Source organism: Enterobacter sp. A103 (assembly GCF_034427535.1).
Classification (GTDB): Bacteria; Pseudomonadota; Gammaproteobacteria; order Enterobacterales; family Enterobacteriaceae; genus Enterobacter; species Enterobacter asburiae_B.
Genome location: NZ_JAXQPQ010000001.1, coordinates 1,021,255 through 1,108,086, shown reverse-complemented (window position 1 = coordinate 1,108,086; position 86,832 = coordinate 1,021,255). Strand labels below are relative to the sequence as shown.

The 86,832-nt window shown below is 55.7% G+C and carries 76 protein-coding genes, 4 tRNA genes, 3 pseudogenes and 1 other annotated feature (1 of these 84 only partly in view); of the genes and pseudogenes, 42 read left to right on the top strand and 41 right to left on the bottom strand.

What is annotated here, in order from left to right:
* From SPH27_RS05355 to ugd, 3 genes and pseudogenes are all read left to right on the top strand, one after another.
* Window positions 1-238 (top strand): annotated as a pseudogene (locus SPH27_RS05355) (phosphomannomutase CpsG); the annotation flags it as partial.
* Window positions 239-405: 167 nt separating this feature from the next.
* Window positions 406-1,812, top strand: coding sequence for an NADP-dependent phosphogluconate dehydrogenase (gene gndA, locus SPH27_RS05350; RefSeq protein WP_028013772.1), 1,407 nt, complete (start codon window positions 406-408; stop codon window positions 1,810-1,812).
* Between the two features lie 226 nt (window positions 1,813-2,038).
* The gene (gene ugd / locus SPH27_RS05345) at window positions 2,039-3,205 is read left to right on the top strand and encodes a UDP-glucose 6-dehydrogenase (protein ID WP_033145958.1); all 1,167 of its coding nucleotides are present in this window, start codon (window positions 2,039-2,041) and stop codon (window positions 3,203-3,205) included.
* A 52-nt stretch (window positions 3,206-3,257) separates the two neighbouring features.
* On the opposite strand, the gene SPH27_RS05340 is transcribed toward ugd, so the two are convergent.
* Entirely contained in the window at window positions 3,258-4,262 is a 1,005-nt protein-coding gene (locus SPH27_RS05340) for an NAD-dependent epimerase (protein ID WP_182073043.1), read from the bottom strand.
* Between the two features lie 192 nt (window positions 4,263-4,454).
* Here SPH27_RS05340 and wzzB point away from each other — a divergent pair.
* Window positions 4,455-5,512, top strand: a pseudogene (wzzB, locus tag SPH27_RS05335) (LPS O-antigen chain length determinant protein WzzB).
* Window positions 5,513-5,552: 40 nt separating this feature from the next.
* On the opposite strand, the gene hisIE reads toward wzzB, so the two are convergent.
* The 9 genes from hisIE to hisL form a co-directional block, all read right to left on the bottom strand.
* Window positions 5,553-6,164, bottom strand: coding sequence for a bifunctional phosphoribosyl-AMP cyclohydrolase/phosphoribosyl-ATP diphosphatase HisIE (gene hisIE, locus SPH27_RS05330; protein ID WP_039263829.1), 612 nt, complete (start codon window positions 6,162-6,164; stop codon window positions 5,553-5,555).
* Window positions 6,158-6,934, bottom strand: a complete 777-nt coding sequence (gene hisF / locus SPH27_RS05325; RefSeq protein ID WP_039263828.1) for an imidazole glycerol phosphate synthase subunit HisF — start codon at window positions 6,932-6,934, stop codon at window positions 6,158-6,160. The genes hisIE and hisF overlap by 7 nt, the downstream gene beginning before the upstream one ends.
* The gene (gene hisA, locus SPH27_RS05320; RefSeq protein ID WP_033145952.1) at window positions 6,916-7,653 is read right to left on the bottom strand and encodes a 1-(5-phosphoribosyl)-5-[(5-phosphoribosylamino)methylideneamino]imidazole-4-carboxamide isomerase; all 738 of its coding nucleotides are present in this window, start codon (window positions 7,651-7,653) and stop codon (window positions 6,916-6,918) included. Before hisA ends, hisF begins: the two co-directional genes overlap by 19 nt.
* Window positions 7,653-8,243: an imidazole glycerol phosphate synthase subunit HisH gene (hisH, locus tag SPH27_RS05315; RefSeq protein ID WP_032636077.1), complete on the bottom strand. Its 591-nt coding sequence runs from the start codon at window positions 8,241-8,243 to the stop codon at window positions 7,653-7,655. Before hisH ends, hisA begins: the two co-directional genes overlap by 1 nt.
* The gene (gene hisB, locus SPH27_RS05310; protein ID WP_033145951.1) at window positions 8,243-9,310 is read right to left on the bottom strand and encodes a bifunctional histidinol-phosphatase/imidazoleglycerol-phosphate dehydratase HisB; all 1,068 of its coding nucleotides are present in this window, start codon (window positions 9,308-9,310) and stop codon (window positions 8,243-8,245) included. Before hisB ends, hisH begins: the two co-directional genes overlap by 1 nt.
* On the bottom strand, window positions 9,307-10,368 hold the full coding sequence (gene hisC, locus SPH27_RS05305) for a histidinol-phosphate transaminase (protein ID WP_182073023.1): 1,062 nt from the start codon (window positions 10,366-10,368) through the stop codon (window positions 9,307-9,309). The genes hisB and hisC overlap by 4 nt, the downstream gene beginning before the upstream one ends.
* On the bottom strand, window positions 10,365-11,669 hold the full coding sequence (gene hisD, locus SPH27_RS05300; RefSeq protein ID WP_322435612.1) for a histidinol dehydrogenase: 1,305 nt from the start codon (window positions 11,667-11,669) through the stop codon (window positions 10,365-10,367). Before hisD ends, hisC begins: the two co-directional genes overlap by 4 nt.
* A 5-nt stretch (window positions 11,670-11,674) precedes the next feature.
* The gene (hisG, locus tag SPH27_RS05295) at window positions 11,675-12,574 is read right to left on the bottom strand and encodes an ATP phosphoribosyltransferase (RefSeq protein WP_028018500.1); all 900 of its coding nucleotides are present in this window, start codon (window positions 12,572-12,574) and stop codon (window positions 11,675-11,677) included.
* Window positions 12,575-12,619: 45 nt separating this feature from the next.
* Window positions 12,620-12,743, bottom strand: a sequence feature (His leader region).
* A complete protein-coding gene (gene hisL, locus SPH27_RS05290; RefSeq protein ID WP_001364200.1) occupies window positions 12,719-12,769 on the bottom strand; it encodes a his operon leader peptide in 51 nt (16 codons plus the stop codon). (Overlaps the previous feature by 25 nt.)
* A 175-nt stretch (window positions 12,770-12,944) precedes the next feature.
* Here hisL and SPH27_RS05285 point away from each other — a divergent pair, with 175 nt between their 5' ends.
* The 4 genes from SPH27_RS05285 (at window position 12,945) to plaP (ending at window position 16,370) form a co-directional block, all read left to right on the top strand.
* Window positions 12,945-13,769: an SDR family oxidoreductase gene (locus tag SPH27_RS05285; protein WP_039263825.1), complete on the top strand. Its 825-nt coding sequence runs from the start codon at window positions 12,945-12,947 to the stop codon at window positions 13,767-13,769.
* Window positions 13,770-13,810: 41 nt separating this feature from the next.
* A complete protein-coding gene (locus SPH27_RS05280; protein ID WP_182073025.1) occupies window positions 13,811-14,740 on the top strand; it encodes a LysR substrate-binding domain-containing protein in 930 nt (309 codons plus the stop codon).
* 219 nt (window positions 14,741-14,959) lie between these two features.
* Entirely contained in the window at window positions 14,960-15,022 is a 63-nt protein-coding gene (yoeI, locus tag SPH27_RS05275) for a membrane protein YoeI (RefSeq protein ID WP_099458931.1), read from the top strand.
* A complete protein-coding gene (plaP, locus tag SPH27_RS05270) occupies window positions 15,012-16,370 on the top strand; it encodes a putrescine/proton symporter PlaP (RefSeq protein ID WP_087822838.1) in 1,359 nt (452 codons plus the stop codon). The genes yoeI and plaP overlap by 11 nt, the downstream gene beginning before the upstream one ends.
* Before the next feature lie 118 nt (window positions 16,371-16,488).
* Here the strand turns inward: plaP and sbcB are convergent, their stop codons facing one another.
* Window positions 16,489-17,925 (bottom strand): exodeoxyribonuclease I, encoded by a 1,437-nt coding sequence (gene sbcB, locus SPH27_RS05265; RefSeq protein WP_370650855.1) that lies wholly within the window; start codon window positions 17,923-17,925, stop codon window positions 16,489-16,491.
* 198 nt (window positions 17,926-18,123) lie between these two features.
* On the opposite strand from sbcB, the gene dacD reads away from it, so the two are divergent.
* The 4 genes from dacD to SPH27_RS05245 all read left to right on the top strand — a co-directional run bounded on the left by dacD (window position 18,124) and on the right by SPH27_RS05245 (window position 21,528).
* Complete coding sequence (dacD, locus tag SPH27_RS05260) at window positions 18,124-19,290, top strand: serine-type D-Ala-D-Ala carboxypeptidase DacD (RefSeq protein ID WP_032658759.1); 1,167 nt, start codon at window positions 18,124-18,126, stop codon at window positions 19,288-19,290.
* A gap of 119 nt (window positions 19,291-19,409) precedes the next feature.
* Complete coding sequence (gene sbmC / locus SPH27_RS05255) at window positions 19,410-19,883, top strand: DNA gyrase inhibitor SbmC (protein WP_033145946.1); 474 nt, start codon at window positions 19,410-19,412, stop codon at window positions 19,881-19,883.
* 92 nt (window positions 19,884-19,975) lie between these two features.
* Complete coding sequence (locus SPH27_RS05250; RefSeq protein ID WP_023312358.1) at window positions 19,976-21,034, top strand: FUSC family protein; 1,059 nt, start codon at window positions 19,976-19,978, stop codon at window positions 21,032-21,034.
* Between the two features lie 158 nt (window positions 21,035-21,192).
* Window positions 21,193-21,528, top strand: coding sequence for a DUF496 family protein (locus tag SPH27_RS05245; RefSeq protein ID WP_008499467.1), 336 nt, complete (start codon window positions 21,193-21,195; stop codon window positions 21,526-21,528).
* Window positions 21,529-21,575: 47 nt separating this feature from the next.
* On the opposite strand, the gene SPH27_RS05240 is transcribed toward SPH27_RS05245, so the two are convergent.
* Together SPH27_RS05240 and SPH27_RS05235 are read right to left on the bottom strand one after the other, a co-directional pair.
* Window positions 21,576-21,911, bottom strand: coding sequence for a gamma-glutamylcyclotransferase family protein (locus SPH27_RS05240; RefSeq protein ID WP_182073026.1), 336 nt, complete (start codon window positions 21,909-21,911; stop codon window positions 21,576-21,578).
* 53 nt (window positions 21,912-21,964) lie between these two features.
* A tRNA-Asn gene (locus SPH27_RS05235) sits at window positions 21,965-22,040 on the bottom strand.
* Window positions 22,041-22,201: 161 nt separating this feature from the next.
* On the opposite strand from SPH27_RS05235, the gene emmdR reads away from it, so the two are divergent.
* Both emmdR and SPH27_RS05225 read left to right on the top strand, forming a co-directional pair.
* A complete protein-coding gene (gene emmdR, locus SPH27_RS05230; protein ID WP_182073027.1) occupies window positions 22,202-23,656 on the top strand; it encodes a multidrug efflux MATE transporter EmmdR in 1,455 nt (484 codons plus the stop codon).
* Window positions 23,657-23,759: 103 nt separating this feature from the next.
* A tRNA-Asn gene (locus tag SPH27_RS05225) sits at window positions 23,760-23,835 on the top strand.
* 144 nt (window positions 23,836-23,979) lie between these two features.
* Here the strand turns inward: SPH27_RS05225 and SPH27_RS05220 are convergent.
* The 3 genes from SPH27_RS05220 to shiA form a co-directional block, all read right to left on the bottom strand.
* On the bottom strand, window positions 23,980-25,752 hold the full coding sequence (locus tag SPH27_RS05220) for an aminopeptidase P family protein (RefSeq protein ID WP_182073009.1): 1,773 nt from the start codon (window positions 25,750-25,752) through the stop codon (window positions 23,980-23,982).
* A gap of 18 nt (window positions 25,753-25,770) precedes the next feature.
* Window positions 25,771-27,225, bottom strand: coding sequence for an AMP nucleosidase (locus SPH27_RS05215; protein WP_048976440.1), 1,455 nt, complete (start codon window positions 27,223-27,225; stop codon window positions 25,771-25,773).
* 73 nt (window positions 27,226-27,298) lie between these two features.
* Window positions 27,299-28,612 carry a shikimate transporter gene (shiA, locus tag SPH27_RS05210; RefSeq protein WP_045887841.1) on the bottom strand — a complete coding sequence of 438 codons (1,314 nt, stop codon included), beginning with the start codon at window positions 28,610-28,612 and terminating at the stop codon, window positions 27,299-27,301.
* Between the two features lie 255 nt (window positions 28,613-28,867).
* On the opposite strand from shiA, the gene pagP reads away from it, so the two are divergent.
* Window positions 28,868-29,443, top strand: coding sequence for a lipid IV(A) palmitoyltransferase PagP (gene pagP / locus SPH27_RS05205; protein WP_033145939.1), 576 nt, complete (start codon window positions 28,868-28,870; stop codon window positions 29,441-29,443).
* On the opposite strand, the gene SPH27_RS05200 is transcribed toward pagP, so the two are convergent.
* The 3 genes from SPH27_RS05200 to SPH27_RS05190 are packed head-to-tail and all read right to left on the bottom strand — an operon-like array spanning window position 29,440 to window position 34,549.
* A complete protein-coding gene (locus SPH27_RS05200; protein ID WP_167819429.1) occupies window positions 29,440-30,405 on the bottom strand; it encodes an acyltransferase in 966 nt (321 codons plus the stop codon). The genes pagP and SPH27_RS05200 overlap by 4 nt on opposite strands.
* Entirely contained in the window at window positions 30,402-33,464 is a 3,063-nt protein-coding gene (locus SPH27_RS05195) for an efflux RND transporter permease subunit (protein ID WP_182073011.1), read from the bottom strand. The genes SPH27_RS05200 and SPH27_RS05195 overlap by 4 nt, the downstream gene beginning before the upstream one ends.
* Window positions 33,464-34,549 carry an efflux RND transporter periplasmic adaptor subunit gene (locus SPH27_RS05190; RefSeq protein WP_182073012.1) on the bottom strand — a complete coding sequence of 362 codons (1,086 nt, stop codon included), beginning with the start codon at window positions 34,547-34,549 and terminating at the stop codon, window positions 33,464-33,466. Before SPH27_RS05190 ends, SPH27_RS05195 begins: the two co-directional genes overlap by 1 nt.
* A gap of 396 nt (window positions 34,550-34,945) precedes the next feature.
* Here SPH27_RS05190 and SPH27_RS05185 point away from each other — a divergent pair, with 396 nt between their 5' ends.
* From SPH27_RS05185 to SPH27_RS05165, 5 genes are all read left to right on the top strand, one after another.
* Window positions 34,946-35,377, top strand: coding sequence for a universal stress protein (locus SPH27_RS05185; RefSeq protein WP_048976427.1), 432 nt, complete (start codon window positions 34,946-34,948; stop codon window positions 35,375-35,377).
* Window positions 35,378-35,424: 47 nt separating this feature from the next.
* A complete protein-coding gene (locus SPH27_RS05180; RefSeq protein WP_182073013.1) occupies window positions 35,425-38,118 on the top strand; it encodes a cation-transporting P-type ATPase in 2,694 nt (897 codons plus the stop codon).
* A 61-nt stretch (window positions 38,119-38,179) separates the two neighbouring features.
* Window positions 38,180-39,076 carry a L,D-transpeptidase gene (gene ldtA / locus SPH27_RS05175; protein ID WP_182073014.1) on the top strand — a complete coding sequence of 299 codons (897 nt, stop codon included), beginning with the start codon at window positions 38,180-38,182 and terminating at the stop codon, window positions 39,074-39,076.
* A 160-nt stretch (window positions 39,077-39,236) separates the two neighbouring features.
* Window positions 39,237-40,943: an AAA family ATPase gene (locus SPH27_RS05170; RefSeq protein WP_058842184.1), complete on the top strand. Its 1,707-nt coding sequence runs from the start codon at window positions 39,237-39,239 to the stop codon at window positions 40,941-40,943.
* Entirely contained in the window at window positions 40,933-41,952 is a 1,020-nt protein-coding gene (locus tag SPH27_RS05165) for a hypothetical protein (RefSeq protein ID WP_048979807.1), read from the top strand. Before SPH27_RS05170 ends, SPH27_RS05165 begins: the two co-directional genes overlap by 11 nt.
* 109 nt (window positions 41,953-42,061) lie before the next feature.
* Here the strand turns inward: SPH27_RS05165 and SPH27_RS05160 are convergent.
* Window positions 42,062-42,137 (bottom strand) — tRNA-Asn (locus tag SPH27_RS05160).
* A 320-nt stretch (window positions 42,138-42,457) separates the two neighbouring features.
* Here SPH27_RS05160 and nac point away from each other — a divergent pair.
* A complete protein-coding gene (gene nac, locus SPH27_RS05155) occupies window positions 42,458-43,375 on the top strand; it encodes a nitrogen assimilation transcriptional regulator NAC (RefSeq protein ID WP_033145933.1) in 918 nt (305 codons plus the stop codon).
* Window positions 43,376-43,471: 96 nt separating this feature from the next.
* Window positions 43,472-44,422 carry an HTH-type transcriptional regulator Cbl gene (gene cbl / locus SPH27_RS05150; protein ID WP_023336219.1) on the top strand — a complete coding sequence of 317 codons (951 nt, stop codon included), beginning with the start codon at window positions 43,472-43,474 and terminating at the stop codon, window positions 44,420-44,422.
* 43 nt (window positions 44,423-44,465) lie between these two features.
* Here the strand turns inward: cbl and SPH27_RS05145 are convergent, their stop codons facing one another.
* Window positions 44,466-45,071, bottom strand: coding sequence for a glutathione S-transferase family protein (locus SPH27_RS05145; protein WP_048980132.1), 606 nt, complete (start codon window positions 45,069-45,071; stop codon window positions 44,466-44,468).
* Window positions 45,072-45,244: 173 nt separating this feature from the next.
* Here SPH27_RS05145 and SPH27_RS05140 point away from each other — a divergent pair, with 173 nt between their 5' ends.
* From SPH27_RS05140 to SPH27_RS05130, 3 genes are all read left to right on the top strand, one after another.
* Window positions 45,245-46,138 carry a LysR substrate-binding domain-containing protein gene (locus SPH27_RS05140; protein WP_048980130.1) on the top strand — a complete coding sequence of 298 codons (894 nt, stop codon included), beginning with the start codon at window positions 45,245-45,247 and terminating at the stop codon, window positions 46,136-46,138.
* 177 nt (window positions 46,139-46,315) lie between these two features.
* On the top strand, window positions 46,316-46,669 hold the full coding sequence (locus SPH27_RS05135) for a type II toxin-antitoxin system RelE/ParE family toxin (RefSeq protein ID WP_048980127.1): 354 nt from the start codon (window positions 46,316-46,318) through the stop codon (window positions 46,667-46,669).
* Window positions 46,670-46,673: 4 nt separating this feature from the next.
* A complete protein-coding gene (locus SPH27_RS05130) occupies window positions 46,674-46,976 on the top strand; it encodes an XRE family transcriptional regulator (protein WP_029741460.1) in 303 nt (100 codons plus the stop codon).
* Window positions 46,977-47,051: 75 nt separating this feature from the next.
* Here the strand turns inward: SPH27_RS05130 and SPH27_RS05125 are convergent, their stop codons facing one another.
* Complete coding sequence (locus SPH27_RS05125) at window positions 47,052-47,972, bottom strand: LysR family transcriptional regulator (protein ID WP_048980124.1); 921 nt, start codon at window positions 47,970-47,972, stop codon at window positions 47,052-47,054.
* 141 nt (window positions 47,973-48,113) lie between these two features.
* Between SPH27_RS05125 and SPH27_RS05120 the strand changes: the two genes are divergently transcribed.
* The 3 genes from SPH27_RS05120 to SPH27_RS05110 all read left to right on the top strand — a co-directional run bounded on the left by SPH27_RS05120 (window position 48,114) and on the right by SPH27_RS05110 (window position 49,385).
* Entirely contained in the window at window positions 48,114-48,503 is a 390-nt protein-coding gene (locus SPH27_RS05120; RefSeq protein WP_096150847.1) for a RidA family protein, read from the top strand.
* A 291-nt stretch (window positions 48,504-48,794) separates the two neighbouring features.
* A complete protein-coding gene (locus SPH27_RS05115; protein WP_058841451.1) occupies window positions 48,795-49,052 on the top strand; it encodes a hypothetical protein in 258 nt (85 codons plus the stop codon).
* Window positions 49,053-49,385: a type II toxin-antitoxin system PemK/MazF family toxin gene (locus SPH27_RS05110; protein WP_058841450.1), complete on the top strand. Its 333-nt coding sequence runs from the start codon at window positions 49,053-49,055 to the stop codon at window positions 49,383-49,385.
* A gap of 54 nt (window positions 49,386-49,439) precedes the next feature.
* Here SPH27_RS05110 and SPH27_RS05105 read toward each other — a convergent pair.
* From SPH27_RS05105 to SPH27_RS05080, 6 genes are all read right to left on the bottom strand, one after another.
* A tRNA-Asn gene (locus SPH27_RS05105) sits at window positions 49,440-49,515 on the bottom strand.
* Between the two features lie 164 nt (window positions 49,516-49,679).
* Window positions 49,680-51,869 (bottom strand): TonB-dependent siderophore receptor, encoded by a 2,190-nt coding sequence (locus SPH27_RS05100; protein WP_047061141.1) that lies wholly within the window; start codon window positions 51,867-51,869, stop codon window positions 49,680-49,682.
* Window positions 51,870-51,895: 26 nt separating this feature from the next.
* Window positions 51,896-53,221 carry a lysine N(6)-hydroxylase/L-ornithine N(5)-oxygenase family protein gene (locus SPH27_RS05095; protein ID WP_182072112.1) on the bottom strand — a complete coding sequence of 442 codons (1,326 nt, stop codon included), beginning with the start codon at window positions 53,219-53,221 and terminating at the stop codon, window positions 51,896-51,898.
* Entirely contained in the window at window positions 53,218-54,960 is a 1,743-nt protein-coding gene (gene iucC, locus SPH27_RS05090) for an aerobactin synthase IucC (protein ID WP_284593435.1), read from the bottom strand. The genes SPH27_RS05095 and iucC overlap by 4 nt, the downstream gene beginning before the upstream one ends.
* Window positions 54,957-55,904, bottom strand: a complete 948-nt coding sequence (locus SPH27_RS05085) for a GNAT family N-acetyltransferase (RefSeq protein ID WP_182072114.1) — start codon at window positions 55,902-55,904, stop codon at window positions 54,957-54,959. The genes iucC and SPH27_RS05085 overlap by 4 nt, the downstream gene beginning before the upstream one ends.
* Window positions 55,904-57,646, bottom strand: coding sequence for an IucA/IucC family protein (locus SPH27_RS05080; RefSeq protein ID WP_182072116.1), 1,743 nt, complete (start codon window positions 57,644-57,646; stop codon window positions 55,904-55,906). Before SPH27_RS05080 ends, SPH27_RS05085 begins: the two co-directional genes overlap by 1 nt.
* A 138-nt stretch (window positions 57,647-57,784) precedes the next feature.
* Here SPH27_RS05080 and SPH27_RS05075 point away from each other — a divergent pair, with 138 nt between their 5' ends.
* Window positions 57,785-58,996, top strand: coding sequence for an MFS transporter (locus SPH27_RS05075; RefSeq protein WP_182072118.1), 1,212 nt, complete (start codon window positions 57,785-57,787; stop codon window positions 58,994-58,996).
* Here the strand turns inward: SPH27_RS05075 and mtfA are convergent.
* Window positions 58,993-59,790 carry a DgsA anti-repressor MtfA gene (gene mtfA, locus SPH27_RS05070; protein ID WP_033145920.1) on the bottom strand — a complete coding sequence of 266 codons (798 nt, stop codon included), beginning with the start codon at window positions 59,788-59,790 and terminating at the stop codon, window positions 58,993-58,995. The genes SPH27_RS05075 and mtfA overlap by 4 nt on opposite strands.
* Before the next feature lie 215 nt (window positions 59,791-60,005).
* Here mtfA and SPH27_RS05065 point away from each other — a divergent pair, with 215 nt between their 5' ends.
* The 3 genes from SPH27_RS05065 (at window position 60,006) to SPH27_RS05055 (ending at window position 62,670) form a co-directional block, all read left to right on the top strand.
* Window positions 60,006-60,152, top strand: coding sequence for a DUF2256 domain-containing protein (locus tag SPH27_RS05065; protein WP_071891562.1), 147 nt, complete (start codon window positions 60,006-60,008; stop codon window positions 60,150-60,152).
* Window positions 60,149-61,678 (top strand): cryptochrome/photolyase family protein, encoded by a 1,530-nt coding sequence (locus tag SPH27_RS05060; RefSeq protein WP_182072122.1) that lies wholly within the window; start codon window positions 60,149-60,151, stop codon window positions 61,676-61,678. Before SPH27_RS05065 ends, SPH27_RS05060 begins: the two co-directional genes overlap by 4 nt.
* Before the next feature lie 92 nt (window positions 61,679-61,770).
* On the top strand, window positions 61,771-62,670 hold the full coding sequence (locus tag SPH27_RS05055) for a LysR family transcriptional regulator (RefSeq protein WP_045887829.1): 900 nt from the start codon (window positions 61,771-61,773) through the stop codon (window positions 62,668-62,670).
* On the opposite strand, the gene SPH27_RS05050 is transcribed toward SPH27_RS05055, so the two are convergent.
* From SPH27_RS05050 to SPH27_RS05035, 4 genes are all read right to left on the bottom strand, one after another.
* Entirely contained in the window at window positions 62,645-63,433 is a 789-nt protein-coding gene (locus SPH27_RS05050) for a substrate-binding domain-containing protein (RefSeq protein WP_207167548.1), read from the bottom strand. The genes SPH27_RS05055 and SPH27_RS05050 overlap by 26 nt on opposite strands.
* Window positions 63,430-64,743: an MFS transporter gene (locus SPH27_RS05045; protein ID WP_029741700.1), complete on the bottom strand. Its 1,314-nt coding sequence runs from the start codon at window positions 64,741-64,743 to the stop codon at window positions 63,430-63,432. Before SPH27_RS05045 ends, SPH27_RS05050 begins: the two co-directional genes overlap by 4 nt.
* Before the next feature lie 282 nt (window positions 64,744-65,025).
* The gene (gene fumA / locus SPH27_RS05040) at window positions 65,026-66,675 is read right to left on the bottom strand and encodes a class I fumarate hydratase FumA (RefSeq protein ID WP_182072126.1); all 1,650 of its coding nucleotides are present in this window, start codon (window positions 66,673-66,675) and stop codon (window positions 65,026-65,028) included.
* A 55-nt stretch (window positions 66,676-66,730) separates the two neighbouring features.
* Complete coding sequence (locus SPH27_RS05035) at window positions 66,731-68,239, bottom strand: anion permease (RefSeq protein WP_072196639.1); 1,509 nt, start codon at window positions 68,237-68,239, stop codon at window positions 66,731-66,733.
* Window positions 68,240-68,843: 604 nt separating this feature from the next.
* Between SPH27_RS05035 and SPH27_RS05030 the strand changes: the two genes are divergently transcribed.
* Together SPH27_RS05030 and SPH27_RS05025 are read left to right on the top strand one after the other, a co-directional pair.
* The gene (locus tag SPH27_RS05030) at window positions 68,844-71,624 is read left to right on the top strand and encodes a flavocytochrome c (protein ID WP_143346806.1); all 2,781 of its coding nucleotides are present in this window, start codon (window positions 68,844-68,846) and stop codon (window positions 71,622-71,624) included.
* A 94-nt stretch (window positions 71,625-71,718) separates the two neighbouring features.
* Entirely contained in the window at window positions 71,719-72,681 is a 963-nt protein-coding gene (locus tag SPH27_RS05025) for an FAD:protein FMN transferase (RefSeq protein WP_207167546.1), read from the top strand.
* On the opposite strand, the gene dcuR is transcribed toward SPH27_RS05025, so the two are convergent.
* Window positions 72,662-73,381: a two-component system response regulator DcuR gene (gene dcuR / locus SPH27_RS05020; protein ID WP_033145914.1), complete on the bottom strand. Its 720-nt coding sequence runs from the start codon at window positions 73,379-73,381 to the stop codon at window positions 72,662-72,664. The two genes, SPH27_RS05025 and dcuR, sit on opposite strands and share 20 nt — an antisense overlap.
* Window positions 73,378-74,994 (bottom strand): sensor histidine kinase, encoded by a 1,617-nt coding sequence (locus tag SPH27_RS05015; protein ID WP_039263791.1) that lies wholly within the window; start codon window positions 74,992-74,994, stop codon window positions 73,378-73,380. Before SPH27_RS05015 ends, dcuR begins: the two co-directional genes overlap by 4 nt.
* A 164-nt stretch (window positions 74,995-75,158) precedes the next feature.
* On the opposite strand from SPH27_RS05015, the gene SPH27_RS05010 reads away from it, so the two are divergent.
* A complete protein-coding gene (locus tag SPH27_RS05010; RefSeq protein ID WP_182072130.1) occupies window positions 75,159-76,022 on the top strand; it encodes an N-acetylmuramic acid 6-phosphate etherase in 864 nt (287 codons plus the stop codon).
* Between the two features lie 51 nt (window positions 76,023-76,073).
* Here SPH27_RS05010 and SPH27_RS05005 read toward each other — a convergent pair whose 3' ends face one another.
* Window positions 76,074-77,147, bottom strand: coding sequence for a porin (locus SPH27_RS05005; RefSeq protein ID WP_048980986.1), 1,074 nt, complete (start codon window positions 77,145-77,147; stop codon window positions 76,074-76,076).
* 284 nt (window positions 77,148-77,431) lie between these two features.
* On the opposite strand from SPH27_RS05005, the gene SPH27_RS05000 reads away from it, so the two are divergent.
* The 3 genes from SPH27_RS05000 to SPH27_RS04990 all read left to right on the top strand — a co-directional run bounded on the left by SPH27_RS05000 (window position 77,432) and on the right by SPH27_RS04990 (window position 80,082).
* The gene (locus SPH27_RS05000) at window positions 77,432-78,133 is read left to right on the top strand and encodes a phosphohydrolase (protein WP_182072132.1); all 702 of its coding nucleotides are present in this window, start codon (window positions 77,432-77,434) and stop codon (window positions 78,131-78,133) included.
* Between the two features lie 61 nt (window positions 78,134-78,194).
* Window positions 78,195-79,610: a DNA cytosine methyltransferase gene (locus tag SPH27_RS04995; protein ID WP_310649156.1), complete on the top strand. Its 1,416-nt coding sequence runs from the start codon at window positions 78,195-78,197 to the stop codon at window positions 79,608-79,610.
* The gene (locus SPH27_RS04990; protein WP_207167541.1) at window positions 79,591-80,082 is read left to right on the top strand and encodes a very short patch repair endonuclease; all 492 of its coding nucleotides are present in this window, start codon (window positions 79,591-79,593) and stop codon (window positions 80,080-80,082) included. Before SPH27_RS04995 ends, SPH27_RS04990 begins: the two co-directional genes overlap by 20 nt.
* Here the strand turns inward: SPH27_RS04990 and yedA are convergent.
* Window positions 80,054-80,968 (bottom strand): drug/metabolite exporter YedA, encoded by a 915-nt coding sequence (gene yedA / locus SPH27_RS04985; RefSeq protein WP_033145907.1) that lies wholly within the window; start codon window positions 80,966-80,968, stop codon window positions 80,054-80,056. The two genes, SPH27_RS04990 and yedA, sit on opposite strands and share 29 nt — an antisense overlap.
* A 178-nt stretch (window positions 80,969-81,146) precedes the next feature.
* Between yedA and SPH27_RS04980 the strand changes: the two genes are divergently transcribed.
* The 3 genes from SPH27_RS04980 to dgcQ all read left to right on the top strand — a co-directional run bounded on the left by SPH27_RS04980 (window position 81,147) and on the right by dgcQ (window position 84,081).
* Window positions 81,147-82,058: a DUF808 domain-containing protein gene (locus SPH27_RS04980; RefSeq protein ID WP_182072138.1), complete on the top strand. Its 912-nt coding sequence runs from the start codon at window positions 81,147-81,149 to the stop codon at window positions 82,056-82,058.
* A 78-nt stretch (window positions 82,059-82,136) separates the two neighbouring features.
* A complete protein-coding gene (locus tag SPH27_RS04975) occupies window positions 82,137-82,319 on the top strand; it encodes a YodC family protein (protein WP_182072140.1) in 183 nt (60 codons plus the stop codon).
* Between the two features lie 73 nt (window positions 82,320-82,392).
* On the top strand, window positions 82,393-84,081 hold the full coding sequence (gene dgcQ, locus SPH27_RS04970) for a cellulose biosynthesis regulator diguanylate cyclase DgcQ (RefSeq protein WP_182072142.1): 1,689 nt from the start codon (window positions 82,393-82,395) through the stop codon (window positions 84,079-84,081).
* On the opposite strand, the gene SPH27_RS04965 is transcribed toward dgcQ, so the two are convergent.
* Complete coding sequence (locus tag SPH27_RS04965) at window positions 84,078-84,878, bottom strand: mannosyl-3-phosphoglycerate phosphatase-related protein (RefSeq protein ID WP_182072144.1); 801 nt, start codon at window positions 84,876-84,878, stop codon at window positions 84,078-84,080. The genes dgcQ and SPH27_RS04965 overlap by 4 nt on opposite strands.
* A 301-nt stretch (window positions 84,879-85,179) precedes the next feature.
* Complete coding sequence (gene yodD / locus SPH27_RS04960; RefSeq protein ID WP_008500310.1) at window positions 85,180-85,407, bottom strand: YodD family peroxide/acid resistance protein; 228 nt, start codon at window positions 85,405-85,407, stop codon at window positions 85,180-85,182.
* A gap of 129 nt (window positions 85,408-85,536) precedes the next feature.
* On the opposite strand from yodD, the gene dsrB reads away from it, so the two are divergent.
* Complete coding sequence (gene dsrB / locus SPH27_RS04955; protein WP_013097741.1) at window positions 85,537-85,725, top strand: protein DsrB; 189 nt, start codon at window positions 85,537-85,539, stop codon at window positions 85,723-85,725.
* Between the two features lie 101 nt (window positions 85,726-85,826).
* Here the strand turns inward: dsrB and rcsA are convergent, their stop codons facing one another.
* Together rcsA and fliR are read right to left on the bottom strand one after the other, a co-directional pair.
* Window positions 85,827-86,450, bottom strand: a complete 624-nt coding sequence (gene rcsA / locus SPH27_RS04950) for a transcriptional regulator RcsA (protein WP_008500313.1) — start codon at window positions 86,448-86,450, stop codon at window positions 85,827-85,829.
* Between the two features lie 287 nt (window positions 86,451-86,737).
* Window positions 86,738-86,832 (bottom strand): annotated as a pseudogene (gene fliR / locus SPH27_RS04945) (flagellar biosynthetic protein FliR) (its annotated part continues 698 nt past the right edge of the window); the annotation flags it as partial.

Below are 86,832 nucleotides of genomic sequence, written 5' to 3'. Positions count from 1 at the left end.
GATCAACAGCAAGCTGGCGCAGCCGGCCGAGGCCATTGCCCGCGTGGAGCAGCACTTTGCGATCCACGCGCTGGAAATTGACCGTACGGACGGCATCAGCATGGCGTTCCCGCAGTGGCGCTTTAACCTGCGCTCGTCCAACACCGAGCCGGTGGTGCGCCTGAACGTGGAGTCCCGTGCTGACACGGCGCTGATGGAAGAGAAAACGCAAGAAATTCTGGCTTTGCTCAGGAAGTGAGGGTCTGCCGCCGGCTTATTTCTGGCGGCTTGACTGTACCTGGATTGTGCAATCAGTGTGACATAGATCAGCAAAAGCTATTCATGTCACCTAATACTGAGTTAACATCTCAACCACATTTCAAGCCGCGCATAAGCCGTGGTGACCACACCTGACAGGAGTATGTAATGTCCAAGCAACAGATCGGCGTTGTCGGTATGGCAGTGATGGGGCGCAACCTGGCGCTCAACATCGAAAGCCGTGGTTATACCGTCTCCGTTTTCAACCGCTCCCGTGATAAGACCGAAGAAGTGATTGCCGAGAACCCAGGCAAGAAACTGGTTCCTTTCTATACGGTGAAAGAGTTCGTTGAATCTCTGGAAACGCCTCGTCGTATCCTGTTAATGGTGAAAGCAGGCGCAGGTACCGATGCAGCTATCGACTCCCTGAAGCCTTACCTCGAAAAAGGTGACATCATCATTGATGGCGGTAACACCTTCTTCCAGGACACCATTCGTCGTAACCGTGAGCTGTCTGCTGAAGGCTTTAACTTCATCGGTACCGGTGTATCTGGTGGTGAAGAGGGCGCACTGAAGGGCCCATCCATCATGCCTGGTGGCCAGAAAGAAGCATACGAACTGGTTGCTCCTATTCTGACTAAAATCGCTGCCGTTGCCGAAGATGGCGAGCCGTGTGTGACCTACATCGGTCCGGACGGTGCTGGTCACTATGTCAAAATGGTGCACAACGGCATCGAATACGGCGACATGCAGCTGATTGCTGAGGCTTATTCCCTGCTGAAAGGCGGTCTGAACCTTTCCAATGAAGAACTCGCGGAAACTTTCACCGAGTGGAACAAAGGCGAGCTGAACAGCTATCTGATCGACATCACCAAAGATATCTTCACGAAGAAAGATGAAGAGGGTAAATACCTGGTTGATGTGATTCTGGATGAAGCTGCGAACAAAGGTACCGGTAAATGGACCAGCCAGAGCTCTCTGGATCTGGGCGAACCGCTGTCTCTGATCACCGAATCCGTCTTCGCGCGTTACATCTCTTCCCTGAAAGAGCAGCGCGTCGCGGCATCTAAAGTGCTGTCTGGTCCGCAGGCTAAACCAGCGGGTGATAAAGCCGAATTCGTTGAAAAAGTGCGTCGTGCACTGTACCTGGGTAAAATCGTTTCTTACGCCCAGGGCTTCTCTCAGCTGCGTGCGGCGTCAGACGAGAACAACTGGGATCTGAACTACGGTGAGATCGCGAAGATCTTCCGCGCGGGTTGCATCATTCGTGCGCAGTTCCTGCAGAAAATCACCGATGCCTATGCTGAAAACGCCGGTATCGCCAACCTGCTGCTGGCACCGTACTTCAAGAAAATTGCGGATGAATATCAGCAGGCGCTGCGTGACGTGGTTGCCTACGCTGTCCAGAACGGTATCCCGGTTCCGACCTTCTCTGCTGCAGTAGCCTACTACGACAGCTACCGTGCTGCTGTGCTGCCAGCTAACCTGATTCAGGCACAGCGTGACTACTTCGGTGCGCATACTTACAAACGTACCGATAAAGAAGGCGTGTTCCATACCGAATGGATGGAATAAGTTAACTTACTCGCTGTAATCAAAACCCGGAGCTTGTCTCCGGGTTTTTTTATGCAAAAAGTGTCGCCTGTTATTCGAAGTAGTCTGAATCTCGCTCCGCTCGTAGTGATTACTCCTGGTTTGCCTTGACAGTTCAGTTTGCCAGGAGGTACAAAGCCCAACAGTTATGTTTATCGCGATGGTCTGGCGGCCATCAGTACAGTTAACTCACAGAAGTCATTAGCGAATGAAAATAACAATCTCCGGAACAGGGTATGTCGGTCTTTCTAACGGCATTCTGATTGCCCAGAATCATGAAGTGGTTGCGCTGGATATCGTGCAGGCCAAAGTGGATATGCTCAATCAGAAAAAATCGCCGATTGTGGATAAAGAAATCCAGGACTATCTCAGCAATAAATCGCTGAATTTCCGCGCCACGACAGATAAAGAAGATGCATACCGCGATGCGGATTACGTCATCATTGCGACGCCTACTGACTACGATCCTAAAACTAATTACTTCAACACCTCAACTGTAGAAGCGGTGATTAAAGACGTTATCGCGATCAACCCTGATGCCGTGATGGTCATTAAATCGACCATTCCTGTCGGTTTTACCAAATCCATTAAAGAAAAGTTTGGTATTGATAATATCTTCTTCTCGCCGGAATTCCTGCGTGAGGGCAGAGCGCTTTACGATAACCTCCATCCTTCGCGAATCGTCATTGGCGAACGTTCTGAGCGCGCAGAACGTTTTGCTGCGCTGCTTCAGGAAGGCGCAGTGAAGAAAGATATTCAGGTGCTGTTCACCGACTCCACCGAAGCTGAGGCGATTAAGCTATTCGCGAATACCTACCTGGCAATGCGAGTGGCTTATTTCAATGAGCTGGACAGCTACGCAGAGAGTCTTGGCCTGAATACCCGCCAGATTATTGAAGGTGTGTGTCTCGACCCGCGTATTGGCAACCACTACAACAACCCGTCATTTGGCTACGGCGGCTATTGCCTGCCAAAAGATACTAAACAATTGCTGGCAAACTATCAGGCTGTGCCGAACAACCTCATTTCGGCGATTGTTGACGCTAACCGTACACGTAAAGATTTCATCTCCGATTCCATCCTTGCGCGTCAACCGAAAGTGGTCGGCGTATACCGTCTGATAATGAAGAGTGGCTCCGATAATTTCCGCGCCTCTTCCATTCAGGGGATCATGAAGCGCATTAAGGCGAAAGGGGTTGAGGTTGTAATCTATGAGCCTGCCATGCCGGACGATCAGTTCTTCAATTCCCGGGTGATCCGCGATCTGGATGCCTTTAAGAAAGAAGCCGATGTCATCATTTCAAACCGCATGGCGGAAGAGCTGGCTGACGTGGCGGATAAGGTTTATACCCGCGATCTGTTTGGTAGCGACTGATTCTCTGCGTTATTTTGTAAAAAACCCGGCTGAATTGCCGGGTTTTTTATTTTCAAACCTTGTAGAAATCGCGGTACCAGCCGACGAAGTTCTTCACCCCATCTTTAACCGAGGTTTGCGGTTTAAATCCGATCACCTCATAAAGCGCCTGGGTATCGGCACTGGTTTCCAGAACATCGCCTGGCTGAAGAGGTAGCATGTTTTTCTCTGCTTTTTTACCCAGCGCGTCTTCCAGGGCGGTAATGTAATCCATCAGTTCGACTGGCGAGCTGTTACCGATGTTGTAGACCCGGTAAGGCGCGGAACTGGTTGCCGGGGAGCCGGTCTCAACGGTCCAGTTTGTGTCTGACTGAGGAATAACATCCTGCAGACGAATAATTGCTTCAGCGATGTCATCAATGTACGTGAAGTCGCGCTTCATCTTACCGTAGTTATAGACATCGATGCTTTTGCCTTCAATGATCGCCTTAGTAAACTTAAATAGCGCCATGTCCGGACGTCCCCACGGACCGTACACGGTGAAGAAGCGCAGGCCGGTGGTCGGCAAGTTGTACAGATGCGAATAGGTGTGCGACATCAGCTCATTGGCTTTTTTGGTCGCGGCATAGAGTGAGACCGGGTGATCCACGGAATCGTCAGTGGAGAAGGGCATCTTGCGGTTGAGGCCGTATACGGAGCTGGACGAGGCATAAAGCAGATGCTGCACGTTATTATGGCGGCAGCCTTCCAGCACGTTGAGATGGCCGATAAGGTTGGCATCTGCATACGCGTGAGGGTTTTCAAGAGAGTAGCGTACACCCGCCTGCGCGGCCAGATGAATCACACGATCAAACTTCTCACTGGCGAAAAGCGTGGCCATATCTTCCCGGTCAGCTAATTCCAGCTTGTGGAAGGTGAAACTCTCAGATTTTAACAGTTCCAGGCGCGCCAGCTTCAGGTTGACATCGTAGTATTCATTGAGGTTATCGATACCAACAACCTGATGACCAGCCTCAAGGAGGCGTTTACTGACATTCGCACCGATAAAACCTGCAGCGCCCGTGACTAAAAATTTCATAGCTTCCCTCATAAACCCTATTCTATAGATGCCGTAACGCATCACATGGCGTCTATGATAGCGCGAAGGGTGTAAGTTACATAACCCATCTTTCCGATATTACTCATCGGATTCTTATAGAAAAATCGCCAGTAATGGATAAACTATACAAACAAAATTATGTTTGCCCTTTTTTTATCAGTTAGGGATTGTATGACGCAAAATAACAATAGCCAGGTCAGCCGAGGCAATGACCCGGAACAAATTGATTTACTTGATTTAATGCTGCAGCTGTGGCGTGGGAAGTGGGTGATAGCCGCCTTTGTTGTTGTTTGTATCGCCCTGGCAATTGGATATTTATCCGTTGCTAAAGAAAAGTGGACCTCTAGTGCAATCATTGCACAACCTGACGCAGCTCAGATTGCCACCTATTCTAATGCGTTGAATATTCTGTACGGTACCGCCGCACCTACAATGACTGACAACCAAACGCGCGCTATCGGCCGTTTTAGCGCCTCATTCTCGGCATTGTCACAGGCGCTTGAAAATCAGGCTGAGCCTGAAAAACTGACGATTGAGCCCAAGGTTAAAGATCAGCCGCTCCCGTTAATTGTATCGTATACCAGTTCATCGGCAGAAGCCGCGCAAAAGCAGCTAGCGCAGTACATTCAGCAGGTTGATAAGCAAACGGCTAAAGAACTCGCCGCTGACCTTAATGACAATATTAAGGAGCAGATAAAGACCCTGAACGATTCTCTGAAAAACCAGGAGAAGGTCGCTCAGGAGCAAAAAGATCTGCGTATCAAACAGATTGCTGAGGCACTGAAGAACGCTGAAGCGGCGAAAATTACCTCGCCTCAGTTGCAGCAAACCCAGGAAGTGACTCAGGAAACGATGTTCCTGCTGGGAAGTGAGGGGCTGAAATCAATGATTGACAACGAAGCTTCTCTCCCTTTGGTCTTCCCAAGAGCATATTATCAGACCAAACGAAATCTGCTGGACATCCAGAATCTCAATGTAAACCCGGATACAATCCACGTTTACCGTTATGTCATGAAGCCGGAACTCCCTGTGCGTCGTGACAGCCCGAAAAAAGCAATTACTCTTATTCTTGCTGTACTGNTTATGTCATGAAGCCGGAACTCCCTGTGCGTCGTGACAGCCCGAAAAAAGCAATTACTCTTATTCTTGCTGTACTGCTGGGCGGGTTGCTTGGTTCCGGTTTTGTGCTTGGCCGCAACGCATTGCGCAACTACAAACCAAAAATCTGATTTGCAGATTAAAAAAAACCGGGGATATTCCCCGGTTTTTTTATTTGTGACGTTTGCGAAGATTTTCAATCACCGCCGTCAAATCCAGCTCCTGATCCTGCAGCAGCACCAGCAGGTGATACATCAAATCAGACGCTTCATTCGTCAGCTCCTCGCGGTCATGCACCGTCGCCGCCAGCGCGGTCTCAACGCCTTCTTCTCCCACCTTCTGTGCGATGCGCTTGGTTCCGCTGGCGTACAGTTTCGCGGTATAGGAACTCTCGGGATCCGCCGTTTTACGCTCTGCCAGCAGCTGTTCCAGTTGATACAGGAACAACCACTGGTGGCTCGCCTCGCCAAAGCAGCTGCTGGTGCCCTTATGGCAGGTTGGGCCGATTGGGTTTGCCAGCACCAGCAGGGTGTCGTTATCGCAGTCAGGCGTTATGCTCACTGCATTCAGGAAATGACCCGAGGTCTCGCCTTTGGTCCACAGGCGCTGTTTCGTACGCGAGTAGAAGGTCACTTTGCCGCTGTCGATTGTTTTCGCCAGCGCGTCCTGGTTCATATACCCCAGCATCAACACTTCGCCTGAGACGGCATGCTGGACAACCACCGGCAGTAACCCGTCCGTTTTTTCCCAGTCCAGCTGCGCCTGTTGTTGCTCTGTTAACATACCCTGATCTCCACGCCCTGGTCGGCCAGGTACGTTTTTAACTCACCAATATTAATAATCTGTTTGTGGAACACGGATGCGGCCAGCGCGCCGTCCACGTTCGTATCGCGGAAGGCTTCAAGAAAGTGTTCCATGGTGCCCGCGCCGCCGGAGGCAATCAGCGGAACGTGGCAGACCGCACGGACTTTTTTCAGCTGCTCAAGGTCATATCCGTTACGTACGCCGTCCTGGTTCATCATGTTGAGGACAATCTCGCCCGCGCCACGCTTCTGCACTTCCTGCACCCAGTCGAGCGTTTCCCACTGCGTCACGCGCGTACGGCTTTCATCCCCGGTGTACTGGTTTACGTGGTACTTGCCCGTTGCGGCGTCATACCAGGTGTCGATCCCAACCACAATACACTGCACGCCAAAACGATCGGCGAGGCGGGTGATCAGCTCCGGGTCGGCCAGGGCAGGGGAGTTAATCGAAATCTTGTCGGCGCCAAACGAGAGAATTTTGGCCGCGTCGTCAGCGGACTTAATCCCACCCGCCACGCAGAACGGAATGTCGATCACTTCCGCCACGCGTGCCACCCAGCTTTTATCGACCACTCGGCCATCGCTGGAGGCGGTGATGTCGTAAAAGACCAGCTCGTCGGCGCCTTCATCGGCATAGCGTTTTGCCAGCGGGACGATGTCTCCAATGATCTCGTGGTTGCGGAACTGCACGCCTTTCACGACCTGACCATCGCGTACGTCCAGGCAGGGGATTATCCGTTTTGCCAGCATTGAATCGCCTCCGTCACAGTAAATTTACCTTCCAGCAGGGCCCGACCCACAATCACACCCTTCACACCGGTACCGCGCAGCGCGGCCACGTCACCGATATCACCGATACCGCCCGAAGACTGGAACGCCACCTGCGGATAACGCGCACAGACCTCTTCATACAGCGAGACGTTAGAGCCCGCCAGCGTCCCGTCGCGTGAGATGTCCGTACACAACACGTGCTTCAGGCCAACGGGCAGGTAGATATCGACCAGCTCTTCCAGCGTCACACCGGAGTTTTCCTGCCAGCCGCTAACGGCCACCTGCTTATTCCCCTGTTCGTCAATACGCACGTCCAGCGCCAGCACCAGGGCATCGGCACCAAAGCGGCGGAACCAGCCTTTCACGGTCTCAGGATCTTTCACGGCGGTTGAGCCCACCACCACGCGGGCCACGCCAGCGTCCAGCAGCGCCGCGACGTCATCTTCCGTACGCACGCCGCCGCCGACCTGGACGGGCACATCAACGCCCGCAACCAGTTGTTTTAGCAGTGGGATCTGGCGCTTCGCCGGATCTTTCGCGCCCGTCAAATCCACCAGGTGCAGTACCTGCGCACCCTGGGCGGCATAATCCTGCAGACGCGGCAGCGGGTCGTTTCCGTAGTCGCGCTGCTGGCCGTAATCGCCCTGATGCAGACGGACAACCGTACCGTCAATTAAATCTAACGCGGGAATAATCATCACATCTCCAGGAAGTTTTTCAGCAGCTGCGCGCCCGCGGCGCCAGAGCGCTCCGGGTGAAACTGTACGCCGAAGAAGTTGTCTTTCTGTACGGCCGCCGTAAACGCCTCGCCGTAGGTGCACTGGGCGATCGTATTCACGTTCACCGGCATGGCGTAGCTGTGGACGAAGTAAAAATACGCGCCGTCTTCGATGCCGCGAAACAGCCGGTCGCCCGCTTTGGCGTAAACGCGGTTCCAGCCCATATGCGGCAGAGGCAGGCCGCGATCGGTCATTTTCGGCACGTCTTCATCAATAATGCCCAGCAGGTCAACGCCGTTGCTCTCTTCGCTGCGGCGGCCCAGGATCTGCATGCCCAGACAAATACCCAGTACCGGTTGGGTACAGGCTTTGATCAGGTCGACCAGCTCGCGTTCGCGAATCTGATCCATCGCCGCCTGCGCGGTGCCCACGCCCGGTAAAAAGAGTTTGTCGGCGCGCAGCACCACGTCCGGGTCACGGCTTACCACCGGCTCATAGCCGTGGCGCGCAATGGCCGATTTCACGGAGTTCAGGTTGGCGCATCCGGTATCCAGAATGACCACGTTCATTACAGCACTCCTTTCGATGAAGGTAGGGCGTCACCTTCCACGCGAATTGCCTGGCGCAGGGTACGGCCAAAGGCTTTAAAGAGACTCTCCACGCGGTGGTGGTCGTTCTTGCCCTTGGTCTTCAGGTGCAGCGTCAGGCCCATGGTGTAGGACAAGGAGCGGAAGAAGTGCTCCACCATTTCGGTGCTCAGATCGCCCACGCGCTGGTAGGTGAAATCAGCTTTGTATTCCAGGTGCGGACGGCCGGAGATGTCCATCGCGCAGCGCGCCAGACACTCGTCCATCGGCAGGACAAAGCCGAAACGGTTAATGCCGCGCTTGTCGCCGAGCGCCAGCTTCAGAGCTTCACCCAGCGCCAGGCCGGTATCTTCCACGGTGTGGTGATCGTCTATGTAGAGATCGCCTTTTACCGTAATTTCCATGCGGAAACCGCCGTGGGTGGCAATCTGGTCCAGCATGTGATCGAAGAAACCGACGCCGGTGTGGATCTTGCTGCCGCCTTCACGGTCCAGCCAGACCTTCACATCAATCTGCGTCTCTTTGGTGTTGCGCTCTACGTGGGAATAGCGGTCGCGTTTTGTGAGCTGCTCACCAATCTTCGCCCAGTTCAGGTTGTTGCGGTCGTAGCGCAGCCCCGCGATGCCCATATTTTCCGCCAGAGTAATATCGGTGATGCGATCGCCGATGACATAGCTGTTGGTTTTATCCAGCGCATCCTCAGCCAGGTAGCGCTCTACCAGCTTCACCTTTGGCTTACGGCAGTCGCACTCGTCGGCCGGCATGTGCGGGCAAATCAGCACTTCATCAAATACCACGCCCTGAGAGGTCAGCACCTGCATCATCAGATTATGCGGGCCGTCAAAGTCCGCCTGCGGGAAGCTGTCGGTACCCAGACCATCCTGGTTGGTGATCATCACCAGCCTGTATCCGGCTTTTTGCAGCTTAAGCAGCACCGGGATCACGTCCGGTTCAAAAGCCAGCTTGTCGAATCGGTCGACCTGAAAATCGGCTGGTGGCTCCGAAATAAGGGTGCCGTCACGATCGATGAAAAGGATCTTCTGGGTCATACTTTCTCCGCTTTCAGGGCGTCAATCACGCGCTGGCTCTCTGCATGGGTGCCTACGGTAATGCGCAGGCAGCCGCTCAGAGAAGGTTGTTTATTCTGGTCTCGTAAGATAATGCCCTGATCCCATAAAGATTTAAATACGGTACTCGATGCGGTGAAGCGCACCAGGATGTAGTTAGTTTCCGAGTCGAATACCTGCTCCACGCAAGGGATATCCTTCAGGGCGGTCACCAGATACTGACGTTCCTCCAGAATTTGCGCCACGCGCTCGCGCATCGCGTTGATCCCCTGAGGCGTTAGCGCCTGTGCCGCAATATCGGCAACCGGCGTTGAGAGCGGGTACGGGGCGATCACTTTCAGCAGCAGGTCGATGACCTCTTTATTCGCCAGCGTAAAGCCGCAGCGCAGACCCGCAAGGGCAAAGGCTTTCGACAGCGTGCGCAGCACCACCAGGTGCGGATACTCTTCCAGCCAGCCTGCCAGCGTCGCCTGTGGGCAGAACTCGATGTAGGCTTCGTCGGCAACCACCAGCGCTTTACCGCGCGTCATCTCCAGCAGGGTGCGGATATCCTGCGGGTTGATAATCTGTCCGGTCGGATTGTTCGGGCTACAGACGAACACCACTTTTACCCCATCGAGATTGTCGGCGATCCCCTGAAGATCCAGCTGCCAGTTCTCCAGCGCCTGCACGTTGCGACACGCTACGCCGAAGGTTTCCGCGCTGACGCTGTACATGCCGTAGGTAGGCTGGCAGTACATCACCGCATCTTTGCCCGGCTCGCAGAAGGCGCGAATCAGCAGTTCAATGCCCTCATCCGCGCCGCGGCTGACTAGCACCTGCTCCGGCTTCACGCCCGCGTACTGCGCGTAGTTTTCAATCACCGCTTTCGGCTGACATTCCGGATAGCGGTTCAGCGTTTGCTGCGACAGTTCGAACTGCACCGCCGTCGGGAATTCGTTGGCGTTCAGCCAGACATCCCCTTTACCGCCCAGACGACGCGCCGACTGATAAGGCGTCAGGCGACGGACATTTTCGCGGGCTAACTCTTCAATGTTCATGCTTGCTCCTTCAGGGCTGCAACGCGCAGCGTAACGGCATTTTTGTGGGCGGTCAGCCGCTCGGCGGCGGCCAGGATTTCAATAGTAGACGCCAGTGACACAAACCCTTCGCGGGAAAGCTCCTGCACGGTCATGCGTTTCTGGAAATCCGCCAGGCCCAGGCTCGAACAGGTAGAGGTGTAGCCATACGTGGGCAGCACGTGGTTGGTGCCGGAGGCGTAATCGCCCGCGGACTCCGGTGACCAGTCGCCGAGGAACACCGAGCCCGCGCTGGTAATGCTGTCAACCAGATCGCGCGCGTTGCGGGTCTGAATGATCAGGTGTTCCGGACCGTACTGGTTGGAGATGGTAATACACTGGTCCAGGTCGCGCGCCACAATCAGGCGGCTGGCCGCTAGCGCCTGACGTGCCGTGTCGGCGCGGGGCAGGTCGGCAAGCTGGCGTTCAACGGCTTTGCCCACGCGTTTCGCCATATCGGCATCCGGCGTCAGCAGGATGACCTGCGAGTCCGGGCCGTGTTCCGCCTGAGAAAGCAGGTCGGAGGCCACGAAGTCCGGCGTTGCGCCGCTGTCGGCAATCACCAGCACCTCAGACGGGCCGGCAGGCATATCGATGGCCGCGCCGTCCAGACGCTGGCTGACCTGGCGCTTGGCTTCGGTCACGTACGCATTGCCCGGGCCAAAAATTTTGTCGACCTTCGGAATGGATTCCGTGCCGAACGCCAGGGCCGAAATCGCCTGCGCGCCGCCCACGTTATAGACCGCCTGCACGCCGCAGAGCTTCGCCGCGTAGAGGATCTCGTCGGCAATCGGTGGCGGCGAGCACAGCACCACTTTCTGACACCCGGCAATCCGCGCGGGAGTCGCCAGCATCAGTACGGTGGAGAAAAGCGGCGCAGAGCCGCCGGGAATATAGAGGCCGACGGACGCAACCGGGCGGGTTACCTGCTGGCAACGCACGCCGGGCAGGGTTTCGACATCTACGGTCTGCAGCTTCTGCGCGGTGTGGAAGGTATCAATGTTTTTCACCGCAACAGCCATTGCCTGCTTGATGTCGTCACCCAGACGATTGCTGGCATCAATGATTTCCTGCTCGGTAACCTGTAATACGCCGACTTCCGTCTTGTCAAACTTCGCGCTGTATTCACGCAGCGCGTCATCGCCACGGGCTTTGACGTTATCCAGGATCTCCGCCACGGTGCGCGAGATGCTCTCAGAGGCGGAAATCGCCGGGCGCATCAGCAGCTCGCGCTGCTGTGCGTCGCTACAGGTATTCCAGTCGATGATTGTGTTAAAGCTCATGGCCATTACTCCATCATCTTCTCAATAGGCAGCACCAGGATGGAGCTTGCGCCCAGCGCCTTCAGTTTTTCCATGGTTTCCCAGAACAGGGTTTCGCTGCTCACCATGTGCATCGCCACGCGCTGCTGATCGCCCGCCAGCGGCAGGATGGTTGGACGCTCAGCGCCCGGCAGCAGGGCAATCACTTCATCCAGACGCTCGGTTGGGGCGTGCATCATGATGTATTTGGACTCACGCGCCTGAATCACGCCCTGAATGCGGGTCAGCAGCTTGTCGATCAGCTGCTGCTTGGCGTCGGCCATGTCGCCGTCGCGCTGAATCAGGCACGCTTTAGAGCGGTAGATCACTTCCACTTCGCGCAGACCGTTGGCTTCCAGCGTCGCGCCGGTAGAGACGAGATCGCAGATGGCGTCCGCCAAACCCGCACGCGGCGCCACTTCAACAGAGCCGTTCAGCAGGCAGGATTTAAACTGCACGCCTTTCTGGTCGAGATAACGCTTTAACAGGTGAGGGTAAGAGGTGGCGATACGTTTGCCGTTCAGCGCGGCCGGGCCGTCCCACGCTTCGTCAACCGGCGTAGCCAGCGACAGGCGGCAGCCGCCGAAGTCCAGACGACGCAGGGTAAAGTAACGCGGATCTTCGCCCTGAGCGCGGCGGGTCAGCAGCTCTTCTTCCAGCACGTTTTCCCCGATAATGCCGAGGTCAACGACGCCATCCATGACCAGGCCGGGAATATCGTCATCACGCACGCGCAGAATGTCGATGGGCATGTTTTCAGCCAGAGCAATCAGGCGCTGGGTGTGCAGGTTAATTTTAATCCCGCAGCGGGCCAGCAGTTCGCGTGAGTCGTCGCTCAAACGGCCTGATTTTTGAATAGCTATGCGTAAGCGTGAGTTATCTAACATTCTTTATTCCTCGTTAACCTGTTTTAACCTGTCTGAATTCGGTCCAAAAAAAAGCCCCCGGAAGAAGATCTTCCGGGGGCTTTTTCATGCGTTCATGCACCACTGGAAGATCCAAACGTCTTCCAGCACACATCGCCTGAAAGACTAGTCAGGATGATGGTGATGATGGTGGTGTTTAAATTGAACGCGTGTCATGTAAATTCTCGATGAATGCTTATTCATTTGATGTCTTTTAACCTAAACCAGTTGTACGACATATTGCAAGGGCTTTTTTTGATCATTAATTCATTTCATATTGATGCTATGAATTGTGTGTTCTGCCGGGCTGGCGTAGCCTTATAAAAGACGAGTGAGAGTCAGGAGAATTCGCATGAAAAAGGTCGCGATTGTCGGTTTAGGATGGCTGGGAATGCCGCTGGCGATGTCATTAGCCGCGAAAGGCTGGCAGGTGACCGGGAGCAAAACCACGGCGGATGGGGTAGAGGCAGCGCGCATGTGCGGTATTGATGGCGTTGAGCTGCGCCTTGAACCGGAGCTGGTGTGTGATGCTGACGATCTGGACACGCTGATGAACGTCGATGCGCTGGTGATCACGCTCCCCGCGCGGCGCAGTGGCCCGGGCGAGTCGTTTTATCTGCAGGCGATGCAGGAGATCGTCGACAGCGCGCTGGCGCACCATGTTCCGCGCATCATTTTTACCAGCTCGACGTCGGTGTATGGCGAAGTTGAGGGCGTGGTGAAAGAGAGTTCCGAGCGCCGTCCCGTGACGGCGAGCGGTCAGGTTCTGAAAGAGCTGGAAGACTGGCTGCATAATCTTCCCGGCACGCAGGTCGATATTGTCCGTCTGGCGGGGCTGGTGGGCCCTGGCCGCCATCCGGGACGCTTTTTTGCCGGTAAGTCTGCGCCAGACGGCCAGCATGTCGTCAATCTTGTTCATCTTGACGATGTTGTTGCTGCGATTGAGCTACTCTTACAGGCTCCGAAAGGTGGACACATCTATAATATATGTGCACCTTCTCATCCGGCACGCAGCACGTTTTACCCGCTGATGGCACGTCAGCTGGGCCTGGCTCCGCCGGTTTTTGGTGAGGCAAAGGATGACAGCAAAGGCAAAGTTGTTGATGGCAATCGCATTTGTCATGAGCTGGGGTTTGAGTATCAGTATCCCGATCCGCTGGTGATGCCCATGGAATAAGACCCGCAGCGGAGACGATCGCGCACCAGAAGGGGGCGAGCATGAAACCGCTGCTGGATGTTCTTATTATTCTCGATGCCCTTGAAAAAGAGGGGAGCTTTGCCGCTGCGTCAGCAAAGCTCTACAAAACCCCATCTGCGTTGAGCTATACCGTTCAAAAACTGGAAAGCGACCTCAATATCCAGATCCTCGATCGCTCCGGGCACCGCGCACGTTTCACCCGTACCGGACAGATGCTGCTGGAAAAAGGCCGTGAAGTCCTCCATACCGTTCGTGAACTCGAAAAACAGGCCGTAAAACTTCATCAGGGTTGGGAAAACGAGCTGGTTATTGGCGTGGATGATACTTTTCCGTTTTCTCTCCTGACGCCGCTGATTGAAGCCTTCTATCAACACCACAGCGTGACCCGGCTTATCTTTATCAATGGCGTGCTGGGTGGCTCCTGGGATGCCTTAACGCAGGGCAGGGCGGATATCTTTGTCGGTGCACTCCATGAGCCTCCCCAGCTGAGTGATTTTGGTTTTGCCCGGCTGGGCGTGCTGGAGCAGGTATTTGCCGTGGCGCCCCATCACCCGCTGGCTCAGGAACCCGAGCCGCTTAACCGTCGCGTGATTAAAGGCTATCGCGCCATCGTGGTCGGGGACAGCTCTCGTCCGGAATGCTCGGTCTCCTCACAGCTGCTTGATGAGCAGGAGGCCATTACCGTTTTCGACTTTAAAACCAAGCTGGAACTGCAAATAAGCGGCCTGGGCTGCGGCTATTTACCGCGCTATCTGGCGCAGCGGTTTATTGACAGCGGCGCGCTTGTTGAAAAACAGGTACTTGCTCAAAGCAGTAATGAATCGGTGTGGGTAGGCTGGAATGAACAAACTGCCGGGCTTGCAAGCGCCTGGTGGCGAGACGAGATTTTAGCAAATAGTGCTATCGCCGCCGTTTACTCTCGGCCCGACGTCCAGAAATCAGCCAGTTAGTAAAAAGAAAATTGTCCCATGCTTTGCAAAGTATTGCCTTTTGTATCCGATGTGGGGCAAAATGCGGCCGCTGCAACCAAATGAATAATCGACGATATAAAAGGCGTCGGTTATTTTTTTTTGCATGTACGAAACGAAACTAAAAACCAAGAGGCCGGGCTTCGTACCGGATAGATATTTACTAAAATCCGACAGTTGTTGTCGCTGAGGAAGAAAGAAATGGGGCAATTTTTCGCTTACGTGGCGGTTATCACCGTAAAGGAGAATAACTATGTCGCATAACGCAACTCCAAACACCTCTCGCGTGGAATTACGTAAAACGCTTACGTTGATTCCGGTTGTTATGATGGGCCTTGCCTATATGCAACCGATGACGCTGTTCGATACATTCGGTATCGTATCAGGCCTCACAGACGGTCATGTGCCGACGGCTTATGGCTTCGCGCTGATTGCGATCCTCTTTACTGCGCTGAGCTACGGTAAACTGGTGCGTCGCTATCCGTCTGCTGGTTCCGCCTACACCTATGCCCAGAAATCCATCAGCCCGACAGTTGGCTTTATGGTGGGCTGGTCTTCGCTGCTCGACTACCTGTTCGCGCCGATGATCAACATTCTGCTGGCAAAAATTTATTTTGAAGCGCTGGTGCCGTCGATTCCATCCTGGATGTTCGTCGTGGCGCTGGTGGCCTTTATGACCGCTTTTAACCTGCGCAGCATTAAGTCCGTTGCCAACTTTAACTCCGTTATCGTTGTGCTTCAGGTTGTCCTGATTGCCGTTATTCTTGGCATGGTGATTTACGGTGTGTTCCACGGCGAAGGCGCCGGCACTCTGGCGAGCAGCAAGCCGTTCTGGTCTGGTGATGCCCATGTGATCCCGATGATTACCGGGGCAACCATTCTGTGCTTCTCCTTTACCGGTTTTGACGGCATTAGCAACCTGTCTGAAGAAACGAAAGACGCAGAGCGCGTGATCCCTCGCGCCATCTTCCTGACGGCGCTGATTGGCGGTCTGATCTTTATTTTTTCGACCTATTTCCTGCAGCTGTACTTCCCGGATATCTCTCGCTTTAAGGATCCGGATGCATCTCAGCCGGAAATCATGCTCTATGTGGCGGGTAAAGCGTTCCAGGTTGGCGCGCTGATCTTCTCCACCATTACCGTACTGGCATCCGGTATGGCCGCGCATGCAGGCGTTGCGCGTCTGATGTACGTGATGGGCCGCGATGGCGTATTCCCGAAAAGCTTCTTCGGCTACGTTCATCCAACCTGGCGTACCCCGGCGATGAACATCATCCTGGTCGGTGCGATCGCGCTTCTGGCGATTAACTTTGACCTGGTGATGGCAACGGCGCTGATTAACTTTGGTGCGCTGGTGGCGTTTACCTTTGTTAACCTGTCGGTTATCTCTCAGTTCTGGATCCGTGAAAAGCGTAACAAAACGCTGAAAGATCACTTCCAGTATCTGTTCCTGCCGATGTGCGGTGCCCTGACCGTGGGCGCGCTGTGGGTTAACCTGGAAGAGAGCTCGATGGTGCTTGGCCTGATTTGGGCGGGTATCGGCCTGATTTACCTGGCCTGCGTCACGAAGAGCTTCCGTAACCCGGTTCCTCAGTACGAAGACATCGCGTAATGACTCGCCGGGTGGCGCTAGCGCTTGCCCGGCCTACAAAACGACACACCCGTTGGCCTGTGCCAGCGGGCAAAAAAAAGCCGGAGACATCGCCTCCGGCTTTTTTTATACCCCTCGCTCAGACAATCTCTTGAGCGTACTGGAACAGGGATTTCAACAGCGCCTGTTTCTCAGCATTCCCCTCATACTGGCCATAAAGCATTTCCAGCTCCTGGGCATAGCTATTAAGGAACTCAGGGGTAAAGACATTGCGACGATGCTGCAGCCAGCGATCCTGCTCTGCCTCGTCCAGCGTGCCGGGGAAATTACGTGCGCGGTAGTTAAACATCAGCTTTTCGATGCGTTTATCGGCGAAAGTAATATCCAGCGCCGGTAAGTTACGCGGCTCGGTTTGCAGAACGATATTCATCGCCGCGCGGTCGGCATCGCTGAAGAAGCCGTTGTAGAGCTGGGCATCCACGTTTTCAGACGGCACGAACGGCTCCGCCTCGGCAAAGATAGCAACTACTTTCTCGCGCACCTGCGGGTTATCGCGCAGCACTTTCAGGTTATCGAGGCAGCGCTGACGGTTAATGCCCAGTCTGTCCGCATCTTCCGGGCGCAGCGTATTCGCCTGCGCGAGTACCGGACATTTATTGATATGCACCAGTTTGACCGGCACCGCGGGCAGATCGCCGAGTTCATTTTTCGGGGTATAGAGCCGTTCGCGCAGGGTATCGCTGTCGAGCTCCAGCAGCGGCGAAATATCGCCGGCTAAATCCACCATGATGACCGCATTACGGTTGTCCGGATGCCAGGCCAGCGGGGCGACCCAGCTGGTATTACCGCGCCAGGCGCCAAACATGCCGGAGATATGCACCAGGGGTTTCATCTGCGGTACGTCGATAAGGGTCATCAGCTTCTGCTTGCTTCGGTGGCTCAGCAGATACTCAAACAGCCGGGGCTGCGCGTTTTTCACCAGCTTCGCCATGGCAATGGTGGCATAGACGTCCGCCATCGCGTCGTGGGCATTGCTGTGCTCGATGCCGTTGGCGCGCGTCAGGTGTTCCAGCCGGAAGCTGGTCAACCCTTCCTCATTTTCCGGCCAGTTAATGCCTTCAGGACGCAGGGCATAACAGGCGCGCATGATGTCGAGCAAATCCCAGCGTGAATTGCGGTTCTGCCAGCTCCAGGCATAGGGATCGTAGAAGTTGCGATAGAAGATGTTGCGCGTTACTTCGTCATCGAAGCGGATGTTGTTGTAACCGACCACGCAGGTATTGGGAACGGTAAACAGATCGTGGATGCGTCGGGCGAATTCTGCCTCGTTAACGCCTTTCTCGCGCGCTTCCTGAGGCGTGATCCCGGTGACCATGACCGCCCCGGGCTGCGGCAGGTAGTCATCAGCCGGTTTGCAGTAAAAGACCTCAGGCTCGCCAATAATGTTGAATTCGTCGTCGGTACGGATGGCGGCAAACTGCGCCGGTCGGTCCAGCGCCGGGTGTGTGCCAAAGGTTTCGTAGTCATGGAATAAAAAAGTCGGGCGAGCGGCAGAGTCAGACACCAGTAATACCATCCTGTTAAAAAATGACGTCACTATGGTAAACGATCGTGCGGTTCAGACCGAATAAAAAGCACCGCCGTCGAGCAAATTTGCGCGCCAGCTTCAGAGAAAAATCTGTGCTCTGTCACATTTTTTTGCAATTAAGCCAGGTAACGACATCAGAACTCCCGTAAAAAGGTCATCGATTTTTAATGACCTGAGGATATACCGTTGAAACGCCGTCTGTTTATTGCTGTTTCTTTACTCGCTTCGAGTGTCTCATCTGCTTTTGCGGCCGAACCACTGGATTTTTCGCCGCAGCCTCCGGCCATTCAGGCTGGCTCCTGGGTGCTGATGGACTACACGACTGGTCAGATCTTAACGGCGGGCAACGAACATCAACAACGTAATCCGGCGAGCCTGACCAAGCTGATGACGGGGTATGTGGTTGATCGGGCCATTGATAGCCATCGCATTACGCCGGACGATATTGTCACCGTCGGGCGTGACGCGTGGGCAAAAGGCAACCCGGTTTTTGACGGCTCATCGCTGATGTTCCTGAAAGAGGGCGATCGCGTCTCCGTGCGTGATTTAAGCCGCGGTCTGATTGTCGATTCCGGCAACGACGCCTGCGTGGCGCTGGCCGATCACGTGGCGGGCGGTCAGCCGCAGTTTGTGAAGATGATGAACGACTACGTGCAGAAGCTGAACCTGCGCGATACGCACTTTGAAACCGTCCACGGGCTGGACGCGCCGGGCCAGCACAGCTCGGCCTATGACCTGGCCGTACTCTCCCGGGCCATCATTCACGGCGAGCCTGAGTTTTATCATATGTACAGCGAAAAGAGCCTGACCTGGAACGGGATCACCCAGCAAAACCGTAACGGCCTGCTGTGGGATAAAACCATGAACGTGGACGGGCTTAAAACGGGGCACACCTCGGGGGCGGGCTTTAACCTGATTGCGTCCGCCGTTGACGGCCAGCGCCGTTTAATCGCGGTGGTGATGGGGGCGGACAGCCCGAAAGGCCGTGAGGACCAGGCCCGAAAACTGCTGCACTGGGGGCAGCAGAACTTCGATACGGTGCAAATCCTGCATAGCGGTAAAAAAGTGGGGACAGAGCGTATCTGGTACGGCGATAAGGAGCAGGTGAAACTGGGCACCGACCAGGACTTCTGGCTGGCCTTGCCGAAAGCGGAAGTGCCGAACATCAAAGCCAAATACGTGCTGGATAAAAAAGAGCTGGAAGCGCCGATTGCTGCGCATCAGCGGGTCGGGGAGATCCAGCTCTATGACCGTGACAAGGTGGTGGCGCACTGGCCGCTGGTGACGCTGGAAGCCGTTGATAAGGGCGGACTGTTCTCTCGCATGAGCGATTATCTCCACCACACGCTTTAACCGCTGATGGGCAGACTGGCAGGGTTGCGAGTCTGCTCACATAATAAACACTCCTCGTTTGCCGATAATAGTAATCCAGCTTTATAGTGTATAAATATACAGTAATAAATGGAGGCAGCATGGACTACAGCATCAAGCAGCAACAGAAACGTAAGATTGCCGGTTTTCATTTGGTCGGACCGTGGGAACAAACGGTTAAACAGGGCTTTGAACAGCTGGTGATGTGGGTGGACGGGCGCCACATTGAGCCGCTGGAGTGGGTTGCGGTCTACTACGATAACCCCGATGAGGTCCCGGCAGAAAAACTGCGCTGCGATACGGCCGTTACGGTGCCGGACGATTTCGTTATTCCGGAAAACAGCGAAGGCGTCATGATGACGGAAATCGCGGCCGGGGATTATGCCGTGGCGACGGCGCGCGTGGAAAACTACGACTTTGCCACGCCGTGGTATCAGTTCTTCAACTCTCTGCTGCAGGACAATAAGTACCAGATGGCGCTTAAACCCTGCTTCGAACGCTATCTCAATGACGGCAATGCAGACGGCTACTGGGATATCGAAATGTATATCGCGGTAGAGCATAAAACGGCTTAAGCCTGCTAAATGAAGGGTTTTTCAGCCGGGAGCGATCCGCCCGGCTGAAAACACAGTACAATTGTGATTTGCCGTGTAGCTGGAGAGCGGGTGTGCGTCCCGACAAATCATTAACCCCTTTTGAAATTCGCTTGTACAAACATTACCGCGTGGTGCACGGGTGCCGCATCGCGCTGGCGTTCGTATTGACGTTTGTACTGGTCCGTTTGCTTGATGTTCCGGAAGGGACGTGGCCGCTGATCACCCTGGTGGTGGTGATGGGGCCCATCTCGTTTTGGGGGAACGTTGTTCCGCGCGCCTTTGAGCGAATTGGCGGGACGGTTTTAGGCTCGGCCCTTGGGCTTATTGCCCTGAAGCTGGAACTCATCTCATTTCCCGTGATGCTGGCATGGTGCGGGGCCGCCATGTTCCTGTGCGGCTGGCTGGCGTTGGGCAAAAGACCGTATCAGGCCTTGCTGATTGGGATTACTCTCGCGGTGGTTGTCGGTGCGCCCGCCGGGGATATGACCACCGCGCTGTGGCGAAGCGGGGATGTCATTCTGGGGTCACTGCTGGCCATGCTCTTCACCGGCATCTGGCCGCAGCGCGCTTTTCTGCACTGGCGTATTCAGATGGCGAACTACGTCACCGCCTTTAACCGCGTCTATCAGGCCGGTTTTTCTCCTAATCTGGTCGAGCGTCCCCGGCTGGAAAAGCATCTGCAAACGATCCTCAACGACGTGGTCAAAATGCGCGGCCTGATCACGCCCGCCAGCAAAGAAACCCATATTCAGAAATCGATTTTCGAAGCCATCCAGACGGTAAGCCGCAATCTGGTCTGCATGCTTGAACTGCAAATCAACGCCCACTGGGCCTCGCGTCCCAGCCATCTGTTGATGCTTAACGCGCAGACTCTCAAAGAGACCCAGCAGATGACGCAGCAAACGCTGTTGACCATTGCCCATGCGCTCTATGAAGGGAACCCGCAGCCGATACTGGCCAACAGTGAGCGGCTGAATGAGATCGTCGCGGAGCTGAAGCAGTTAATCAATGAACGCCAGAGCGATAACGTGGCGGAAACGCCTATTCATGGCTACGTCTGGCTGAGCATGGAACTGGCGCGGCAGCTTGAGCTGTTATCGCACCTTATTTGCCGGGCGCTGCGCAAATAAAAGGCGTATGTGACGGCTGCTGCTTCGATTCAGCAGCAATTGGGGTTATGATAGCTTTAAACGATATACTCATTGTCATTCGCAGCCGCTGTCAGTAAGGTTATTGTTACAACGGTTGCCTTAACGAATCCGAATCTCACATTATCAGGGGTGTAAAAATGGAAACTACCAAGCCTTCGTTCCAGGATGTTCTGGAATTCGTCCGCCTGTTCCGCCGCAAAAACAAGCTGCAGCGTGAAATCCAGGACGTTGAGAAGAAGATCCGTGACAACCAGAAACGTGTTCTGCTCCTCGACAACCTGAGCGACTACATCAAGCCAGGTATGAGCGTTGAAGCTATTCAGGGCATTATCGCCAGCATGAAGAGCGACTATGAAGACCGCGTTGATGACTACATCATCAAAAACGCTGAGCTGTCCAAAGAGCGTCGTGACATCTCTAAAAAGCTGAAAGTGATGGGCGAAATCAAAAACGGCGAAGCAAAAAGCGAGTAATCGCAGCGAATAGTGAAAAAGGCTCTCTGGTGACAGAGAGCCTTTTTTTATGGTTCAGAACGCGGCTGTAGCTGATAAATCCAGGCCTGAACCTGCTTGCCTTCAAGGGTGGTCACCGTGACCTCAACCCGATCGTAGCCGTCTTCAAATTCGTCCAGCATTTGCCAGTGCGCGGCAAGGTTATCAGAGATAAACAGATAGCCTTCGACGCGGGGGCCGTCAGGGTGGAGCACAATTCCCGGGAAGTCCGCCGCGGCGCCCCAGCCGCGTTCGTAAAACGTGCCGGATACGGAACCGGCCAGCCAATCGCCGCCGATGTCTTCAAGAATATGCGCATTAGCGTGGCCCGGGCGCAGCGTGCCGTAGACAAACAGAGCGTTCATTTTCCCTCATCCGCAAAGCAAAAAGCCTGCTTTAAAAGCAGGCTTTTTAAATTTGGCTCCTCTGACTGGACTCGAACCAGTGACATACGGATTAACAGTCCGCCGTTCTACCGACTGAACTACAGAGGAATCGTTGTGGAGGCTTATCTTAGCGGCGAAAAAACTTTTGTCAAACCTGATCTTAGGGAAAATCGACTGATTGCTGATTCTGTCGTCAGTTTGTTGTAAATCCACACATCTTTTTCTGGAAAATACTTTGCAGGATTAGCATTTGTCCCCCATCATTTGAAATGGAGTTTCAACTTTTCTCGCTAAGGTCCATTTTGAACGTCACTGCCTCCTTACGCCAGGCGATAACGCGCACGCCATGGTATGCAAAACGTAAAAGCTATCGTGTCCTGTTCTGGCGTGAAATCACCCCCCTTGCCGTGCCTATCTTCCTGGAAAATACCTGCGTTCTGCTGATGGGGGTTTTGAGCACCTTCCTGGTGAGCTGGCTGGGAAAAGAGGCGATGGCTGGGGTTGGGCTGGCGGACAGCTTTAACATGGTGGTGATCTCGTTCTTTGCCGCCATAGATCTCGGGACGACGGTGGTGGTGGCCTTTAGCCTCGGCAAGCTTGATCCCAAACGTGCACGCGAGGCGGCCCGCCAGTCGCTGATGATCATGACCATTTTTTCGATCGTTCTGGCGGCGGTGATCCACTATTTCGGTAAAGAGATTATCGACTTTGTCGCCGGGGAGGCCACTAACGAGGTTAAAGACCTGGCGCTGACCTACCTGGAAATGACCGTCTTAAGCTATCCGGCGGCGGCCATTGCGCTGATTGGCAGCGGTGCGCTGCGCGGGGCGGGCAACACCAAAATTCCGCTGCTGATCAACGGCGGGATGAATATCCTGAATATCATTATCAGCAGCGTGCTGATCTACGGCGTGTTCTCGTGGGAGGGGCTGGGGTTCGTCGGTGCCGGACTGGGGTTAACCATTTCACGCTATATCGGTGCGGTAGCCATCATTGGGGTGCTGATGGCGGGGATTACCCCTTCGCTGCGTCTGACGCTAAAAAGCTATTTCCGCCCCTTTAATTTCGCCATTATCTGGGAAGTGATGGGGATCGGCATTCCCGCGAGCATAGAATCGGTGTTGTTCAACGGCGGGAAGCTGCTCACGCAGATGTTTGTCGCCGGGATGGGGACCGACGTTATCGCCGGTAACTTTATCGCCTTTTCTATTGCCTCGCTGATTAACCTGCCGGGTAACGCGCTGGGTTCGGCATCGACCATCATTACGGGTAAACGGCTCGGGAAGGGGCAGATAGGCCAGGCGGAGCGGCAGCTGCGGCACGTCTTCTGGCTGTCAACCATTGGGCTGACGCTGATCGCCTGGGGAACCGCGCCGTTTGCCGGGCTGATGGCCTCGTTCTATACCCACGAAGATGACGTTAAAGAGGTCGTTAAGATCCTCATCTGGCTCAACGCGGCCTTTATGCCCATCTGGGCGGCCTCATGGGTATTACCCGCCGGGCTGAAGGGGGCGCGCGATGCCCGCTTTGCGATGTGGGTATCGATGCTCGGCATGTGGGGATGTCGCGTTGTCGCGGGGTATACGCTCGGGGTGATGCTCGGATGGGGTGTGGTCGGCGTCTGGCTGGGGATGTTCCTCGACTGGGCCGTGCGGGGCGCGCTGTTCTACTGGCGGATGGTCAGCGGACGCTGGCTGTGGAAATATTCGCGAAAAAATGCCTGACAATTGCGCGAAGTGGAGAATAATTCGGCAAACGATCGGAAATGTGCATTCTGCCTTTGACATCCCGGGGGAGCATCGATAATATGCGCCCCGTTCACACGATTCCTCTGTAGTTCAGTCGGTAGAACGGCGGACTGTTAATCCGTATGTCACTGGTTCGAGTCCAGTCAGAGGAGCCAAATTTGAAAAGCCTGCTTTTAAAGCAGGCTTTTTGCTTTTCTGCGCAAGGTAAATGCAAAACGGCAACCTTGTTGCCGTTTTTAGTGTTTGCACCCTCTCCCGCGGGAGAGGGCTGGGGTGAGGGCACCAGCCCGCACAATGCACTATCGACCCAAACCAATCGGCGCCGTCGCCTCAACCAGCCACTCACGCGCTTCGCTATTCACCAGAGGTGAGAGCGCCTCGCGTACCTGCCGGTGATACGCATCCAGCCACTGCTTTTCCTGCTCGCTCAGCAGATGCAGCTCAACCTGACTTAAGTCGATCGGGATCAGCGTCAGCGAGGCAAATTTGCAGAAACCCGGACGGCTCTCCACAATCTCCACCTGGTTTTCAATACGAATACCGTGGCTGTCGCCCAGATAGTAGCCTGGCTCGATAGTCATGATATTGCCCGCCACCAGCGGCCACGGGTTAACCTTTTTGGCGATGCGATGCGGGTTCTCGTGGATCAGCAGCTGGTGCCCCACGCCGTGTCCCGTGCCGTGATCGTAATCCAGCCCCATCTCCCACAGCGGGCGACGCGCAAACGCATCCAGCTGATGCCCCTGAGTCCCGGAAGGGAACTGCAGGGTAATGAGCGACAGGAAGCCTCTCAGCACGGCAGTGTAGTGCAGGCGCTGCTGCGGATCGACGTTACCCCACGCCAGCGTGCGCGTGGCATCGGTGGTGCCGTTAGCATACTGGCCGCCGGAATCGTTCAGGTAAAAATGGTCATGGCCGATGGGCTTATTGCTGGCCTCGCTCGAATGGTAGTGGCACATCGCCGCATTGCTCGAAGAGGCGGAGATGGTCGCAAAACTCTGCTCGATGAACCCGGGCTGCTGTTGACGGAACGCAAGCTGCTGCGTCTGCGCGTCCAGCTCGGTGAGCGGTTGTCCTGCCGCCTCGCGCAGCGGCACTTCGCGGCTCAGCCAGGCGAGGAAGTTGACCCACGCGGCCCCGTCCCGGTGATGGCACTCGCGATAACCTGCCAGCTCGACCGGGTTTTTAGTCGCTTTCATCAGGGTGATGGGGTCGGTCCGCCAGACAATTTCTCCCCGTGGTTCAACGGCGAAGCGCAGGGCAACCGGCGCGGAATCGGCATCAATCATCACCCGTTTGCCTACGGCAATCTGCTGGCAGCGTTCAATAAAGGTATCCTGCGGCGCAATGGTGAACGCATTGCGCACACCGTCAGGCAGGGCGCTGAGCTTATTGTCGTTAACAAACCACTCAACGTGACCGTCACGACCAAGAAGGGCAAAGGAGAGCGGTACCGGGCTGTAAGGGATATCCGCACCGCGGACGTTTAACAGCCAGGCGATGTTATCCGGCAGTGTGACGGCGAGATAATCCACATTGTTTGCGGCCAGCACGGCGGCGACGCGCTGACGTTTGTCCGCGCTGCGTTCGCCGCTGTGTTCAACCGGCATCTCACGGATAAGCCCCGCCGGTGCGGCTGGGCGATCGGTCCATAGCGTGTCAAACGGCGAGACCTTCAGCGGCACCAGCTCGCACGGCGTGGCTGACAGTTGCTCAAACTCCGCGTTGGTCATCAGCAGCGCGTCAAAACCGATGCGCGTTCCTGCCTCAACGTTTTCTGCCAGCCATTCCGCCAGCGGCTCGTTGTGCAGGTGGTGGATCTCAACCTCATCCGTATTGACCTGAACGCGCGCCTGAACCTGATAGCGCCCGTCGACGAACAGCAGCGCTTTGTTTTTCAGCACCAGCGCCACGCCGGCCGAACCGTCAAAGCCCGTCAGCCAGGCCAGCTTTTCGTCGTAAGGCGCGCAGTATTCGCTCTGCCAGGCATCCGCCCGCGGGACGATCATCCCGTCGAGATGGCTGGCCTCAAGCCAGTGGCGCAGGGCAGAGAGCGGTGATGTGCTGGACATTGTTTTTCCTTATCGTGATTAGCGGAACGGCGGCTCGTTGAAGGTGCGCAGCTTGCGGGAATGGAGCCTGTCACCTTCAGCCCGCAGCAAATCAATGGCGCGAATACCAATCTGCAGATGCTCGGAGATTGCCCCTTCGTAGAAACGGTTGGCCTGGCCCGGCAGCTTAATTTCACCGTGCAGCGGCTTATCGGAGACGCACAGCAGCGTGCCGTAAGGGACGCGGAAGCGATACCCCTGCGCGGCAATGGTGGCGCTCTCCATATCGATCGCCACCGCGCGGCTCAGGTTGAACCGCAGCGCGGAGGCGGAGTAGCGCAGCTCCCAGTTGCGGTCATCCGTTGTGACGACCGTACCGGTGCGCAGGCGCTGTTTAACCTCTTCGCCCGGCATGCCGCTGACCTCTTTGGTGGCGTCATACAGCGCGCGCTGTACTTCGGCGATGCTCGGGATTGGGATATCCGGCGGCAGCACCGCATCAAGCACGTGGTCATCGCGCAGATAGGCGTGGGCCAGCACGTAGTCGCCAATCAGCTGGCTTTCGCGCAGGCCGCCGCAGTGGCCAATCATCAGCCAAACGTCCGGGCGCAGTACCGCCAGATGGTCGCAGATGGTCTTGGCATTTGACGGGCCAACGCCAATGTTAATCAGCGTGATGCCCTGACCGTCTGCGGTGATAAGGTGCCAGGCGGGCATCTGGTGCTTTTTCCACGCCAGGTCGGAAATGGCCTGCTCGGGCGCTTCGGTTTCAGCGGTGATCCAGATCCCGCCCGCGCAGGACAGCGCGATGTACGGGCTCTCCGGGTCGAGGATCTGGCTGCAGCCCCAGCGGACAAACTCGTCGACGTAGCGGGTGTAGTTGGTAAAGAGCACGAACGGCTGGAAATGTTCGACTGGCGTACCGGTGTAGTGGCGCAGACGCGCCAGGGAGAAATCGACCCGTCGGGCATCAAAATGCGACAGGGGAGAAAATTCTGCCGGGTGATAAATCCCGTCGGCCGTCTCATCGCCAATCTGTGAAAGTTCCGTCGTCGGGAAGTGGCGGGTCAGCCCCGCGCTCATGGAGCGGTCAAGGGTTAACGCCGAACCGTCAATCACGTACGGATACGGGATCTCATGCTGCGAGGGCTCAACGGCAATGTGCGCGCCGTAATCCTGGTACAGCAGCGTGAGTTGTTCTTCAAGATACGGTCGGAACAGCGCGGGGCGGGTGACGGTGGTGCTGTAGCAGCCGGAGTGGGTAAAGCGCGCGTAGGCGCGGGTTTTGGGATTACTGCTGGCGCTGCCGTCCCAGGTCACAGAGAGCGATGGATAAACAAAAAGGCCCTCGGTTCTGGCCTTTTGGTCGGGAAGTTTCCCTGTTTCGATATATTCGCTGATGGCGCCGCGCAGCGCGTTGACGGACTGTTCATACAGCGCGTCGAGTTTTTCCAGCGCCTGAGCCGGGGTCAGGCTGGAGCCCTTATTATTCATCTCTGTCTCCTTGTTCCACAGGTGTGCGACTCTACCCGATAGTATGTCACACGCCTGTGAAACAAAAGGGAGATCAGCCGTGGCTCGTCTCTTTCATCAGCAGCGCCGTCGCCGCCGACAGCAGGCAGCCGGCCAGCAGATAAATCGCCACGCTGTGCCAGTTGCCGCCGGAGAAGGTCACCAGCGCGGCGGCAATAAACGGCGTAAATCCGCCACCGACCACGCTTGCGACCTGATAGCCCACGCCCGCGCCGCTGTAGCGGTAGCTTGCGCCAAACAGTTCGGTGAACATCGGCTGCTGCACGCAGACCACCATATCGTGAGCGATGTTGGCGAGCATGATGGCGAAGAAGACAATCCAGAAGATCGACTGCGCCTCGAGCGCCATAAAGAACGGCCAGGCGCTGAGGGTGCCAATCAGCGCCCCGGTGATGTAAACGCGACGGCGGCCAAACCTGTCCGCCAGCCAGGCGAAGCAGGGGATTGTCAGGCAGCTGATCCCGCCGACCAGCAGGCCAATATTCAGGAACAGCTCGCGCGGCAGACCAAGGTTTTGCGTCGAGTAGTTCAGCGCAAACGCGGTGACGATATACATCGTCAGCAGTTCGCACAGGCGCAGGGCGATAATTTTCAGAAAAGCGCCAGGGTGCCGGACGAGGGCTTCCATGACCGGAAGACGTCTGTTCGTGGCCGGTTTTTCCTGCTGCTTTTCAAACTCAGCCGACTCCTCCATCCCGTTACGGATCCACAGCGCGGCGATGACCAGCACGATGCTGAAGATGAACGGAATACGCCAGCCCCAGCTCAGGAACTGCTCGTCGGTGGTGAGCTGGCTGATTAGCGATACCAGCCCGGTGGAAAGCAGAAGGCCCACGCCGTACCCGACCTGTACGCCGCTGCTGTAAAACGCTTTCTTATTTTTCGGCGCGCTCTCTACGGACAGCAGCGCCGCACCGCCCCATTCGCCGCCTACGGCGAAGCCCTGGATGGCGCGCAGGGTGACCAGCAGTACCGGTGCCCACCAGCCAATGGTGGAAAACGAAGGGAGAATACCAATCAGCGCGGTGGCGATCCCCATCATCCAGACGGTGAGCATCAGCATGCGCTTGCGGCCCAGGCGGTCGCCGAAGTGGCCGAAGATCACACCGCCCAGCGGGCGAAACAGAAAGCCGACGCCGAAGGTGGCAAACGCGGCAAGCGTGCCCATCGCAGGGCTGACCTGGGGAAAAAACTCGCGGTTAAACACCAGGGCGGCAGTGATGCCGTAAAGCAGAAAATCATACCAGTCGACGACGGCACCCGCGAAGCTGCCTAAGGCTGCGCGGCGGGCACGATTGAGCGAAGGTGTCTCCTCGTTGGGACGATCGGAGATGAGGGTGGAGTCCATAGTTGTCCTGTCCGTACTGATTTTTAATTATTGGTATAAGAAAAGGTCACTCACATAGCGGCCGTCATATAAACGGAACCTATGAGACTACCGCGACAGAACGCCTGAGAAAACGTTTTTATCTTTCCGGATGGTGCTGAATAAATAAATTTCATCCCCGCCTGCATCGAGATAATTGTGTCTTCTGGCTCCGTTAAAGGCTGAATGGTTTACAGTAATAGTGACCGCTGCGTAAGTTAAGCTGAGGGAATAACGATGCAACGCACCTTTTCGGCATTCTGGATGGTCCTGTTTTTATTCGTCGCACCGCTTCATGCGGAGCCCAACGTCTATGGTGAACAGCGTATCAGCGGCTGGTGGAATGCGCTGACGGATGATATTTCGCAAACCTGGGAAGAGCCCCAACGTTACGACCTGTACCTGCCGTTTCTGAGCTGGCACGCTCGCTTTATGTACGACAAAGAAAAAACCGACAATTACAATGAAATGCCGTGGGGCGGCGGGCTGGGCGTTTCCCGCTATAACGAAGAGGGCAACTGGAGCGCGCTGTTCGCAATGATGTTCAAGGACTCGCACAACGAATGGCAGCCCGCGATGGGCTATGGCTGGGAGAAGGGCTGGTATCTGGATGATGCCAAAGATTTCCGTCTTGGGCTCGGTGCCGCGGCGGGCATCACGGCGCGAGATGATTTTGCAAACTATGTCCCGCTACCGTTTATCTTCCCGCTGTTTTCCGCCGGGTATAAGCGCGTTACCGTCCAGTTCACCTATATTCCCGGAACCTATAACAACGGCAACGTGCTCTTTGCCTGGCTGCGCTTGGGCTTCTAAAGGGTGATCACCTTTTTTGCCACGGCGTTAGACAATACCAGCATGGAGAACAGAACTGAGGTGACGAAGGTGAGCACAATCAGCGCCAGCTTCATACCGAGAGAGGTCACCGGTATCAGCGCCGTCAGCAGATGAAACACCGAGTAGTGCACAATATACACGCCGGTCATCGTTTTGCTGATGGCGGCCAGAATGGACTCCTTAAATTCAGCATTGCGGCGAAAGCGCACGCCGTTCGCCGCAATCACCAGCGCGATGATCAAAATGTAAATCTGCGAGCCGGTGAGAATAAAGGCGTTTCTGTCCGCCTTGAACAGCGCGAAGAAGAAGTGGCGCTCGTAAAACCAGGTGAAGAGGTAGATAAACGGGATGGCGACGACCGCCGCCCTGACGACATTTTTGCGGCTAATCCACTCGGCAATTTTCGGGTCGCAAAAGAGTTGCCCCGTCAGATAAAACAGCAGCCACGTCCACAGCCGATACTGCGGCGAAAGAGAAAGGACGTGCGTTCCAGGATAGAGCGCCGACAGCAGATCGTATCCGTAGGAAAAGAGCAGCAGGGCGGCAATCGCGCCGCAGAACAGCCCTCGCCGCTGGCTGAGCCACTCCACCGCCGGGTGGAAGGTGTAAATCACCACAAACGCAAACACGAACCAGGGCTGGATTAAATAGCCGCGCTGATAGGGCTCCCACAGGTAGTAGATCGTTATCCAGAACAGAAAAACAATCACCAGACTTTTAATTTTACCCAGCTGCCAGCGGGTGCCGTGCCGTGATTGTCCGTCGAGATAGCCCGCAACGACAAAAAACAGCGGTGTGGCGATGGTCGAAATAAAGGTTAAAAACCCCAGGATCCAGTGATAGTCATAATCATAATGATCCCAGGTGTTGTAGATGGTAAAGAAGGTCACCGCCGTCATACAGCCCAGCGTCTTGATAATGTTCAGCCCTGTCGCATTCATTGTTGTTTGGCTTCGTCCTTACGATGGAAACACGCATAGATCACGGGGAGTACCAGCAGCGTCAGGATTGTAGCAAACCCCAGTCCAAACATAATCACAACGGCCATGCTCTGGAAGAAAACGTCCAGCAGCAGCGGAGCCAGGCCAAGTACGGTCGTAAACGCGGTGAGCAGGATGGGGCGCAGACGCGAGGTCGCGGCGTACACGATCGCGCTGTGCTGATCCTGTTGCGTTTTCTGCTGTTCGATCTCTTCCACCAGCACGATGCCGTTGCGGATGAGCATTCCGCTCAGGCTCAGCAGACCAATCAGCGCCATAAAGCCAAAGGGAATGCCGGTAAGTAAAAATCCCGGCGTCACGCCAATCAGCGCCAGCGGTACGGTCAGCCAGATAGCGACCGCATTTTTTACCGAGCTGAACATCAGCACTGTAATGACAAACATCACCAGATACCCGAGAGGTAGCGTAGTGAATAGCCCCTGCTGCGCTTCGCTGGAGTTTTCCGCGTCGCCCCCCCACTCGATGCTGTAGCCGTGTGGCAGGGGAAGGGCATCTACTTGCGGCTTCACCCGGGCGAGAATGTCCCCGGAGGTTTGCTGGCTCAGCGGGTCCGGGTCCGTCTGCACCGTCAGCACCCGCGAGCGGTCGCGTCGAAGGATGAGCGGATCTTCCCACTCCAGCGAGAAGCGGCTGACGACGTTACTCAGCGGGATATACTGCTGCCGCGTCTGGCTCCAGACCAGCACGTTGTTCAGGTGACTGGCGTCCAGCCGTTCGCTCTCAGGCGGGCGCACCACGACCGGAAGCAGGTCACTGCCTTCCCGGTACAGCCCCGCCCGGCTGCCGGAGAAGTTCATCTCCAGCGCGTTATCAACGTCCTGCTTATCTACGCCAAGCTCGCGGCCAAGGGCGGCAACGTACTGTGGGCGGATCACCTTGCTGCGGTTTTGCCAGTCGTTCCTGACGCTGCCCGTGGCCGGGTCGCGCGTGAGGATATCGTCCACCTGGCTGGCAATCAGGCGCAGCCGGTCAGGGTCCGGGCCTTTAATGCGCACCTCAATGGCGCTGTCGCCGGAGGGGCCAAACATCACGCGTTTGGTGCTGGCGTTGACCTGCGGATAGTTTCGCGCGATGTACTCGTCCACGTGGCGCGTCAGGGCGGAGATGTTGCGCTGGTCGTCCATGCGCACCATGATCTGCGCATAGTTGCTGTACTGGCGCTGTCCGCTGTAGGTCAGAATAAAGCGCATACTTCCCTGACCAATGGTTGAGACGGTGGTCTCCACGCCAGGCTGGCCGTTAATGGTTTTTTCGATATCGCTGGTCATTTTCTCAGTCCACTTGATATCGGTACCGTAGGGTAACCACAGGTCGACAAAGAAAATGGGCGTATTAGACGACGGGAAAAAGTTTTGCCGTACGGCGCCGAAGCCCCAGACAGACGCTGCCAGCAGCGCAGCCATCACAATGAGCGTCGGTGCCTTATGGTGCAACAGCGTGTTAAGCAGGCGCTGGTAGGCGCGGTAGAGTCGTTTATCGTAAGGGTCTGATTCGTCGGTTTTATCGGGCGCGCTGTCGTTTTTAAACAACCACCACTTAATCAGCACCGGGGTGAGGGTGAGCGCCGAAAACCAGCTCAGCATCAGGGAAATCAGCAGCACCTGGAACAGGGATTTACAGTATTCCCCGGTGGAATCCTGCGACAGCCCGATAGGGGCAAACGCCAGGATGGCAATCACCGTCGCCCCCAGCAACGGCAGGGCGGAGCGGCGGATGATGTAGTTTACGGCGGTTAACAGCGGGGAGCCCTGCTGTCGGGCAATCAGCACCCCTTCGACAATCACGATGGCGTTATCCACCAGCATGCTGAGGGCGATAATCAGCGCCCCAAGCGAGATGCGCTGTAGCTCAATGCCACACAGATACATAATCAGCAGCGTGCCCAGCACGTTAAGGGCGAGAGAAACCGCAATGATGATCCCGCTGCGTACGCCCATAAAGATCAGCAGCACGCCGATGACAATCGCCAGCGCCATCAGGAAGTTAATAATAAAACCGTTAACGGAATGGCCCACTTCAGCGGCCTGATCGTAAAACAGGTCTATCCGTATGCCTGCCGGTTTTTCCGCCGACATCTGGTTTAGCTTCGCCTCCAGCGCGTGGCCCACGTCGATCACGTTCACCCCGGGAATAAACGAGACGCCCATGGTGACGGCTTTTTTGCCGTTGGCATGGTAGATACTGGCTGGCGATTCGTTCAGCCCGCGCGACAGCGTGGCGATATCCCGCAGACGCGTCGCCGCCCCGGTGCCGGAAGGCGTGATGATGAGATCCGCCAGTTCATCAAGATTCCCGAACTCGCCGGTCGGGTGCAGGCGAATGGATTCGGTGCCGGAGGTGATTTCTCCTGCGCTGGAAACAACGTTAAGTCTGCTGAGCAGGGCGGAAAGCTGGTTCAGCGTAATGCCGCGCGCGGCCATTTTGCTCAGGGAGATATCAATGTTGACCTGCTGGCTAATCGCCCCACCGATGGCGACCTTCGCAACCCCCGGGACCAGAATTAACTCGCGGCGAAGCTGCTCCGCGTATCTCACCAGTTCAGGGTTACTGAATTCATTCCCGGAAATGGCGAAGAAGAAGCCGAACACGTCGCCGAAATCGTCATTTACAAAGGGCGTGACGACGCCGGGCGGGAACTGACGCGAGGCATCGCCCACGCGGCGGCGCAGTTCATCCCAAATCTGCGGCAGCTCGTTCGAGTGATAGCGTGACGCGATGTTAACGGTGATTTGCGACAGACCGTTTGACGAGATAGAGCTGACGTTATCCAGATAAGGCAGCTGCTGCAGGGCATTCTCCAGCGGAAGCGTTACCTCCTCTTCAACCTGCTGAGCGGATGCGCCGGGGTAGTGGGTGACCACCACAGCGGTTTTGATGGTAAAGGCGGGATCTTCCAGCCTGCCGATATTCAACAGGGCGAAAATCCCCCCGATGCCCAGCAGCAGGATCGTTAGCCAGACGCGAACAGGGTTATTAATAAATTGACGAGAGATATCCATTACAGGCCCCGTTCACGCGTCCAGATACGCACCGGCTGGTTAGCATGGAGCTCCCCAACGCCCGCGGCCACCACGCGCTCGCCCGCCTTAAGCCCGCTGGTGATCACCACGCCTTCGGTGCTCACTTGCCCCACGCTGACCTTGCGGTCTTCAAGATGGAGCGCGTCGCCTTCGCCCGTTACGACCCAGACGTGCGGTTCATTGCGCGGGCTGTTGTCCGGGTTAAAAACTGCCTCAACCGGGACGACCAGCGCCTGAGCGTCCGCGCCCGCCGGGAGGTTGGTTAAATTGATGGTCACCGTACCGCTTACGCCACCGACGGCGGGAAAATCATCTGGCCGCGGCATGGTGAGTATCACCTGCCAGGTCAGGGTATTGCTGTCGCTGCTGCCTGAGTGCTCTTTGTAGACGGCGGTAAATTCCCGATCCGGAATGGCGTTAATTCGCACCACGGGGCGATACTGCGCGTTGCGGATATCAAAGGTCTTAAACAGGTTTTCGGGGATACTGAACACCACGTCAAGCAGGTCGGTGCGGGTTAACGTGGCAATGGGCTGTCCGGGGGACACCACCTGATGGTTTCGGACATGTACGCTGGCCACCGTCCCGCTGAAGGGGGCGACGAGCGTCATCTGATTCAGCTCTTCCCGGGCAATCTGCAGCGCCGCATTCGCCGAATCGCGGTTCGCACGCTGCACGTCCATTTCCGCTTTCGAAATCGCCTGCCGGCCCGCCAGCGTCTGGAAGCGATCGAACTGCCTCTGGGCCAGCGTCGCCGCCGTTTGTCTGTCGTTAACCCGCTGCTGGGCTTCACGGGCGTTCAGTCTGGCAAGCTGTTGCCCCTGCTTGATGGCTGCGCCCTGACGCACATCGAGCGCTTCAATTTGTCCTGCGCGCTTGAAGGAAAGGTCTGTGGCATCGCCCGATTCAATGCGGGCGGGGAAAACGCGCTGCTGGGCGTGACCGGGAACCGTCACCTCCGCCACTTTTACCATCCTGGGAAGGGGAGAGGCTTGCTTCGGTTTCGGGTCGCACGCCGTGAGCGTTAACAAAACGAACGGTAAAAGAGAGAGGTAGCGGTTCACTGTATTCCCCTAATAAATAACTGTTTTATTTATTCCATAACCTGGACAGGGGTGACACTATTCTGCCAGAACAGTGACGACCATATAGGTAAATAAACCAATCGCCGTGCTGGCGATAATGGCAAGCGCAATAAACATACCCAGACGGATCAGGCTTAAACCATACATACATTCCTCCATGAGCCGGAAGCGGTAGCTGACTATGAGCATAGTCGGCGAAAAGATAAATGTTAAATAACCATTATCAGTGGGGAAGCGCTAAACCTGATATTCCTGTGCTACGTTTAATGTTAATCATCTTTTTTTACCGTAACTGGCATTAAGGGCAACCCCCTGCATTTAATGCGTTTTTTTGCTTCATTCACTCTCGTGTTGGTTATAAAAAGGATGCTCGATATGTATAAAAACATTCTCGTTCCGGTGGATGTCTACGAGACAAGCCTGGCGGATAAAGCGTTGCAGCATGCACAGTTTCTGGCGCAAAGCGCATTGGGTGACATTCATTTGCTGCACGTCATGCCCAAATTTTCAGCCGAACTGACGCGTGGGTTTATTTCAGATGCGCGCAAAATGGATGAATATATGATTAATAATTCGAAAGAAAAGCTGTCTGACCTGGTCAAAAAAGTAAATTTGCCAGAAGAGCGTGTTCATCTCCACGTCCGTAGCGGGAATGTTCGTGATGAGGTTATTAAGCTGGCGGATGAACTTGCCGTCGGCGCGATTATTGTCGGCTCGCGAAATCCAAATATTCAAACCCATTTGTTAGGATCGGAGGCGGCAAGTATTGTTCGTTACGCACATGTTCCTGTTTTCGTTATTCGTTAATTACATAAAAGCAAGGTGATTTCTGAATAGAACCTGAGGAAGGAACGATGAAAACAGGAAAACCTGAACGTCCGTATTATCAACAAACCGTTGATGAAACCCTGTCGAATATTCACTCCACCCTGGAAGGCCTTAGCGGCACAGAGGCATCAGCCCGACTGCAGCAGCATGGTGAGAATGCGTTACCGCAAAAAAAAGGTAAACCCGCCTGGCTGCGCTTCCTGGCGCATTTTAACGACGTATTGATTTATGTTCTGCTGGTGGCCGCGTTGCTTAAGCTCTTCATGGGCCACTGGGTAGACATGTTCGTGATCCTTGGGGTTGCCATCATTAACGCGCTGATTGGCCATATCCAGGAGAGCAACGCTGAAAAATCGCTGCAGAGCATTCGCAATATGCTCTCCAGCGAAGCCGTGGTGGTACGACAGGGGAATCATGAAACGATCCCCACCACGGCGCTGGTTCCGGGAGATATCGTGGTGATCCGCGCCGGGGATCGTATCCCTGCGGACCTGCGCGTGATTGAAGCGCATAACCTTCGCGTGGAGGAGGCCATCCTGACGGGCGAATCCACCGTTGTTGAGAAAAACAGCGATGCGTTAAGCGGGGAACTGCCCTTAGGTGACCGGTATAATCTGCTCTACTCAGGCACCACCGTCAGCTCCGGCGGCGGTAAAGGCGTGGTGGTGGCAACCGGGGGCGAGACCGAGCTGGGCCACATCAATCAGATGATGTCCGACATTGAAAAACACCGCACGCCGCTGATGGTGCAGATGGATAAGCTCGGTAAGACCATCTTCATCACTATCCTGGTGATGATGGTGGCGCTGTTTGTCTTTAGCCTCCTGTTCCGGGATATGCCGGTTTCTGAACTGGTGCTGTCGCTTATTAGCCTCGCCGTTGCCGCCGTGCCGGAAGGCCTGCCGGCCATCATTTCCATCATCCTTTCGCTTGGCGTACAGGCCATGGCGCGTCGCAAGGCCATCATTCGCAAGCTGCCTACGGTGGAAACGCTGGGGGCGATGACGGTCATCTGCTCGGATAAAACCGGCACCCTGACGATGAATGAAATGACGGTCAAAGCGGTGATTACCGCTGACACGACCTATCGCGTGGAGGGCGACAGCTACGAACCGGTGGGGAATATTCACCCCGTAGATGACCCGACGCCCGTCAGCGTGACGCAGGGTTCCCTGCTGGAACGCTACCTGCGCACCATTGATTTCTGTAATGACAGCCAGCTGATCAAAGACGAGCAGGGGCTGTGGAAAATCACCGGGGGCCCAACCGAGGGCGCGCTGAAGGTGCTGGCGGCGAAAATCCCGCTCCCACCGGTCGATACCGAAATGCGCAGTAAAATCCCGTTTGATTCACAATATAAATACATGTCCACCCTGTACCGGCTGGGCGATGAAGAGGTGATTTTAATCACCGGCGCGCCGGACGTCCTGTTCCGCCTCTGCCAGTACCAGCAGACGAATGACGGACTGCAGCCATTCGATCAGCCTTACTGGGAAGGGAAGATTGAAGAGTATGCCCGGGAAGGTCTGCGCATGGTGGCCGCGGCCTGGAAACCTGCCCGCGAGGGACAACGCGAGCTGGATCACCCGGACCTGCATGACGGCGTGATCCTGCTGGGTATCGCAGGAATGATGGATCCGCCGCGTCCGGAGGCCATTACCGCCATTGCCGACTGTCTGCAGGCCGGGATCCGCGTGAAAATGATCACCGGCGACCACCCGCAAACGGCCATGAGCATTGGGCAAATGTTGGGGATTGGTAACGCCGCAAGCGCTATCACCGGACGTGAGCTGGAGGCGATGGACGATCGTCAGCTGAGCGACGCCGCACGGCAGTACGATATTTTCGCCCGAACCAGCCCGGAGGATAAATTCCGCCTTGTGCAGGCTCTGCAAAGTAAACAGGAAGTCGTGGGCATGACCGGGGATGGCGTAAATGATGCCCCCGCGCTCAAGCGGGCGGATGTGGGTATCGCCATGGGGATTAAGGGGACTGAAGTGACCAAGGAAGCCGCCGACATGGTGTTAACGGATGACAACTTTGCCACCATTGCCAGCGCGGTGCACGAGGGGCGTCGGGTTTACGACAACCTGAAAAAGACCATTCTGTTCGTTATCCCCAGCAACATCGCGCAGGCCCTGCTGATTATCATCGCGCTGCTGGCGGGGAACCTGATCCCGCTGACGCCGGTCCTGATCCTGTGGATGAACATGGCGACGTCGGCAACGCTGTCGTTTGGCCTGGCGTTTGAAGCGGGTGAGAAGGACATCATGAACCGGCCACCGCGCAAGGCGAATCTCCATGTGATGGACGGCTATGCCATCTGGCGCGTCGTGTTTGTCGGTCTGATGATTGCCATCAGCGCCTTCGTGCTGGAAGCCTGGCTACAGCCGCGCGGCTACTCGGCAGAATTTATCCGCACCGTGCTGCTGCAAACCCTGGTCACTGCGCAGTGGTTCTACATGCTCAACTGTCGCGTGAATGACGGCTTCTCGCTGAGCAAAGGCCTGCTGGCGAACAAAGGGATTTGGATCGTGAGCGGCGTACTGCTGGCGCTACAGCTTCTTATCATTTACGCACCGTTCATGCAGATGCTCTTTGGCACCGAAGCGCTGCCGTTCCGCTACTGGGTCATCACCTTCCTGATTGGTTTTGTGATGTTCCTTATTGTCGAGGCGGAGAAAGTGCTGACGCGCAGGTGGCGCAAAACCGAGGCGTAATAGCGTAAACTGAGAAAGCCTGCCTGAGTCCGGGCTTTCTCTTTTTTGAGCGCAGAAAACTATGATTCGACTTACCTGGTTCGTCCTTACGCTGTGTGCCGCTGTACCCGGTGCGTTTGCCGTAACCTATACGCTTCCGCCGGAAGGCAGTCGTCTGGTAGGTACCCCGATTATCATCACCGTTCCCGAAGGCAACACGCTGCCTCTGGAAGCCTTTGCCGCGCAGTACGGGCAGGGGCTGAGCAACCTGCTGGAAGCAAACCCGGGCGTGGATCCTTTTTTGCCCAAACCCGGCACCCGGCTGGTGATTCCTCAGCAGCTGATTTTGCCTGACACCGTCCGCGAGGGCATTATCGTCAATGCGGCGGAGATGCGTCTCTACTACTACCCGCCAGGCGGTAACACCGTTGAAGTGCTGCCCATCGGTATCGGTCAGGCCGGGCGTGAAACCCCGCGTAACTGGGTGACGGCCGTTGAGCGTAAGCAGGAGGGGCCAACCTGGTCTCCAACGCCGAACACGCGCCGTGCCTATGCGGCAGAAGGGAAAACGCTGCCGGCATTCGTGCCCGCCGGGCCGGATAACCCGATGGGGCTGTATGCGATTTATATCGGCAGGCTGTATGCCATTCACGGCACAAACTCGAATTTCGGCATCGGGCTGCGGGTAAGTCAGGGCTGTATTCGTCTGCGTAATAACGACATAAAGTATCTTTTCGATAACGTTCCCGTGGGAACCCGCGTGCAGCTTATCGATCGGCCTGTAAAGATGACCACGGAGCCGGACGGCAGCCGCTGGGTGGAAGTTCACGAGCCATTATCACGTAACCGTGCGGAATTTGAGTCAACCCGGAAAGTGCCGCTGCCTATTTCAGCCGCGCAGCGAACGCAGCTGATAAACGAGGGCGCGGGCGCTGAGCTGGAACGGCGGTCGGGGATGCCGGTTAAGATTGGCATGTGAGGGCCATCTTTCCAGGCACAGAAAAGCAAAAAGCCTGCTTTAAAAGCAGGCTTTTCAAATTTGACTCCCCAGAATCAGGGAGTAAGGGGCAAATTTAATACACAACGATAAATAGTTGATGATATTCTTGACGTATTTCCCCTTCCGCAAGGAAAAGCTAATGAGTGCACTTTCTCTCTGTATTGAATGCTGGCGCAATATTACCGACCAGACCTATGACTTTTCCTTACAGTATCGATATCGCTTTAATCAGGAAAAATCCGTTATAGAAGTTTCTCCCCGGGATGACGCTGTTCCGGTCAATTTTTTTGGCGTCAATGCTGAAGTGGTCTGCCTGACTGGAATAAATGGCAGCGGTAAAACTGCTGTCATGGGCATTCTAAATCTAACAGGGATGAAATTAGAGCGGGGGCAGCGTGTAGATACTGGCGAGCAGGCAATGCGACAGGCTTTCACCTATATCTTTAAACATTCAGCGTGTCTGTATGTGATACAGGTAAAACAGGGTGTGATTATCAATTTATGGAAAGCGCGTTGCAATGACGTCGTTGGCTCAATGGCGCTCCACTGTGAATCTATATCATCAACACCTATCGCTAACACCTGGTATTACGCATCAAATAACGTTCAGTTGAGCGTTGCGTTCAGTAAAATTTCCCGCCACGATTTATCGATTGCGCAACGCCGTCGATATAATAGCTATGCAGCTCCCTATGAAATTTATCATGCCTACCAGGCAATGGATTATTTTGAACTAAGGGAGAGTATCGCTCCACGCTTTTATACCTGGCGTGTTCAGGCTTCCTGGTATCAACATTTTCAGGGAGTAGATGTAAAAATAAAACAAGTCAATCAGCGCTTCTCGAAGAACGTTTATTTGGCTTCGCTTGTTGTATTGAAGCTTTTTTGGTTGATGGTGAGTTATGCCGAAGAAAACACAGGTTTCTGGAAAGAGGCTAATGTATCATTACAGCTACTGGATATCATTCCTGAGCGTATGGAACTGCTTGAAGATATTGTTCAACTTAATTCAAATGCGAAAATACTTGAGTTGCTGGAGAAATTTGAACCATTGTGTCAATCTCTCTTTTTAATCGACACCTATGCATTGGTGAAATTCTTATCATATATTCAAAAAGGCCGTAGTAGTCAAAAAGGTACCGTGCGGTACGAGTTTGGTCCTTCCGAAAATTATGAGAAACCGTTTAACCATGTTCTTCCTGTTTTGCTGAAAATAATGATGCTGATGAGGGAGAAGGTCCCCGAATGTCGGTTTACGATTGATCCGCCCTTCAGCACGGGAGAATGGAAGCTCGTTGATCTTTATGCTACGCTACAACGTAAAGCTGAGGACGCCCGACTAAAATCTAAAAACATTCAGCTACTGCTTGATGAACCAGATTCTGATTTACATCCTAAACGACAGGCACGTTTAATTAAAACGGTGCTTGATATACTGTCTGCCTATCCAGACGTTTATTTTCAGCTCATCATCTCCAGCCACAACCCGATAGTAATTTCAGATTTGCCCCGGGCAAGTGTCATACCCGTTGCGCCAGGCCCTGAAGAGCTGGGTAAAACATTTGGAAGTAATATTCATGATTTGTATAAACATCGCTTTTTTGTGGAGCAATCCGTTGGAGAGTTTGCCAGCAAAAAAATACGAGATGCGCTGAAGAATCCGGATATAGATGAAACAACATTACGTTTTTTGATATCTGAAGTCGGAGAGCCTGTTGTGACGTACGCGCTTCAACGCAAACTGGACAAACCCGCTCTGCTGGAGAGACGTGAAATTGAACACTTTATCTCACAGTTGACGGATGAACAGCGTGCTATGGTCAGAGGAAAACTTAGTGAGAAATGATACGGCTTTTCTTGAATGGTGCGTGCGAAGTAAATTCTTCGAAGGATTCAACAGACCATCACGAGGAAAGGATATACTGAGGGATACTATAATTGCCGTTTTTTTCGCAGGGATAAAGGAAAATTATCTGGCATTTAACAACGCTATCGCCGAAATGCAGAAATGTAAAACATCGTCTGATAAACTTAAAAAGTTGCGAAGTATACTTCAGAATCCGCAGTTTTCATGCGTGAGAGCTGCAGTTCTAATTTCCCCATGGCAAAAAAAAGTATTGAGTGCACAAAGCGTTTCTTTTGAGAAGGCGCTTACAAGTCTACCTGCGGCTTATAAAGTGGTTTTTGATGACTGGATGAAAGAAAATTATACTTGTTTTCGAGATTCAGTTTCAGCACCGCGTTTTGCCGGAGCATTAAATACCCCTGTTTGCCCATACTGTGATAAAGCCTTTCTGGATGTTACTAAAAAATTTTACGGTGAGCTTGATCATTATTTGGATAAATCAACTTACAGCTATTATGCCTTGAACATCTATAACTTTGTCCCGGTATGCGCTGTTTGTAATAAGAAGAAAAGCAAAAAGAAACTTGAGCATTTCCATCCCATGAATGAAACTCTTGACTCAGTTTTTCAGTTTTGTTTATCCGATAGCGACAGAGTTATTGCGCTCTCAAATTACCAGGTGTTAAACGTAAAGATAAAACAGCGTTTCCTGGTGGGAAAATCTGATGCGCTAAAGGAGCTAAATGAGACGTTTGCGCTTGATGATCGTTATGAGAACATGATAGCAGTGGTGGATTATCTGGCACAGCTTAAACGTATTTACACATCAGACTGGCTTAAAGAGTTGCAGTCTATGTATGACCTCACCTTTACTCAGACAGAACTCAGACAATTGCTGCTGGGTCAGTTTAATTTCAGCCAGCCGTCGGTTCGATTACAACCGTTAACCAAGCTTATTGACGATCTGGTAAGAGATCTGGACGTGTTTAACGATAACATTCTGGACTGATTCACAGCCGTAGACATATTCTGACCAGACAAAGAGGCCTCTTCAAAGGCCTCCAGACTGTCTCACCAGAAACGGAAAAAGCCTGCTTTAAAAGCAGGCTTTTCAAATTTGGCTCCTCTGACTGGACTCGAACCAGTGACATACGGATTAACAGTCCGCCGTTCTACCGACTGAACTACAGAGGAATCGTGTGAACGGGGCGCATATTATCGACCTGCGTTCGCCTTGTCAAAGGGTGGATCAACGCCTTTTGATCGTTTGCTGACAAAATCGGCAAAGTGATGTTTTTGGCAGCGGAATGCACCGTCATGGTGCGGGCATACCCCTAATGGGGCAGATCATAAACTGCTGTTTCAGTAATAAAACCCACCTCCATGATTAGGTTTCCTTATTTTCAGGCGTTTAGCGAACAATTTGGACCGCCTGGTAAAAGTGGCATTCATATTGCAAAACCTGTTCAACAACGACAGCCGGTTCCGGCACAGCATTTCGAACAGGGGGCAAAATGAACTTAAGACGACTGAAATACTTCGTAAAAATCGTCGATATCGGCAGCCTGACTCAAGCGGCTGAAGTGCTGCATATCGCGCAGCCTGCGCTGAGCCAGCAGGTGGCTACTCTGGAAGGCGAGATGGATCAGCAGCTGTTGATCCGCACCAAACGCGGCGTCACGCCAACGGAAGCAGGCAAGATCCTGTATACCCATGCGCGCACCATCCTTCGCCAGTGTGAACAGGCGCAGCTGGCGGTAAATAACGTGGGCCAGACCCTGAGCGGGCACGTTTCTATCGGACTGGCGCCGGGAACGGCTGCGTCCTCTATTACCATGCCGCTGCTGCAGGCCGTACGCGCCGAGCTGCCTGAAGTGCTGGTGTACCTGCACGAAAACAGCGGTTCCGTACTGAATGACAAACTGCTCAACGGGCAGCTGGATATGGCGGTCCTTTACGATCGCTCCCCGGTCGCCGGCATCACCAGCCAGCCGCTGCTGAAAGAAGATCTCTACCTCGTGGGCACCCGCGACTGTCCGGGCCAGAGCGTAGACCTTACCGCCGTGGCAGAGATGAACCTTTATCTGCCGCGCGACTACAGCGCCGTGCGCGTGCGCGTGGACGAAGCGTTCTCCCTGCGCCGCCTGACGGCCAAAATCATCGGTGAAATTGACTCAATCTCCACGCTCACCGCGGCCATTGCCAGCGGAATGGGCGTGACGGTTCTGCCGGAATCCGCAGCACGCTCGCTGTGCAGCGCGGCGAACGGCTGGATGGCGCGGATCACCACGCCTTCCATGAGCCTGCCGCTGTCGCTGAATATGTCTGCGCGCGGTTCGCTGACGCCGCAGGCGCAGGCGGTAAAAGAGATTTTGATGTCGCTGGTCAGCAAGCCGTCGCTTGAGAACCGTGAACTCCAGCTCGTGAGCTGATATTCCATAAAAGCATAAGATGCTGGTTTTTATTATTTGTTCTGCAGCGCGGCTGACTCTAACAATAGAGCTATGTCAGATGCGCCGGAGTGAATCGTGAATTTCCAGCAACTTAAAATTATCCGTGAGGCGGCCAGGCGGGACTACAACCTGACCGAGGTCGCCAATATGCTTTATACCTCTCAGTCCGGCGTCAGCCGCCACATCCGCGAGCTGGAAGAGGAGCTGGGCATAGAGATCTTTATCCGTCGCGGCAAGCGGCTGCTCGGCATGACGGAGCCGGGTAAGGCTCTGCTCACCATCGCAGAGCGGATCCTCAACGAGGCCAGCAACGTGCGTCGTCTGGCGGATCTTTTCACCAATGACGCCTCGGGCGTACTCACCATCGCCACCACCCACACCCAGGCGCGCTACAGCCTGCCGCCGGTGATTAAAGCGTTCCGCGAACTTTTCCCCGACGTCCGTCTGGAGCTCATCCAGGGCACGCCGCAGGAAATTGAAGTGCTGCTGCAAAACGGTGGGGCGGATATCGGCATTGCCAGCGAACGCCTGAGCAACGACCCGCTGCTGGTGGCCTTTCCCTGGTTCCGCTGGTACCACAGCCTGTTACTCCCGGTCGATCATCCGCTGAATCAGGTTTCCCCTCTGACGCTGGAAGACGTTGCGAAATGGCCGCTGATCACCTACCGCCAGGGGATCACCGGACGCTCGCGCATAGACGAGGCCTTCAACCGCAAAGGGCTAACGCCGGACGTGGTGCTGAGCGCGCAGGATTCTGACGTGATCAAAACCTACGTCGAGCTGGGTCTGGGCATTGGTCTGGTGGCGGAACAGTCCAGCGGAGAACGCGAGGACGGGAACCTGGTGCGTCTTGATACGCGTCATCTGTTCGACGCCAACACCGTATGGCTTGGCCTGAAGCGCGGTCAGCTGCAGCGCAACTACGTGTGGCGCTTTATCGAGCTCTGCAACGCCGGGCTGTCGGTGGATGAGATTAAACGCCAGGTGATGGAGCCGGAAGAAGTGGCGATTGATTATCAGATTTAGGTGCTGATTTGCCCGGTAGCGCTGCGCTGACCGGGCTCATCGCTTAGCTGAACGGATATTTTTTAAAGACCGCCTGTGATTCAAATGATTCGGCAACCGCCTGAATCCCTCTAAAATCCGCTGCGTTAACGACGTGCGGGATCATCGACTGAATAAACGTCCAGACAACCGTGCTCGTGACGGCAACCTGATCGGGAACGGCGGAGGCCGGACGCGTCTCCAGCAAGGCATTCCATTCCCTGCAGGCCGCCAGCAGCTGGGTTGTAATGCGTTCGACCCATAAAGCGTGCTGCTTTTCCACCGGGCGCTGGTGGTGTTCATACACATTTTGCACGGCTTTCTCCGCGGCGGCGAGGATAAAGCCCAGCGTCTGAAGATCGTTTGCCAGCGCATCCGGCTCTACGGGCAGAAGTCTCCGCCCGGGTGCGGCCTGAGTCTCGAAATAATTCAATATCAATGACGAGTCCATCAAACGTATTCCGTTATCCAGAATCAGCGTCGGCGCTTTTACCGCGGGGTTGATTCGGGAGAACGCGTCGAAGGTGCTGAATACCGACAGCGGCTGACTTTCAAACTCAACGCCATAAAGTTCAAGGGAAATCGCCACGCGCCGTACATAAGGTGAATCCATCATGCCAACAAGCTTAATCATCGTTGCCGTTTTCCTGTCTCTGTGAAATAACGCGTCATTGAAGAGGATGAACAGACAGTACAATACAAACTTCCTGGCGAATATCTTCAGTATCTTACCGTAAAGGTTAGTATTACTGACATGTGGGCAAGTTGCCGTTATACATCCAGCGCGGATAAGGAAGTGCTTTCATGTCGGATTTTCCACCCATTGCCAGTTTGCGAAGCTTTGAAGCCGTCGCCCGTCTTGGCAGCGTGACGCTGGCGGCGAAAGAGCTCCACGTTACCCATTCCGCAATCAGCCAGCAGATCAAACTGCTGGAGGAGATGGTGGGCGTAAAGCTCTTTATCCGTCAGGGACGCGGGGTGCAGATCAACGAAGAAGGGCGGCTCTATGCCTTACAGGTACGCGAGGCGTTGAACCATATCGCAGATGCCACTCGGCTTGTACAGGTGAAGCCGAGAAAGCAGGAGCTGACGCTGGCGATGGTTCCGTCTTTTGGATGCCACTGGCTGTTGCCGCGTCTGGAACGCTTTCGGGCGAAATATCCGCTTATCACCCTTCGGATCCAGTCCAGCCTGACGGTCACCAGCCTGCAGCAGGAAGGAACAGATATCGCGATACGAATGGGGAAGGGAAACTGGGAAGGGAGCGAAAGCCAGTACCTTTTTTCCGATGAGCTTATTGTGGTGGCCGCACCCGGCTATAACGACGGCGAGCTGCCCGCTACGCCGGCTGAGATTGCAAAAAGTCATATTATTTTTTCCATGGAGTCGTGGAAAACGTGGTGCGTAAATGCGGGGCTTGAGAAAGAGATCGTGCCTGGCGGTTTATGCATTAACGACTCGAATTTAATTATCGAAGCCGTTCGGCTCGGGAAAGGCATCGCGCTGGAGCGTCGCTCTTTGGTTCAGGATGCCATCACCCGGGGCGAGCTCGTCCAGCTAACCTCCATTACCGCGCCGTATCCCTGGCCTTACTGGCTGGTGAAAGCGCAGTCAACGGAGACGAAGCCCGAGGTGGCTCTTTTTGTCGCGTGGCTGGATGAGGAAGTGGCGGCCTGGCGGCAGTTGCTGGGCTGCTGAACTTTTTCCGATTCTGCTCGTAACAAAATGAATATCCAACAAGGGATACATAGAATTACTCCGGTACGCATTCAGTATTTCCGTAACCCCACAAGATTCTGCTTTTCCATCTCAGCATAATCATCGCTATAGCTTTGCACGTATATAGCTTTTGATCTATATTGGATGGGAGGTCTTGTGTGGGCAATTAACACGACGGACAGGTTTGATCGCTGGTTCACTTCGCTTGACGATACCGATCGCGCCAGCGTACTTGCAGCACTGCTTGTTTTGCGAGAGAAGGGGCCGGGTTTATCGAGACCCTACGCTGATACGCTTAAAGGCTCTCGTTACAGCAACATGAAAGAGCTACGTATTCAGAGTAAGGGCGATCCCTTGCGGGCGTTTTTCGCCTTTGATCCAAACCGCACGGGTATCGTGCTTTGTGCGGGCAATAAGGTCGGCAATGAAAGGCGATTCTACGATGAGATGCTTCTCGTTGCTGACCGGGAATTCACTCACTGGCTGGATAGATTAAAAGAGAGGGAATAGCGCGATGGGAAGAACCCTTGAGCAGCTTATAGCGGATGAAAAGCCGGAGGTTGTCGCCAGCGCTCAGGCGATAGCAACGGATATTTTGCTCAACATTCATCTTGCTGAGTTACGCGAGAAAGTACAAAAAACGCAGGTAGAAATGGCGCAGGCGTTGGGTATCAGGCAACCTACCGTTGCGGTAATGGAAAAGCCCGGGCGCGATTTGAAACTCTCTTCTCTCAAGCGCTACGTTGAGGCTGCGGGCGGAAAGCTGCGGCTTGATGTGGAGCTGCCGGATGGCTCGCACTATGAGTTTGTGCTTTAGGGCAGAAAAGCAAAAAACCTGCTTCAAAACCGCCAGCATGACCGTCACTCGGCGGTGTTGAGCGAATAGATGCAGTTACTTATGGGTAGAAGTGGGGACATGCTGCTGCATCAATTCAACGATCCAATCAATAAAAACGCGCAGTTTGGCGTTAACGTGGCGGTTCGGCGGAAAGGCCAGGTACAGGGGCATTGGGTTAATACGCCAGTCTTCAAATAGCGGAATCAAGGAGCCACAAGCCTGATGTGCTGCCGCCATATAAACGGGTAGCGCAATCACGCCTAATCCCGCGAGCCCGGCTTCGAGGTAGGCATTGCCATCATCCACTGCAAGCACGTAGCTGCCCGTGATTTCAATATGTTCGCTCTCACCGTGCAGTACCAGAGGATCAACCTTACCGGTGCGTGAGGACAAGAATCCCACTATGCGATGGTCCGTGTTTTCCAGCTCTCGCGGATGCGCAGGTGCGCCGAGGCGTTCCACATAGCTCGGTGCGACGTAAACACCGATTTGTAAATCGCCGATATGGCGTGCGATCAGAGACTGGTCATTGATTTCCCCGCCGCGCACGACGCAATCCACGTTGTCGCCGATCAGATCCACCACCCGGTCACTCACGCCCATGTCGAACTGGATATCAGGGTAGCGCGCGTGAAAAGCCGGTAGCGCGGGCACCAGCACCAGGCGGGCGAGAGGAGTGGGCACGTCCACCCGTAGTCGCCCCCGGGGCGTCATCGTCGCACTGGACAGGCTGTTTTCAGCATCTTCCATGTCCGCCAGCAGGCGGATTACGCGCTCGTAGTAGACCGCGCCATCAGGAGTCACACCGAGCCTGCGGGTGGTGCGGTGGAGCAGCCTGACGCGCAGGCGCGCTTCCAGCTGCTGAATAAGCTGCGTCACCGTGGTTTTGCTCATATGAAGCGTTTGGGCAGCCTTGGTGAAACTGCCTGCCTCCACCACGCGAGCAAAGGCGCGCATCGCATCGAAACGATCCATCCGTTGTTCTCTCTTTTCACCGATTGTTTGGATATTACAAACAATGATGGACAAAGTCGCTTGTTTATCCGCCCGATCCGACACCTGTAAAGTGTCTTTATGTTCACCGGGCAGATTTCGCCCCATAACAAAGGTACTAATATGACAATACGCGAAGCCGTTTTTCCCTTCGGTCGACAGGCGCTCTACGAGCGCAACCGGTATTCACCCGCCATCAAATCTAACGGCTTCCTGTTTGTTTCTGGACAGGTTGGTAGCCGGGAGGATGGTTCGCCTGAAGAGGATCTCAACGCGCAGATCCGGCTGGCATTCGATAACCTTAATGCTGTTCTTACGGCTGCGGGCTGCACGTTCGGTGACGTGGTTGACGTTACCCTCTTTGTCGTCGATCCCGAGTCAAACCTCGACGCTATCTGGAGTATCCTGCCAGAATATTGGGGGAAAGCGCCTTACCCGACGTTGACCGGGATCGGCGTGACGTGGCTGTACGGATTCCAGTTTGAGATTAAGGTGATTGCCAGGCTGCCCTAAGCGTTACGGGTCTTTTCGACGGTCAAAAGACAATACAGCGGGCGCAGCTCCGATCCGGAAGCCGCCTCGCATTTCGTTTATCCGATTAGCCATAATCCTTTGAACCGCAAAAACAGTTTTCTATTATCAGCCTTCTTAGTTCCGCGCTTCGTTCCCGCCTGCACTGTCCTTCGATGGATAACGGCTTTATGGACACCTAAATACGAAAAGGAAATCACCATGAATCTGATGAATAATTGTGCACTTCCCGTCATGAATGTTATATTAAAATATAATATCTGGAGGTGCGCTATGTATACAACTCGTCTGAAAAAGGTCGGCGGATCCATCATGCTGGCAGTTCCTCCCGCCGTGCTGAAAACGCTGGAGCTGTCGACGGACAGCGAAGTCGGCATGACCATTAATAATGGCTGCCTGATTATTGAACCCCAGAAGCGGCCTCACTATTCGCTTGAGGAGCTGCTGGCGCAGTGCGATCCGTACGCTGAAATGAGCGAAGAGGAGCGGGAATGGATCGATGCGCCTGCGGTGGGCAGGGAGATCCTGTAAATGGACAGAGGGGAAATCTGGCTTGTTTCACTGGATCCGATTGCTGGCCACGAGCAAAGTGGAAAACGTCCGGTTCTTGTCGTATCGAAGGCATCGTTTAACAAGCTGACCCGGTTACCGGTAGTGGTTCCCGTCACCAGCGGCGGAAACTTTGCACGTACAGCAGGTTTCACCGTTTCACTGGAAGGGGCGGGGACAACAACAACGGGCGTTATTCGCTGTGACCAGCCCAGAACCATTGATATGGCTGCCCGGAACGGCATGCGGCTGGAACGTATACCTGACGCCGTTGTAAATGAAGTGCTTGCCAGACTGGATGCGATTCTGAGTTAACATCAGTGACGCAGAAAAGCAAAAAGCCTGCTTTAAAAGCAGGCTTTTCAAATTTGGCTCCTCTGACTGGACTCGAACCAGTGACATACGGATTAACAGTCCGCCGTTCTACCGACTGAACTACAGAGGAATCGTGTGAACGGGGCGAATATTATCGACCTGCGTTCACCTTGTCAAAGGGTGAAAACGCACTTTTCTTTCGTTTGCCGACAATTTCAGCAAATCGCTGATTTTATAGCAAATTCGCGTTGAAATTACACAGCAAAATGCGCCGCCCGCAGGCGGCGCGCAGGATCAGAACAGTACGGAGTAGTTCAGACCAAACGTACGTCCGCGGCCTTTATAGGTATACAGCCCCGGTGCGCCGTAGGTTGGGCTATACAGCCCCGGTGCGCGCTGGCCCCAGGCGGTGGTGTAGTCTTTGTCCAGCAGGTTTTCCACGCTGAAGCTGACCTTACCCACCGGCAGGGCGTAGCTGCCCAGGAAGTCGACCGTGTTATAGCCATCGATCTTCTTGCCGTCGGAGTCTGACACGTCAAAGGTCTGCGTGCTCTGCACGCGCAGGGTCCAGTCGCCCGGCGCCCAGTTGACCCATGCGCTGGCTTTCGACGGGCTGGCGCTGTCAACCGTCAGCTTCTCCCATTTGCCGTTTTCGCGCGTTTCAGACTTGATGGCGTTAAAGTTCGCACCGGTGCTCCAGTCGCTGTCGGTGAAGAAATAGTCCACCTGACCTTCCACCCCGTAGATACGACGCTTGTCGTCTTCCAGGTTGATGGTCATATCCGTCTTGTTGATGGTGATGGTTTTATCAGAGAGCGAGTAATACGCCGCGACCTGCGTGCGCAGGTTATCGCCGGTGTAACGCCAGCCCAGTTCATAAGCGTTGACCTTGATACCGTCCAGCGTCGAGTCGTTCACGTTGACGCTGTTCAGCAGGCGATAGTGACCGTTGCTGAGCTGATAGGTGCCGGAGCCGTAGTACTTCGCCAGGTCCGGAATTTCGAAGCCCTGGGAGAAGTTAAACCACAGCTGCTGCTGTTCGGTCAGGCGACCGAGGATCCCGGCGTTAAACAGGAAGTTGTTGTAATCGGTTTTCCCGCCCGGCACCGCGTCGGCGGAGGTGGCTTTCCCGGTGGCGATGGCCTGCTGCTGGGTATAACCGACAAAGTCGTCCACCTTGTTTTCGGTGTACTGATAACGCACGCCGCCGCTCAGGGTGATGGCGTCAATGTCGTAGCTGGCCTGCAGGAACGGGGCGAGGTTGGTGATGCTGTAGCCCGGGTAACGGCCCACGTTGTAGGCGTTATCCAGCTCCATGCCGCCGCTCGCCGCAGCCTTGCTCAGGTTGAAGAACTGCTGGTTGGCATCGAAGGTTTCGTGGTCGGCATCCACACCCCAGGTCAGCGTTAAATCGTCCACCGGCTTGCTGTTCAGCGTCAGCTTGCCGCCGTAAAAATCGGTTTTCTGCTGGGACGCGCCGATGCTGCTCACCACGCCTTTGGTCAGGGTCGGGAACGGATAATAGGTCAGGCTCTCGTCGCGATAGTAAATCTGTGCGACCAGATCCTGGCCCCAGAAATCGGTATTGGAGTACTGCAGGTTAATCAGATGGCGCTCGGTGCCCGGTACGCGGTCAGAATCGAGATTATCTTTGTTGTACGCGGTCGCATCGCCCGTTACCGCCGAGAAGTTCTTCCCGAGATACAGCCCATGCTTGCCGTCGGACTCGCTCTTGTAGTACTGCGTCGTCAGCTGCAGCTGCTGACGATCGTCAATGTTGATGGTGCCTGTGCCCATCACATCAATACGGTCGGAATACTGGAGGCCGGTCTGGGTGTTATCGATAATCACCTCGTTGCCTTTGCCGTCATACCAGCCGCCGTAGCGCTGATACGACACCGACAGACGACCGGAGGCGTTGTCGTTGCCGCCGCTTACGGCTGCCGACACGTTCTCATCGCGATCGTTGTGGCTGTTAAACCCGCTTTTTGCCCCGGTCTGGAACTCAACTTCGGTCTCCGGCTGGCCCTTTTTGGTGACGATGTTCACCAGGCCGCCGGTGCTGCCGCCACCGTAGAGCGAGGTGGCGCCGGAGATCACTTCGATACGGTCAATGTTGAACGGATCGATAGAGTCCAGCTGGCGGCTGTCGCTGCGGGACGAGTTCAGGCGAACGCCGTCCACCATCACCATCATGGAGCGGCCGCGCAGGTTCATGCCGTAGTTGGTACGGCCCTGGCTGCTGACGTCCATGCCCGGGATCAGCTGCGCCAGCACCTCTTTAATCTCTTTCCCGCCCTGAACCTGCTGCTCAATTTCAGCCCGTTCAATGACCCAGGTGGTCTGCGCCATCTCCGCCACGCTGCGGTGCGCGCGGCTGGCGGAGACCACGATATTTTCTTCCTTTTGTTCTTCCGCCCACGCAGAGGTAGAAAGCATTGCAAGCAAGCAAGGATTTAAAACCCAAAGATGAGAACGTTTCATTGTTATGTTGATCCTGATTGTGTGTGTCAGTACTCGGTGGTTTTTGCTAACGATTTAAAAACCGGGCTGTTCTCCGGGCTGGTGGTGCTGCGCCAGTGGATAACGCCGGGTGTGGTAGCCAGCTCAAACGGCTCGTCGGCGTGCGCGCGATTAAGAATTCGCGCCGCGCGCCAGGCCATCAGGCTGAGCTGGGGTTCGGCAATGCCGAGACGGTGCATCCCGGCATTCACGGCGAACAGGCGGTTGCTCTGCGGGCCGTCCCATTCGAGGGTGAAATCGTTGTTAATGCAGAAGGCTTCGTCCGTATCCAGATGCAGGCGGTGAGACAGCGGCGCGAGGAACGCGGGCTGCACGGCGCGGTAGCCGGTGGCGAAAATCACCACGTCGCTCTCCAGCTGCTCGCGGCCGCCGTCGAGGTGATGCTGAATGCTCAGACGATGGCCGTTTTCCTGGCGCGTCAGGGACGTCACCGAGCGGGACGGCAGGAGATGCGCCCAGGGTTTTTCACGCAGCACTTCGAAGCGGTGGTACATGGCGCGGTAAATCGCCAGCAGGGACTCGGTGGTGATCCCGTCGGAGGTCATCTTCTGCTCGTGCAGCATCTGACGACGGGCCTCTTCACCCAGCGTGGAGAAGCTGTCCACGTACTCCGGCGTGAAATACTCGTTGGCAAAGGCGGCTTCATCCAGCGCGTTGTAGTTGTTGCGGCGCGATATCCAGTTCAGGCTCAGCGGCTGGCCCCATTCGCCGCGGAAGATATTCAAAAACAGGTCGGCCCCGCTCTGGCCGCCGCCGACGACGGTGACGCGCTTGCCCGCGAGATCCGGCGTGCGCAGCATCATCTCGCTGGCGTGGAAGCAGGTATCGTCCTGCGTCGTGACGCAGTCAGGCAGGTTGATCTGTTTGCCAATCCCCACGCAGACGTGGCGCGCCAGGAAACGGTCGCGCTGGGTCATTACCTCAAACAGGCCGCTTTTCTCATCAAAGCTCACCTGCTGTACCTGCTGGCTGAAGGCGAGATTGGTGAGGTTTTCCGCCGCCCAGCACAGGTAGTCCGCAAACTCTTCGCGGGAGACGGTGCGCTGCTCGGTAGTCAGGAAGCGGTAGAACTTTTTGCGCTGCACCAGGTAGTTCAGGAAGCTGTGGCGGTTGGTTGGCTCCACGGCGCTGACCAGATCCTTCAGGAAGCTGGTCTGCATGTGGCAGTCCGGCACCATCATTCCCGGGTGCCAGGAGAAGTGCGGTTTACGCTCAAGGAACAGCGAGCTAAAGCCGTCCAGCCCTTCAGCCAGAGCGGCGATGCTGAGGTTAAACGGGCCAATACCAATGCCGATGAAATCATAGGTTTTCATTGCGCTGACTCCCGGGAGGCGAGAAAAAGAGGGTTATCAAGGTCGGTGACATAGTTCGGCAGCATGCGGCTGCCGCCGTCGTGTTCGGAGAAGGTCAGTTTGACCGGGTTGAGGATCACGCGAATAATCTGCGGTTTGAAGAGATCGAATTTGGCGAAGCGTTCTGCCAGATCCGGGTGCGCCGCCATATAACCCCGTAAAACCCCGGCCAGAAGCTGGTAGAAACGCGTTTCGCTCACGCCGCATTGCAGCGTGAGGCGCGAGATAAAGCGCAGCACCGTCACAAAATTACCGGTTTGCAGGTCGTGAATAATGTAATCCGCGCTCAGGCGCGCCGTGACGGCCTTCACCTGCTCCGGCAGGCTCTGGGCCTGCGGGAAATCCTCATCCACCAGGCGCATATCGCCCTGGAAATCTTTCAGCAGAATGCGCTGCGGGACGTAATCCTTCATCACCAGCGTCACGTTCTGGCCGTGGGCGATCAGCGCCACGCCGTAGCGGCAGAGCAGGTGATAGAACGGGATCACCGTTGCCTCAAACAGCTTTTCAAGCCACGCGTCGGCGCTTAGCCCCGAGCGTTTAATCCACGCGTCGATCAGCGGGCGCCCGGCATTGTCGGTTTCCATCAGCGCCGCCATCAGCACCGCCTGTTCACCGTCTTCTACATAACAGGACGGATTCTCGCGCCAGATCACCCCCAGCATCTCCTGATAGCGGTAGGGCGCTTTCGGCAATGCGGCATAGCCCGGATGCGACAGATAACCGGCGGCGGGTTCGCCAAGCACCTGAGCACCGGAGCGGATCAGCGTGGCGTCGGCAGCGAACTGCTGCTGCAGCCAGCGCGAAGCCAGCGGCCCGGCGGCAATGTATTTGCCCGGGATGCCGCGATAGCAGGAGGTGTTGTAGATGGTCAGCGGAAGCTTGATGTCATACGGCGCGCGACGGCTGGCGTTAGTGAGCGTGCGCAGGGACTGCTGCGCCAGATACTCGTCGCCAAATTCGCCCAGCTCAACCATCTCACCGCGCGCCAGCTGCGCCAGGAAATGAACGGCGATCTTCTGCTGCCACTGCCACGGGTGCAGCGGCACCGGCAGCCAGCCGTCGTTGAGACCCAGCGCGTGCCAGCGGGCGTCAAAGCGGGCGCGCTCGGCGTTGTCCATGGCGCTGGCCAGCAGGGCGCTGATATCGCAATCGGCGTCGATGCTCCAGACCAGATGCTCCCGCTGAACGGCGACCCAGTGCAGGCGAAAACGTCCGCGATACTCAGGCGCGTACTGACGCAGCGCGTCCAGGCCCCAGCCGCGGCGACCTTTGTTGAAAATAAACTTCGGGTGACCGCTCATCAGACACTGTAATTCGTCCGGGTCGAGGTGGATTAGCGCATCCGCGTCCAGCGCTTCACGCGCCTGCAGCAGCTGCATGTCGCCGCGCAGCGTGGCGTAGAGATCTTCCATATGCTCTGCCGTTTGCGCGTCGCTCATCTCCAGCACTTTCGCCAGCTGCAGCAGCGCGCGTTCCGCTTCCACTGCATCGCAGCTGGCTGTAGTCAGGGTATCCGGGTCGATATGCAGCCAGCCCCAGATCCCGCGCGTGGCGCGAAACTGCCAGGACTCGTTGCCCATGGCGATGCGCCAGCCGTTCGACGAAACCGGCTCAGCGCGCAGGGTGCGTTCGTACTCCAGCTCGGCGAGGATTTTCGCCACCATCTCGCGGTTCACTTTCTGCCAGAGCGCGTTCACAGTTCCACCTCGCTGAAGAAGCGGTGGCGCTGGCTCATGATGAGGCGCGAGCGCTTGTGCGGGAAGTCGAACTCTTTCACCGTCTCGAAACCGGCGGAGGCCAGATGGCGGAACAGGCGCTGGTTGTCGAAGCGCGGCTCGGCGACAATTCGCGCGGTGCGCGGTTCATCGAGATACAGATAGTGGCTCAGGCCGCGCAGCCAGCTGCGGATGTACTGCGCGCCGCGCCAGTTCTCTTCGCCCACCAGCATGTGCAGCCCGCGGTCAAACGGCTGCCAGCGGTAGTGGCGGCCAATGCGGTCTTCTGGCGCCCAGTAGAGCTCAAAATAGCCGAACGGCTGGTCATCGAAGCAGCCGATAACCGGGTAGCAGTAGGTCGAGTCAAGCTGACGGCGCAGGTAGTTTTCCTGCTCGGCCTGCGGGCCAGCCATCTCCCAGAAGGCGTTCACGCGCGGGTTGTTCATCCAGCGCGTAAAGCGCTCGCCGTCCAGCGCCACGTCGGCCACGCGGAAGCTGAGGGTGCGCTTAATTTGCGGATCGTAACGACGGTACACTTCGCCCTGCGGGCGGTGAGGACGCAGCGGGAAGTACAGCTGACGGCTTTCATCAAACTGCATCCCGCCGCTGGCCTGCGGCCGTTCGCCTTTCAGCCACAGCGGCAGCTGCCAGAAGGTTTCGCGTGCCAGATAGTCCCCGTGGGCCAGGCTAAACAGCGCCTGCGCCTGGGGGGCATCCTGCCAGGCTGCCCAGGGCAGGGTAATGCCGGTCAGCGCGGGCGCGGCAACAAACAGCTGATCGAGTGCTTCGACCAGCCAGCCGTCCGGGATCCCATTCAGACGATCCAGCACCGCGCTGCCGTCGAGACCCAACGTCAGCGGCAGCGCGCGATCCGTTGCGGTGCAGCGAAAGCCGTAGCCGGAATGGACGATATTCGCGATGGACATTACGCCTTCTCCTTATAAAACGGGTTGCTAAAGTCGAAATAGATCACCGCCGGATCGACGATGGTGTTTTCATTGCGATCGTGCAGGTAGCAGAAGAAGTTGCCTTTGCAGTTCCAGGTCGGGCTGTCGAGGACGTAGTCGAGGCAGCGGGTCTGCTTCGCCGTGCGGCGCAGTTCGGCCAGCGCGTCGCGCACGCGGGACATCAGGTTCTCCTCGCTGTCAAAACCGGCGGCGGCGAGGGCGGCGGTGACGGCAAGGGTAGAGTTCAGCAGCAGGTAATAAGGGAAGTAGCGCAGCAGCTGGCTCTCACCGAAGCGGTTTTCCACCTCGGTTTCGCCCGCTGAATTCAGCCACGCGTCGGCCCCTTCGGTCCACGCGCTGCCCTGGCAGTCGCGGTAGATCAGCCCGACGGGGAAATCCTGCTGCATCTCAACGAGGATATTTTGCTGGTGCGCCAGCAGGACCAGGCCGTAGTCCGCCTCGGCGCTGAACAGCGGGAGCAACACGCGGTCGCAATAGGCGTCCAGCCAGCAGCGGGCGGCCTGGGCGAGGGGTAAATCCAGACGCTGGCTCAGACGGCGCACCGCGGAGGCCAGCAGGCTGTCGCCGCCGTCCGGCGCGGCCTGGGTCAGGCTCACCAGCACGTTGGTCTGGGTGTCTGGCGTATCGAACAGCAGATTGACGCGCAGGGCCATCAGGCTCTCTTCCTGAATAACGCCGCTTTCGTCACGCAGCCCCGCCCAGCCGTCTTCCTGCATCACGCGCATGGTCGGGTAGCGGGCCTGTAATTCTTGCCAGCGTTCCGTTTTCGCCAGGCGCGCCAGGCGCATTCCGCGCTTAACTTCTTTGACCGACAGCGTGCGCACGGAGTTGGTCAGGCGCACGCTGAGGGAGAACTTAATCATGTCGCTGTTGGTTTCGCTGTACAGCGAGCGGGAGGAGCTGGTGGGCAGCCACTGCGCGCCCGCTTCACCCAGGTCCTGCAATGCACCGTTTTCCGCCAGACGCTGGCACCAGTCCTGCTCCAGCAGAAAGTCGGCCTGCCACGGATGCATCGGCAGCAGCCAGCGGGTGTCGGTGAAGTGGCCGAGCAGCTCAGGCGCGCTCTGGGCCGCGAAGCGCAGCAGACGCTCACGCAGGGAGACGTTCAGGCTGTCGCCGGCAACGAGCGCGCTCTCAACGGCAAACCAGCGCAGCGGGAAGCGGGAGGCGAAATCAGGAAGATAGCGACGCGCCTCTGTTTCGTTGAACGGCTCGTGCGACTTCGGCGCCGGGTGAAACGCGTGGCCGACCAGCAGCGCCTGTTCCGCTTCAGCAAACGTCAGCGGCTTATCGCGCAGGTTTACCCAGCCGTGGCGCAGATCGATCGCCTGCCAGGTGTGGGCATGGCTTTCGAGAACGCGCTGCTTAAAACGCGCCAGCGTATCGGCATCCAGCGAGCCTTTTACTGACGGTTTTTCAAGAATTAAATCAACCAGTTGATCAAATGTGACGGCGTCACCGTCATCACTGTTGCTCTGAAGAAGCGTGGCCGGGAAACGGTACTGATGATGCTGGGTGGGAGAGAAATAGCGTACCGGAACCCGAAGCGCCTGGGTTTGGGACAGCGGGATATGAATGTTCGGTAACGCATCCGCAGCGGTAGCGGGGAGATAGCGCCAGTCCTTCGTTTCGCGCAACAGGGCGTTCAAAAAACACTGGGCTGCAACGTCTGTACCGGCAGAGCGGGTCAGAGCACGCATAGATGTACCTCATTCCATGATTGATAATAATTCTCGTTATGATATTCATTCTGTTTACAGCCGCAACCATTTTTGCAATATTTGTTTTCATAAACTTCATGATTTCCACACATTTATTGACACTATGTTCACATTCTCATGCGCACTGACTCTGAAGTATTGACCGAAAAGGTCACCTCAAAAGCCAACTGGCCCCTGGCGCTATGTGCGGGTTTATTAGGTATCGGACAAAACGGCCTGCTGGTAATGCTCCCGCAGCTGGTGACCCTGACCGGGCTGTCGCTTTCGGTCTGGGCCGGGCTGCTGATGTTTGGATCCATGCTCTTTTTACCGGCCTCGCCCTGGTGGGGACGCCAGAGCGAGCGGCGGGGATGTAAGGCCGTGATGCTGGCCTCGCTGAGCGGCTATCTGGCCAGTTTCGCCGTCATGGCGCTGGTGGTCTGGGCGATGGCGGCCGGAAGGCTGGATACCGTCTGGGGACTGGCGGGACTGATTCTTTCACGTCTGCTTTACGGACTGACGGTCTCGGGGCTGGTGCCTGCGGCCCAGACGTGGGCTATTCAGCGTGCGGGGCTGGAGAAAAGAATGGCGGCGCTGGCGACGATAAGCTCCGGCCTCAGCTGCGGACGTTTGCTCGGCCCGCCGCTGGCGGCGCTGATGCTCAGCGTCAGCCCGGTCGCGCCGCTCTGGCTGATGGCGATCGCGCCGTTAATCGCCCTGTTGCTGATTCTTCGCGAAGCCGCAGACCCGCCGCTGCCGCCGGTGGCGCACCAGGCGACCCGCCTGCAGGCCTCGATGCTGCCGTTCCTGCTGCTGGCGCTGCTGCTGGCGGCGCTGGTCAGCCTGATGCAGCTTGGCCTGTCACCGCATCTTAGCCCTCTGCTGGAGGGCAACGCCCGGGAGATCAGCCATCATGTTGCGCTTCTGCTGAGCCTGGCCGCGCTGGCCACGCTCGCGGCGCAGTTTCTGGTGGTCCGCCCGCAGCATTTCACTCCGGTGACGTTGCTCTGCATCGCGGCGGTGTTAATGGTCGCAGGGCTTGGGCTGATGACCGTCGCCGGTTTAACGCTGTTCTACGTGGGGATTGTTATCACTTCACTCGGGGCGGCGATGGCCACGCCGGGCTACCAGCTTCTGCTGAACGACAGGCTGACCACCGGGAAAGGGGCGGGCGTCATCGCCACCAGCCACACGTTAGGCTACGGCGTCAGCGCGCTGCTGGTGCCTGTGGTGACGCGCTTTTACGGCGAGCAGTCTTTGACGGTGGCCGCATGGGGAATGGCAGTGTTGTTTTTAGCGTTGAGCATAGGGGTACGGTCATCCGAGCGGACCCCTGCTGAAAAGTCTTAATGGATCTGGCGGGAGGAATGGCCGCCAGACTCCTCATTTTGCCGCAGACGCTGGAGCGGATCCTGCTGATAAAACTGGCAGAAACGCTGCCACAGCGCCGGGAAGCGGGGCGCGAAAAGCTCGGGCGCGCTGAAGAAATACTCCGAGAGCACCGCAAAGCACTCGGCCGGGTCGGTTGCCGCATAGGCGTCAATGCTGGCCGCGCTTTCGCCCACCAGGTCTATTTCATCCTGAATGTTATCCATCGCCGCGTGCAGATCGTGCTCCCAGCCCGCCACTTCGCGAAGCGGGATCAGCGGAACTCCGCTGGCGCGATCGCCGTTGCGGGTATCGAGCTTATGCGCCACTTCATGGATAACCAGATTAAAACCGGACGCATCGAACGAGTCCTGAATGTCGAGCCAGTTGAGGATAATCGGCCCCTGCTGCCAGCTTTGTCCGGACTGCACCACGCGCTGGTTGTGCACCAGCCCGATGTCATCTTCCCACTCGTCATCGACGATAAAGGGGGCCGGATAGATCAGCACTTCGTGGAAACCGTCCAGCCACTCGATACCCAATTCCAGCACCGGCAGACAGAAAAGCAGGGCGATGCGCGCGTTTTTCAGGGGATCGAGTTCGAAACCCTGCAGTGGAACCAGGCGTTTTTGCTGTAAAAAACGATCCGCCAGCTGAACCAGTTTCGCTTGTTCATCCGGCTTAAGATTAGCCAGAACAGGGATCGTCAGCGCGTCATCCCATGGCAGCGCCATATCCCGGCCAGCTTCATTCGTTTTCCAGGGCCACTTTATCATCGCTTTGCTCGCAAACTCGTCACTTGAACAAAAATGGGAAAGTCAGGTTTGGTTAAGATGCCAGAAAATCGCTCACTGCGACAATTCCAGCCTGAATAAACTATCATTCGTACGTAGCGGTGGGTAGCGGTTTACGGGCATCACCTTCATTTTGTGAAGTCTGTCGTAGCCTGCATCCACCGGTCTGGTGAAGAAATCAGTACGGTATTGAAAAGATGAGCGATTTCAAAGGTAACAAGCAGGACCTGCCCAGCCGGGCGTGCGCGCACTGCCAGCGGCCCATGACGTGGCGCAAGAAATGGGCGAAATGCTGGGATGAGGTCAAATACTGTTCCGAGCGCTGTCGAAGGAGCCACCGTTGACCGAACTGCGCCTGATCCTGGGCGATCAGCTTAATCCGCACCACAGCTGGTTTGATGCCTGTAATCCAAATATCATTTACGTGATGCTGGAGCTGCGGGCCGAAACCGCGTACGTGCTTCACCACGCTCAGAAAGTGATCGCCATTTTTGCGGCCATGCGCGCGTTTGCCTCTGCGTTAAAGGAGAAGGGGCATCGGGTGAGGTATGTCCGGCTCTCTGACGACTCAAACCGCGGCGCGCTGGAAGACAATCTCAACGCGCTTGTCGCGCATTACGGCGCCGACAGGGTGATATGGCAGGAGCCCGACGAATGGCGCCTGGACACGCAGCTGCAGGCGTGGGCGAAAGCGGCGTCCGTCGAAACGGCCTGCGTCAGCAGCGAGCATTTCTTCACCACCCGTGAACAGGTGAGCGCGTTCTTTGCGCCACGCAAAAGCTGGCGAATGGAGTACTTTTACCGGGAAATGCGTCGTCAGAACGGCATACTGTTAACCTCAGAAGGCGAGCCGGAAGGGGGAAAATGGAATTATGATGCTGAAAATCGCAAGCGCTGGTCCGGCGAGCCGCCCGCGCCGGACGACTCGCGTCCCAGCCACGATTATTCAGCCTTATGGGCGGAGATCCAGCGCTGCGGCGTAAACACCTTCGGCGAACCGCAGGCCGGGAATTTTCGCTGGCCGCTCAACCGTTCGGAAGCTAAAGCCAGGCTGGATGAATTTATCGCTCACGTGCTCCCGCAGTTCGGCGCCTGGCAGGACGCGATGCATGCGGAGGAGCCTTTTCTGTTCCACTCGTTAATTTCATTCGCGCTGAACACCAAAATGCTTAATCCGCGGGAAGTGGTGGCTGCCGCCCAGCAGGCATGGCGTTCGGGCCATGCGCCGCTGCCTGCCGTCGAAGGGTTTATCCGACAAATTCTCGGCTGGCGGGAGTACGTGCGTGGGATCTACTGGTCTCAGATGCCGGGCTATCGGGAGCTGAATGCCTTAGACCAGCACGCCCCGCTGCCGGACTGGTTCTGGACCGGCAGGACGCAGATGCGCTGCCTGGCGCATGCGATTGGGCAGTCCCTCACCGAGGCTTACGCCCACCATATCCAGCGCCTGATGGTCATCGGGAACTTTAGCCTGCTCAGCGGCCTGTCGCCGCAGGCGGTTCATGAATGGTATCTGGGGGTCTATATTGATGCCTTTGAATGGGTGGAGCTGCCCAATACCCTCGGAATGAGCCAGTTTGGCGATGGCGGGTTGCTGGCCAGTAAACCCTACGTCTCAAGCGCGTCGTATATTCATAAGATGAGTAACTACTGTCAGGGGTGCCGGTATCAACACAGCCAGCGTACCGGAGAGCTGGCGTGCCCCTTCAATGCCCTTTACTGGGATTTCTTTGCGCGCAACCAGGCGCGTCTGGGTAACAATCCCCGCCTGGGCATCGTCTTTAAACAGCTTGCAGACATGAAGGAAGAGGAGCGGCAGGCCATTGCCGATCGCGCCGGGTATATTCGCCTGCATCTCAACGAGCTCTGACGTATTTCACCACCGCGCCGGTTGCGGTGGGTCAATAAGACGCTATTATTTTTGACTTTGTTGCGTATTCCCTGACAGGACATCCAGACGCTATGCCCGTGAATTTTGACCTTAACGATCTTTATGCTTTCAGAGCGTTAGTGGAATACGGTAACTTCCGTGTCGCTGCTGAATCTATCTGCTTATCCCAGTCGGCGCTGAGCCGCAGGATTGAAAAGCTGGAAGCCGCGCTGGGAAACCGGCTGTTTGACCGTACCACCCGCCGCGTGGCCTTAACGTTATACGGGCAAAACTTTGCTGAACGCTCCGCGCAGCTGCTCGACAACGTTGAGTCAATGCTGGCGGATGTCGATAAGGTCAGCGAAGAGCGGACGGGGCTGATCACGGTTGCCACGGTCCCTTCCGCGGCCTGTTACTTTATGCCCGATGTGATCCGTCGTTTTCAGTCTCGCTATCCGCGGGTTCGCATTAAGCTCATCGACAGCAGCGCGGGGAATGTGATTGACGCCGTGGCCCGAAGCCAGGCTGATTTTGGTATCTGCTTCGCAGGAAACCTGCCGTCTGACATCGAATTTTTCCCGCTGGTGGAGGATGTCTATGTTGCGGCGTGCCGAAAGGATCACCCCCTGGCGCAGAAGAGTCACCTGACGTGGCAGGCCTTTTACCAGCAGGATTATATCTCCCTCGATAAAACGTCAGGTAACCGTAACCTGCTCGATCGGATGCTGGGGGATATCGTTCCCGAACGCCCCAGCGTCTGCGAAACGCGCCACGTTACCACGATGCTCGGTATGGTAGAGGCGGGGATCGGCATTGCTGCCGTTCCCGCCATGTCGATGCCGACGTCAGAGCACACGCTGCTGACGCATCTGCCGCTGGTGGCGCCGGAAGTGAAACGCACCGTGGGGCTTATCCGTCGCCGGGGGCGCATCCAGTCCTACATTGCGGCTGAACTGGAAAAGCAGATCACCGAGCAGTATCGCCGGACGTAACGGGGATCATCCCGGTCTTCTGGATGACGGCCCTGGAGGGCGGTGAGGCGAGATAGGTCAGCAGCGCTTTCCCCTCCGCGGGATGTTCTGCGTGACGGGTGACCGCACCCGCGAAGCGCGTGATGTACTGCAGATTATCCGGGATTTTCCCGATAAAGGTGACGCCCTGAACCGGCAGCAGCTCGCTGACCTGCTGGAAACCGACGGCGTATTTTCCTTTCGCCACTTCTGAGGCGACCGGGATACGCTCGACCATTGTCGCTTTACCCGCCACTTCTTTTTCGATCCCCATTTTTTTGAACAACGTCTGGCTGACGTACCTGCCGCTGGCGCTGTCAGAGTAGGCGATGGAGCTGGCCTGCAGCAGCGTTTTACGCAGAGCCGCCTCGCTGCTGATATCAGGGACATCCGCCCCTTTTTTTACCACCATGCCAACGGGGGAGTCCGCGAGTTCGGTTCGCGAACCCGGCTGGGTCTGGCCGGCTTTTTCGAGCTTCTCCAGCGCATCGCCCACCATAATCACCACGTCGGCTTTCTCGCCGCGCGCCAGTCGGTTTGGGATCGCCTGCGGCGTAGCGCCCATTGAGGGGCCGGGGATGATCACGATTTTATCCCCGGTCCGGCGTTCATAGTCCGGGGCCAGCTTTTCCAGGGCGGCCTTGAAGCCGCCTGAAATCATGACCTTCACGTCCTGGGCACAGGCATTAACGCTCAGGAGCGCCAGCACCAGCGCGCTGGCGGTAAAGCGATAAGTACGTTTCATACTGCCCCCTGTGACTTGACGGTGTTTTGCAGCGATACCGCGCGGCGGCGGTAGAGGTAGAGCGTGGCCAGCAGGGCGCACACGGCAGCGAAACTCATCCAGTAGCCAGGCGAGGCTTTGTCACCGGTGTATTCAATCAGCGCGGTGGACATGACCGGGGTAAAGCCGCCAAAGACCGCCGTTGCCAGGCTGTAAGCCAGAGAGAACCCCGCCACGCGCACTTCAGCAGGCATAATTTCCGTCAGGGCCGGGATCATCGCGCCGTTGTACAGGCCGTAAAGGAAGGAGAGCCACAGCAGCACGCTCAGCATCATGGAGAAGCTGGGCGCGCTCGCCAGCAGCGTCAGGGCAGGGTAGCTGGTCGCCAGCGCCAGCAGGGCCATGGCAATCAGCACCGGCTTGCGCCCGAAGCGATCCGACAGCGCGCCGCCCACCGGCAGCCAGATGAAGTTAGAAATCGCCACCAGCAGCGTGACCAGCAGGCTGTCCGAGGCGCTGAGCATCAGCACCTTTTTGCCAAAGGTGGGGGCGTAGACGGTGATCAGGTAGAACGCGGTGGTGGTCATCGCCACCATCAGCATGCCTGCGACCACCACCTGCCAGTTGCCGAGCAGCGTTTTAAAGACCTGACGCATCTCCAGATGCTGGCGGCGCGCGCTGAACTCTTCCGTCTCCTCCAGCTTGCGGCGCAGGAAAAAGATAAACGGCACGATTAAGCAGCCGAACAGGAACGGGATGCGCCAGCCCCATTCGCGAATGGCGCTCTCCTCCATCAGGGCATTCAGGGCAAAGCCCATCGCCGCGGCGACCATAATGGCGACCTGCTGGCTGCCGGACTGCCAGCTGGTGTAAAACCCTTTGCGGCCCGGCGTGGCGATTTCAGCCAGATAAACCGAGACGCCTCCAAGCTCCGCTCCGGCGGAAAAGCCCTGCAGCAGACGGCCCGTCAGCACCAGCAGCGGCGCCCACAGACCGATGCTTTGATAAGAGGGGATAAGCACGATCAGGAACGTCCCCGCCGCCATGATGGAAAGCGTGACGATTAGCCCCTTTCTGCGACCTACCTTGTCGATATATGCGCCAAGCACGATGGCGCCTATTGGACGCATCAAAAAGCCCGCGCCGAAGACGGCGAAGGTCATCATCAGCGACGCAAATTCACTGCTCGCCGGGAAAAACGTATGGGCGATGTAGGTGGCATAGAAGCCGAACAGAAAGAAATCGAACTGCTCAAGAAAGTTGCCGGACGTCACGCGGAGTATGGCGCCCGCTTTCGAGCGTACGGTTGCAGGTGAGGTTGAGGAAAACATGGTTATCTCCAGTTTATTGTTGACGTTTTACGCGTCTGTTTTTGAAAACTGGATCAGGATGAGGAAATAGATAAGCGCAAATGCCGCATCGGCTGATGCACTTTTTGCATTAATAGCCTTCGCGGGATCAATACAATTAATGACAACAATAACTTAACAATTAATTGATTTTTTATTCACCACTATTTGCTAAGTGGCTGATATCACGGTTTTGTGACATGACGCAGGCGCATGTCTTTCTGCGACTGCCGGGCAGCGTTGCGCCACCCGGCCTGTCTCAACCTAGCGCTGTGAACAACCCGCGCACTGTTTGTTCTGGATCTGCTGGAAGAAATCGTTGCCTTTGTCATCCACCAGGATAAACGCCGGGAAGTTCTCGACCTCAATTTTCCAGATGGCTTCCATTCCCAGCTCCGGATACGCGACGCATTCCAGGCTCTTAATGCTGTTTTGCGCCAGCACCGCCGCCGGGCCGCCAATGCTGCCCAGGTAGAAGCCGCCGTGCTTATGGCAGGCGTCGGTTACCTGCTGGCTGCGGTTGCCTTTCGCCAGCATGATCATGCTCGCGCCGTGGGATTGCAGTAAGTCCACATACGAATCCATACGGCCAGCCGTAGTCGGGCCGAGCGAGCCAGACGCGTAGCCTTCCGGCGTTTTGGCCGGGCCCGCGTAGTAGATCGGATGGTCTTTAACGTACTGCGGCAGTTCTTCACCGTTGTCGAGCAGCTCTTTCAGCTTCGCGTGGGCAATATCGCGCGCCACGATGATGGTACCGTTCAGCGACAGGCGGGTAGAGACCGGGTGCGCGGAAAGCTGCGCCAGGATCTCATTCATCGGCTTTTCCAGATTGATGCTCACCACGTCGCCTTCACCCTGCTGACGCAGTGTGTCAGGAATATACTGACCCGGGTTGTGTTCCAGCTTCTCAATCCAGATCCCGTCGCGGTTAATCTTCGCTTTGATATTGCGGTCTGCGGAGCAGGAGACGCCCATGCCGATTGGGCAGGAGGCGCCGTGGCGCGGCAGGCGGATCACGCGGATATCGTGGGCGAAGTATTTACCGCCGAACTGCGCGCCGAGGCCGAGGTTCTGCGCTTCCTGGAGCAGTTCCTGTTCGAGCTGAACGTCGCGGAACGCCTGGCCGTGTTCGTTACCTTCCGTCGGCAGCGCGTCGTAGTAGCGCGTGGAAGCGAGCTTCACGGTTTTCAGCGTGGCTTCCGCTGACGTACCGCCAATCACAAATGCGATATGGTAAGGCGGGCAGGCCGCTGTTCCCAGAGTGCGCATCTTCTCAACCAGGTAGTTTTTCAGCTTCGCCGGGGTGATCAGCGCTTTGGTTTCCTGATAGAGGTAGGTTTTGTTGGCAGAGCCGCCGCCTTTTGCCATGCACAGGAATTTGTATTCGTCCCCGTCCACGCTGTAGAGATCGATCTGCGCGGGCAGGTTGGTGCCGGTATTCACCTCTTTATACATGTCCAGAGCCGCATTCTGCGAGTAGCGCAGGTTATCTTCAATGTAGGTGTTATACACGCCCTGGCTCAGCGCCGCTTCGTCACCGCCGCCGGTCCAGACGCGCTGGCCTTTTTTACCCATGATGATCGCGGTGCCGGTATCCTGGCAGGTTGGCAGAACGCCTTTTGCGGCAATTTCAGAGTTACGCAGGAACTGCAGGGCAACGTATTTGTCGTTCTGGCTGGCTTCCGGGTCGTTCAGGATCGCGGCAACCTGCTTCTGATGGGAAGGACGCAGCATAAACGCGGCATCGTGGAAGGCCTGCTGCGCCAGCAGGGTCAGGGCTTCCGGCTCCACTTTCAGCACTTCCTGACCGTCGAATTCGGCAACGGAAACGTGCTCTTTGGTCAGCAGGTAGTATTCGGTGTCGTCATGGGAAAGAGGGAAGGGGTTCTGGTAGAAAAACGGTTTATTTGACATAGCGTATTGCTCCACAAAAATAAAACCGCCGGAGGAGAAGTCCGGCGGTCAGGAATCAGAACATCATGGACATCCACGGATAACCAATCAGCAGCAGGGCCGCCAGGAAGATGGCACCGAAGATGGTGCCGAGGCGCCAGTAGTCTTTGGTTGGCAGGTAGCCGCTACCGTAGTAAATCGGGCTTGGGCCAGTACCGTACGGGGTGATGATCCCCATGACGCCCAGCGAAGTTACCATCAGCAGAACGAACACTTCCATATTCATGCCCGGGATGGTGGAGGCGATGGTCAGCATCGCTGGCAGCAGCGCCGTGGTGTGCGCGGTGGTGCTGGCAAACAGGTAGTGCAGCAGGTAGAACGCCAGCAGCAGGACGACGGTCGCCACGCCCGGAGAGATACCGCTCATTAACAGACCGCCTTCTTTACCTAACCAGCTGATAAAGCCGGTAGAGGAGAGGCCATCCGCCAGTGCCACCAGGGTGGCGAACCAGACGAAGGTGTTCCATGCGGCCTTGTTACCGGTGATATCGTTCCACTCCAGCACGCCGGTCCACAGCATCAGACCGACGATGAGCAGGGCCGCCATGGCAGGCTCAATCCATGCGGCAGCGAAGATCCACATCAGCAGCGCGCAGCATACGAACACCAGCAGCAGAATTTCATTGCGGGACAGTTTGCCGAGTTTTTCCAGCTCGCGGGTCGCCCACAGCGGCACTTCGTTATTCACTTTGACTTCAGGTGGGTAGAACCAGTAGGCCAGCAGCGGCATGGTCAGAATCAGCAGGATACCCAGCGGCAGGAAAGCGAGGAACCAGGTGCCCCAGGAGATATCAATCCCAACCGTACTTTTCACCAGTGCCAGGGCCAGCAGGTTTGGCGCGAGGGCGGAGAGGAACATTGAGCTGGTGATACAGGCTGCGGTGATCGCCACCCACATCAGGTATGAACCAATTTTACGCGCGCTTGGGTCATTAGGTTTTGAACCGTACAGCGGCGGCAGGTTAGCGATAATCGGGTAGATGGTCCCGCCGCTGCGCGCGGTGTTGGACGGGGTGAACGGTGCCAGCAGCAGGTCAGCAAACGTGATGGCGTAACCGAGCGTCAGGCTGCGACGGCCGAGATACTTCACCAGAATCAGCGCCAGACGGCGGCCGAAGCGGGTTTTGTCATAGCCAGCGGCGAACATAAAGGCACCGAAAATCAGCCAGACGGTAGAGTTACCAAACCCGCTCACCGCCCACTTAAAGGAGGCGCCCGCCAGCTTGAATTTCGGGTCAGCCAGCTGATCGGGGCTGAACAGCACCCACTGGCTGCACAGGGCGATGGCAACCACGCCGGTCAGGCCGATCACCGCACCCGGCAGCGGTTCGAAGATCAGACCGACGATCACGCCGACAAAGATGGCGAAGTAGTGCCATGCGTAAGGCGGCAAGCCTTCAGGAACGGGAACAAACAGCAGCAGTACGGCGACGATGACGGGTAGCGCCATCATCAGCAATCGTTTTGCGTTTCCATTTGATGCCTGGTTCGCCACAGGGGGCGTTACAGCAGTTTTTGTATTCATAGTTTCACGTCTTAAGTTGTCAAAAATTCGGTCACACTGAAAAAGCACTTTATTTAGTTTCTTTGCTTTTTTTAGTTATTAAAGGTGCTTTCCTGTATTTTCAGTAATAGCGATTTAACGCGTTTTCGTGTGCGTTAAATTAAAAAATGATGATGTTTTTATATTGCGCTTTTGAATGCCATAACTATTGATCGCGATCAAAAAAATAGAATTGCAGCGTTATTTTTATGCTTTTATTAATAACCACTCTGGCGTATGTGGCTATTGCCTGTTTTTTGCGTGTTTTTTATCATTTTTTTAACAAAATAGATTTTGGTGTGATTGTAATATGTTGTTTTTATTGATTTTGTGTGTCTTAAGGTGAATTGGTTTTACCATTCATATTTTAACGGTTTTTAAATTATTGTGAATGACTGAATTACAATCGCTAACACCAATGTGTTATTTGTGTTATCGCAGGGATTAAATAGTTTTTTAACTAACGTAATAACTTTAGAAACTAAAAAAATCATTATATTAATATCATGACATCGGCAAATAACGACGAAATAAAAAATCAATCCGATAACGAATTCTTAATTTTTAAAAGTTTGGAGTTTCTATTATGAGCACTAACGAACGCATTCTTAGCCCCTTCACATTACCGAATGGCACTGAACTGAAAAACCGTTTGTTAATGGCCCCTATGACAACCTGTACCGGCTATTTTGACGGCACCGTCACCAGCGAGCTGGTGGAGTACTATCGGGCCCGTTCCGGCAGCATTGGCACCATCATTGTGGAGTGTTGCTTCGTCGACGATCTCGGTCTCGCCTTCCCGGGTGCCATCGGTATTGATAATGATGAGAAAATTGCCGGGCTGGCGAAAATCGCAGAGGCCATTAAGTCCAAAGGATCTAAGGCGCTGCTGCAAATCTACCACGGCGGCCGCATGGTCGACCCAAAACTGATTGGTGGTCGCACCCCGGTTGGCCCGAGCGCCGTAGCCGCGCCGCGTGAAGGTGCCGCAACGCCGGTTGCGCTGACCGCTGAAGAAGTGGAAGGCATGATCGGCAAGTTTGGTGAGGCGGTGCGCCGCGCCATCCAGGCCGGTTTCGACGGCGTGGAAATCCACGGGGCGAACACCTATCTGATTCAGCAGTTCTACTCCCCGAATTCAAACCAGCGCGACGACGAGTGGGGCGGCAGCCGCGATAACCGCGCGAAGTTCCCGCTGGCCGTGCTGGACATTACCCACAAAATGGTGCGCCAGTACGCGGACGACGCGTTTATTATCGGCTACCGCTTCTCCCCTGAAGAGATGGAAGTCCCGGGCATCCGCTTTGACGACACCATGTACCTGCTGGAAAAACTGGCGGCGCGCGGCGTGGACTATCTGCACTTCTCCGTCGGCGCGACCCTGCGTCCTTCCATTGTCGACACCCAGGATCCAACTCCGCTTATCGAAAAATACTGCGCGATGCGTTCTGAAACGCTGGCGCAGGTTCCGGTCATGGGCGTGGGCGGCGTGGTGAATGCTTCAGACGTGAATGAGGCGCTGGACCACGGTTACGACCTGATTGCCGTTGGCCGCGCCACCATCGCTTATCCGGACTGGACCGACCGCATCGCGGCCGGCGAAAGCCTGGAGCTGTTTATGGACAGCACCAAACGCGAAGAGCTCAGCATTCCTGAACCGCTGTGGCGCTTCTCGCTGGTGGAAGCGATGATCCGCGACATGAGCATGGGCGAATCCAAATTCAAACCGGGTACCTTTGCTGAGAAGGTGCAGGATGACGCTAACGAACTGGTGATTAACGTCAGTCTGGAAACTGACCGCATTGCGGACATCGAACTGGCCTCCGGCCCGAGCGAAGACGTTGAGTTTGTGACCAGCTTTGAAGAGATCCGTACCCGCATTCTGGATGCCAACACCCCGCACGTGGATGCCATCACCGGCGCAACCAGCCAGAGCGAGGCGGTGAAGAAAGCGGTCTCGAAAGCGATGCTGAAATCCAGCAAAGCGCTGGCCGCGGAAGAGGGCGTTGACCCGAACGAAACCCGCAGCGTAGACGTGGTCGTTGTCGGCAGCGGCGGCGCCGGTCTGGCGGCGGCGATTCAGGCTCACGACGAAGGCGCGAGCGTGCTGATTGTCGAGAAAATGCCGACCATCGGCGGGAACACCATTAAAGCCTCTGCCGGTATGAACGCCGCCGAAACCCGCTTCCAGCGCGTGAAGGGCATTCAGGACAGCAAAGAGCTGTTCTATCAGGAAAGCCTGAAAGGCGGCGGCAACAAGAACAACCCGGAACTGCTGCGTCGCTTCGTCGAAAACGCGCCGCAGGCAATTGAGTGGCTGGCCACGCGCGGCATCATGCTGAACGACATCACCACCACCGGAGGGATGAGCATCGACCGTACTCACCGTCCAAAAGACGGTTCAGCGGTAGGCGGCTACCTGATCAGCGGCCTGGTGCGTAACGTCAACAAACGCAACATCGAGGTGATGCTGGATACCTCCGTCAGCGACATCATCTTCGAGAACGGTGAAGTGACCGGCGTACGCCTGACTACCGAAGAGAACGAAACCGTCACCGTGGCAACCAAAAGCGTGATTGTCGCCACAGGCGGCTTCAGCGCCAACAGCCAGATGGTGGTGAAATACCGTCCTGATCTGGAAGGGTTCGTTACCACCAACCACAAAGGGGCAACCGGCGGCGGCATCGCGCTGCTGGAGCGCATCGGGGCGGGTACCGTGGATATGGGCGAAATTCAGATTCACCCAACCGTAGAGCAGAAAACCTCGTACCTGATTTCCGAATCCATTCGCGGCGGCGGGGCGATTCTGGTCAATCAGAAAGGGGAACGCTTCTACAACGAAATGTCGACCCGCGATAAAGTCTCGGCGTCAATCATCGCGCTGCCGGAGAAATACGCATACATCGTCTTTGACGAGCACGTACGTGCCAAAAACAAAGCCGCGGATGAGTACATCGCGAAAGGTTTCGTGACCAGCGCCAGCTCGCCAAAAGCCCTGGCTGAGGCGCTGGGTATGGATCACCACGCTTTTCTCGCGACGCTGGAACGTTACAACGGCTTCGTTGAAAAACAGCACGATGATGATTTTGGCCGTACCACCGCGCTGCGCGCGCCTATCAACGAAGGGCCGTTCTACGCCATTCAGATTGCACCGGGCGTGCACCACACCATGGGCGGCGTGACCATCAACACCGAAACCTGCGTGCTGGACAGCAACCACAACGTGCTGCCAGGGGCGTTTGCGGCCGGTGAAGTGGTAGGCGGGATCCACGGCGGTAACCGTATCGGCGGTAACGCAGTGGCAGATATCATTATTTTTGGTACGCTTGCAGGACATCAGGCGGCTATGCGTTCGAAAAAGCAGTAAGACCCCTGTGTTGTAGGCCGGATACGCCCAGCGCTATCCGGCATTTTCCCCGGCGGCGCGGTGCCTGCCGGGGCTACATCTGAGGACTCCAGCCATGCCTGATAGCCATCGCGTTTACAGCTACTCCGCCGTTCTGATGGGATCGCCCATCCTCCTCAAACTCTTTTCCCATGACGAAGCCCTCGCGTCCCGCGTGTTTCGCCTGATCAAACAGTACGAAGATCTGCTTACGGTTAACCGCGCGCACTCGCAGGTGATGGACATCAACCATGCGGCTGGCCAGCATCCGGTTACCGTCAGCCGGCCGGTGTTTGAGCTGATCCGCTGTGCCAAAGCGGCAAGCCTGTTCAGGGACAGCGCCTTTAACCTGGCGATAGGTCCGCTGGTGAAGCGCTGGAAAATTGGCTTTCAGGGGGACAGCGTTCCGCCTGCGAAGGAAATCGCGTCGCTGCTGGCGATAACCCGTCCTGAAGATGTCATTCTTGATGAGGCCAGCAGCAGCGTGTTCCTGACCAGAGCGGGGATGGAGATCGATCTGGGGGCCATTGCCAAAGGCTATATCGCCGACAGGGTGCGTGATTACCTGCATAAAGAGGGCGCTGAGCTGGGGCTGATCAACCTCGGCGGAAACATTCAGACGTTAGGCTCGCCGGAAGGGGGCTGGAGCGTGGGGCTGAAAAAACCGTTCGCCGGTGATGCGCTGATCGGCACGATGACCGTAGAGAACCTCTCCGTCGTGACGTCGGGAACGTACGAGCGCTACTTTGAGCAAAACGGCAAGCGCTATCACCATATTCTCGATCCGCGCACCGGGTATCCGCTGGACAACGAGCTGGACAGCGTAACGATTGTTTCGAAGGACTCCATCGACGGCGATATCTGGACCACTCTGATGTACGGTATGGGCGTAGAGAAGGGCTGTGCCGCCCTGCGCGCGCGCCCCGATATTGAAGCTATCTTTGTGACCAAAACAAAAGAAGTGGTGTTCTCTTCAGCACACCACTTCCGCTTTACCCTGCTGGATAACGACTACCGCGTTACTGACAGTATTGCTTGAGCAGGCCGGTCTGCTCCGGCTGGAGACGGTAGCGATACACCGGACGGCCGGTGGCGCCGTAGTGAATGCTGGTGAACAGAATGTTGATTTGTGCGAGCCAAATCAGGTACTTGCGGCAGGACACGCGCGAGATATTGACCGCGCTTGCCAGGTCATCGGTAGAAAATTCCGTCTCCGGGTGAGCGTCAATCCACTGGCAAATCGTGCGCAGCGTTTGCGGCGTTAACCCCTTCGGCAGCTTTTTACTGTCCGCCAGTTCCGGCGCCCCGCCGTGGATCAGCCGGTCGACGTCGGCCTGCTCATAATACTGGTGCGAACCCATCAGGCTATGCTTTGCCTTCCAGCCGTTCAGCGCCTCTTCAAAGCGTGGGAACTGGAACGGCTTGATCAGATAATCCACCACGCCGTAGTGGATGGAGGTCTGGATCGTGGCGGCGTCGGCAGCCGACGAGATCATAATCACATCGATTGGGCGACCGGATGCGCGAATAACGGGCAGCAGATCCAGCCCGTTATCCTGCTGCATATAGACATCCAGCAGCACCAGGTCGACAGGCTGCCCGGGGTTATTAATGATGGCCTCGGCCTGGTTTAGCGTGGAGGCGACGCCGCAGCAGCTAAAACCATCAACACGGTTGACATACAGACGGTTGAGGTCGGCTACCATGGCGTCATCATCGACAATTAATACATTTATCACGCGATATTCCTCTCGCTGTCCCAGGGGATGTGAACAAAAAATTGGGTAAATACGCCTGGCTCAGACTCGACGGTGATATCGCCGCCGAGGTTCTGGATTTGCTGGCGAGCAAGGAACAGCCCAACGCCGCGGTTTTCACCTTTTGTTGAGAAGCCCTTTGTAAAAATAGCCTCCAGCTGAGCGGGTTCAATGCCGGGGCCATCGTCGCTGACTTCGCAGCTGAGCCAGCCATTCTGATAATGCAGCAGCAGGCCGATCTCACCTTCCTGCTGTCCTTCCATCGCGTCGAGCGCGTTTTCAATGAGGTTACCCAGCACGGTGATCAGCACCGCGACCTGCTCTTCGCTCGCGGTATCCGGTATCTGGCATTCATCCGCCAGCGTCAGGGTGACGCCCGCTTCTTTCGCCCGATTGATTTTACCCAGCAGGAACCCGGCAATAACCGGGGATTTTACCTTGCTCTGTATCGTACCGATATCCGTCTGGTAATTATGTGCCGTCTGGATGATGTACTCTTCCAGCTTGTCGTAGCGCTTCATGTGCAGCAGGCCCAGGATCACATGCAGTTTATTCATAAACTCGTGCGTGTGGCTGCGCAGGGCGTCGACGTAGTTGACCATGCCATCAATACGCTGCATCAGCTGGCTGATTTCCGTTTTATCACGGAAGGTGGTGATGGCGCCGATCACCCGATCCTGACTTTTAACGGGCACCATGTTGCACAGCAATAGACGCCCGTTACAGCTGATCTCCTGATCCTGGCGCGCGACGCCCGTCTTTGAGACTTCGCGCAGGCTGGCCAGCAGGGGGGCGCTGGCGTTTTCGGTCTGCTTGCCGGAGGGGAGAAGCAATATTTCTCTGGCGGTCTGGTTGATCATCGTCACGCGCCCGTGAATATCGACGGCCAGCACCCCCTCGCGAAGCGACTGCAGCATCGCCTGACGCTGTTCGAATAGGGCGGAAATTTCGTAAGGTTCGAGCCCGAACAGGATGCGTTTCAGTACCCGCACCAGACCCCAAATCGCCATGGAGCTCATAAAAATACTGAATAAAATGGTCCAGACGGCGTTTAGCCGCCCGCGAGCGATCTGCTCTTCAACCTTTTTCAGGGAGATACCTACCGCCACCACGCCGATCTGCTCGTGCTGGCCGTCGTAGACTGGGGTGAAGACGCGAAGCGCTTCGGCGAGCGCACCCCGGTTTACCGATACGTTCTCTTTGCCCTCAAGCGCGGGAGTTAAATCGTCACCGATAAAATGCAGCCCCAGCAGCGCCTCGTTCGGGTGAGAGTAGCGGATCCCGCGCATATCGGTGACCACGGTGAACAGCAGATCGTTTCGTTTCGTCACCGCCTGGGCGATGGGCTGAATAATATTCTCCTGCGGTGCCTGCATCAGGCCGCGCTGGATCTCCGGGCTGTTGGCCAGCGTTCTGGCAATACCCAGAGCCGTATCTTTTACATCATCGCGGGTCGCCCGGGTGATTTGCACGGAGTAGAGCGCAAAAACCACCAGCAGCACAGAGGCAATAATCGCGCACACCATCAGCGTGACCAGGGTGTTCAGCTTCATGGGGCGCTTGCGCGTCGGAAGGAAAGGCTGCAAATCGCTCATCAACACTCCGCGATGATTAAGAAAGGGGTAATTATCGCCGATGACGCGCTTTTCTTAAAGCCATGTAAAGGCGTGGATTTGGTCCTCTTTTCGTGACCCCCCTCGCAGGTCATCTATATAAAACACTTTATAGTGTGTGGGTACTCATAATAAGGAGGCTGTTTATGAGCGTTATGCTTACCGGTTCGGTCAAGGAAAGACGGCACGCCAGCACGATGAATATTGATAGATTGTCCACGCTGGACATGCTGAAAGTCATTCACCAGGATGATGCACTCATTTCTGCTGCGCTTACCCCCTGTTTAAATATTATTGCCCGCGTGGTGGACAACGCCGCCGCGACGCTCAGCCACGGCGGTCGCCTGATTGTCGTTGGCGCGGGGCCGTCAGGGCGCGTAGCGCAACAGATTGCCGATGAATATGCGCCGGGCAAAACCCCTGTGATGGCCGTTACGGCACAAGAAGGGGAAGGGAGCTACGAGCGCGGCGTTGCCGATCTGCAGGCCATCAAGTTTGGTGAACACGATATGATGCTGGCCGTGACCGTCAGCGGAAAAACGCCGTGGGTCTGGGGGGCAATGCGCCATGCGTGGTCGCTGGGTTCACCGGTCGCTATTGTTACCGGTGATGCGCAAAGCGAAGCCGCGCAGCTGGCGAGCATGGTTATTGCTCCGGAGCTGGGGGCCGACGTCGTCGCAGGCTATATCAACACCAAAGCGGGGATCGCGCAAAAAATGATCCTCTCGATGATTGCCACCGGGCTGGCCGTCCGAACCGGACGGGTTTACAGCAACCTGCGTGTGGATCTTGAGGCAAGCACGACCAAATGGGCTGAACGGCAAATCGCCATAGTGATGGAAGCGGGGGGATGCACACGGGTCGAGGCAAAAGCCGCGCTGGAGAGCTGTAACCATAACTGTAAAACGGCGGTGTTGATGGTGCTGACGGGGCTGGATGCGTGGAAAGCCCATGAACTGCTGGCGCAGAATAACGGGTTTATCCGCGTGGCGCTGCAGGAAGCGCCGTAAGATCTTCAGATAGTAAAAAGGCCGCAATTGCGGCCTTTGGTATTTTGGGGATTAGAACTGGTAAACAATACCCATAGCAAACTGATCGTCAGTTGCGTTGCCAGTGATGGCACCGTCTTCTTCGTCCAGCAGGTTAAACTTATAGGCAGTATAAACGTTCATATTTTTATTGAAGTAGTACCAGGTACCCATTTCAATATAATTTACGCGGTCAGCGTCAACGCCTTTATAACCATTGCGGGCATACAGGTCTTTACCCTGTGAGTATACGTAGCCCAGGGATGGACGCAGACCAAAGTCGAATTGATACTGAACAACGGCTTCCACGTTTTGGGTTTTATTGGCGAAGGCATTGTATCCAACTTTAGTCATATTACGGGTTTCACCGTACATCACCGCAGCATAAACGTTGTTTGCATCATATTTTGCAGACAGAGACCAAACTTCCGCTGTATCGCCATAACCGTCAGCAGTCTGCTCATCGGTACGGTCGGATTTACCGTACACGCCAACGAAACCAAAGCCATCAATGTTATAATTCACAGACATGCTGTAACCATCACCATTCGCTTTGAATTCATTGCGGTTATCGTTTTTACCCTGGTACTGTAAAGCAAAGTTAAGACCTTCAACCATGCCGAAGAAATCGGTGTTACGGTAAGTCGCAACGCCGTTGGTACGCTGTGTCATAAAGTTATCAGTGGCAGCCCATGAGTCTCCGCCCCATTCAACCAGCATATCGGTATACGCCGCGCCGTCATAAGCCACGCCGTAATTGCGGCCATAATCGAATGAGCCGTAGTCTGCGAATTTCAGACCCGCGAAGGCCAGACGTGTACTTTCGTCCTGCTCACCTTCAGGTGTGCTGGCGTCAATGTTATATTCAAACTGGCCGTAACCGGTCAGTTCGTTATTGATCTGTGTTTCGCCTTTCACACCAAAACGGGCATATGAAGTATCTTCATTTTCACTGTTGCTTGTGTCAGTGTCCGACCAGATGCGTTCACCTACCATCTTGCCGTAGAAATCAACTTTGTTGCCGTTTTTGTTGTACATTTCAGCCGCATTGGCTGCGCCTGCCATTAATAACGCGGGTACCACAATTGCCAGAACTTTTCTTTTCATTATATATTCCCTTCAAACATAATTTATATGAATATATGTAATCACCCTCCGCAATTACAGGCTTGATACTATTCCAGGAAGTGTTATTTAGTTTCAAAAATAAATGTAATTAAATCCTATGAAATATTGCTAAATATTTCTATTAATCTCTTTATTTTTCTGGTGAATTAATTCATTGAATTTATATGGTGTAATTATTATTAAGTATTTCGTGGTTCTATTTTTAAATTGATTTAATTCGGCTATGTTATAATTGATTCTCTTTTAAACAACAGGATATGACGATGGAACTTGCCCGGTGGCAGCAGCGATTTGAGCGCTGGCTTGAGGAAAACCACAGCACCGACGATACCGCACATGATATTTCGCATTTTCGTCGGGTCTGGATGACGGCGCAAAAAATCATGGATTACCAGGCGGTGGAACCGCTGGTGATCCTGACCGCATGCTATTTCCACGATATTGTCAGCCTGCCGAAAAACCATCCCGAACGCAGCCAGTCGTCACGGCTCGCCGCGCTTAAGACGAGCGACATTCTGCGCCGCGACTTCCCGGACTTTCCGCCAGAGCATATTGCCGCCGTTGCGCACGCGATTGAGGCGCACAGCTTCAGCGCCGGGATTGCGCCACAGAGCATGGAAGCCAAAATTGTGCAGGACGCAGACCGGCTGGAAGCGTTAGGCGCTATCGGCCTGGCGCGCGTCTTTGCCGTCTCGGGCGCGCTGGGCGTGCCGCTTTTTGATGCAGACGATCCCTTTGCCGATGCGCGTATCCTTGATGACCGTGCGTTTGCCCTCGACCATTTTCAGACCAAGCTGCTGCGATTGCCTGATACAATGCAAACGGAAATGGGCCGCGAGCTGGCACGTCACAATGCCGATTTCCTGATCCAGTTTATGGCGAAACTCAGTGCCGAATTACACGGCGACTGCATCGGGCTGGATAGCAAGGTGTTGAGCCGCTTCCGTCGCAGTTTGCGCAACTGAACTGTGGTAATCTGTTTCCAGTCTTTACTCTCCGGTTAAAAGAATGCAGGAAAATCGATCAGTGACAGAGCCCGCGCCCGAGCAGGCTGAGAAATCAACGGCAACGGTGCAGGCGTTGCTGCGCCAGCTGTTGGATATCTATGATGCTAAAACGCTGGCCAATCTGCTGGTGGCGCACGGCGAGAGCCACTGGAGCCCGGCGATCCTTAAGCGTCTGCTGACCAGCGAACGCGCAGGGCGTCGCCTGAGCGAAGGCGAGTTTCGTTATCTGCAAAACCTGCTTCCGCGTCCTCCTGCCGCGCACCCGAACTACGCCTTCCGCTTTATCGATCTGTTCGCCGGTATCGGCGGCATCCGGCACGGTTTTGAAGCTATCGGCGGACAGTGCGTGTTTACCAGCGAGTGGAACAAACATGCCGTCCGGACCTACAAGGCCAACTGGTACTGCGATCCGCACGAGCACCAGTTCAACGCGGATATCCGCGATGTCACCCTGAGCCATAAAAGCGGCGTGAGCGATGAACACGCCGCCGAGCACATTCGCCAGACGATCCCGGCGCATGACGTGCTGCTGGCCGGCTTCCCGTGTCAGCCCTTCTCGCTGGCCGGTGTCTCCAAAAAGAATGCCCTTGGACGTGCCCACGGCTTTGCCTGCGATACCCAGGGAACGCTGTTTTTTGATGTGGCGCGCATTATTGACGCCCGTCGCCCGGCCATCTTTGTGCTGGAAAACGTCAAAAATCTAAAGAGCCACGACGGTGGAAAAACCTTCCGCATTATTATGCAGACCCTGGATGAGCTGGGTTATGACGTGGCCGACTCGCAGGACATCGGCGCGGACGATCCCAAAATCATTGATGGGAAACATTTCCTGCCCCAGCATCGCGAACGTATCGTGCTGGTGGGTTTCCGCCGCGACCTCAATCTCAAGGGGGATTTCACCCTTCGTGATATTCCGTCTTTGTATCCCGAGCGTCGTCCTACCGTGGCCGACCTGCTGGAACCTGTCGTTGACGCGAAATTTATCCTTACCCCGGTGCTGTGGAAATACCTCTACCGCTATGCCAAGAAACATCAGGCGAAGGGCAACGGCTTCGGTTTTGGGATGGTAAACCCCAACAATCCGCACAGCGTGACCCGTACGTTGTCCGCTCGCTACTATAAGGATGGGGCAGAGATCCTGATCGACAGAGGCTGGGACAAGGCGCTGGGTGAAAAAGATTTCGACGATCCGCACAACCAGCGTCACCGTCCGCGACGCTTAACGCCGCGGGAATGCGCCCGGTTGATGGGATTTGAGACCCCGCAGGGCTACCGCTTCCGCATTCCGGTTTCGGATACCCAGGCGTACCGCCAGTTTGGTAATTCGGTGGTGGTTCCCGCGTTCGCGGCCGTGGCAAAACTGCTGGCCTCGCGCATCAGACAGGCGGTGGCACTCCGTCAGGGTGAGGCCGTCAATGACGGATGTTCACGATAAGGACACGCGCAGCAAAAATATGCGTGCCATCGGCACGCGTAACACCGCCATCGAAAAGCGCCTGGCCGGGCTGCTGACGCAGGCGGGGTTTGATTTCCGCGTGCAGGATCCCGCGCTTGCGGGTCGCCCGGATTTCGTCATCGACGCCTGGCAGTGCATCATCTTTACCCACGGCTGTTTCTGGCATCACCACGACTGCTACCTGTTTAAAGTCCCCGCGACGCGCACCGATTTCTGGCTGGATAAAATTGGCAAGAACGTCGAGCGCGACAGACGGGATCTCACCGCGCTGATTGCGCAGGGCTGGCGGGTGCTGATCGTCTGGGAGTGTGCGCTGAGGGGCAGATTAAAACTGAACGATACCGATCTGACCGAGCGGCTTGAGGAGTGGATCTGCGGCGGCGGCCAGACCGCGCAGATCGACACGCAGGGTATTCACCTGCTTACGGTTTCTCCACCTCGCAAGGCGTGACAACCGGTTTTGCGGGCAGTAAATATTTGCCCAGGGTGACCAGCACGACGGCAAAAACAATCACCCCTAATGCCAGCCATTCAACGGAAGAGAGCGTTTCTCCCCCCAATCCCGTCCCGAGCAGCACGGCCACGACCGGGTTGACGTAGGCATAGCTGGTGGCGACAGCCGGGGAGACGTTGCGGATCAGGAACATATAGGCGTTAATGGCGATGATGGAACCAAACAGCGCCAGGTAGCCTACCGCCAGAAAGCCCGACAGCGGCGGCAGGGTCGTCAGCTTTTCTCCCGTCAGCGTGGAGGCGAGCAGCAGTACAATCCCGGCGGCGAGCATCTCAATCGCGCCCGCCATCATGCCGGTCGGCAGTTCGATACGCGAACCGTAGACGGAACCAAACGCCCAGCTCATCGAGCCAATCAGGATGATGATTGCGCCCCACGGATTCCCGCTCAGGTTACCGCCGCTATTCAGCAGAATGATGCCGGCAAGGCCAATACCAATCCCCAGCCATTCCAGCTTGCGGGTGCGGATACCGAAAAGGCGGCTAAAGCAGAGGGTAAACAGCGGTACGGTGGCAACGACCACGGCGGCGATCCCGGACGGTACGTTCTGGTGCTCGGCAATCGTTACAAACCCATTTCCCACCGCCAGCAGCAGCAGGCCGATCAGGGCGGCATTCAGCATCGGGCGCAGCGGGGGAAGCTTATGCCCGCGCAGCAGCAGGAAGGCCAGCAGCAGCACGCCAGCCGAGAGAAAGCGGATGCCCGCCATCATCAGTGGCGGCCAGCTTTCCACGCCGATGCGAATGACAAAATAGGTTGAGCCCCAGATGATGTACAGCGAAAAGAGTGCCCCAATGAGCGGTAGCAATTGCCGGAAACGCATAATCCCTCACGACGAAATAAAAAGGTCGCTGATAGTAAACGCGAAAACTATCTCGCTGGCGAGCCCTTTAATTGTGTAGCTGATGTGAATTTTTTGTTGACGTGAGGTGGGTGTTTCCGGGTTTGCGCTTTTGCTCCATACTATTCACCTAATTACCAAAAAATGAAGGATTAAGATTTTGGCAGGAAGTAGCTTATTAACATTGCTGGATGATATTGCGACCTTACTGGATGACATTTCAGTGATGGGGAAACTGGCGGCGAAAAAAACCGCAGGCGTGCTGGGAGATGATTTATCGCTTAACGCCCAACAGGTGAGTGGGGTAAGGGCTAACCGTGAACTGCCGGTGGTGTGGGGCGTGGCAAAAGGCTCCTTCCTGAATAAGGTGATTCTGGTCCCGCTGGCGCTGCTGATCAGCGCGTTTATTCCCTGGGCCATCACGCCGCTGCTGATGATTGGCGGGGCGTTTCTCTGCTTCGAGGGCGTAGAGAAGGTCCTGCACTCCTTTAGCGCGCGCAAGCAGAGCGATACGCCGGAGATGCGCCAGCAGCGTCTCGAAGCGCTGGCCGCTCAGGATCCGAAAACATTCGAGCGCGATAAGGTCAAAGGCGCCATTCGGACCGACTTTATCCTGTCCGCAGAGATTGTCGCCATTACGCTGGGTATCGTGTCTGACGCGCCGCTCATGAATCAGGTTCTGATCCTCTCCGGCATCGCCATTCTGGTCACGGTCGGCGTCTACGGCCTGGTGGGTCTGATCGTCAAGCTGGATGATATCGGCTACTGGCTGGAGGAGAAATCGAGCGCGGTGGCAAGAGGCATCGGCAAAAGCCTGCTGGTGCTGGCCCCGTGGCTGATGAAGAGTTTGTCGGTGGTGGGCACGCTGGCGATGTTCCTCGTGGGCGGCGGGATCGTGGTGCACGGTATCGCGCCGCTGCACCATGCGATCGAACATTTTTCCTCGGCGCAGGGGGCCGTTGTCGCGGCGATTCTGCCCACGCTGCTGAATCTGGTGCTGGGCTTCATCATTGGCGCTATCGTGGTCGCGGCGGTGAAGCTGGTTGAAAAAATTCGCGGCACGTCGCACTAATTGTTACCCGTTATGGGATGCAAAAAGACCATTCCTCGTCTAAATTGAAACAGTTTCACCCTGATACAGGAGGCAGGTATGGTCTTTTTGGTCAGTGATGAAGTTAAGCCTAAGAAGGGCGGCCCACGTATGATTGTCACCGGGTATTCCAGCGGAATGGTGGAATGTCGGTGGCACGATGGCTATGGCATCAAGCGGGAAGCATTTCGTGAAGATGAGCTTCAGCCGGGGGACGGGCAGCACCAGCCGGACAAGGCTTAATCACATAACGCCCGGCTTTGCCGGGCGTTTTTATCTCCAGTACCGGGTGTAAGGCAGCGATCAGGGAGTGTGTGTGCAGCGCGATACCTTTGTTGTAAGACAATCTTTTTTGCAATGGCTGCATAAGCGTAGCAATCCGGGGTTGATTGTTAATCTCTGTTTTCTGGTTGTTCTGGTATTCTCGACGCTACTGACCTGGCGTGAAGTGGTGGTACTGGAAGAAGCGTACATCTCCAGCCAGCGTAATCATCTGGATACGGTCGCCAGTTCGCTGGACAGGCAGCTGCAGAACAGCGTCGACAGGATGCTGTTGTTCCGTCAGGGCATGCATGATGCGATCCAGACGCCGCTGGCATTTGATGTACTTCAGAATGCGGTGTCACGCTTTAGCTCAGTCCGCATGCTCCCCACCTGGCAGCTTGCCGTTGATAAAAAACGCACCCTTCCCATTAACGGTGTCTCGGATGCCTTCGTCGAGAAAACCACGTTTCTGAATCGTGACGCCGAACGCCTCAGCCACGAGATTTCTGCCACGCTCGAAGTGGGGTATCTGCTCAGGCTGGCGTCGTCGAGAGCACAAACGGAAGCGCGCGTGATCTACGTGTCCCGCGCCGGGTTTTTCATTTCCACCGATACGCCGGACCAGGCGGGCGACATTACCTCCCGCTATTACCATCTTGTCACGCAGTCCTGGTTTACCCAGCAGTCAGAGCGGAACAATCGCGCTCGCGCGGTGCGCTGGTTCATCTCCACCCCCTCATCCTGGACCAATGATGAACGAATGATCACCGCCAGCGTCCCCATCTATTTCGATCATTACTGGTATGGCGTCGTGGCGATGGATTTTACGTTGGGCACCATGCAGCGTCTGCTGGCCGATGCGACGGAAGACCGAACGGAAGGGGAGTATCAGCTGTACGATACCCGGCTCAACATGATTGCCACCTCTGCCCATACGGAAAACGCGGTTAACCATTTTGACGAACGCGAAACGGCGCAGATTGCGCAGGCGATTGAGCACGCCACCGGCGGCGGGATCCGCCTCGGAAGCCGTTTTGTGAGCTGGGAACGACTCGATCACTTCGACGGCGTTGTCCTGCGGATCCACACCCTGCACGAAGGGGTACAGGACGACTTCGGCAGCATCAGTATCGTGCTGGCGCTAATGTGGGCGCTCTTTACCGCCATGCTGTTGATCTCGTGGCTGGTGATCCGCCGCATGGTGAGTAACATGTACACGCTTCAGCACTCGCTCCAGTGGCAGGCCTGGCATGATCCGCTTACCCGGCTGAATAATCGCGGCGCGCTGTTCGACCGCGCAAAATTGCTGGCGGAAACCTGTCGCCAGCAGTCGCTGCCGTTCTCGGTGATTCAGATCGATCTCGACCATTTTAAAAATATCAACGACCGCTTCGGCCATCAGGCCGGAGATAAAGTGCTCTCCCACACGGCAGGGCTGATTGCCAGCGCGTTACGCAAGAATGATGTGGCAGGGCGTGTAGGCGGGGAAGAGTTTTGCGTCGTCCTGCCGGGGATTGGTCTGGAGGAGGCGAGAAGCGTCGCGGACCGTATACGTTGCCGGATCAACAGTAAGGAGATCCTGGTGAAGAAGAGCACGACCCTGCGCGTCAGCGCGTCGCTGGGGGTCAGCAGCACGGATGAAGCGGGTAACTACGAGTTTGAACAGCTGCAGTCCGTGGCGGACGTCCGGCTGTATCAGGCCAAACAGAGCGGGCGTAACCGGGTCGTCTGGCGGGATTAAGAGAGGAAGTGATCCAGCCCCTCCTGCCAGCCCGCCGGGCCGGGCTGCCGGGTGTGATAAACCCGGGCAGGGTTATCGTCCCGTAGCGTGATGCCCTGGCGGTTAATGCCCTTAATCACCACCGCGAAGTCAACGCTGTCGAGCAGGGGCGCATCATTGGGACCGTCGCCGAGCCCCAGCGTGGTGGGTTCAATCTCTTCCAGCTCGCGGTATTGCTCAATCAGCCAGTTCACCGCAACGTCTTTGCCGCAGCGAGCGTCCAGAACATGCCAGAAGCGCGCGCCCTGCAGGCATTTCAGGCCGACATTCGCCAGCTCCTCTTCAAACTGGACCATTTTCTCGTCGGTATCGCGCCAGATGAGCGTGACGGACGCTTCATGCTTGCGGGCAAGCGCCGAACGGTAGCGCGTCAGGCCCGTCCACTCGCTGATAACGTGCTCATCCACATCGTCGAAAGTGGTGAATTTATAGCCCGTCTGCAGGCGAATTTGTTCGATTCGCGGGCGAATATCCCGGTGCGTCATCCCCCTGATCTGGCGCTGAACCTTATCCCAGCGCACGTCAGGCTGAATCACCGCGCCGTTCTCGGCAATAAAAGGCAGGCCTTCCAGCCCCAGATCCAGCTGGAGATCGAGCATCTCTGCCGCGGTCTTGCTGCTGCAAAGAATGACCGGAACCTGATTATCCAGCAGCCTGTCCAGCCAGGTCATGGCGGGTTGCCACTCATAGGTGTGAATATCCAGCAGTGAACCATCCAGGTCAGAGAAAATCAGCAATGTATCCCGCAGTGAAGGCATAGCGACTCCTGGTAACAGATGCGTCTCGATCTAAGAAAATTCCTAAAAAATAATTAAGGCGAAAACCGGAGAAAAGAGGAATGCTCCTGGCAAACCCGCATTCGGCGTGTGTTATTGCTCATAACGAAAAGCATTATGTTAAAAATATTATATTCATCGTAAGAATATATGCTTGTCAGCCAAATTCGTTGGGGATAGTGTGGCATGTACATCAGATTTCCTGGTGTAACGAATTTTCAAGTGCTTCTTGCATAAGCAAGTTTTGATCCCGGTCATCCCCATGGCCGGGATTTTTTTCGCCCTACCGATTGGCTTCAGACACGCTAAAGTCGTGAATATCAAGCTCGAAGGCCTCCGCCAGCTCGCGATAGGTGTGATAATCCCTTCCGTTGACAATGACGCGGTCCGAATTGTCGTCCGACCGGCGGACTTCTGACTCACTGATCTCATTGATGGCGGCCAGCAGGGCATCGACATCCACCTCGACTTCGCGCTTGATGGTGTCGCTGTACTCTTTATCGGTCTTCATTACGGGGTTCCTCTTTCAGCCGTGTCCAACGGTAAGTATAGACTGTGTATAAAAACGCCAATCACGCCGGGCGGCGATGTGCGTTTTTGCGTTTTGTTCTACACTGGCTCAAAACCAGAGGAGGAATGTATGAAGGTCAACGATCGGGTAACCGTTAAAACGGACGGTGGGCCGCGCCGCCCGGGTGTGGTGCTGGCAATTGAAGAGTTTAGCGAAGGCACAATGTACCTGGTATCGCTTGAAGACTACCCGCTCGGCATCTGGTTTTTTAACGAACTGGGGCATCCGGACGGTATTTTTGTCGAGAAGGCGGAGTAGCACGGCGTCGGGTAGCACAGCGCGTGCCCGACACCCTCTCCAGAAGCAAAAATCTCTGGCCAGGCCAGAGATCAAAGGTAGGGTGCACAGGTCTTAAGCGACTAACGCATGTTGACGAAAATCCCGTTCGTCACATTATCGGTCAGGCGTACCACGTGGTAGATCACTTGCTTATTATGCGTTTTAATTTTCCTTTTAATATTTCCTTTGTGTGACGAAACGGTTTTCGCTTTAATATTCATCTGGTCAGAGATCTGAATAGTTCCTTGTCCCGCCATCCACATTCGCAGCATACTTGATTCAGTCCTGCTTAATGATAGGGTGGGTAAGTTAACCGCTCCTACATTTTTAACTTCTTTATTCAAATAATCACCCAGAATGTCATCCAGCGACTCGGGTTTAATCGATTTAGAACTGATCAATAAATTTTTACGGACCAACAAATACTCATCGAAATGGATATTCGCGATCGCCATAAAAACAATAAACAGGGTTTTTGGATGCTGATTAATGATTTGCTTAATGTGCTGACTGTTGGCTGGATCGTGAATGAAACAGTCCTCATTAATAAACACCACGCCTGGTTTTAGTTCGTCACAAGCGGCTGCGAGTTCGTCAACGGTGTGTGCATCGTTGATGTCTCTCTTTCTTACCCCTCTGCTTGCCAGGTACCCGGTTAACCCTAGCCGGGTGTAGCTGCATAAATCCATAATGATCGTTGACATGGCATACCCTCACTCAATGCGTAACGATAATTCACCATCTGCCTGAGAGCTCAAAACAGCCATACGGGATGGAAAAAAATAATAAACCTGTGAGCATGACAAAGACTTTCAGGCGGACTCACTATCCCGTAAAGTTACGTATAATTTGCCAGGAATCTTCTTAAAGTAAAGTAAATATTAAGTATTGTGAGATGGTTAGAAACAATTAAACCGCGTCAGATATATCCTGGAAGATGTTTTACGCGTTTTATTTTAGGAATATCCTCAGAAAGACAATAGCAACAGTGAGGGCTATTATTTACGTGGCAGCTCGCTGACAATATCCGCTAACAGGTTGAATATCTCGCCGAATAAATGTTCACAGAAGGGAGCGATAAGTGGC

Coding starts and splice junctions, on each gene's coding strand:
- gndA (WP_028013772.1), top strand. CDS start 406: ATGTCCAAGCAACAGATCGGCGTTGTCGGTATGGCAGTGATGGGGCGC.
- ugd (WP_033145958.1), top strand. CDS start 2,039: ATGAAAATAACAATCTCCGGAACAGGGTATGTCGGTCTTTCTAACGGC.
- SPH27_RS05340 (WP_182073043.1), bottom strand. CDS start 4,262: ATGAAATTTTTAGTCACGGGCGCTGCAGGTTTTATCGGTGCGAATGTC.
- hisIE (WP_039263829.1), bottom strand. CDS start 6,164: ATGTTAACAGAGCAACAACAGGCGCAGCTGGACTGGGAAAAAACGGAC.
- hisF (WP_039263828.1), bottom strand. CDS start 6,934: ATGCTGGCAAAACGGATAATCCCCTGCCTGGACGTACGCGATGGTCAG.
- hisA (WP_033145952.1), bottom strand. CDS start 7,653: ATGATTATTCCCGCGTTAGATTTAATTGACGGTACGGTTGTCCGTCTG.
- hisH (WP_032636077.1), bottom strand. CDS start 8,243: ATGAACGTGGTCATTCTGGATACCGGATGCGCCAACCTGAACTCCGTG.
- hisB (WP_033145951.1), bottom strand. CDS start 9,310: ATGACCCAGAAGATCCTTTTCATCGATCGTGACGGCACCCTTATTTCG.
- hisC (WP_182073023.1), bottom strand. CDS start 10,368: ATGAACATTGAAGAGTTAGCCCGCGAAAATGTCCGTCGCCTGACGCCT.
- hisD (WP_322435612.1), bottom strand. CDS start 11,669: ATGAGCTTTAACACAATCATCGACTGGAATACCTGTAGCGACGCACAG.
- hisG (WP_028018500.1), bottom strand. CDS start 12,574: ATGTTAGATAACTCACGCTTACGCATAGCTATTCAAAAATCAGGCCGT.
- SPH27_RS05285 (WP_039263825.1), top strand. CDS start 12,945: ATGAAAAAGGTCGCGATTGTCGGTTTAGGATGGCTGGGAATGCCGCTG.
- SPH27_RS05280 (WP_182073025.1), top strand. CDS start 13,811: ATGAAACCGCTGCTGGATGTTCTTATTATTCTCGATGCCCTTGAAAAA.
- plaP (WP_087822838.1), top strand. CDS start 15,012: ATGTCGCATAACGCAACTCCAAACACCTCTCGCGTGGAATTACGTAAA.
- sbcB (WP_370650855.1), bottom strand. CDS start 17,925: ATGGTATTACTGGTGTCTGACTCTGCCGCTCGCCCGACTTTTTTATTC.
- sbmC (WP_033145946.1), top strand. CDS start 19,410: ATGGACTACAGCATCAAGCAGCAACAGAAACGTAAGATTGCCGGTTTT.
- SPH27_RS05245 (WP_008499467.1), top strand. CDS start 21,193: ATGGAAACTACCAAGCCTTCGTTCCAGGATGTTCTGGAATTCGTCCGC.
- SPH27_RS05240 (WP_182073026.1), bottom strand. CDS start 21,911: ATGAACGCTCTGTTTGTCTACGGCACGCTGCGCCCGGGCCACGCTAAT.
- emmdR (WP_182073027.1), top strand. CDS start 22,202: ATGGAGTTTCAACTTTTCTCGCTAAGGTCCATTTTGAACGTCACTGCC.
- SPH27_RS05220 (WP_182073009.1), bottom strand. CDS start 25,752: ATGTCCAGCACATCACCGCTCTCTGCCCTGCGCCACTGGCTTGAGGCC.
- SPH27_RS05215 (WP_048976440.1), bottom strand. CDS start 27,225: ATGAATAATAAGGGCTCCAGCCTGACCCCGGCTCAGGCGCTGGAAAAA.
- shiA (WP_045887841.1), bottom strand. CDS start 28,612: ATGGACTCCACCCTCATCTCCGATCGTCCCAACGAGGAGACACCTTCG.
- pagP (WP_033145939.1), top strand. CDS start 28,868: ATGCAACGCACCTTTTCGGCATTCTGGATGGTCCTGTTTTTATTCGTC.
- SPH27_RS05200 (WP_167819429.1), bottom strand. CDS start 30,405: ATGAATGCGACAGGGCTGAACATTATCAAGACGCTGGGCTGTATGACG.
- SPH27_RS05195 (WP_182073011.1), bottom strand. CDS start 33,464: ATGGATATCTCTCGTCAATTTATTAATAACCCTGTTCGCGTCTGGCTA.
- SPH27_RS05185 (WP_048976427.1), top strand. CDS start 34,946: ATGTATAAAAACATTCTCGTTCCGGTGGATGTCTACGAGACAAGCCTG.
- SPH27_RS05180 (WP_182073013.1), top strand. CDS start 35,425: ATGAAAACAGGAAAACCTGAACGTCCGTATTATCAACAAACCGTTGAT.
- ldtA (WP_182073014.1), top strand. CDS start 38,180: ATGATTCGACTTACCTGGTTCGTCCTTACGCTGTGTGCCGCTGTACCC.
- SPH27_RS05170 (WP_058842184.1), top strand. CDS start 39,237: ATGAGTGCACTTTCTCTCTGTATTGAATGCTGGCGCAATATTACCGAC.
- nac (WP_033145933.1), top strand. CDS start 42,458: ATGAACTTAAGACGACTGAAATACTTCGTAAAAATCGTCGATATCGGC.
- SPH27_RS05140 (WP_048980130.1), top strand. CDS start 45,245: ATGTCGGATTTTCCACCCATTGCCAGTTTGCGAAGCTTTGAAGCCGTC.
- SPH27_RS05130 (WP_029741460.1), top strand. CDS start 46,674: ATGGGAAGAACCCTTGAGCAGCTTATAGCGGATGAAAAGCCGGAGGTT.
- SPH27_RS05125 (WP_048980124.1), bottom strand. CDS start 47,972: ATGGATCGTTTCGATGCGATGCGCGCCTTTGCTCGCGTGGTGGAGGCA.
- SPH27_RS05120 (WP_096150847.1), top strand. CDS start 48,114: ATGACAATACGCGAAGCCGTTTTTCCCTTCGGTCGACAGGCGCTCTAC.
- SPH27_RS05115 (WP_058841451.1), top strand. CDS start 48,795: ATGTATACAACTCGTCTGAAAAAGGTCGGCGGATCCATCATGCTGGCA.
- SPH27_RS05110 (WP_058841450.1), top strand. CDS start 49,053: ATGGACAGAGGGGAAATCTGGCTTGTTTCACTGGATCCGATTGCTGGC.
- SPH27_RS05100 (WP_047061141.1), bottom strand. CDS start 51,869: ATGAAACGTTCTCATCTTTGGGTTTTAAATCCTTGCTTGCTTGCAATG.
- SPH27_RS05095 (WP_182072112.1), bottom strand. CDS start 53,221: ATGAAAACCTATGATTTCATCGGCATTGGTATTGGCCCGTTTAACCTC.
- SPH27_RS05085 (WP_182072114.1), bottom strand. CDS start 55,904: ATGTCCATCGCGAATATCGTCCATTCCGGCTACGGCTTTCGCTGCACC.
- SPH27_RS05080 (WP_182072116.1), bottom strand. CDS start 57,646: ATGCGTGCTCTGACCCGCTCTGCCGGTACAGACGTTGCAGCCCAGTGT.
- SPH27_RS05075 (WP_182072118.1), top strand. CDS start 57,785: ATGCGCACTGACTCTGAAGTATTGACCGAAAAGGTCACCTCAAAAGCC.
- mtfA (WP_033145920.1), bottom strand. CDS start 59,790: ATGATAAAGTGGCCCTGGAAAACGAATGAAGCTGGCCGGGATATGGCG.
- SPH27_RS05065 (WP_071891562.1), top strand. CDS start 60,006: ATGAGCGATTTCAAAGGTAACAAGCAGGACCTGCCCAGCCGGGCGTGC.
- SPH27_RS05055 (WP_045887829.1), top strand. CDS start 61,771: ATGCCCGTGAATTTTGACCTTAACGATCTTTATGCTTTCAGAGCGTTA.
- SPH27_RS05050 (WP_207167548.1), bottom strand. CDS start 63,433: ATGAAACGTACTTATCGCTTTACCGCCAGCGCGCTGGTGCTGGCGCTC.
- SPH27_RS05045 (WP_029741700.1), bottom strand. CDS start 64,743: ATGTTTTCCTCAACCTCACCTGCAACCGTACGCTCGAAAGCGGGCGCC.
- fumA (WP_182072126.1), bottom strand. CDS start 66,675: ATGTCAAATAAACCGTTTTTCTACCAGAACCCCTTCCCTCTTTCCCAT.
- SPH27_RS05035 (WP_072196639.1), bottom strand. CDS start 68,239: ATGAATACAAAAACTGCTGTAACGCCCCCTGTGGCGAACCAGGCATCA.
- SPH27_RS05030 (WP_143346806.1), top strand. CDS start 68,844: ATGAGCACTAACGAACGCATTCTTAGCCCCTTCACATTACCGAATGGC.
- SPH27_RS05025 (WP_207167546.1), top strand. CDS start 71,719: ATGCCTGATAGCCATCGCGTTTACAGCTACTCCGCCGTTCTGATGGGA.
- SPH27_RS05015 (WP_039263791.1), bottom strand. CDS start 74,994: ATGAGCGATTTGCAGCCTTTCCTTCCGACGCGCAAGCGCCCCATGAAG.
- SPH27_RS05010 (WP_182072130.1), top strand. CDS start 75,159: ATGAGCGTTATGCTTACCGGTTCGGTCAAGGAAAGACGGCACGCCAGC.
- SPH27_RS05005 (WP_048980986.1), bottom strand. CDS start 77,147: ATGAAAAGAAAAGTTCTGGCAATTGTGGTACCCGCGTTATTAATGGCA.
- SPH27_RS05000 (WP_182072132.1), top strand. CDS start 77,432: ATGGAACTTGCCCGGTGGCAGCAGCGATTTGAGCGCTGGCTTGAGGAA.
- SPH27_RS04990 (WP_207167541.1), top strand. CDS start 79,591: ATGACGGATGTTCACGATAAGGACACGCGCAGCAAAAATATGCGTGCC.
- yedA (WP_033145907.1), bottom strand. CDS start 80,968: ATGCGTTTCCGGCAATTGCTACCGCTCATTGGGGCACTCTTTTCGCTG.
- SPH27_RS04975 (WP_182072140.1), top strand. CDS start 82,137: ATGGTCTTTTTGGTCAGTGATGAAGTTAAGCCTAAGAAGGGCGGCCCA.
- SPH27_RS04965 (WP_182072144.1), bottom strand. CDS start 84,878: ATGCCTTCACTGCGGGATACATTGCTGATTTTCTCTGACCTGGATGGT.
- yodD (WP_008500310.1), bottom strand. CDS start 85,407: ATGAAGACCGATAAAGAGTACAGCGACACCATCAAGCGCGAAGTCGAG.
- dsrB (WP_013097741.1), top strand. CDS start 85,537: ATGAAGGTCAACGATCGGGTAACCGTTAAAACGGACGGTGGGCCGCGC.
- rcsA (WP_008500313.1), bottom strand. CDS start 86,450: ATGTCAACGATCATTATGGATTTATGCAGCTACACCCGGCTAGGGTTA.